Annotated in this window: 117 protein-coding genes and 1 riboswitch (2 of these 118 cut by a window edge); of the genes, 60 read left to right on the top strand and 57 right to left on the bottom strand. The window is 71.0% G+C overall.

The features are described 5' to 3' along the window. From HNR51_RS23145 to HNR51_RS23135, 3 genes are all read left to right on the top strand, one after another. Positions 1-1,373, top strand: partial view of a Tex family protein gene (locus tag HNR51_RS23145; protein ID WP_182556492.1) — the 3' portion only. Its footprint begins 949 nt before the window's first position; 1,373 of the gene's 2,322 nt are visible here — the last part of the coding sequence; the start codon falls outside the window, past its left edge; its stop codon occupies positions 1,371-1,373. A 217-nt stretch (positions 1,374-1,590) separates the two neighbouring features. Next, the gene (locus HNR51_RS23140) at positions 1,591-2,244 is read left to right on the top strand and encodes an ABC transporter ATP-binding protein (protein ID WP_041371040.1); all 654 of its coding nucleotides are present in this window, start codon (positions 1,591-1,593) and stop codon (positions 2,242-2,244) included. Positions 2,245-2,425: 181 nt separating this feature from the next. Beyond that, entirely contained in the window at positions 2,426-3,670 is a 1,245-nt protein-coding gene (locus HNR51_RS23135) for a KpsE/RkpR family capsule polysaccharide export protein (protein ID WP_012452671.1), read from the top strand. Positions 3,671-3,692: 22 nt separating this feature from the next. Here HNR51_RS23135 and HNR51_RS23130 read toward each other — a convergent pair whose 3' ends face one another. Together HNR51_RS23130 and HNR51_RS23125 are read right to left on the bottom strand one after the other, a co-directional pair. Beyond that, positions 3,693-4,415 carry a hypothetical protein gene (locus HNR51_RS23130; protein ID WP_012452672.1) on the bottom strand — a complete coding sequence of 241 codons (723 nt, stop codon included), beginning with the start codon at positions 4,413-4,415 and terminating at the stop codon, positions 3,693-3,695. A 57-nt stretch (positions 4,416-4,472) separates the two neighbouring features. Next, a complete protein-coding gene (locus HNR51_RS23125) occupies positions 4,473-4,778 on the bottom strand; it encodes a hypothetical protein (protein WP_182556491.1) in 306 nt (101 codons plus the stop codon). 199 nt (positions 4,779-4,977) lie between these two features. Here HNR51_RS23125 and flhA point away from each other — a divergent pair, with 199 nt between their 5' ends. After that, positions 4,978-7,122: a flagellar biosynthesis protein FlhA gene (gene flhA, locus HNR51_RS23120; RefSeq protein ID WP_182556490.1), complete on the top strand. Its 2,145-nt coding sequence runs from the start codon at positions 4,978-4,980 to the stop codon at positions 7,120-7,122. Positions 7,123-7,262: 140 nt separating this feature from the next. After that, positions 7,263-8,939 carry a methyl-accepting chemotaxis protein gene (locus HNR51_RS23115; protein WP_182556489.1) on the top strand — a complete coding sequence of 559 codons (1,677 nt, stop codon included), beginning with the start codon at positions 7,263-7,265 and terminating at the stop codon, positions 8,937-8,939. A 156-nt stretch (positions 8,940-9,095) separates the two neighbouring features. Here HNR51_RS23115 and HNR51_RS23110 read toward each other — a convergent pair whose 3' ends face one another. The 5 genes from HNR51_RS23110 to fliI all read right to left on the bottom strand — a co-directional run bounded on the left by HNR51_RS23110 (position 9,096) and on the right by fliI (position 13,301). After that, a complete protein-coding gene (locus HNR51_RS23110; RefSeq protein ID WP_165608583.1) occupies positions 9,096-9,236 on the bottom strand; it encodes a hypothetical protein in 141 nt (46 codons plus the stop codon). A 229-nt stretch (positions 9,237-9,465) separates the two neighbouring features. After that, positions 9,466-10,518, bottom strand: a complete 1,053-nt coding sequence (locus HNR51_RS23105) for a lysylphosphatidylglycerol synthase domain-containing protein (RefSeq protein ID WP_012452677.1) — start codon at positions 10,516-10,518, stop codon at positions 9,466-9,468. A 209-nt stretch (positions 10,519-10,727) separates the two neighbouring features. Next, positions 10,728-11,219: a hypothetical protein gene (locus HNR51_RS23100; protein ID WP_182556488.1), complete on the bottom strand. Its 492-nt coding sequence runs from the start codon at positions 11,217-11,219 to the stop codon at positions 10,728-10,730. A 226-nt stretch (positions 11,220-11,445) separates the two neighbouring features. Continuing rightward, positions 11,446-11,850 carry a flagellar export protein FliJ gene (gene fliJ / locus HNR51_RS23095; RefSeq protein ID WP_012452679.1) on the bottom strand — a complete coding sequence of 135 codons (405 nt, stop codon included), beginning with the start codon at positions 11,848-11,850 and terminating at the stop codon, positions 11,446-11,448. A gap of 92 nt (positions 11,851-11,942) precedes the next feature. Beyond that, entirely contained in the window at positions 11,943-13,301 is a 1,359-nt protein-coding gene (gene fliI, locus HNR51_RS23090) for a flagellar protein export ATPase FliI (protein WP_012452680.1), read from the bottom strand. 439 nt (positions 13,302-13,740) lie between these two features. Here fliI and ctrA point away from each other — a divergent pair, with 439 nt between their 5' ends. Beyond that, complete coding sequence (gene ctrA, locus HNR51_RS23085; protein ID WP_012452681.1) at positions 13,741-14,442, top strand: response regulator transcription factor CtrA; 702 nt, start codon at positions 13,741-13,743, stop codon at positions 14,440-14,442. 88 nt (positions 14,443-14,530) lie between these two features. Here the strand turns inward: ctrA and HNR51_RS23080 are convergent, their stop codons facing one another. Beyond that, positions 14,531-14,776: a DUF3297 family protein gene (locus tag HNR51_RS23080; RefSeq protein WP_012452682.1), complete on the bottom strand. Its 246-nt coding sequence runs from the start codon at positions 14,774-14,776 to the stop codon at positions 14,531-14,533. A 33-nt stretch (positions 14,777-14,809) separates the two neighbouring features. Then, positions 14,810-15,436, bottom strand: coding sequence for a CatB-related O-acetyltransferase (locus tag HNR51_RS23075; protein ID WP_182556487.1), 627 nt, complete (start codon positions 15,434-15,436; stop codon positions 14,810-14,812). 75 nt (positions 15,437-15,511) lie between these two features. On the opposite strand from HNR51_RS23075, the gene HNR51_RS23070 reads away from it, so the two are divergent. Together HNR51_RS23070 and HNR51_RS23065 are read left to right on the top strand one after the other, a co-directional pair. Further along, positions 15,512-17,842 (top strand): NADP-dependent malic enzyme, encoded by a 2,331-nt coding sequence (locus HNR51_RS23070; protein ID WP_012452684.1) that lies wholly within the window; start codon positions 15,512-15,514, stop codon positions 17,840-17,842. A gap of 103 nt (positions 17,843-17,945) precedes the next feature. Continuing rightward, positions 17,946-19,385: an acetamidase/formamidase family protein gene (locus HNR51_RS23065; protein ID WP_182556486.1), complete on the top strand. Its 1,440-nt coding sequence runs from the start codon at positions 17,946-17,948 to the stop codon at positions 19,383-19,385. Positions 19,386-19,557: 172 nt separating this feature from the next. On the opposite strand, the gene HNR51_RS23060 is transcribed toward HNR51_RS23065, so the two are convergent. The 6 genes from HNR51_RS23060 to HNR51_RS23035 form a co-directional block, all read right to left on the bottom strand. After that, positions 19,558-19,737, bottom strand: a complete 180-nt coding sequence (locus HNR51_RS23060) for a hypothetical protein (RefSeq protein WP_141950376.1) — start codon at positions 19,735-19,737, stop codon at positions 19,558-19,560. Positions 19,738-19,806: 69 nt separating this feature from the next. Further along, entirely contained in the window at positions 19,807-20,691 is an 885-nt protein-coding gene (locus HNR51_RS23055; RefSeq protein WP_182556485.1) for a hypothetical protein, read from the bottom strand. Further along, entirely contained in the window at positions 20,688-22,763 is a 2,076-nt protein-coding gene (locus HNR51_RS23050) for a glycosyltransferase (RefSeq protein WP_182556484.1), read from the bottom strand. Before HNR51_RS23050 ends, HNR51_RS23055 begins: the two co-directional genes overlap by 4 nt. Beyond that, positions 22,760-24,844 carry a glycosyltransferase gene (locus HNR51_RS23045; protein ID WP_182556483.1) on the bottom strand — a complete coding sequence of 695 codons (2,085 nt, stop codon included), beginning with the start codon at positions 24,842-24,844 and terminating at the stop codon, positions 22,760-22,762. The genes HNR51_RS23050 and HNR51_RS23045 overlap by 4 nt, the downstream gene beginning before the upstream one ends. Positions 24,845-24,855: 11 nt before the next feature. Further along, positions 24,856-25,518 (bottom strand): hypothetical protein, encoded by a 663-nt coding sequence (locus HNR51_RS23040; RefSeq protein ID WP_239681552.1) that lies wholly within the window; start codon positions 25,516-25,518, stop codon positions 24,856-24,858. Between the two features lie 178 nt (positions 25,519-25,696). Further along, positions 25,697-27,082, bottom strand: a complete 1,386-nt coding sequence (locus HNR51_RS23035) for a M20/M25/M40 family metallo-hydrolase (RefSeq protein WP_182556481.1) — start codon at positions 27,080-27,082, stop codon at positions 25,697-25,699. A gap of 290 nt (positions 27,083-27,372) precedes the next feature. On the opposite strand from HNR51_RS23035, the gene HNR51_RS23030 reads away from it, so the two are divergent. The 8 genes from HNR51_RS23030 to HNR51_RS22995 all read left to right on the top strand — a co-directional run bounded on the left by HNR51_RS23030 (position 27,373) and on the right by HNR51_RS22995 (position 33,590). Beyond that, positions 27,373-27,897 carry a (2Fe-2S)-binding protein gene (locus HNR51_RS23030; RefSeq protein WP_012452692.1) on the top strand — a complete coding sequence of 175 codons (525 nt, stop codon included), beginning with the start codon at positions 27,373-27,375 and terminating at the stop codon, positions 27,895-27,897. Further along, complete coding sequence (locus HNR51_RS23025) at positions 27,894-28,910, top strand: FAD binding domain-containing protein (RefSeq protein WP_182556480.1); 1,017 nt, start codon at positions 27,894-27,896, stop codon at positions 28,908-28,910. The genes HNR51_RS23030 and HNR51_RS23025 overlap by 4 nt, the downstream gene beginning before the upstream one ends. Positions 28,911-28,920: 10 nt before the next feature. Beyond that, the gene (locus tag HNR51_RS23020; protein WP_182556479.1) at positions 28,921-31,182 is read left to right on the top strand and encodes a xanthine dehydrogenase family protein molybdopterin-binding subunit; all 2,262 of its coding nucleotides are present in this window, start codon (positions 28,921-28,923) and stop codon (positions 31,180-31,182) included. A gap of 148 nt (positions 31,183-31,330) precedes the next feature. Further along, positions 31,331-31,699 carry a fluoride efflux transporter CrcB gene (crcB, locus tag HNR51_RS23015; RefSeq protein WP_182556478.1) on the top strand — a complete coding sequence of 123 codons (369 nt, stop codon included), beginning with the start codon at positions 31,331-31,333 and terminating at the stop codon, positions 31,697-31,699. Positions 31,700-31,710: 11 nt separating this feature from the next. Continuing rightward, the gene (locus HNR51_RS23010) at positions 31,711-32,148 is read left to right on the top strand and encodes an EamA family transporter (protein ID WP_182556477.1); all 438 of its coding nucleotides are present in this window, start codon (positions 31,711-31,713) and stop codon (positions 32,146-32,148) included. Then, positions 32,148-32,810: a M15 family metallopeptidase gene (locus HNR51_RS23005; protein WP_182556518.1), complete on the top strand. Its 663-nt coding sequence runs from the start codon at positions 32,148-32,150 to the stop codon at positions 32,808-32,810. The genes HNR51_RS23010 and HNR51_RS23005 overlap by 1 nt, the downstream gene beginning before the upstream one ends. Positions 32,811-32,979: 169 nt before the next feature. Next, on the top strand, positions 32,980-33,267 hold the full coding sequence (locus tag HNR51_RS23000; RefSeq protein WP_182556476.1) for a hypothetical protein: 288 nt from the start codon (positions 32,980-32,982) through the stop codon (positions 33,265-33,267). Then, positions 33,264-33,590 (top strand): hypothetical protein, encoded by a 327-nt coding sequence (locus tag HNR51_RS22995; protein ID WP_182556475.1) that lies wholly within the window; start codon positions 33,264-33,266, stop codon positions 33,588-33,590. The genes HNR51_RS23000 and HNR51_RS22995 overlap by 4 nt, the downstream gene beginning before the upstream one ends. A gap of 4 nt (positions 33,591-33,594) precedes the next feature. Here the strand turns inward: HNR51_RS22995 and HNR51_RS22990 are convergent, their stop codons facing one another. The 3 genes from HNR51_RS22990 to HNR51_RS22980 form a co-directional block, all read right to left on the bottom strand. Then, on the bottom strand, positions 33,595-33,930 hold the full coding sequence (locus HNR51_RS22990) for a helix-turn-helix domain-containing protein (protein ID WP_182556474.1): 336 nt from the start codon (positions 33,928-33,930) through the stop codon (positions 33,595-33,597). A gap of 4 nt (positions 33,931-33,934) precedes the next feature. Then, positions 33,935-34,339, bottom strand: coding sequence for a type II toxin-antitoxin system RelE/ParE family toxin (locus HNR51_RS22985; RefSeq protein WP_182556473.1), 405 nt, complete (start codon positions 34,337-34,339; stop codon positions 33,935-33,937). 92 nt (positions 34,340-34,431) lie between these two features. Then, a complete protein-coding gene (locus HNR51_RS22980) occupies positions 34,432-35,091 on the bottom strand; it encodes a MarR family winged helix-turn-helix transcriptional regulator (protein WP_012452702.1) in 660 nt (219 codons plus the stop codon). Between HNR51_RS22980 and HNR51_RS22975 the strand changes: the two genes are divergently transcribed. The 7 genes from HNR51_RS22975 to HNR51_RS22945 are packed head-to-tail and all read left to right on the top strand — an operon-like array spanning position 35,090 to position 42,150. Then, on the top strand, positions 35,090-35,302 hold the full coding sequence (locus tag HNR51_RS22975) for a hypothetical protein (protein ID WP_182556472.1): 213 nt from the start codon (positions 35,090-35,092) through the stop codon (positions 35,300-35,302). The two genes, HNR51_RS22980 and HNR51_RS22975, sit on opposite strands and share 2 nt — an antisense overlap. Positions 35,303-35,336: 34 nt before the next feature. After that, the gene (locus HNR51_RS22970) at positions 35,337-37,523 is read left to right on the top strand and encodes a glycosyltransferase family 2 protein (RefSeq protein ID WP_182556471.1); all 2,187 of its coding nucleotides are present in this window, start codon (positions 35,337-35,339) and stop codon (positions 37,521-37,523) included. A gap of 31 nt (positions 37,524-37,554) precedes the next feature. Continuing rightward, positions 37,555-38,322, top strand: a complete 768-nt coding sequence (gene rfbF / locus HNR51_RS22965) for a glucose-1-phosphate cytidylyltransferase (RefSeq protein WP_152275893.1) — start codon at positions 37,555-37,557, stop codon at positions 38,320-38,322. Next, entirely contained in the window at positions 38,322-39,440 is a 1,119-nt protein-coding gene (gene rfbG / locus HNR51_RS22960) for a CDP-glucose 4,6-dehydratase (RefSeq protein WP_182556470.1), read from the top strand. The genes rfbF and rfbG overlap by 1 nt, the downstream gene beginning before the upstream one ends. Continuing rightward, entirely contained in the window at positions 39,437-40,666 is a 1,230-nt protein-coding gene (locus HNR51_RS22955; protein WP_182556469.1) for a class I SAM-dependent methyltransferase, read from the top strand. Before rfbG ends, HNR51_RS22955 begins: the two co-directional genes overlap by 4 nt. Before the next feature lie 6 nt (positions 40,667-40,672). After that, on the top strand, positions 40,673-41,206 hold the full coding sequence (locus tag HNR51_RS22950; protein ID WP_182556468.1) for a dTDP-4-dehydrorhamnose 3,5-epimerase family protein: 534 nt from the start codon (positions 40,673-40,675) through the stop codon (positions 41,204-41,206). After that, positions 41,203-42,150, top strand: a complete 948-nt coding sequence (locus HNR51_RS22945; protein ID WP_182556467.1) for an NAD-dependent epimerase/dehydratase family protein — start codon at positions 41,203-41,205, stop codon at positions 42,148-42,150. Before HNR51_RS22950 ends, HNR51_RS22945 begins: the two co-directional genes overlap by 4 nt. Here the strand turns inward: HNR51_RS22945 and HNR51_RS22940 are convergent. The 6 genes from HNR51_RS22940 to HNR51_RS22915 form a co-directional block, all read right to left on the bottom strand. Beyond that, on the bottom strand, positions 42,125-42,523 hold the full coding sequence (locus HNR51_RS22940) for a response regulator (RefSeq protein ID WP_012452709.1): 399 nt from the start codon (positions 42,521-42,523) through the stop codon (positions 42,125-42,127). The two genes, HNR51_RS22945 and HNR51_RS22940, sit on opposite strands and share 26 nt — an antisense overlap. A gap of 158 nt (positions 42,524-42,681) precedes the next feature. Further along, positions 42,682-43,938: an adenosylmethionine--8-amino-7-oxononanoate transaminase gene (locus HNR51_RS22935; RefSeq protein WP_182556466.1), complete on the bottom strand. Its 1,257-nt coding sequence runs from the start codon at positions 43,936-43,938 to the stop codon at positions 42,682-42,684. 188 nt (positions 43,939-44,126) lie between these two features. Then, complete coding sequence (gene gcvP / locus HNR51_RS22930; protein ID WP_182556465.1) at positions 44,127-46,973, bottom strand: aminomethyl-transferring glycine dehydrogenase; 2,847 nt, start codon at positions 46,971-46,973, stop codon at positions 44,127-44,129. Between the two features lie 74 nt (positions 46,974-47,047). Continuing rightward, positions 47,048-47,410, bottom strand: a complete 363-nt coding sequence (gene gcvH, locus HNR51_RS22925) for a glycine cleavage system protein GcvH (protein WP_012452712.1) — start codon at positions 47,408-47,410, stop codon at positions 47,048-47,050. Between the two features lie 27 nt (positions 47,411-47,437). Next, positions 47,438-48,616, bottom strand: a complete 1,179-nt coding sequence (gcvT, locus tag HNR51_RS22920) for a glycine cleavage system aminomethyltransferase GcvT (protein ID WP_182556464.1) — start codon at positions 48,614-48,616, stop codon at positions 47,438-47,440. Positions 48,617-48,763: 147 nt separating this feature from the next. After that, positions 48,764-48,865, bottom strand: a riboswitch (glycine riboswitch). A gap of 59 nt (positions 48,866-48,924) precedes the next feature. Then, positions 48,925-49,155, bottom strand: a complete 231-nt coding sequence (locus HNR51_RS22915) for a hypothetical protein (RefSeq protein ID WP_182556463.1) — start codon at positions 49,153-49,155, stop codon at positions 48,925-48,927. A gap of 110 nt (positions 49,156-49,265) precedes the next feature. Between HNR51_RS22915 and HNR51_RS22910 the strand changes: the two genes are divergently transcribed. Then, positions 49,266-50,429: an aminotransferase class I/II-fold pyridoxal phosphate-dependent enzyme gene (locus HNR51_RS22910; RefSeq protein ID WP_182556462.1), complete on the top strand. Its 1,164-nt coding sequence runs from the start codon at positions 49,266-49,268 to the stop codon at positions 50,427-50,429. Positions 50,430-50,434: 5 nt separating this feature from the next. Here the strand turns inward: HNR51_RS22910 and HNR51_RS22905 are convergent, their stop codons facing one another. Next, on the bottom strand, positions 50,435-51,295 hold the full coding sequence (locus HNR51_RS22905; protein ID WP_182556461.1) for a C40 family peptidase: 861 nt from the start codon (positions 51,293-51,295) through the stop codon (positions 50,435-50,437). 310 nt (positions 51,296-51,605) lie between these two features. Between HNR51_RS22905 and HNR51_RS22900 the strand changes: the two genes are divergently transcribed. Continuing rightward, entirely contained in the window at positions 51,606-51,977 is a 372-nt protein-coding gene (locus HNR51_RS22900) for a hypothetical protein (protein ID WP_012452717.1), read from the top strand. Between the two features lie 4 nt (positions 51,978-51,981). Here HNR51_RS22900 and HNR51_RS22895 read toward each other — a convergent pair whose 3' ends face one another. From HNR51_RS22895 to HNR51_RS22880, 4 genes are all read right to left on the bottom strand, one after another. Beyond that, entirely contained in the window at positions 51,982-52,668 is a 687-nt protein-coding gene (locus tag HNR51_RS22895; protein WP_182556460.1) for an SDR family NAD(P)-dependent oxidoreductase, read from the bottom strand. Positions 52,669-52,744: 76 nt separating this feature from the next. Continuing rightward, positions 52,745-53,116 carry a type II toxin-antitoxin system PemK/MazF family toxin gene (locus HNR51_RS22890; RefSeq protein WP_182556459.1) on the bottom strand — a complete coding sequence of 124 codons (372 nt, stop codon included), beginning with the start codon at positions 53,114-53,116 and terminating at the stop codon, positions 52,745-52,747. Continuing rightward, positions 53,116-53,394: an AbrB/MazE/SpoVT family DNA-binding domain-containing protein gene (locus tag HNR51_RS22885; RefSeq protein WP_182556458.1), complete on the bottom strand. Its 279-nt coding sequence runs from the start codon at positions 53,392-53,394 to the stop codon at positions 53,116-53,118. Before HNR51_RS22885 ends, HNR51_RS22890 begins: the two co-directional genes overlap by 1 nt. 56 nt (positions 53,395-53,450) lie before the next feature. Next, positions 53,451-54,167 (bottom strand): MgtC/SapB family protein, encoded by a 717-nt coding sequence (locus HNR51_RS22880; RefSeq protein WP_041371865.1) that lies wholly within the window; start codon positions 54,165-54,167, stop codon positions 53,451-53,453. A gap of 323 nt (positions 54,168-54,490) precedes the next feature. Here HNR51_RS22880 and HNR51_RS22875 point away from each other — a divergent pair, with 323 nt between their 5' ends. The 9 genes from HNR51_RS22875 to HNR51_RS22835 all read left to right on the top strand — a co-directional run bounded on the left by HNR51_RS22875 (position 54,491) and on the right by HNR51_RS22835 (position 63,465). Beyond that, the gene (locus HNR51_RS22875) at positions 54,491-55,486 is read left to right on the top strand and encodes an AAA family ATPase (RefSeq protein WP_182556457.1); all 996 of its coding nucleotides are present in this window, start codon (positions 54,491-54,493) and stop codon (positions 55,484-55,486) included. 5 nt (positions 55,487-55,491) lie between these two features. Then, positions 55,492-56,424, top strand: a complete 933-nt coding sequence (locus tag HNR51_RS22870; protein WP_182556456.1) for a DUF58 domain-containing protein — start codon at positions 55,492-55,494, stop codon at positions 56,422-56,424. 135 nt (positions 56,425-56,559) lie between these two features. Further along, positions 56,560-57,015: a DUF4381 family protein gene (locus HNR51_RS22865; protein ID WP_152275908.1), complete on the top strand. Its 456-nt coding sequence runs from the start codon at positions 56,560-56,562 to the stop codon at positions 57,013-57,015. Between the two features lie 5 nt (positions 57,016-57,020). After that, positions 57,021-58,040 (top strand): VWA domain-containing protein, encoded by a 1,020-nt coding sequence (locus tag HNR51_RS22860; RefSeq protein ID WP_182556455.1) that lies wholly within the window; start codon positions 57,021-57,023, stop codon positions 58,038-58,040. Between the two features lie 13 nt (positions 58,041-58,053). Further along, positions 58,054-58,977 carry a VWA domain-containing protein gene (locus HNR51_RS22855; RefSeq protein WP_012452726.1) on the top strand — a complete coding sequence of 308 codons (924 nt, stop codon included), beginning with the start codon at positions 58,054-58,056 and terminating at the stop codon, positions 58,975-58,977. Next, a complete protein-coding gene (locus tag HNR51_RS22850) occupies positions 58,977-59,915 on the top strand; it encodes a tetratricopeptide repeat protein (RefSeq protein WP_182556454.1) in 939 nt (312 codons plus the stop codon). The genes HNR51_RS22855 and HNR51_RS22850 overlap by 1 nt, the downstream gene beginning before the upstream one ends. Further along, positions 59,909-61,189 carry a BatD family protein gene (locus tag HNR51_RS22845; protein ID WP_182556453.1) on the top strand — a complete coding sequence of 427 codons (1,281 nt, stop codon included), beginning with the start codon at positions 59,909-59,911 and terminating at the stop codon, positions 61,187-61,189. Before HNR51_RS22850 ends, HNR51_RS22845 begins: the two co-directional genes overlap by 7 nt. An 87-nt stretch (positions 61,190-61,276) precedes the next feature. After that, positions 61,277-62,371 (top strand): catalase family protein, encoded by a 1,095-nt coding sequence (locus tag HNR51_RS22840; RefSeq protein ID WP_182556452.1) that lies wholly within the window; start codon positions 61,277-61,279, stop codon positions 62,369-62,371. Between the two features lie 116 nt (positions 62,372-62,487). Then, the gene (locus tag HNR51_RS22835; protein WP_182556451.1) at positions 62,488-63,465 is read left to right on the top strand and encodes a DMT family transporter; all 978 of its coding nucleotides are present in this window, start codon (positions 62,488-62,490) and stop codon (positions 63,463-63,465) included. Here HNR51_RS22835 and HNR51_RS22830 read toward each other — a convergent pair. From HNR51_RS22830 to HNR51_RS22800, 7 genes are all read right to left on the bottom strand, one after another. Further along, positions 63,441-63,731 (bottom strand): hypothetical protein, encoded by a 291-nt coding sequence (locus tag HNR51_RS22830; protein ID WP_012452731.1) that lies wholly within the window; start codon positions 63,729-63,731, stop codon positions 63,441-63,443. The two genes, HNR51_RS22835 and HNR51_RS22830, sit on opposite strands and share 25 nt — an antisense overlap. A 272-nt stretch (positions 63,732-64,003) precedes the next feature. Beyond that, positions 64,004-65,101, bottom strand: coding sequence for a CYTH domain-containing protein (locus tag HNR51_RS22825; RefSeq protein ID WP_063987190.1), 1,098 nt, complete (start codon positions 65,099-65,101; stop codon positions 64,004-64,006). A 246-nt stretch (positions 65,102-65,347) separates the two neighbouring features. After that, a complete protein-coding gene (gene msrB, locus HNR51_RS22820) occupies positions 65,348-65,764 on the bottom strand; it encodes a peptide-methionine (R)-S-oxide reductase MsrB (RefSeq protein WP_152275914.1) in 417 nt (138 codons plus the stop codon). A gap of 105 nt (positions 65,765-65,869) precedes the next feature. Continuing rightward, entirely contained in the window at positions 65,870-67,030 is a 1,161-nt protein-coding gene (locus HNR51_RS22815; protein WP_012452734.1) for a YihY/virulence factor BrkB family protein, read from the bottom strand. A 148-nt stretch (positions 67,031-67,178) separates the two neighbouring features. After that, entirely contained in the window at positions 67,179-68,645 is a 1,467-nt protein-coding gene (locus HNR51_RS22810) for a PAS domain S-box protein (RefSeq protein WP_182556450.1), read from the bottom strand. Between the two features lie 243 nt (positions 68,646-68,888). Then, on the bottom strand, positions 68,889-70,421 hold the full coding sequence (locus HNR51_RS22805; RefSeq protein ID WP_182556449.1) for a malonate--CoA ligase: 1,533 nt from the start codon (positions 70,419-70,421) through the stop codon (positions 68,889-68,891). A gap of 162 nt (positions 70,422-70,583) precedes the next feature. Continuing rightward, positions 70,584-71,024, bottom strand: coding sequence for a hypothetical protein (locus tag HNR51_RS22800; RefSeq protein WP_182556448.1), 441 nt, complete (start codon positions 71,022-71,024; stop codon positions 70,584-70,586). Between the two features lie 335 nt (positions 71,025-71,359). Here HNR51_RS22800 and HNR51_RS22795 point away from each other — a divergent pair, with 335 nt between their 5' ends. Next, positions 71,360-72,226 carry a collagen-like protein gene (locus HNR51_RS22795; RefSeq protein ID WP_182556447.1) on the top strand — a complete coding sequence of 289 codons (867 nt, stop codon included), beginning with the start codon at positions 71,360-71,362 and terminating at the stop codon, positions 72,224-72,226. Between the two features lie 7 nt (positions 72,227-72,233). On the opposite strand, the gene HNR51_RS22790 is transcribed toward HNR51_RS22795, so the two are convergent. Continuing rightward, positions 72,234-73,478: a TIGR03862 family flavoprotein gene (locus tag HNR51_RS22790; protein WP_182556446.1), complete on the bottom strand. Its 1,245-nt coding sequence runs from the start codon at positions 73,476-73,478 to the stop codon at positions 72,234-72,236. Positions 73,479-73,792: 314 nt separating this feature from the next. Here HNR51_RS22790 and HNR51_RS22785 point away from each other — a divergent pair, with 314 nt between their 5' ends. Both HNR51_RS22785 and HNR51_RS22780 read left to right on the top strand, forming a co-directional pair. Beyond that, positions 73,793-74,818 (top strand): TerC family protein, encoded by a 1,026-nt coding sequence (locus HNR51_RS22785; protein WP_182556445.1) that lies wholly within the window; start codon positions 73,793-73,795, stop codon positions 74,816-74,818. Positions 74,819-74,955: 137 nt separating this feature from the next. After that, positions 74,956-75,255, top strand: coding sequence for a hypothetical protein (locus tag HNR51_RS22780; RefSeq protein WP_182556444.1), 300 nt, complete (start codon positions 74,956-74,958; stop codon positions 75,253-75,255). 95 nt (positions 75,256-75,350) lie between these two features. Here HNR51_RS22780 and HNR51_RS22775 read toward each other — a convergent pair whose 3' ends face one another. Beyond that, the gene (locus tag HNR51_RS22775) at positions 75,351-75,929 is read right to left on the bottom strand and encodes a type 1 glutamine amidotransferase domain-containing protein (protein WP_182556443.1); all 579 of its coding nucleotides are present in this window, start codon (positions 75,927-75,929) and stop codon (positions 75,351-75,353) included. A 173-nt stretch (positions 75,930-76,102) separates the two neighbouring features. Here HNR51_RS22775 and HNR51_RS22770 point away from each other — a divergent pair, with 173 nt between their 5' ends. Both HNR51_RS22770 and HNR51_RS22765 read left to right on the top strand, forming a co-directional pair. Beyond that, a complete protein-coding gene (locus tag HNR51_RS22770) occupies positions 76,103-76,324 on the top strand; it encodes a hypothetical protein (RefSeq protein ID WP_012452743.1) in 222 nt (73 codons plus the stop codon). Positions 76,325-76,500: 176 nt separating this feature from the next. Continuing rightward, entirely contained in the window at positions 76,501-76,935 is a 435-nt protein-coding gene (locus HNR51_RS22765; protein ID WP_182556442.1) for a translation initiation factor 2, read from the top strand. Between the two features lie 35 nt (positions 76,936-76,970). Here HNR51_RS22765 and HNR51_RS22760 read toward each other — a convergent pair whose 3' ends face one another. After that, positions 76,971-77,360, bottom strand: a complete 390-nt coding sequence (locus HNR51_RS22760; protein WP_012452745.1) for a hypothetical protein — start codon at positions 77,358-77,360, stop codon at positions 76,971-76,973. Between the two features lie 333 nt (positions 77,361-77,693). Between HNR51_RS22760 and HNR51_RS22755 the strand changes: the two genes are divergently transcribed. Beyond that, positions 77,694-77,903: a cold-shock protein gene (locus HNR51_RS22755; RefSeq protein ID WP_012452746.1), complete on the top strand. Its 210-nt coding sequence runs from the start codon at positions 77,694-77,696 to the stop codon at positions 77,901-77,903. 194 nt (positions 77,904-78,097) lie between these two features. After that, a complete protein-coding gene (locus HNR51_RS22750) occupies positions 78,098-78,325 on the top strand; it encodes a hypothetical protein (protein WP_012452747.1) in 228 nt (75 codons plus the stop codon). A gap of 66 nt (positions 78,326-78,391) precedes the next feature. On the opposite strand, the gene HNR51_RS22745 is transcribed toward HNR51_RS22750, so the two are convergent. Further along, complete coding sequence (locus HNR51_RS22745; RefSeq protein WP_182556441.1) at positions 78,392-78,832, bottom strand: DUF1489 family protein; 441 nt, start codon at positions 78,830-78,832, stop codon at positions 78,392-78,394. Positions 78,833-78,936: 104 nt separating this feature from the next. Further along, positions 78,937-80,256 (bottom strand): hypothetical protein, encoded by a 1,320-nt coding sequence (locus tag HNR51_RS22740; protein WP_182556440.1) that lies wholly within the window; start codon positions 80,254-80,256, stop codon positions 78,937-78,939. A 165-nt stretch (positions 80,257-80,421) separates the two neighbouring features. Between HNR51_RS22740 and HNR51_RS22735 the strand changes: the two genes are divergently transcribed. The 5 genes from HNR51_RS22735 (at position 80,422) to HNR51_RS22715 (ending at position 85,744) form a co-directional block, all read left to right on the top strand. After that, positions 80,422-81,627 carry an MFS transporter gene (locus tag HNR51_RS22735; RefSeq protein ID WP_182556439.1) on the top strand — a complete coding sequence of 402 codons (1,206 nt, stop codon included), beginning with the start codon at positions 80,422-80,424 and terminating at the stop codon, positions 81,625-81,627. A gap of 196 nt (positions 81,628-81,823) precedes the next feature. Continuing rightward, on the top strand, positions 81,824-82,972 hold the full coding sequence (locus HNR51_RS22730) for an ABC transporter permease (protein WP_182556438.1): 1,149 nt from the start codon (positions 81,824-81,826) through the stop codon (positions 82,970-82,972). 34 nt (positions 82,973-83,006) lie between these two features. Beyond that, complete coding sequence (locus HNR51_RS22725) at positions 83,007-83,843, top strand: ABC transporter ATP-binding protein (protein WP_012452752.1); 837 nt, start codon at positions 83,007-83,009, stop codon at positions 83,841-83,843. Positions 83,844-83,914: 71 nt separating this feature from the next. Beyond that, positions 83,915-84,997: an MlaD family protein gene (locus HNR51_RS22720; protein ID WP_012452753.1), complete on the top strand. Its 1,083-nt coding sequence runs from the start codon at positions 83,915-83,917 to the stop codon at positions 84,995-84,997. A gap of 120 nt (positions 84,998-85,117) precedes the next feature. Continuing rightward, entirely contained in the window at positions 85,118-85,744 is a 627-nt protein-coding gene (locus tag HNR51_RS22715) for an ABC-type transport auxiliary lipoprotein family protein (RefSeq protein ID WP_182556437.1), read from the top strand. A gap of 28 nt (positions 85,745-85,772) precedes the next feature. Here the strand turns inward: HNR51_RS22715 and HNR51_RS22710 are convergent, their stop codons facing one another. Continuing rightward, entirely contained in the window at positions 85,773-86,591 is an 819-nt protein-coding gene (locus HNR51_RS22710; RefSeq protein WP_141950432.1) for an inositol monophosphatase family protein, read from the bottom strand. 376 nt (positions 86,592-86,967) lie between these two features. Here HNR51_RS22710 and HNR51_RS22705 point away from each other — a divergent pair, with 376 nt between their 5' ends. After that, positions 86,968-87,471, top strand: coding sequence for a DUF6101 family protein (locus tag HNR51_RS22705; RefSeq protein ID WP_182556436.1), 504 nt, complete (start codon positions 86,968-86,970; stop codon positions 87,469-87,471). A 30-nt stretch (positions 87,472-87,501) separates the two neighbouring features. Here the strand turns inward: HNR51_RS22705 and HNR51_RS26845 are convergent, their stop codons facing one another. From HNR51_RS26845 to HNR51_RS22695, 3 genes are read right to left on the bottom strand one after another with little or no spacing between them, the layout of a single operon-like run. Beyond that, entirely contained in the window at positions 87,502-87,690 is a 189-nt protein-coding gene (locus HNR51_RS26845; RefSeq protein ID WP_012452757.1) for a ribosome modulation factor, read from the bottom strand. A 50-nt stretch (positions 87,691-87,740) separates the two neighbouring features. Beyond that, positions 87,741-88,691: a 4-hydroxybenzoate octaprenyltransferase gene (ubiA, locus tag HNR51_RS22700; protein WP_182556435.1), complete on the bottom strand. Its 951-nt coding sequence runs from the start codon at positions 88,689-88,691 to the stop codon at positions 87,741-87,743. A gap of 36 nt (positions 88,692-88,727) precedes the next feature. After that, the gene (locus HNR51_RS22695) at positions 88,728-89,333 is read right to left on the bottom strand and encodes a hypothetical protein (RefSeq protein ID WP_141950434.1); all 606 of its coding nucleotides are present in this window, start codon (positions 89,331-89,333) and stop codon (positions 88,728-88,730) included. A 303-nt stretch (positions 89,334-89,636) separates the two neighbouring features. On the opposite strand from HNR51_RS22695, the gene HNR51_RS22690 reads away from it, so the two are divergent. The 3 genes from HNR51_RS22690 to HNR51_RS22680 all read left to right on the top strand — a co-directional run bounded on the left by HNR51_RS22690 (position 89,637) and on the right by HNR51_RS22680 (position 92,961). Next, positions 89,637-90,389: a 16S rRNA (uracil(1498)-N(3))-methyltransferase gene (locus HNR51_RS22690; protein ID WP_141950435.1), complete on the top strand. Its 753-nt coding sequence runs from the start codon at positions 89,637-89,639 to the stop codon at positions 90,387-90,389. 29 nt (positions 90,390-90,418) lie between these two features. Then, positions 90,419-91,402 carry an asparaginase gene (locus HNR51_RS22685; protein ID WP_182556434.1) on the top strand — a complete coding sequence of 328 codons (984 nt, stop codon included), beginning with the start codon at positions 90,419-90,421 and terminating at the stop codon, positions 91,400-91,402. Positions 91,403-91,590: 188 nt separating this feature from the next. Beyond that, positions 91,591-92,961, top strand: coding sequence for a glutamate--cysteine ligase (locus HNR51_RS22680; protein ID WP_182556433.1), 1,371 nt, complete (start codon positions 91,591-91,593; stop codon positions 92,959-92,961). Between the two features lie 43 nt (positions 92,962-93,004). Here the strand turns inward: HNR51_RS22680 and HNR51_RS22675 are convergent, their stop codons facing one another. Next, the gene (locus tag HNR51_RS22675) at positions 93,005-94,504 is read right to left on the bottom strand and encodes a DUF8728 domain-containing protein (RefSeq protein ID WP_495525045.1); all 1,500 of its coding nucleotides are present in this window, start codon (positions 94,502-94,504) and stop codon (positions 93,005-93,007) included. A gap of 209 nt (positions 94,505-94,713) precedes the next feature. On the opposite strand from HNR51_RS22675, the gene HNR51_RS22670 reads away from it, so the two are divergent. The 5 genes from HNR51_RS22670 to HNR51_RS22655 all read left to right on the top strand — a co-directional run bounded on the left by HNR51_RS22670 (position 94,714) and on the right by HNR51_RS22655 (position 96,911). Beyond that, on the top strand, positions 94,714-95,139 hold the full coding sequence (locus HNR51_RS22670) for a hypothetical protein (protein ID WP_012452764.1): 426 nt from the start codon (positions 94,714-94,716) through the stop codon (positions 95,137-95,139). 79 nt (positions 95,140-95,218) lie between these two features. Beyond that, the gene (locus tag HNR51_RS22665) at positions 95,219-95,500 is read left to right on the top strand and encodes a sulfurtransferase TusA family protein (RefSeq protein WP_182556431.1); all 282 of its coding nucleotides are present in this window, start codon (positions 95,219-95,221) and stop codon (positions 95,498-95,500) included. 29 nt (positions 95,501-95,529) lie between these two features. Further along, the gene (locus HNR51_RS22660) at positions 95,530-96,096 is read left to right on the top strand and encodes an NUDIX domain-containing protein (protein WP_012452766.1); all 567 of its coding nucleotides are present in this window, start codon (positions 95,530-95,532) and stop codon (positions 96,094-96,096) included. A gap of 97 nt (positions 96,097-96,193) precedes the next feature. Then, positions 96,194-96,328, top strand: a complete 135-nt coding sequence (locus HNR51_RS26840; protein WP_012452767.1) for a hypothetical protein — start codon at positions 96,194-96,196, stop codon at positions 96,326-96,328. Positions 96,329-96,509: 181 nt separating this feature from the next. Next, the gene (locus HNR51_RS22655; RefSeq protein ID WP_141950441.1) at positions 96,510-96,911 is read left to right on the top strand and encodes a DUF3775 domain-containing protein; all 402 of its coding nucleotides are present in this window, start codon (positions 96,510-96,512) and stop codon (positions 96,909-96,911) included. Positions 96,912-97,016: 105 nt separating this feature from the next. Here HNR51_RS22655 and HNR51_RS22650 read toward each other — a convergent pair whose 3' ends face one another. From HNR51_RS22650 to HNR51_RS22635, 4 genes are all read right to left on the bottom strand, one after another. After that, a complete protein-coding gene (locus HNR51_RS22650; protein WP_012452769.1) occupies positions 97,017-97,457 on the bottom strand; it encodes a phospholipase A2 family protein in 441 nt (146 codons plus the stop codon). A gap of 148 nt (positions 97,458-97,605) precedes the next feature. Then, positions 97,606-98,358, bottom strand: a complete 753-nt coding sequence (locus HNR51_RS22645; protein ID WP_239681551.1) for an outer membrane protein — start codon at positions 98,356-98,358, stop codon at positions 97,606-97,608. Positions 98,359-98,402: 44 nt separating this feature from the next. Continuing rightward, complete coding sequence (locus tag HNR51_RS22640; protein ID WP_182556520.1) at positions 98,403-98,594, bottom strand: hypothetical protein; 192 nt, start codon at positions 98,592-98,594, stop codon at positions 98,403-98,405. Continuing rightward, positions 98,591-98,863, bottom strand: a complete 273-nt coding sequence (locus HNR51_RS22635) for a hypothetical protein (protein ID WP_182556430.1) — start codon at positions 98,861-98,863, stop codon at positions 98,591-98,593. Before HNR51_RS22635 ends, HNR51_RS22640 begins: the two co-directional genes overlap by 4 nt. Before the next feature lie 159 nt (positions 98,864-99,022). On the opposite strand from HNR51_RS22635, the gene HNR51_RS22630 reads away from it, so the two are divergent. Continuing rightward, positions 99,023-99,898 carry a DUF6502 family protein gene (locus tag HNR51_RS22630; protein WP_182556429.1) on the top strand — a complete coding sequence of 292 codons (876 nt, stop codon included), beginning with the start codon at positions 99,023-99,025 and terminating at the stop codon, positions 99,896-99,898. After that, positions 99,895-101,274, top strand: a complete 1,380-nt coding sequence (locus HNR51_RS22625; protein WP_182556428.1) for a DUF5666 domain-containing protein — start codon at positions 99,895-99,897, stop codon at positions 101,272-101,274. Before HNR51_RS22630 ends, HNR51_RS22625 begins: the two co-directional genes overlap by 4 nt. Before the next feature lie 6 nt (positions 101,275-101,280). Here HNR51_RS22625 and HNR51_RS22620 read toward each other — a convergent pair whose 3' ends face one another. The 6 genes from HNR51_RS22620 to cobS form a co-directional block, all read right to left on the bottom strand. Beyond that, complete coding sequence (locus tag HNR51_RS22620) at positions 101,281-101,973, bottom strand: retropepsin-like aspartic protease family protein (RefSeq protein WP_012452775.1); 693 nt, start codon at positions 101,971-101,973, stop codon at positions 101,281-101,283. Then, positions 101,970-102,182, bottom strand: a complete 213-nt coding sequence (locus HNR51_RS22615; protein ID WP_152275937.1) for a DUF1289 domain-containing protein — start codon at positions 102,180-102,182, stop codon at positions 101,970-101,972. The genes HNR51_RS22620 and HNR51_RS22615 overlap by 4 nt, the downstream gene beginning before the upstream one ends. 61 nt (positions 102,183-102,243) lie before the next feature. Continuing rightward, positions 102,244-102,915: a DUF6891 domain-containing protein gene (locus HNR51_RS22610; protein ID WP_182556427.1), complete on the bottom strand. Its 672-nt coding sequence runs from the start codon at positions 102,913-102,915 to the stop codon at positions 102,244-102,246. A gap of 7 nt (positions 102,916-102,922) precedes the next feature. Next, positions 102,923-103,411, bottom strand: coding sequence for a type II toxin-antitoxin system YhaV family toxin (locus tag HNR51_RS22605; RefSeq protein ID WP_182556426.1), 489 nt, complete (start codon positions 103,409-103,411; stop codon positions 102,923-102,925). Next, on the bottom strand, positions 103,408-103,767 hold the full coding sequence (locus tag HNR51_RS22600; RefSeq protein ID WP_012452779.1) for a type II toxin-antitoxin system PrlF family antitoxin: 360 nt from the start codon (positions 103,765-103,767) through the stop codon (positions 103,408-103,410). Before HNR51_RS22600 ends, HNR51_RS22605 begins: the two co-directional genes overlap by 4 nt. 80 nt (positions 103,768-103,847) lie before the next feature. Further along, positions 103,848-104,675, bottom strand: coding sequence for an adenosylcobinamide-GDP ribazoletransferase (gene cobS / locus HNR51_RS22595; RefSeq protein ID WP_012452780.1), 828 nt, complete (start codon positions 104,673-104,675; stop codon positions 103,848-103,850). 165 nt (positions 104,676-104,840) lie between these two features. Between cobS and cobT the strand changes: the two genes are divergently transcribed. Beyond that, on the top strand, positions 104,841-105,878 hold the full coding sequence (cobT, locus tag HNR51_RS22590; protein ID WP_182556425.1) for a nicotinate-nucleotide--dimethylbenzimidazole phosphoribosyltransferase: 1,038 nt from the start codon (positions 104,841-104,843) through the stop codon (positions 105,876-105,878). A 6-nt stretch (positions 105,879-105,884) separates the two neighbouring features. Here the strand turns inward: cobT and HNR51_RS22585 are convergent, their stop codons facing one another. Then, positions 105,885-107,426, bottom strand: coding sequence for a sensor histidine kinase (locus tag HNR51_RS22585; protein ID WP_182556424.1), 1,542 nt, complete (start codon positions 107,424-107,426; stop codon positions 105,885-105,887). Positions 107,427-107,757: 331 nt separating this feature from the next. Here HNR51_RS22585 and HNR51_RS22580 point away from each other — a divergent pair, with 331 nt between their 5' ends. Next, complete coding sequence (locus HNR51_RS22580) at positions 107,758-108,213, top strand: (2Fe-2S)-binding protein (RefSeq protein ID WP_012452783.1); 456 nt, start codon at positions 107,758-107,760, stop codon at positions 108,211-108,213. A gap of 35 nt (positions 108,214-108,248) precedes the next feature. Beyond that, positions 108,249-108,957: the start of a xanthine dehydrogenase family protein molybdopterin-binding subunit gene (locus tag HNR51_RS22575; RefSeq protein ID WP_182556423.1), read on the top strand. 1,487 nt of this gene lie beyond the right edge of the window; only the first 709 of its 2,196 coding nucleotides appear in the window; its start codon is at positions 108,249-108,251; its stop codon lies beyond the right edge, outside the window.

The following is a 108,957-nucleotide window of genomic DNA, read 5'->3' as shown; positions in this document are numbered from 1 at the left end:
TCCTCGCCGCCCCCGCGGGCGGTCGCGCGACCCTCGGGCTCGATCCCGGCTACCGCAACGGCGTGAAGGCGGCGGTGGTGGACCGCACCGGCAAGGTGGTGGCGGTCGAGACCACCTACCCGCACGAGCCGCAACGGCGCTGGAAGGAGGCGGTGGCCTCCCTGTCCCGGCTCTGCCGCCAGCACGGCGTCGAGCTGATCGCCGTCGGCAACGGCACCGCCTCGCGCGAGACCGACCGACTCGCCGCGGAGATCCTCGCCGCCAACCCGGATCTGAAGACGGCCAAGGTCATGGTGTCGGAGGCGGGTGCCTCGGTCTACTCGGCCTCGGCCATCGCCACCCGCGAGTTGCCGGACCTCGACGTGTCGCATCGCGGGGCCGTCTCCATCGCCCGGCGCCTACAGGACCCGCTGGCGGAACTCGTGAAGATCGACCCGAAATCCATCGGCGTCGGCCAATACCAGCACGACGTGACCGAGCAGAAGCTGTCGCGCTCCCTCGAAGCGGTGGTCGAGGACGCGGTGAACGCCGTGGGCGTCGACGTGAACACCGCCTCCGCTCCGCTGCTGGCGCAGGTCTCGGGCCTCGGCGCATCGGTGGCCGACAAGATCGTCGCCCACCGCGACGCCAACGGCCCGTTCCGCACCCGCGCCGGATTGAAGAAGGTGCCGGGCCTCGGGGCGAAGACCTTCGAGCTGGCGGCGGGCTTCCTGCGCATCCCCGACGGCGCGGACCCGCTCGACCGCTCCGGCGTCCATCCGGAGGCCTATCCGGTGGTGCGGCGCATCCTGGAGGCGACGAAGAGCGACATCCGCGTGCTGATCGGCAATACCGCGGCCCTGCGCTCGCTCTCGCCGGCCGCCTTCGCCGACGAGCGCTTCGGCGTGCCGACCGTGCGCGACATCATCGCCGAGCTGGAGAAGCCGGGCCGCGACCCGCGCCCGGCCTTCAAGACGGCGAGCTTCCAGGAGGGCGTCGAGACCCTCGGCGACCTCAAGCCCGGCATGCAGCTGGAGGGCGTCGTCACCAACGTCGCGGCCTTCGGCGCCTTCGTCGATATCGGCGTGCACCAGGACGGGCTCGTCCACATCTCGGCCATGGCCCGCAAGCGGATCGCCTCGCCCTCCGAGGTGGTGAAGACCGGCGACGTGGTGCGCGTGCTGGTGCTGGCCGTCGATGTGCCGAGAAAGCGCATCTCGCTCTCGATGCGGCTCGACGACCCGATCGATGGGACTCCGGCATCGGCGCCGCGCGGAGGTGGCGGCCGCTCCGAGATGCGGCTGCCGCGCCCCGCGCCCGCTCCCCCACCGCAGGACGGCGCCCTCGCCGACGCGCTCCGGCGTGCCGGCGTCGCTTCGCCCAAACGCTCCTGACCGGCAGGCGAAGTTCCCTTCGGCGAGCCGGAAACCCGGTTGTCGGCAGCGGCGTCGTCCCCAGATTCGCCGCTTTTTCCGGCTTTTTGCCCGGCGCAAGATGCCGGTGCTCCGGCTCGCCCCCGCGCCGGGTTCAACGGCGACGCGGCGGGTGTCGGGCAGAGTTCCGATGCCGCGGGGCCGGCCCGCACCGTTCGCCGACGGAGCCCATCGAACCGTGATCCGCTTCGAGAACGTCACCAAGGTCTATTCCACCTATGGGCGGCGGCGCACCATCCTCGACCGGGTGAACTTCACCCTGAAGCCCGGCATCAGCTACGGCATCATGGGGATCAACGGCGCCGGCAAATCGACCACGATGAAGCTCATCGCCGGGGTCGAGGAGCCGACCCGCGGCCGCATCTCCCGGGGCCTTCGGGTCTCCTGGCCCCTGGGCTTCGCCGGCGGCTTCAACGCGAAGATGACGGGCCGGGACAACGTCATCTTCGTCGCCCGGATCTACGGGGAGGATCCGCGGCGCGTGCTCGAATTCGTCGAGGATTTCTCCGAACTCGGCAGCTACCTGAACATGCCGGTCAACACCTATTCCTCGGGCATGGGCTCGCGGCTCGCCTTCGGGATGAGCATGGCCATTCCCTTCGACACCTACCTCATCGACGAGACGCTCTCGGTGGGCGATGCGCGCTTCCAGAAGCGATGCGCCGAGGTGTTCAACAGGCGGCGCGAGACCGCGGACGTGATCCTGATCTCCCACAGCATGGAACAGATCCGCGAGTATTGCAGCCAGGCGCTGATCCTGATCAACGGACAGGCGGTGGTCTACGACGACGTCGACGAGGCGATCACGGCCTACCGGCGCCTGAACAGCTGAGGGGCTGCGCCGCCCCGCCGCGCGGGTGTCGGCCGGCTTTGTCGAGGCTCGGACACGCTTTCGCCGCGAGGGCGGGCCAGAGACGCTGGCGTGCGGTCCGCCCTGGATTCGCCGTGGCCCCCGGGCCCCGGCCCCATGACGCGGCGCAGCGGACGGCCCGAGGCGTGCGAGCACGGAAACCATGAGCACCGAGATCAGCAGCCCGAGCGGCGCGCCGCTGAGCACCGCCGACCGCTCGACCGCCGTGGCGGAATCGCTCAAGCGCTTCGCCCGCATCGCGCGCCAGTCGGACCACAAGAAGGGCATCCGCGCCTACCAGACGCATATCCGGCGCGATCCCTGGATTCCCGTCCTCTTCCTGCTGCTGTTCCTCCTGCCGACCCTGGCGACCGCCGGCTATTTCTACCTGATCGCCTCGGACCGCTTCATCACCGAGGCGCGCTTCGCCCTGCGCCCGGCGCTCGGCAACGTCGACAAGGTGCAGAGCGAGGACACGGGCAACAACAGCTCCCTGGCCAAGCAGATGGTGGCCCAGGACACGCTGATCACGACGGGCTACATCGGCAGCCGCCAGATGATTGAGACCATGGAACGGCAGATGCCGCTCCGGGAGATGTTCTCGCGCGACAGCATCGATTTCTTCTCGCGCATGAGTGCCGACGAGCCGATCGAGCTGTTCATGCGCTACTGGCACAAGCGCGTGTCGACCACGGTCGATGCGAACGGCGGCATCGTCAGCCTCAAGGTCGCGGCCTTCGATCCGGAGGAATCCTACAGGCTCGCCCGCGCGCTCCTGGACGAGAGCGAGCGCATGGTCAACGAACTCAGCCTGAAGGCGCGCAACGCCGCCCTGGCCGAGAGCACCCGCGAGCTCAAGAACGCGGAGAAGCGCCTGGTCACGGTGCAGCATGCCATGCGCGACCTGCGCAACCGCTCCGGCGTGCTGGATGCGCAGATCACCAGCAAGAACAACCTCTCGGTCATCGCGGAATTGCGCAAGAAGCGCATCGACCTCTCGGTTCAGCTCAACCAGAGCCTGCGCGACCTCGCGCCCGAGCGGCGGCAGATCCAGGACCTGAAGGCGCAGATCCAGGATCTCGACGACAACATCGAGAAGATCGAACGGCAGATGACGAGCACCGATCCGGAGCAGCGGCGCCTGCTCTCGGAGGCGGTGACGGAGTTCGAGGGGCTGGAGAACGAGCGCAAGAACGCGCTGCTCTATTACAACAAGGTGCTGGCGGCGAACGAACAGGCGCGCATCGTCGCCAACCGTCAGATCGAGTTCTTCACGCCCGTGGTCGACCCGGTGGTGCCCGTCTCGGCGATCGAGCCGCGCCGCCACCTGATCACCAGCATCGTCGCGCTGGTGGCGATGGCGCTGTTCGGCTTCAGCGTCGTGATCCGGAAGTATCTCTACAGCTGACGCTCCCGGCAGGCGTCGGGGTTCAGGCGATCTCGCTGGGCGGGCGACGGGTCGGGTGCGGAGCGGTGGGATCGGCCGGCGTGCCCGGCGCCGGCGCGAGGGCGGGCTCCGGCTCCGGCGCGGGCGTCGCGGTGGCGGGCACCTCCCCCGTGGTCCCGCCGGTCCAGCCCTGCGCCCGCCAGCCTTCGGCGCGCTCGTCGAGATCGATCGCCCCGCCGCGCTGCATCAGCGCGATGACGCGGTCGGCGACATCCCCGTCCGCCCGCACGGTGACGAGGGTGCCGCCGCGCCGGATGCCCTCGGCATAGGTCTCGGCATCCGCCCCGCTCAGACCCGCACCGGTCAGGGCGCCGATCAGGCCGCCCGCGGCCGCGCCCACCCCGGCGCCGGACAGGGCGGCGACGAGCCAACCCGCGGCGATCACGGGGCCGGCACCGGGAATGGCGAGAAGGCCCAGGCTCGCCAGCAGGCCCGCACCGCCGCCGAGCAGGGTGCCGACCGTCGCGCCCGCGCCGGCCCCTTCGGCCGTCGAACTCTCGTGTGTCGGACTCGAGTGCGCCGGATTCTCCCGGCCGCCCGCCGCTCCGGCCGGCTCATCGATCGTCGGACCGGCGGAGCGCTCCGCGGCGTTCAGGGAGACGATGCCGATATCCGCGTGCGGCACACCCGCCGCCTCGATCCGGTCGATGACGCGGGCAGCGTCCTCCTGGCTGTCGAACAGGGCGGTGACGGCGCGTGCTGCCATGGTCGTTCCTCTCGTCTGTCTTCGTATCGGCCCGATCGATCCTCGCGCCGGCCCGCCTCACTCGGCGGCGACCTCGCCGCGGAAGTCCATGCCGACGGCCAGGGTGTGGCCCGCATGCCCCGCGCGCCCGCGCCAGATCCCCTGCCCGTCGAGATGCAGGTCGGCGATCTCGGAAAATCCCATCGCGGCGAGCCGGGCCCGCACCTGCGCCTCGGTGAAGCTGTTGGCGCCGGGCTGGAGCCGCGCGCCGACCGCCCCGTGCGCCCGCTCCGCCGGGGCAACGGCGGGCGCTGCGGGCTCCGGCGCGGCCCCGGCCGCCGTCGAGGCGAGCAGGGCGAGGAACAGAAGGGGAAGGGCGCGCATCATTCAGAACCCGGCGTGACACTCGTCTGCATCGGTCCCGGCCCGCGACCGGACCGAACGCCTGACCAAGCGCCGGCCATGGGACGAGGTTCCGCAACAGCCTCGGCGTTAACGCCTCGCTAACCCTGTACCCGGCAAATCCTGCCGGGTGCGGATGCGCGGGATGCCCCGTGCGATTCGTCTTCGGGGATTCGGCGCGATGAGCGAAGCGGCCAAGGCCGTTCCAGCGGGAGCAGGCGGGCTCGGCGGCCTGTCGTCCCTGCGCATGCCGGATCGATCGAGCCTCCAGGCGCTGTCGAAGCGCTCGGACCTGTTCTTCGCCACCGCGGTGATGGGCATCCTCGTGGTGCTGATCTTCCCGCTGCCGGCCTTCCTGCTCGACCTGCTGCTGGCCGTGTCGATCATCATGTCGGTCCTGATCATGATGACGGGGCTGTTCATCGACAACCCGCTTGAATTCACCGTCTTCCCGACGCTGCTTCTCATCGCGACCATGCTGCGGCTGGCGCTCAACCTCGCCTCGACCCGGCTGATCCTCGGCCACGGCCACGAGGGGACGGCGGCGGCCGGCCACGTCATCGAGGCCTTCGGGCACTTCGTGATGGGCGGCAACTTCGTGATCGGGATCATCGTCTTCGCGATCCTGATCATCGTGAACTTCGTCGTCATCACGAAGGGCTCGGGCCGCATCGCCGAGGTGGCGGCGCGCTTCACCCTCGATGCCATGCCCGGCAAGCAGATGGCGATCGATGCCGACCTCTCCGCCGGCCTGATCGACGAGAAGGCGGCCAAGGCCCGGCGCTCCGCGCTCGAGGAGGAATCCTCGTTCTTCGGCGCCATGGACGGTGCCTCGAAATTTGTGCGCGGCGACGCGGTGGCGGCGCTGCTCATCACCGGCATCAACGTGGTGGGCGGCATCATCATCGGCGTCGCCCAGCAGGGTCTGGGCTTCGCGGAAGCGGCCAAGACCTACACCCTGCTCACCATCGGCGACGGGCTGGCCTCACAGGTGCCGGCGCTGATCGTCTCGACGGCGGCCGGCATCCTCGTCTCGAAGGCCGGCGTGAAGGGCGCCGCCGACAAGGCGCTCGGCAAGCAGATGGCGAACTATCCCAAGGCCCTGGGCATGTCGGCGGGCGTCATGATCCTGATCGCGCTCCTGCCCGGCATGCCGATGCTGCCCTTCCTCGCGCTCGGCGGCGCCTCCGGCTACGCGGCGTGGCGCATCGCCAAGACCCAGCGCGAAAACCCGCCGGCGGCCGCCGAAGGCACGCCCGGCGCCGACGCCGCCCCCGGCGCGGCGCCGGGCGAGGAGACCGTCACCGATCTTCTCAAGCTCGACGACCTCAAGCTGGAGATGGGCTACGCGCTGCTGGCCCTCGTCAACGGCGAGGGCCAGGACCGGCTCACCGACCAGATCAAGGCCCTGCGCCGCCAGCTCGCCTCGGAACTCGGCATCGTGATGCCGTCGGTGCGCATCCTCGACAACGTCAATCTCGAGGCCAACACCTACGTCGTGCGGGTCAAGGAGATCGAGGCCGGCACCGGGCAGGTGTTTCCCGGCCAGTTCATGGCGATGGATCCGATGGGCGGGCAGGTGCAGCTCCCCGGCCAGCACCTCTTGGAGCCGACCTTCGGCCTCCCCGCGACCTGGGTCGATGCCGGCCTGCGGGATCAGGCCCAGCTCAAGGGCTACACCGTGGTCGATGCGGCCACCGTGATCTCGACGCACCTGACCGAGCTCATCAAGGCCCATGTCTCGGAGCTACTGAACCACGTCGAGGTGCAGAAGCTGCTGCGCGAGCTGCCCAAGGAGCACACCGAACTGCTCAAGGAGGTGGTGCCCTCGCAGATCGCCACCACCGGCATCCAGCGGGTGCTGCAATTGCTGCTCGCCGAGCGGGTCTCGGTGCGCGACCTCGGCTCCATCGTCGAGGGCATCGCCGAGGTCGCCGGCCACGTGAAGAACCCGCGCGACATCGTCGAGCATGTCCGCGCCCGCCTCGGCCGGCAGATCTGTGCGCAGTACCAGGGCCCGGACGGCACGCTGCCGATCATCACCCTGTCGCCCGCCTGGGAGCAGGCCTTCCTCGAATCGATCGTCGGAGAGCGTGAGGAACGCTACCTCGCGATGCAGCCCTCCCGGCTGACGGAGTTCGTCAACACGGTGCGCGACCGCTTCGAACAGGCGGCGCGGATGGGCGAGATGCCGGTGCTCGTCACCTCGGTCCAGGCCCGGCCGTTCGTGCGGTCGATCATCGAGCGCTTCCGCCGCGAAACCCCGGTGATGAGCCAGGCGGAGATCCATCCCCGCGCGCGCCTGCGAACGGTCGGATCGGTGTAAGGCTCTGACGTCGGGGCCGAAATCGTCCCGACGTCACGCTCGCCGGGACATCATCGCGAAGTTCATTAACAAAGGTAGGCTATCAACCCCACGTTGCCCGACGACAAGCACCCGTTTGCGAGGGCGTCACGGGGGTGGTCATGTTCCGCTTCGATATCCCGAGGAAGCTCTACGCTCTCGTGGCGCTGGCCGCTCTGAGCCTCGTGGCCATCTGCGCCGTCGCGCTGACCTACCAGTACGACGCGATGTATGCGCAGCGTCTGAACCGCCTGAGCTTGATGACGGAATCGGCGGTCAACCTGATCGATCATCACCGTCAGCGTGTCGAGAAGGGCGAGTTGACGGAGGCCGAGGGACGGAAGGCGGCCTATGCCGCCGTGGCGTCGATGCGGCACGGCAAAGACGGCTACCTCTTCGTCTACGACCGAAACATCATCGTGGTCGCCCATGTCACCCCGACCTTCATCGGCCAGAGCTTCGCCGACCTCAAGGACACGACCGGTTTCGCCTTCATCGCCGAGGTGCTGCCGCGTGCCATGCGCGACGGCGTCGCCTCGGTGGTCTACACGTGGAAGCGGACACCGGAGGCGGAGGCGACGGCCAAGCTCGGCTTGTTCCGATACTACGCGCCGTGGGGCCTCTACATCGGCACAGGCGTCCATATCGACGACCTGAAAGCGACGCTGTGGGAGCAGATCGAGCGCCTCGGCGCCATCGCCCTCGGCATCCTCATCGTTCTCGGCCTCACCTCCTGGGCGATCATCCGCTCGATCGTGCGCCCGATGAACGCCCTGAGGGCCACGATGGGCCGGCTGGCCGAGGGGCGTACCGACATCGCCCTGCCCGAGGCGAAGCGCAACGACGAGGTCGGCGCGATGGCCCGCGCCGTGGCGGTCTTCCGCGACAACGCCGTCGAGCGCGAACGGCTGCAGGGGGTGCAGGATGCCGACCAAGCGCTCAAGATGCAGCGGGCCGAGCGGCTCAACGATCTGATCCAGAACTTCGAAGGCACGATCACCGGCATCGTCACCACCATCGGCGGCGCCGCCTCGCAACTGCAATCGACGGCGCAGGGGCTCGCCGGGACCGCGAACCAGACCGCCAGCCAATCGACCGCCGTCGCCGCGGCGGCCGAGGAGGCGACCACGAACGTCAACACCGTGGCCGCCGCCGCCGAGGAGCTGGGCACGTCGGTCCAGGAGATCGGCCGGCAGGTGGATGGCTCGGCCGCCCTGTCGCGCAGCGCCGTCGCGGAGGCCGGCCAGACCGGACAACTCGTGCGGGACCTGAGTGAGGCCGCCGCCCGCATCGGCGACGTCGTGGCGATGATCTCGGACATCGCCGGCCAGACCAACCTGCTGGCGCTCAACGCCACGATCGAGGCGGCGCGGGCCGGCGAAGCCGGCCGCGGCTTCGCCGTGGTCGCGGCGGAGGTGAAGGAATTGGCGAGCCAGACGGCGCGGGCGACCACCGACATTTCGGACCAGATCGCCCGCATCCAGCGCTCGACCGGCACCGCGGTGGGCGCGATCGGCGACATCGCCGGGCGGATCGGCGAGATCAGCAGCGTCTCCGCCTCGATCGCGGCGGCGGTCGAGCAACAGAGCGCGGCGACCCAGGAGATCGTGCGCAACGTGGCCCAGGCCGCGACCGGCACCAGCGAGGTCACGCACAACATCGCCGGCGTCGCCCACGCCTCGGAAGAGACCGGAGCGGCCGCCGCTCAGGTGCTCGGCGCGGCCTCGGAGCTGTCCCAGCAATCCGATCACCTGCGCAGCGAGGTCCGCCGCTTCCTGGAGACGGTACGGGCCGCCTGAAGCGCCACCCGGGAGCCATCCTGGCGCCACGAAAAGAGCCGAGCCCGACCTCACGGAGAGGACGGGCTCGGCTCTGTTATTTCTGATCGCGGTCCATGCTCCCGGGGAACCGGCCTCGCCTGAAGGAGCGTGGGGCCGCCCGGGATCGTCAGCCGTTCAGGCGTGGCCCTCGATGGCGCGCAGGACGGCGACCAGCTGGTCGGCCTGTGAGCGCGTGAGCCCGCTGCTGATGATCGTGCCGTCCTTGCAGATCGAACAGGTGCCGTCCTCGGCGACCCGAATCTTGATCGAAGCCATGATATCCATCCGGGAGCCGGAGCGGCTCCCCATTTCGCCGAAGCTTAACCGTTCGTGAAGGGCCGGCAAACCCGCGCGTCCCGTTCATCCACCGAAGCGGCGTGACGTAAGGATTGCAGGGCCGGCCGTCACTGCGACGAAATGTGCCGGGAACCGATTGGAGGGGTCTTCAACGCAGACGGCGGCCGCTCCGGGGAGCGGCCGCCGCCAAGACTCAGACGAGGGCGGCTCAGACCGCCTTCTTCTCCAGACGCTTCTCGATCACGTGGTTGTCGAGGCCGGGCGCGACCAGAGGCGGCTCGGCCGCCGGCTTGGCGTCCTTGCCGAGGGCGTTGGAGAGGCGGGAGCGCTCGAACAGCAGCACCACGACGATGGCCACGGCGAAGGGGATGAGCAGGTAGAACAGGCGGAAGATCAGCACCGCGGCGAGAACCGGCGCCTTCTCGGCATCGGTCTGAAGCTGCATGGCGGTGAAGAACACGAGTTCGAACACCCCGAGCCCGCCCGGCGCGTGCGAGGCGAGCGCGACCGAGAACGAGGCGAGGAAGATGCCGAGCACCGCGATGAAGCCGGGATTCAGGGCATCCGGCAGGGCGAAGTATATGATGCCCGCCGCACCCAGCAGCTCCAGCGGCGCCGCGATGAGCTGGCGCACCATGATGCCGGGGCGCGGATACTCGATCTTGAAGTTGCGGATCGTCAGCGGGCGGAAGCGCAGCACCGAACCGATGACATAGAGCGCGACGAAGGCGAGCAGGCCGAAGCCGACGAGCCGCGAGGTCGCCGGGTTGGTCAGCGCCGCCGGCAGCAGGTTGTCGAGCCGCGCGAGCAGGACCGGATCATAGACCAGCACGAAGCCGCCGAGCAGGATCGTGCCGAGGCCGAAGGTGAAGGAGCACAGGGCCACCAGCACCGCGACCTGCGCCGCCGACAGCCCCTTCGAGGTGTAGGCCCGGTAGCGAACCAGCGCGCCGGAGAAGACCGAGGCGCCGATATTGTGCGAGAGCGCGTAGGTCGTGAACGAGCACAGGGACACGAACAGCCACGAGATGTGGCGCACGCCCAGATGCAGCAGCGCGATCCGATCGTACCAAGCGAGCGCGGCGTAGGCGACGAGGGTGGAGACGGCTGCGAGCAGGAAGTGGTGGAGCGGGATGGCGGCGAAGGCCGCCTCGATGCTCGCCCAGGAGAGGTTCTTCAACTCGCCCCAGAGCAGGTAGCAGGACACCGCCACCGCGGCGAGGCCGATCAGGCCCCAGACGATTTCACTGACTTTTTTCATGGATGCCGGCCGCCTCTCTCGGGAGCGGTCTCTCCTGCGCCACGACCGCGCGCACCGCAAGCGGAACCGAGGCGACCGTCTCCGATCCGCCCGGCTCTTGCCGACCGATCATGACGGTTTCATGCCGAAGACGGACGCCGCGACTGATTTGCGGCGCCCGGCCAAGATCCACGTTGCGAGGACGGGCTTTCAACGGGGCGAGCGAGGATCTAGCGCCGGGGAGTGACCTGCTCGATGTAGGCGCCGTCGGATCGTTTCAGATCCGTGGGATTGATCCGGTCCCGACCGCCACCCGACGGATCTCCTGCGGATCCCGGGATCGGGCCCGCCGCATCGATCAGCCGCTCGTCGGTGACGACGTTGGTGCGCGGCTCGCTGAGGCGGGGCCCCGGGGCCAAGCGCTGACCTTCGTAGAGGTTGATGCAGTCGCGCAAGGCGATCGGATCGCGGATGAAGGTGCAGTCGTTCACGTTCGGGACCGGGGCGGTTCCGTTCGGCGTCACGAGGGTCTGGGCCACCACGGCGCGCGACCCGGCGGCCGGCCCGAGGAGGATCACCTGATCGCCGACGCGGCCCGGCAGGAGCCCGCTTGCCGACGGCCCATCCCCGTTCAACGCGATGACGTTCTGCGCGAATGCTGCAGAGGGGATGAGCCCGAGCGCCAAAGCCGTAAGGACGATCGTAAATCCGCGTCGCGGCATGTCGCACCCATGAGCAAGCCGAGCGCGCAGCCACGCTCCCGCGCCGATCACATGGGTTAAAACACCGTTGCCCGTTCGCGGTTCCGCCCGGAAACCGGCGTGACCCCGCCCGAGCCCGCGGACCCAGCCGCACGATGGACCGGTCCACGGTCCCGTGACGGGCGAGGCTGGTGCATCGGAGCATGCCGGCGGCAAGGGCGCCGCCGGCTCGAAGGCCGCCCGCCCCTCAGGCCCGGGCGCGCAGCCCGATCGCGTCCATCTCGGCCTGCTCGCGAGCGGCCTCGGCGGCGCGCTCGGCGGAGCGCTCGCGATCCTCCAGGATCTCGACCTTCTTCAGCTCCTCGAACGCCTCGCCCAGCTCGGCCTTGGCCTCGGCGAGCTGGCCCTCCAGGGCGGCGGCCGACTGGCGCATGTTGTCCCGGCGGCCGGTCGCGGCGCGGGCATAGGTCGGATAGGCGAAATGGGCCGGGTCGGAGATTCCGGCGCGGGCCTCCTCCTGGGCAACCTCGCGGTCGAGCTCGGCCGCCATCCGGTTGAAGTCGGCCATCATCATCTCGATCTGGGCGACCCGGCGGCGCTTCTCGTCCACCTGGAACCGACGCAGCCGGATCAGCGTGTCACGCGATTTCATGTCGGGCCATCCACTCCACGCTACGCTGGAAAGCGGCCCGATCGGCGCGGCGATCCTCTCGGATCGTCACCCGACGCGCTTTCGAAGCCGCCTCACCCGCCGCCGACGATGGCGGCCAACCGGGCATAACCCTCGCCGATGGAGGTTGCTTCTTCCTTACCCTGCCCCAGAAAAGCCGTCAGATCGGGCATCAGGGCCACCGCCTCGTCCACCTCCGGCGACGAGCCGGCGCGGTAGGCGCCGAGCCGGATCAACTCCTCCATGTCGGCATAGGTCGCCAGCACCTTCCGCGCCCGGCGCACCGTCGGGAGGTGGGCCGGGTCGCAGGCCCGCGGCATGGTGCGCGAGACCGAGCGCAGCACGTTGATCGCCGGGTAGCGCCCCTGCTCGGCGATGCGCCGCTCCATCACGATGTGACCGTCGAGGATGCCGCGCACGGCGTCCGCCACCGGCTCGTTGTGGTCGTCACCCTCCACCAGCACCGTGAACAGGCCGGAGATCGCCCCCTCCCCCACCCCGGGCCCCGCCCGCTCGAGAAGACGCGGCAGTTCGGAGAAGACGGTGGGCGTGTAGCCCTTGGCGGTGGGCGGCTCGCCGCCGGCCAGGCCGATATCGCGCTGGGCCATGGCAAACCGCGTGATCGAGTCGATCATGCACAGCACCTGCGCGCCCTGATCGCGAAAATACTCGGCGATGGCGAGCGTGACGTAGGCAGCGTTGCGGCGCATCAGCACCGGCTCGTCGGAGGTCGCCACCACCACGACCGAGCGGGCGAGACCCGCCGCGCCGAGATCGTCCTGCAGGAATTCCTGCACCTCGCGCCCGCGCTCGCCCACCAGCCCGATCACCGCCACGTCGGCGGCGGTGTAGCGGGCGAGCATGGAGAGCAGCACCGATTTGCCGACGCCGGAGCCGGCGAAGATGCCCATGCGCTGCCCACGGCACATGGTGAGAAAGGTGTTGATGCAGCGAACCCCGAGATCGAGCGGGGGCCCGACGCGCCGGCGTCCATGCGCCGGGGGCGGATCGGCGCGCAGGGGATAGATCGCCGGCCCCTGCGGCAGCGGCCCCAGTCCGTCGATCGGCCGCCCCAGGGCATCGACGGTGCGCCCGAGCCATGCGGCGGAGGGGCGGATCGCGCCGGCCGCCTCGTCGCGCACCAGGGCCGGACAGCCCCGCCGCACGCCCTCCAGGGAGCCGAACGGCATGGCGAGCGCCCGGTCGCCGGCAAAGCCGATCACCTCGCACGGCACCGTCGCGGTCGCGGCGCCATGGCCGCCCTCGACCACCACGTCGATGCGGCCGCCGAGCCGCATGGCCGAGACCGGCCCGGCCACCTCGACCAGAAGGCCGCGGATCGCCGTGACCCGGCCGAAGGTCTCCAGGGTCTCGACGGTCGAGAGCGCGGCGAGTGCGGCCGCCAGCCCCCCGGAGCCGTGCTCCTGCGTCATTCGCCCTCGACCTCGTTAACCGCAGCCGCGCCACCGAACCGGCCGATGTCTTAACACCGTCGGGTCACGCGCCAAGGTTCTTCACCATCCCTCCGCGGCCGATGGAGGACGATCCCGGAATCGCGAAGGCGACGAATGGTCTCCGTCTCCTTTCGGCAACATGATCTGCAAGGCGAGCGATCAGAAGGGGTTAGCGGGCGAAGCTGCGTTTCCACCTCGGGAAAGCCGCCAGCGATGGAGAACAGATCGCCAACCCTGGGGAGAATCGCTGCCGGACTCGAAAGAGACAGCGCTTGCAAGCGGGATTCGGCTTTTGTTAACGGTTAAGGAATAGCGTTTCGAAAGTGGGAATGAGGGAGCGTCCGCCGAGGCCGTCGGCGGGCGACCGGCGGCGGCTTGTCTCAAGCGCCCCGAAACGGCCTGGCCGGTGGGGATCACGATGCGCGTACTTCTGATCGAGGACGACAGCGCCACGGCGCAGAGCATCGAGTTGATGCTCAAATCCGAGAACTTCAACACGTACACGACCGATCTCGGCGAAGAGGGCGTCGATCTCGGAAAGCTCTACGATTACGACATCATCCTTCTCGACCTGAACCTGCCCGACATGTCGGGCTACGAGGTGCTGCGCTCTCTTCGCGTGGCCAAGGTGAAGACGCCGATCCTGATCCTGTCGGGCATGGCCGGCATCGAGGACAAGGTGAAGGGCCTCGGCTTCGGCGCCGACGACTACCTCACCAAGCCGTTCCACAAGGACGAGCTGGTGGCGCGCATCCACGCCATCGTGCGCCGCTCGAAGGGACACGCCCAGTCGGTCATCACCACCGGCGACCTGATCGTGAACCTCGACCAGAAGACCGTCGAGGTCTCCGGCTCGCGGGTCCACCTCACCGGCAAGGAGTACCAGATGCTGGAACTCCTCTCGCTGCGGAAGGGCACGACCCTCACCAAGGAGATGTTCCTCAACCATCTCTACGGCGGCATGGACGAGCCGGAGCTGAAGATCATCGACGTGTTCATCTGCAAGCTGCGCAAGAAGCTCGCGAACGCGTCCGAGGGCAAGAACTACATCGAGACCGTGTGGGGCCGGGGCTACGTGCTGCGCGAGCCGGTCGAGGGCGAGGACCGCATGGCCGTCTGAGGCCACGCGTCCCCCGCCGATCCAAGAACCCCGCTCCGGCGGGGTTCTTTGTTTCTGGGCGAAGGCGTCCCGGCAGACGGCGCGGCGTTCAGCCCTCGGCCTCGCGGAAATACGGCTCGACGGGGCCCTTGAGCTTCACCGTGATCGGGTTGCCGGCGCGGTCGAGGGCCTTGCCGGCGGAGAGCCGCACCCAGCCCTCGCTGACGCAGTATTCCTCGACATTGGTCTTCTCGACCCCCTTGAAGCGGATGCCGACGCCGCGGGCGAGCACCGCCTCGTCGTAATAGGGGCTGTTCGGGTTCACCGAGAGGCGGTCGGGGAGCGTGTCGGACATGAGTCGTGACTTCCTGGCAATCGAGCGGGCCGGTTACGGCAATCGCGGCGGTCCCGCAACGGCACGCTCGGCGCGGACGACCGCGATCAATTCCGCGACCCGGCCGCTCTGCAAGAGCGGAATCCACCGCATCACCGTCGCGTGCGGAAAATCCCACCACGCCGTCTCGACGAGCGCGGCGGTCGTCGCCTCGTCGAAGCGGCGGCGCACGATCCGGGCCGGGTTGCCGGCCACCACGGCATAGGGCGGCACGTCGCGGGTGACGACGGCATGGGCCGCCACGACGGCGCCGTGGCCGACGGTGATCCCCGACAGGATCATGCAGCCCGAGCCGAGCCAGACATCGTGGCCGATGGTCACGTCGCCGCGCGAGGCGTGGTAATCCGCGGGTGCGTCCGCCCCCGGCCAGAGCCCGGTCATCGCGGCGAAGGGATAGGTCGAGACCCAGTCGAGACGGTGGTCGCCGCCGAGCAGGATCTCGACCCGGTCGGCGATGGAACAATACCGGCCGATCGTCAGCCGACGCCCGGATTCGGGGAAGCGCACCTTCGGCCGGCCGTAAGAATATGCGCCGATTGAGAAATTCCAGCGGCGCGCCAGCGTTTCCAGATGGACCCGGGTCTCGTTGTGCGGGTTGCGCCCCCGCTTCAGCCGTTGCAACAGATGCCTCAACGGCGCCCCCTGAGAAATGACGGTGCGGGCGCATAAAAGCGAGCGGAAGAGGACGGCATCGCCATGGCCGACAACATGTCCGAGGATCTGAAATCCGGGGCGCTCGTCTACCACCGACTGCCGAAACCCGGAAAGCTCGAGATCCAGGCGACGAAGCCTCTCGGCAATCAACGCGATCTGGCGCTGGCTTATTCCCCCGGCGTCGCCGCCGCCTGCATGGCGATCCACGACGACCCGCAGGAGGCCGCGACCCTCACCATCCGTCAGAACCTCGTCGCGGTGCTCTCGAACGGCACCGCGGTGCTGGGCCTCGGCGATATCGGCCCGCTGGCCTCGAAGCCGGTGATGGAGGGCAAGGCGGTCCTGTTCAAGAAGTTCGCCGGGATCGACGTGTTCGACATCGAGGTCGACCAGAAGGACGTCGACAAGCTGGTGGACGTGGTCTGCTCCCTGGAGCCGACCTTCGGCGGGATCAACCTTGAGGACATCAAGGCGCCGGAATGCTTCGAGGTCGAGGAGCGCTGCCGGGAGCGGATGAACATCCCGGTCTTCCACGACGACCAGCACGGAACGGCGATCATCGTCGCGGCGGCCGTCCTCAACGCGCTCGAGCTCGCGGGCAAGCAGCTCTCCGACGCCAAGATCGTCACCTCCGGCGCCGGCGCGGCGGCGCTCGCCTGCCTCAACCTCCTGGTTTCCCTCGGCGCGACCCGGGAGAACATCACCGTCACCGACATCAAGGGCGTGGTCTACAAGGGCCGGGCCGAGCTGATGGACCGCTGGAAGGACATCTACGCGCAGGAGACGGAGGCGCGGACGCTCGCCGACGTGATCCCCGGCGCCGACGTGTTCATCGGCCTCTCGGCGGGCGGCGTGCTCAAGCCCGAATATCTCGAGAAGATGGCCGAGAAGCCGCTCATCATGGCGCTCGCCAACCCCTATCCCGAGATCATGCCGGACGTCGCCGAGCAGGCACGGCCGGATGCGATGATCTGCACCGGGCGCTCGGATTTCCCCAATCAGGTCAACAACGTCCTCTGCTTCCCCTACATCTTCCGCGGCGCGCTCGATGTCGGCGCCCACAAGATCAACGAGGAGATGAAGAAGGCCGCGGTGAAGGCGATCGCGGCGCTCGCCCGCGAGACGCCCTCCGACGTGGTGGCCCGCGCCTATGGCGGCGAGGCCCGGCCGTTCGGGCCCCGCTCGCTGATCCCGAGCCCGTTCGATCCGCGCCTGATCCTGCGCATCGCGCCGGCCGTGGCCAAAGCGGCGATGGATTCGGGCGTTGCCGGGCGGCCGGTGGAGAACATCCAGGCCTACGCGGAATCGCTCGACCGCTTCGTGCACCGCTCCGGCTTCATCATGAAGCCGCTGTTCTCCAAGGCGAAGACGGATCCGAAGCGCGTCATCTACGCCGAGGGCGAGGACGAGCGGGTGCTGCGCGCCGCGCAGGCGGTCGTCGAGGACAAGGTCGCGCGGCCGATCCTGGTCGGACGTCCGCGGGTGATCGAGACCCGCATCAAGCGCTTCGGACTCGACCTGAAGCCCGGCGAGCATTTCGACCTGATCGATCCCGAGGACGATCCGCGCTACCGGGACTACGTCGCCACCTATCTCGAGGTCGCCGGGCGGCGCGGCATCACGCCGGATCTCGCCCGGACGCTGGTGCGCACCAACAGCACGGTGATCGCGGCGCTGGCTGTCCGCCGCGGCGAGGCGGATGCTCTGATCTGCGGCCTGGAAGGCCGGTTCGAGACGCGGCTGCGTGTCATCCGCGACATCATCGGGCTCTCGCCCGACTCGCTCGATTTCGCCGGCATGAGCCTGATCGTGACGAAGAAGGGCGCCTTCTTCCTCGCCGACACCCATGTCCGCCAGAACCCGAGCGCGGAGGAGATCGCCGACGTCGCCATCGCCTGCGCCAACCATGTCGGTCGCTTCGGTCTGACCCCGAAGATCGCGCTGCTGAGCCACTCCGATTTCGGGCAGTCGGACTCGGACTCGGCGAAGAAGATGCGCAAGGCCCTGGAGCTGATCCAGACCCGCGCACCGCAGCTTCAGGCCGACGGCGAGATGCAGGCGGATTCGGCGCTGTCCGAACTCGTGCGCGACCGGGTGCTGCCGGGCTCCAACTGGAAGGGCGCGGCCAACATCCTCGTCTTCCCGAACCTGGATGCGGCCAACATCGCCTTCCAGTTCGCCAAGGTGCTGGCCGATGCCCTGCCGGTCGGCCCGCTGCTGATCGGCCCGGCCAAGCCGGCGCACATCCTGACGCCCTCGGTCACGGCCCGCGGCATCGTCAACGTCACCGCCGCGGCGGTGGTGGAGGCACAGGCCGGGGAGCCGCAGGAAGCGGCGGAGGCCGAGCCGGGCGCCGGGCCGATCTCGGAGTAGCCCGTCCCCTCGAGCCCCGCGCGCTTCTGGTGAGCGCGCGGGGCTCGAGCTTGGCTGTTATTTTGCATTCAGCTCCGCGCGTTGAACGCCTGTGGAGTCTGCAATGTGTCTTGGTGACGATCCGACCTGCGCCGCTTTCGCCGAGCATCGGCTGCGCTACCGGCGCGACATGGAGCCGGAGCGGCGCGCCTTCCTGAAGAGCGGCTTCGTCGCCACCGGGGGCGCGGCGGCGCTGGCAGCGGGCGGGTTGTCGCTGGTGAGCCCGGCGCTGGCGCAGAACAGCGCGCGCCGGCTGAAGCAGACCGCCCACTACCATCTGCCGGCCAATGCCGAGACGATCCACTGGGGCTACTTCTCGAAGTCGCTCAAGCCTCAGGTCGAGATCGACTCGGGCGACTTCGTCACCATCGAGACGCTGACCCACCACGCCAACGACGATGCCGAGCGCATGGTGACGGGCGATCCCGGCGCCGAGAGCGTCTTCCTGTGGACCAAGGAGAAGAAGGGCGTCGCGCGCCGCGGTGCCGGGCCGGAGGATTCCAAGCTCGGCCCCGGCGGCGGGCTCGGCGTCCACATCTGCACCGGCCCGGTGGCGATCCGCGGGGCCGAGCCCGGCGACGTGCTGGAAGTGCGCATCCTCGACGTGGCGCCGCGCCCCTCCGCCAACCCGAAGTTCAAGGGCCTGACCTTCGGCAGCAACGCGGCGGCGTGGTGGGGCTACCACTACAACGACATGCTGGAGGGGCGTAAGCGCGAGGTGGTCACGATCTACGAGGTCGATGCCTCGGGCGACCGCGACTGGGCGAAGGCCGTCTACAGCTTCCCCTGGCCCGGCGTGACCGACCCGGACGGACGCGACCACCCGACCATCGACTATCCAGGCGTACCGGTCGATCACACCAAGACCAAACGCACCTACGACGTGCTGAAGGGCATCCGCGTGCCGATCCGCCCGCATTTCGGCACGATGGGCCTCGCGCCGGCGGAAGCCGACATGGTGAACTCGATCCCGCCGAGCTACACCGGCGGCAACATCGACAACTGGCGCATCGGCAAGGGTGCGACGATGTACTATCCCGTCGCCGTGCCGGGCGCGCTGTTCTCGGTGGGCGACCCCCACGCGAGCCAGGGCGACTCGGAGCTGTGCGGCACGGCGATCGAGTGCTCGCTCACCGGCACCTTCCAGTTCATCCTGCACAAGAAGGCGGATCTCGCCGGCACCTCGCTGGAGGCTCTCGACTTCCCGATGATCGAGACGAGCGAGGATTGGGTGCTCTCGGGCTTCAGCTACCCGAACTACCTCAAGGATCTCGGGCCGGACGCGCAGAACGCGATCTTCCAGAAATCCTCCATCGACCTCGCCATGCGCGACGCCTTCCGCAAGATGCGCCAGTTCCTGATGCACGCGAAGGGGCTGACCGAAGACGAGGCGATCTCGCTGATGTCGGTCGCGGTCGATTTCGGCATTACCCAGGTGGTCGATGGCAATTGGGGCGTCCACGCCATCGTCAAGAAGGCGATCTTTTCCGAGCGGACGGCCTAGGCGCGCCGAGCGAACGTTCCTCCCATCCGCCGTCCTCATCCTCAGGTCCCGCGCAAGCGGACTCGAAGGATCCTCCAGATCCCGCGCGGAGCCTGGAACATCCTTCGCGGCCGCTTTCGCGTCGCACCTCAGGATGAGGCGGTGGATGGGAAAGGCGTCGCGTGAGGCCGGATCACAGCGCCCGGATCTTCTCCTCGATCCGCCTCGCCTCGTCCTCATCCACCTGCACGGGCTGCCCGCTGTCGTCGGGGATGCCCTCGCCGGTCTGGCCGATGGTGGTGTCGCGGGGCCGGGCATTGGGTCCGGTCGAGTCGGGGCGCTCCTCGCGCGGCGCGCGGTCGTCGGTGCTCATGGCGGCGATCCTGCTCGTGTCCGTCCCCTGAGCAACCCGCCTCGTCGCCTCCGTTTCCCCGAACGCGCGTCAGCGATCGAGCCAACCCTCCCCTTTCGCCAGCCATCGCGCGGAAAAATGGCCGCCGGGGAACACGGCCGCGACGCCGGGGCGCTTGAGGCGCAGATCCCAGGCGCGCAGTTCGGCGTAGCGCAGGTGCAGTGCCCGGCCGTCATCCGAGCGCGAGACGAAGCAACGCTCGAAGGCGAGGAGTTGGGTCGGCATCGGCGGGTGCGGGCCTGCGCCGGTATCGATCTCCAGCGCCACGGCCTCCTGCGCCCCGGCCTCGAAGGCGCGCAACGCGTCGAGCAGGGCGTCGTACTCGACGCCGTCGACGCAGAGCTGAAGGCAGAAGCGCGGGGCGAATGCCGCCGCACGGTCGAGCGGGCTTTGCCGCAGCAGCGTCAGGGCGAAGCGCCCGCCCTCCGCCTCGGGCAGGGTGAGGAGATGCTCCTCCGCCACGCCGTCCAGCGCCCGCAGACGGTCGGGCTCGATCGGCGAGGGCGCCGCCTCGCGCCCTTCCGCCCGCCCGTCGGTGCGGAAGTGCAGGAGCGGGTTGATCCCGGCCGCGACGACGTCGGGGTAGCGGGCGAGATAGAGGCTGGTGCTGAAGGCGGGGCTCGGGTCGAGACCCTGCGCGGCGCCGACCTTCAGGTAGTGGCGGAGGGGATCGAGCCGGGTGCGGCCGCTCTGGCGGCGATAGAAGGCGGTGTCGAAATCCGCGCTCGGATTGCGGTCCCGGCGCGCGCCGAACCATGCGTAGTGCAGGAACGGGTCGAGGCCGCTGCGCGCCACGCCCGGATTGCGCTCGCGGTAATAGGCGGCATCGAACAGCTTCGGGACGCGACCGATGGCGGCGCGGCGCAGGAGACCGGTGGCGAGGCCGACGAGGCGGGCGACGGGGGAGGCGCTCATGCGACGACCTGCGCCTCGCACAAAGCCCGGATCGCCGCCGCGAAGGCATCGGCGTCGCAATCCTCGGAGATTTTTTCGATCCCCGCCTCTCGGACCGACCGCCACAGGCCGGCATCCTCATGGAGCACCGCCAGCGCATCGGCGAACGGCTTCGGATCGCGCCAGTCGCGCACGAGGATGCCGGTGCCGTCCGCCCAGCCGACCTGATCGGCGAGGATCGGAGTGACGACGCAGGGCAGCCCCCGCGCCACCGCCTCGTGAACCTTGTGCGGGATGCCGGCGGCGAAGCGCGTCGGCGCCAGAAACACCCGCGCGGCGTCGAGAAACGGCTCGGTCCGCGGCACCCGGCCGGTCACTCGCACACCCGGCTCACGGGCGTAGCGCTCGCGGATCTCCGGCGCGATCCCGCCGACGATCGTCAGCGCCGCCTCCGGCAGCCGCGCCCGCACGAGGGGCCAGACGTGCCCGAAAAACCAGTCGAGGGAATCGACGTTGGGCTGGCCCTCGCGGGCCAGCGCGCCGACGAAAACGAAGCCGGAGCGTGCGGCGAAATCCGGCGTCGGCGCCTCGGGCAGAGCCAGGGCGTGGCCGAGCACGGTGGCGTTGCAGGCGCTGTAGCGGGCGAGCACCCGCGCCTCGGCCGGCGAGACGCAGACCACTGCATCGGCAAGCCCGAACAGGCGCGTCTCGCGCTCGGCCTGCCACGCCAGATCGGCGGCGGTGGCGCTGCCGGAGGTCGCCGCCTCCGTCACGAAGTCGCGCAGCGCGAACAATGCCTCGGAATCGAAGATCACTTTCGAGCGCACGAAGCGGCGCGGATCGAGCCCGGCGGCATGGAGCGCCTGGGTCACGAACAGGATGTTGTGCGGCCGGCTGACCCAGAGCACGTCGTAATGGTCGCGCCGCTCTTGGATCAGGCGGGCGAAGCCGTCGTCGCCGCTGGCATAGGCGATCTCGATGCGCTCATCGAGGTCGCGGTAGCGCCGCGCTTCGTCCGCATCCGCCTCGTAGTTCGGGAAGAAGGTCACCGCGTAGCCGAGGCCCGCCATGGCATTGAGGATGGCGTTGGCCCGCGGCAGGCCGGCGCCGAGATCGAGATGCGGCACCCGGTCGTCGACGTAGAGCACGCGCAGGCGCCAGGGATCGTGATCGAGGAAGCCGCCGCCCCGCGGCTGCGGCCCCTGCTCGAACAGGCTCGCCCGATGCCGGTCGAGGAAGCGGGCGCGGTTGCGGTCGAGCAATGCCTCCACTTCCTCGCGGCGGGCGCTGGTGGCGTTCTCGTAGTGGATCGCCGTGGCCCGCGGCTGCACGATGACGCGACGCCCGGCCTGATGGCAGCGCAGGCACAGGTCGGTGTCCTCGAAATAGGCCGGGGCGAAGAGCGGATCGAAGCCGCCGAGACTCTCGAACAGGCTCCGCTCGATCATCAGCACGGCGCCCGAGACGTAGCCGACGTCGCGGGTCGCGGCGTGTTCGGGGGCGAAGGGGTCGGCGTTGCCGCGGCCGAACGGGTGAGTGAGTTGCGCGTCGTCGCGAAAGCCCGCGCCGGATTCTTGGAGCACGCCGCCGGGGAAGACGAGCCGGGCACCGACGATGCCGGCTCCCTCGTGATCGCGGAAGGTGGCGACCATCGCCGCCAGCGCGCCGGGCAGGAGATCGACATCGGGGTTGAGGAACAGGAGGAAGCGCCCCTGCGCCCGCGCCGCGCCGGCATTGCAGGCCGGGCCGAAGCCGGTGTTGGTGGCGTTCTCGATCAGCGTCACCCCGTCGAGCCGCTCGTAGAGGGCGCGGGTCTCCGGCCCGGAGGCGTTGTCGACCAGCACGACCTCGAAGCTCACCCCGGCGAGCGCCTGACTTGTGCAGAGCCGATAAAGGGTCAGCGCCAGGAGGTGGCGCGCGTCGCGGGCGACGATGACGACGGAGACGTCCGGCTCTGGCTGCAACGCGAAGGCGAGGCGCACGCCGTTGCGGAACAGCGCCTCCCAGAGCAGCGCAGCCTCGGCGAGCGCGGCGCGGCGGCCGGTACCGGCATCCACGGTGTCGAGCAGGGGGACGGCAGGCGTGTCGCTCATGGGGCGGACACTTCCGGCAGGGCGATGCGGCCGATGCCGTCATCGGTGAGGAACAGCAGGGCGCCACCGCTCGAGGGCACCGCCCCGCGCAGGGAGAGTGTCACCGGCAGCGGCGCGGGCAATCGCCCGGTCCGGTCGGTGTAGGCAAAGGCCCCGCGGCGATGGAGCGGCGTGACCCGTTCCAGGAGCAGTTCGCAGGCGCCCTCCCCCGCGATCAGGAAGGCGGCCGCCGGATGGGTGCCGTTGACGAGAACGCCCGGCAGCAGGGTCTCGATTTCGATGCGATCCTTCGCTTGGCCGACGATGCGGCCTTCCGTCTCCCAATCCACCTGCATCCGGGCGAAGGCGCGGGCGAGCGCGGCGCGGGTAGCGGACGGCAGCGTCCGGTCGCGCACCCATTCGGGCGCGAGGGTGACATCGAGGGCGCCGAGATCGGGCGGATTGCCGGCAGCGCTTGCCTCCGCGCGGGCGAACCAGCGCTGGCGCTGCGGCGCATAGACCTCCGCCATGCCGCGACCGGGGCGCCGCTCGGTGGCGATCAGCACGCCAAGATCCGGGTCGGCGGCGGGCAGGGAGCGGGTGGAGGTCTCGACGGTCAGGACGAGGCCGCCGCCTCGGAAGACTCTTGCTCCGTCCGCTTCAGGCTTTGCGCCCCCTCTCCCCGCACGCGGGGAGAGGGGGATGCCGACCTCGCCGTCGGCAGAGCGAGCCGGCAGGCGATGGTGAGGGGGCGTAGACGAAGGAGGCTCTCGCTGATCCGCCCCCTCACCTTCGCTCCCGCTCGTCGCGCCGACATCCCAAGTCGGGCTTGCCCGACTTGGGCAACTAAGATCAGAACTCGGGTAGACCCGAGTTCTGTGGTCGTCGCGACCCTCTCCCCGCATGCGGGGAGAGGGGGATGCGCGTCCCTGTTCGTGCGCTCTCAAGAGACCGATCAGTTCCGCTTCCGCGGCCAAGGCCGTCTCGGCATAGCGCGTGAACAGCGCCTCGCTCGCCCGCGTCAGCCGCGCCAGGGCGTCGGCATCCTGGGAGACCGCCAGCACCGCCGCCTTCACCGCCTCCGCATCGCGGCAGCGATGGGCCGCTTCCACCGGCTCGAAGCCCTCCAGGCCGATCTCGGTGCCGATCACCGGACGGCCGAAGGACAGGGCCTCGCCGACCTTCATCTTCAGCCCCGACCCCATCAGCATCGGCGCCACGACGACATCGGCCTGCGCATAGAAATCCTCGAGCCGGTCGAGATAGCCCAGGAGCTGCACGCCCGGCCCCTCGACGCCGGGCAGGCTGCGGCAGATCTCGCCGGCGATGACGAGTTCGGGCCGGTCCGCTGTCCAGCCCTCGCGCCAGGCCCGGATGAAGCGGCCGATGGAGAACAGATTGGGATCGTTGCCGTGGCCGAGGAAGCCGATGCGGGCGACCCGCTCCGGCACGGCGAACGGCTTCCGCGCCGGAAAATGCGGCGGCAGCAGCAGGACGCGGCTGTCGGTCAGGTCCGCGAAAGAGCCGGCCTCCGCCGCCTGGATCGCCAGCACGATGTCGGCCCGCGACAGCCCCGCCGCCTCCCCGGCCGCGTCGGTGTAGAAGAAGTTCGGCTCGGCGCGGAACGGCCGGTACTGGGTCTGGCGGCCGGCAAAGCGGTCGTGGGTGTCGATGAGCCGGAGCACGCCCGGCGGCACCCGCTCGAGGGCGCGCGAGAGGAAGACGTAGTTCACGAGAGCCGCGCCGGTCGCCGGATAGGCCGAGAAATACCACGCGACGAAGTCGCCGACCTCGTCGGGGCACCATTCGTCGATGCCGAAGGCGTTGGAGCGCGTCTTGAGCGGGATCACCGTCCGCGCCTCGATCAGGAAGACATTGCGGAACGTCCGCTCCATCGCCGCAAGATCGGTCGGCGGGTGCTGGCCGAAGCGGCGGTAGATCTGATCCTCGTGGGCGTAATAGGCGAGGTCGATGGCGAAGCCGCCGCGGGTCAGCGCCTCGCAGGTGGCAGCGAGCCGGCGCCGGTTGCCGGCGCTCACCGGCGCCGCCGGCATCGGCGCGAGGACGAGGATCGCCGGCTTTTGCGCGGGGTCGGACGCCATCGCGAGGCCCATCACGTCACGGGACCCGATGTCGTCAGCGCGGTAAAGCCGTGGGCTTGGAGCGCGAAGGCGCGCGCGGGCAGCCCCTCGGGCGCCGCCCCCCAAACGGGGTCCAGCGTGAGGTGCTGGCGCGGGTGCCCCGCGAAGCGCAGGGCCGCCCGCGTGACGCGGGCGCAGCCCCAGCCCGCGGGCCCCCGGAACAGCAGGCCGAGCGGGATCGCGGTGCCGCTGATCGACCAGCCGCCGGCCCCGTCGGCGAGGTCCGGCGCCTCGTCGGCGACCGGCAGCGCGGCGACCGCTGCTTCGACGAGGCCGAACAGCGCCCCGAGCGTTCCGAGGCCGGAGGTGCCGGCGGAGAGCAGCGCCCGCGCGAGCAGGTCCCGCTCGGCCGCGCTCAGGGCGCCGGCCGGGGCGGGTTCGAGCCGCAAGGCGAGGTCGCGAAAATGCGTGGCGACGCTCACGCCGTCGCGCAGGGCCGCTCCGTCCCCGTCGAGCGCCAGGAAGCAGACGGGTCCGTCCGATGCCGCCGCTTCGAGACCGGCGAACGCCCAGGTCACCAGCCCTACGCCTTCGGGCGACGCGATGTGGAGCGGGATCGGCAGCGAAGGCGGCAGGGGGAAGCGCAGCACGCAGGCACCCGGCGCGGCCTCGATGAGGTGGGCCGGGACGAGCATAGCCTCCTCCGTCGGCCGCAAGATCGCAGCGGCGCTCATGCCGTCACGCCGTCTGCCAGCGCGTTCCCCGAGCGTCCCACCCGCAGCCTCGTCCTGAGGCGCCCCGCAGCGACCTCGAAGGACACCCCAGGATAAGGGGAGAGGGTCGGAAGGCTCGATGTCATCGCCGCCGCGCCGCTTACGCCTTTGCCAGCGCCGACAGGATCCGCGCCCAGGAGCGCGTGCCCTTGTGGAAGCTCGTCAGCTCGTACTTCTCGTTGGGCGAGTGGATGCGGTCGTCGTCGAGGCCGAAGCCGATCAGAAGGGTGTCGAGGCCGAGGATGCGCTTGAAGTCGCCGACGATCGGGATCGAACCGCCGGCCCCCACCGCCACCGCCGCGCGGCCCCACTCGGCCGAGAGCGCCGCCTGCGCCGCCGCGAGCTGCGGCATGTCGTAGGGCAGAGCCACCGCCCGCGAGCCCTTGTAGCAGACCACGTCCACCGAGCAGTCGGCGGGCACGCGCTCCCGCACGAAGGCTTCGAAGGTCTTCGAGAGCTGCTCCGGATCCTGGTCGTCCACGAGGCGGAACGAGACTTTTGCCGACGCCTGCGACGCGATGACGGTCTTGGTCCCCTCCCCGGTATAGCCGCCGATGATGCCGTTCACGTCGCAGGCCGGGCGCGACTGGATCAGCTCGATCGGCAGGCGCCCGCGCTCGCCCGCCGGCTGCTTCAGGCCGATCGGCCCCAGGAACTTCTCGGGCGTCAGGCCGAGCCCGCGCCACTGCTCCAGCAGCTCGGGCGGCGGCTCGCGCACGCCGTCGTAGAAGCCCGGCAGGGTCACGCGGCCGTCCGCATCGTGCAGGTCGGCGATGATCCGCGACAGGACATGGATCGGGTTGGCTGCCGCGCCGCCGAAGAAGCCGGAATGCAGGTCGCGGTCGGCGCAGGTCACCTTCACCTCGTAATAGGCAAGGCCGCGCAGCGAGGTGGTGATCTGCGGCGTCTCGCGGTCCCACATCCCGGTGTCGCAGACGAGGACCACGTCCGCCCCCAGCCGGTCGCGGTTGGCCTCGACCCATTCGGGCAACCCCTGCGAGCCGTTCTCCTCGGCGCCCTCGATCAGGATGGTGACGCCGACCGGCAGGTCGCCGGACATGGCGAGATGCGCCCGGCAGGCCTCGACGAAGGTCATCACCTGACCCTTGTCGTCCGAGGCGCCGCGGGCGACGATCCGCTTCGTGCCGTCCGTCTCGTCGATGCGCGGCTCGAAGGGCGGCGTCTTCCAGAGGTTTTCCGGATCGACCGGCTGCACGTCGTAATGGCCGTAGAACAGCACGTGCGGCGCGCCCGGCTTCGGGCGATGCGCCAGCACCACGGGATGCAGCGAAGTCTCCTCGACGCTGGTCGCGAAGCCGAGCGCGGTGAGGTTTCCTTCGAGCCACTGCGCCGCCTCGCGGCAATGGCCGGCATAGGCCGAGTCGGTCGAGATCGAGGGGATGCGCAGCCACGCGAACAGCCGCTCCAGGCTGTTGTCCAGATCGCGGTCGATGTCGTTGAGGACGGGGTCGAGTGCGTCGGCCATGGCGGCTCCTCGAAGTCGGCGTGCGGGGCAAGCGTTAGCCGAGCTTCACGCCCCGCGTAACCCCGCCCGGACCGGAAGCCCCTCTCACGCCTCGCCGGTCCGTGAACGGGCTGCGGCGTCCCCTCCACAGGGCGAGCGGAACAGTGCCACCTTGGAATGGTTATCGAGACGACCCGGCGCGGACCCCTGAGCCCGCGCCCTTCCAAGACGCGCGCCCCACCCGGCCCCTCGCGACACCCAGGTGCCGCGGTTCGTCCGTACAGGGCCCGCGCCTCACCACGGATGTAACCATGCTCATCGACAGCGGTTCGCCCGGCGCCGTCGGGACAATCGGCATCACGCTCACCATCAACGGCGAGCGGCGCACGCTTCAGGTGGCCCCCTGGACCACCCTGCTCGACCTCCTGCGCGAGCGCCTCGACCTCACCGGCACGAAGAAGGGCTGCGACCACGGCCAGTGCGGCGCCTGTACCGTGCTGGTGAACGGCACCCGCATCAATTCCTGCCTCACGCTCGCCGTGATGAAGGACGGCGCCGAGATCACCACCGTCGAGGGTCTGGCCGGCTTGGCCCAGCGCGAAGGCAAGAACAGCCTTCACCCGATCCAGGAAGCCTTCGTCGAGCACGACGCCTTCCAGTGCGGCTACTGCACGCCGGGCCAGCTCTGCTCCTCGGTCGGCCTGATCAACGAGGGCCACGCCAAGACCCGCGACGAGATCCGCGAGGCGATGAGCGGCAACATCTGCCGCTGCGGCGCCTACACCAACATCGTCGATGCGATCGAAGAGGTGATGCAGCAGGGAGACGCCCGATGAACCGCTTCGATTACGTCCGCCCCAGCACGGTGGCGGAGGCGGTGCAGGCGCTCGGCAGCGACCCCGCGGCCCGCTTCATCGCGGGGGGCACCAACCTCATCGACCTGATGAAGTACGACGTCGAGCGGCCGGGCAAACTCATCGACATCACCCGTCTGCCGCTCGACAAGATCGAGGAGCGCGAGGGCGGCCTGCGCATCGGCGCGCTCGTGACCAACGCGACGCTGGCCTACGATGCCCGCATCCGCGAGCGCTACCCGTTGCTCGCCGACGCGATCCTGGCCGGGGCCTCGGCGCAGCTGCGCAACGCGGCCTCGACCGGCGGCAACCTGTTGCAGCGCACCCGCTGCTACTACTTCTACGACACGGCGACCCCCTGCAACAAGCGCGAGCCGGGCTCCGGCTGCTCGGCGATCGGCGGCGTCGACCGTATCCACGCGATCCTGGGCACCAGCGACAAGTGCATCGCCACCCACCCCTCCGACATGTGCGTGGCGCTCGCCGCGCTGGAGGCGGTCGTGCAGGTCAGCGGGCCGCAGGGCGACCGCTCGATCCCGTTCGCCGAGTTCCACCGGCTGCCGGGTGACGAGCCCTCCAAGGACACCAACCTCGCGCCCGGCGAGATCGTCCTCGCCATCGACCTGCCGGCCAAGGGCTTTGGCGGCACGCACCACACCTACCTGAAGCTGCGCGACCGGCTCTCCTACGCCTTCGCGCTGGTCTCGGTCGCCGCCGCGCTCGAACTCGACGGGCAGACCATCCGCACTGCGCGCCTCGCGCTCGGCGGCGTCGCCCACAAGCCCTGGCGCAACACCGACGCCGAGGCGCTGCTGCAGGGCAAGCCGGCCACCCGCGAGACCTTCAAGGCGGCCGCCGACCTGATCCTGCGCGAGGCCAAGCCGCAGGCGACCAACGGCTTCAAGATCGAACTGGCGCGCCGCGCCATCGTCCGCGGCCTGGAGCAGGCCGCCGCCGGCACGCCCCAGTCCCAGTCCGACAAGCGCATCCAGTAAGGAGCCGCCCATGACCGTCCAGTTCAGCCCGGCGGCCGGCCGCGACCGGTTCGTCGGCAGCGCCGTCAGTCGCGTCGACGGCCCGGCCAAGGTCACCGGCCTTGCCAAATATGCCGGCGAGTTCGCCGCCCCCGATCTCGCATACGGCGTGGTGGTGTCGAGCGCCATCGCCAAGGGCAGCATCCGGAGCATCGACGCCTCCGCCGCCGAGGCGGTGTCCGGCGTCATCAAGGTGATCACCCACGAGAACCGTCCGGCCACCTCCGACAACCCGGAGGATTATCAGGATGCGGTGGCGCCTCCCGGCGCGCCGTTCCAGGCGCTGGCGACGGACCGGATCGTGTTCTCCGGCCAGCCGGTGGCCCTCGTCGTCGCCGAGGATTTCGAGACGGCGCGCTACGCCGCCTCCCTGGTGCGGGTCGATTACGGGGTCGTGGCGCCCCGCACCGATCTCGCGGCGCAGGCGCCGGAATCCTACGATCCGCCGATGAAGCGCTCCGGCATCAAGCCGCCGCCGGAGCCGTGGGGCGATGCCGAGACAGCGTTCGATGCGGCCGAGATCCGCGTCAACGGCCAGTACCGGATGGCCGACGAGCACCACAACCCGATGGAGCCACACGCCTCCACCGTCGTCGTGGAGAAAGACGGCACCTACACGGTCTACGACAAGATCCAGGGCGTCTCGAACACCCACGACTACATCGCCAGCGCCTTCGGCCTGAAGCCGGAGCAGGTGCGGGTGCTCAACCCCTATCTCGGCGGCGGCTTCGGATCGGGGCTGCGCCCGCAATACCAGCTCTTCCTGGCGATGCTGGCGGCCAAAGACCTCGGCCGCTCGGTGCGCGTGACGCTCACCCGCGACCAGATGTGGTCGTTCACCTACCGCTCCGAGGCGCTGCAGACCGTCTCGCTCGGCGCCGACCGTTCGGGCAAGCTCACCGCGCTCAGGCACGACGCGGTGCAGGGCACCTCGTCTTACGAGGATTACCAGGAGGTCGTCGTCAACTGGTCGGGCGTGCTCTACGACTGCGACAACGTCAAGCTGACCTACAGCCTCGCCAAGCTCGACACCCCGACGCCGGGCGACATGCGCGCGCCCGGCGCCGTGACCGGCGTCTACGCCATCGAGACGGCGATGGACGAACTGGCCTACGCCACCGGCCAGGACCCGATTCAGCTTCGCCTGAAGAACTACACCGAGAGCGATCCGACCGAGGAGAAGCCGTTCGGCTCCAAGGCGCTGAAGGAATGCTTCCGCGAGGGCGCTGAGCGCTTCGGCTGGAGCCGGCGCAACCCGCAGCCCCGCTCCATGCGAGAGGGCCGCGAACTCGTCGGCTGGGGCATGGCCACCGGCATCTGGGAATCGATGATGATGCAGTCGAGCGCGCATGCCGTGCTCACCGCTGACGGACGGTTGGAGGTCGGCAACCAGACGGGCGACATCGGCACCGGCACCTACACGATCCTGACCCAGATCGCCGCCGACACTTTGGGGCTGCCGCTCGACCACGTCACGACCAAGCTCGGCGACACGCAGCTCGCCAAGGCCCCCGTGGCGGGCGGCTCGTGGACCGCGGCCTCCTCCGGCACCGCGGTGATGAAGGCCTGCCGATCAATCGCCGAGCAGGCGTTCAAGCTCGCGCGCGGCATGGACAACTCGCCGCTGGCCAATGCCGATTTCGAGCGCGTCGTCTTCTCGAACGGCCGCATCGAACTGGCGGGTGATCCGGCGAAAAGCGTGGCGCTCACCGATGTGCTGAAGGCGACGGGCACCGCGAAGCTGGAGGCGACCGGCGAGGCCGCCCCGGACAAGGATTTCGCGAAGGAATACGAGGCCTATACCCATTCGGCGATCTTCGTGGAGGTGAAGATCGACGAGGAACTGGGCCAAGTCCGCTGCACCCGCGTGGTTTCGGCCATCGCGGCCGGCAAGATCCTCAACCTGAAGACCGCCCGTAGCCAGATCCTCGGCGGCATCGTCATGGGCGTCGGCTCGGCGCTGCACGAGGAATCGATGCTCGACCACCGCATCGGCCGGTTCATGAACCACAATCTCGGCGAGTACCACGTGCCAGTGAATGCCGACATCCACGACATCGACGTGATCTTCGTCGATGAGGAGGACAAGGCGAACCCGCTCGGCGTGAAGGGTCTGGGCGAGATCGGCATCGTCGGCGTGGCCGCCGCGATCTCGAACGCGGTCTTCCACGCCACGGGCAAGCGCATCCGCCATCTGCCGATCACGCCGGACAAGATTCTGGCCGACGATTGAGTTTCACGCTCGCCGTGAAGTCGAACGAGCCCGCCGGCTGCACAGCCGGCGGGCTTCTTTTCGTGGCGCTCCCGCAGGCCGATGCACTAGACCTGCACGCGCCTTGCACGTCGGCACCGTGACTGCACTCCCGTTTCGAGCCAAGACCTTGAACACCCTTCTCGTCTTCCTCGGTGCCGGCCTCGGCGGCGTGCTGCGCCACGGGGTCAACCTCGCCGCGGTCCGGCTCGGATCGAGCTTCCCGTGGGGCACGGTCGGCATCAACATCCTCGGCTCGGTGCTGATGGGGGTCGTCACCGGCTGGATGGCGCTACGCGGCGGGCCGCCGCAGGCGCGGCTGTTCGTGGCCACCGGGATCCTGGGCGGCTTCACCACCTTCTCGACCTTTTCCCTCGAAGCCTTCACCCTGATGGAGCGCGGCGATTGGATGGCAGCGCTTGCCTACGTCCTCGTCTCGGTTCTGGCGGGAATCGGGGGGCTCGCTTTGGCGCTGATCGTGATGCGACACGCCCTGTAGGGAGGCATTCGGTGAGCGAATTGCTTCTGTCGTGGCGCTTCTGGGCCCTGCTCTCGGCCGGGTTCGCCGCCGTCACCGCGATCCTCGCCAAGGTCGGCATCGACGGCGTGGCGCCGGATGTCGCGACCTTCGTTCGAACCCTTGTCGTGGTGGCGTTCGCCGGCGCGATCCTCATCGCCGCGGGACAGACGCGGGAAATCGGCCACCTCTCGGGCCGAAACCTTGTCTTCCTGATCCTGTCGGGCCTCGCCACCGGCGCGTCCTGGCTCTGCTACTTCCGGGCACTCGCGCTCGGCGATGCCGGCCGTGTCGCGCCCCTCGACAAGCTGAGCGTCGTGCTGGTGGCCGTGTTCGGCGTCCTCTTCCTCGGCGAGCGTCTCGCGCTCCATCACTGGTTCGGCGTCGGACTGATCGCGGCCGGCGCAGGGTTGCTGGCATGGCGGGCCTGATGCGCGCCGCCCTGACCGGTCTTGCCCTCGCCGCGTCTCAGCCCGCTGCGGCGGAACCGGCCCCCTTCGTCGATGCCGGCCGGCTCGTGCCGGGCCTCGTCCTCGACATGCGCTATGCCGGTTCCGACAACTTCGTCGGCCGGCCCATCGCCGGCTACGAGGCGCCGCGCTGCCTGCTGACGCCGCAGGCCGCCCGCGCACTCGCCCGCGTGCAGGCGGCGCTGGCACCGGAAGGGCTCGGCCTCAAGGTGTTCGACTGCTACCGCCCGCGCCGGGCGGTGGCCGACTTCGCCGCCTGGGCGCGCGACGCGGCCGACACCCGCATGAAGGCCGCCTACTACCCGCGGACCGACAAGGCGGACCTGTTCCGCCTCGGCTACATCGCCGAGCGCTCGTCGCATTCCCGCGGCTCGACCGTGGATCTGACGCTGGTCCGCCACGCCGACGGGTCGGAATGCGATATGGGCACCCCGTTCGACCTGTTCGATCCGGCCTCGGCGACGGATTTTCCGGGCATCACCCCGGAACAGGCCCGCAACCGTCACCGCCTGCGCGATGCGATGATTCGCGGCGGGTTCGTGCCCTACCCGCAGGAATGGTGGCACTTCACCCTGAAGGCCGAGCCCTATCCCGACACCGCGTTCGACCACCCGATCCGATGACCGGCCGCGCCCGGCCGGGCCAAGCCGAGACGCGACCGCGCCTTTTTCCGACTCGCTTGAATTCTTCTAAATTGAAGTTGAAATCATTCAAAACAGTGGTCGATTGAAGTATTTCCAATGTTTTGAAGATTGCTTGCGAAATATCGGGCGATGGAGCCATGATGAAGACATGGCGCACATTCTCATCTCCCCGAACGTGTCTCACGGCAGCCCCTGGTCGGCACGGGCCGATACGCTGTCCCCGCCGCGCGACAGGAGGGGTGGCCTCGCCGCTTGGCTCGCGACCCTCGACGGGCTGCTCGCCTCCGTCCGTTCCGCGTGGTGGGACGGCTCCTCCCTCGCCCTGAGCCGGAGCGGGCTCGAAGCTCTGGTCGGGCTGGAGCCGGGCGACGCGACGCCGCCACGGCTGGCGCCGGTCGAGGCGCGCGTGCGGATGCGGGCGACGGTGCAGGCATGAGCGCCGGTCTCGTCACGGCCCCGCCCGACGCGGCGGAGCGGCACGCGCAAGGAACGCTGGAGCGGGCGCTCACGCTCGCCTTCTGGCAAGCGCTGCAGCGGGAACCGATGCACGTGATGGCGGCCCTGGAAGCCGCGGCGCGCACCGTCGGCGCGCTCTACCGGCAGGTCGCCGCCGCCCACGGACCCAATGGGCACTGCACCTGCGGCTGGGAGCCCGACCCGGAAACCGACCTCATCGTTCTGGAGGCGATGCTGGCCGCCGCCCTCTCCCATCCGGCCCGGCACGACCTCGCCGACATGGTGCCGGCGGGCCGGGCCTGACCCGTCAGGCGGGGACGGGCGTGACTGTGATGCGTCCGCCCTCGCCCGCCCGGGAATGCGGGCGCACCGTGATCTCCACATCCTGATCGAAAGCGGTCAGCATCCGCATCAGGCGCTCGACGGACGTGCCACGCAAGCCGCCGCGCAGCAGCTTCGACAAGTCGGCCTGCCCCATTCCGAGGATCTTCGCCGCCGCGGTCTGAGTCAGCTGACGGCCTTCGATCTGCCGCCGCAGCTCGATCACGAGGCTGGACTTGAGATGCAGTTCCTGGGCGTCCGCCAGTTCCACGTCCGCGAAGATGTTTCCGCTGCTCTGGTAAGCGTCTTCGGTGCCCTTCATCGGCTCAACGTCCTTCCTTGGTCCGGATCCGGTCCATCGCTTCTGCATCGCGCAATCGAGTTCGAATCAGCTCGATCTCGTGTTGCGGCGTGGCGATGCCCTTCTTCGACTTCTTCTGGAAGCAGTGAAGTACGTAGATCGCCTCGGCGAAGCGCACCGTATAAACAGCCCGAAAGGTATCACTATCGTGATTCTCGATGATCTCGAGAACGCCGCGACCACCGAAGCCCTTCAAAGCCTTGGCCGTATACGGCTCCAGGCCGCACTGAGCTTCGTGAAGCGCGTGACCGAACGCGCTTCTGACCTCATCTGGAAATGCCGCCAGATCGTTTCGGCTCGACCCGACGAACCAACATTCTTTCAAAGGTAGGAATGCCGACGACACAGCTGAATATGGGGATATACCCATAGCACCGTCAACGGGAAAGGCACCGGATCAGTGGCGGGCGAGGCGGCAGAGATGCGCTTCTGCGATGCGCAGCGAAGAGTGTCGGCCGTGTCTCAGGACGATTGCCCCACCGCGTCGGATGCGCCCGGTCCCAGCAGGGCCTCCTCCTCGTCGTCGGCCTCGCCGTCGATCTCGGAATCGGCTTCCTCGTGGCCGGACACGCCGGCGGCCTCCGCGAGGTTGCGGGCGACACGGCGCAGGAGCTTGCGCAGGCGGCGGCGTTCCTTGTTGTCGAAGTCTTCGAGCAGCTCGGCCTCGACCTCGTCCCAGATCCGCTCGATCGCGGCGGCCTTGGCGAGGCCGGTCTCGGTCAGGCGCACGCGCACGATGCGGCCGTCGCCGGCCTCGGCCCGGCGCTCGACGAAACCGAGGGCGGCGAGCCGCGAGATCGTCTTCGAGGCGGTCGGCGGACGCACCCGCAGGGTGGCGGCGAGATCGCCCATGGTCATGCTGCCGGCCGCCGCCAGCGCCTGCACCACCTGCTCCTGGCCCGCGAACAAGTCGAGCTCGGCGAGCCGGTCGCCGACCCGGGCGCGGTGCAGCCGGGCGGCCTGGACGAGCGCCCAGCCGACGCTCTTGGCCGCCGGGGCGCGCAGCCGCTTCACGGTCTTACCCGCCTTGTCCTTCTGGTCCTTCTGCGCGCTGCGGCCGCCCGGCTGACCGGTGGCCTCGCCGTGTGCCGCCACGGCGACCGCTTCGTTTGCCGCCGACATGATCCGGTTTCCCTTCGCGGACGCGCGGGCTCGGAGACGCAACCCGAACAGCGTGCGTCCGGGCAGCCCGCAAGGCAAGCATCTGCCGATGCGCGATGAAACTTCGATGACAGAAACCTTTCGCTTTGCCGTCGCAGTGTCGGCCATGCACGCCTTTCGCGAGAAACCGCTTCACGGAACGGCCGATTTCGTGGATTGCGGCGGCGCATGAACTCCCACCGGACCCGAGACGGCGAGCCGTTACGATGACGCGTCGCGAGGCGCTCGGCCTCTACCCCTTGCGTGATCTGCGCCGCGTCGCCGATGACGGCACCTGGAGCGCGACCGGCCCCGATCCGGTCTTCGCCCTCGGCCCCGCCGCGGCGGTGGCGGCCCTGTCGGGCACGCGCATCCGCCTCCGTTGCCGCCCGGAGGCGGTGCAGCCGGTGCTCGCGGTCGAGGCGGCGGGCGAGGCCGAACCGCGCCGCTACCGTCTGACACCGCGGGAGGACGGCACCGACGACCTGATCCGCCTGCCGCCGGGCACGCGCGCGCTTCGTCTGGAGGCGACGGAGACCGGCCCGCGCTTCCGCCTCGACGGGCTGCGGGTCGAGCCCGCCGGCCGGATGGCGGCGGCCGTCCTGTCGGCCCGCACCATCATCGAACGGCTGCCGCCGCAGGAGCGGCGACCGCTGCGGCTCCTGCGGCGCGCCTCGGGCCTGGTGCGGAGCGTACCGCCGCAGGAGATCTGGCGCCGCCTCACCCGCGCCGCGCAGACCCGCCGCCCGCCGGCCAGCTACGCCGCCTGGATCGAGGCGGTGGAGACGAAGGCCCTGCCCCCGGCGGAGACGCTTCGCGCGCAGGTCGCGGCTCTGCCGGAGCGTCCGCTGATCTCTCTCCTCATGGCGGCTGAGGGCGCCGAGCCGGCCCATCTGGCCGAGGCCGTGGCGAGCCTGACGGCGCAGATCTATCCGGATTGGGAGCTGTGCCTCGTGGCCGATCCCTCGGCCGCGCTGCAGGCGCTGCCGTCCGGGGACGGCCGCGTCCGCCTGCTGTCCCCGCCTGCGGGCGGCAACGCCCTCGACGCGGCGCTGGCCCAGGCGCGCGGGGCCTACCTCGCGACGATGGAGCCCGATGCGCGGCTCGCACCCCACGCGCTCCTCGCGCTCGTTCGCCGCCTGACGCGCGAACCCGGCCTCGACGGGCTTTATTCCGACGAGGATCGGATCGGCCCGGACGGCGGGCGCTGCGAGCCGTATTTCAAGCCCGACTGGTCGCCGGAAACGCTGGAAGGCAGCTTCTATCTCGGCGGCCTCGCGGTCTACCGCACCGCTCTGGTGCGGGCGGTCGGCGGCTTTTCCGCGGAGGGAGAGGACGGGCGCGCGCTCGACTACGACCTCGCGCTCCGGGTGACGGAGCGGAGCGACCGCATCGGGCACGTCGCGCAGGTGCTCTGCCATCGCCGCGGCAGGGATCCCGAGCCGGAGGCCGCCGCCCGCGCGCTGGCCGGACGCGCCCGGCGCACCGGCGGTCTCGACGTCGTCCGTGTGCTTGGCCCCGGGCATTTCGCCCTGCGGCGCCCGCTCGCGACCCGCCCGCTCGTCTCGATCGTGATCCCGACCGCCGGGCGCGACAGCATCATCGGCGGGCGCAGCGTCGATCTGCTCGCCGCCTGCCTCGGCAGCATCCGCGCGACCAGCCGCTACGAAGCCATCGAGATCGTGGCGGTCGACAATGGCGACCTGCGCCCGCAGACGCGGGAAGCGGTCGAGCGGTTCGGGGCTCGCACCATCACCTGGGACCGGCCGGTCTTCAACGTCGCCGCCAAGATGAACCTCGGCGCGCGCGCCGCCACCGGTGCGGTGCTGGTCTTCCTCAACGACGATATCAGCGTCATCACACCGGACTGGATCGAGGCGATGCTGGCGCAGCTCGCCATCCCCGGCGTCGGTGCGGTCGGTCCGAAACTCCTGTTCGAGGACGGCAGCCTGCAGCATGCCGGCGTGACCTTCGGCGAAGGCCTGCCGGACCATGTCCGCCGCGGCTTTCCGGGCGACGATGCCGGGTATCACGGCTCCAGCCTCGCCAACCGCAATTACCTCGCCGTGACCGGCGCCTGCGTGATGGTGCGGCGCGCCGACTTCGAGGCCGTCGAGGGCTTCGACGAGGGCTACGCCATCAATTACAACGACATCGACCTCTGCCTGCGGCTCGGCGAGCGCGGCTTGCGCACCGTCTACTGCGCGGAGGCATGCCTCCACCACTACGAGAGCCGCAACCGGGTGCCGACGGTCGATCCCGCCGAGCAGGCGCGCTTCCGCAGGCGCTGGGGCACGCGGCTCGCCCGCGACCCGTACTATCCCGATTCCTTCGGCATCCGCCCGCCCGCCTTCGCGCTCGATGCCGAGCGGTTTCCGCATGCCGCGCGGCGCATGATAGAGGCGTGGCGATGATGGCGACGACGCACAGACCCGGAGACCACCCGTGAAGGCCGTGATCCTTGCCGGCGGCCTCGGCACGCGGCTCTCGGAGGAGACCGTGGTGCGCCCCAAGCCGATGCTGGAGATCGGCGGACGGCCGATCCTGTGGCACATCATGCAGATCTTCGCCGCCCACGGCGTGACCGAGTTCGTGATCTGCCTCGGCTACAAGGGCTACGTCATCAAGGAGTTCTTTCTCAATTACCGGCTCCACCTGAGCGATGTGACGCTCGACCTCGGCCGGGGCGACGTGCAGTTCCACCGCTCGGCAGCCGAGGACTGGAAGGTCTCGCTGATCGAGACCGGCGATGCCACCATGACCGGCGGGCGGCTCAAGCGGGTGCGCGACTATCTCGGCGAGGACGACTTCTTCATGACTTACGGCGACGGCGTCGCCGATATCGACCTGACCGCCCTGGCCGCCTTCCACCGGGCGCACGGACGGCTGGCCACCCTGACGGCGGTGGTGCCGCCCGGCCGCTTCGGCGCGCTCGACCTCGCGGGCGACGCGGTCCGCAGTTTCCGCGAAAAGCCGGCGGGCGACGGGGCCACCATCAATGGCGGCTTCTTCGTGCTCTCGCCGCGTGTGCTCGACCGGATCGAAGGCGACGCCACCGTGTGGGAGAGCGAGCCCCTGGAGAGCCTCGCCCGCGACGGACAACTCCACGCCTACCATCACACCGGCTTCTGGCAGGCGATGGACACCCTGCGCGACAAGAAGCACCTCGAAGAGCTGTGGGCCAGGGGGCACGCGCCCTGGAAGGTGTGGTGATGGCTGCGCTCAACCCCGATCCCGCCTTCTGGGCGGGCCGGCGCGTGCTGCTGACCGGACATACCGGCTTCAAGGGGGCGTGGCTGAGCCTGTGGCTCGCCCGGCTCGGCGCCCGCGTCACCGGCTTCGCCCTGCCGCCGGAGACGCAGCCGAACCTGTTCAGCGCGATCGGCTTTCCGTCCGAGCGCTCGCGCATCGGCGACATCCGCGACCTCTCCGCGCTCACGGCGACCATGAGCGAGGCCGAGCCCGAGATCGTGATCCACATGGCCGCGCAAGCCCTGGTACGGCCCTCCTACGCCGACCCGGTCGGAACGTTCGCGGTCAACACCATGGGCACCGTCCACCTGCTCGAGGCGGTGCGGGCGGCGCCGGGGGTGCAAGCCGTCGTGGTGGTGACGAGCGACAAGGCCTACGAGAACCGCGAATGGCCCTACGCCTACCGCGAGACCGAGGCGATGGGCGGGCGCGACCCCTACAGCGCCTCGAAGGGCTGCGCCGAACTGGTCACGAGCGCCTACCGGGCCTCGTTCTTCGGCCCGGGCGGCCACCCGGCGCGGATCGCCAGCGCGCGGGCGGGCAACGTCATCGGCGGCGGCGACTGGTCCCTCGACCGGCTGATCCCCGACATCGTGCGGGCGTTCGGCACGGGCGCTTCGGTCGAAATCCGCGCGCCGCACGCGATCCGCCCCTGGCAGCACGTGCTGGAGCCGCTGGCCGGCTACCTCCGGCTCGCCGAATGCCTCGCGGGCGCGGACGGCGACGGCTTCGCGGAGGGCTGGAATTTCGGGCCGGCGGACGAGGATTGCCGGCCGGTCTCGAGTCTCGTCGAGCGGCTGGCCCGCGGCTGGGGCGACGGCGCCGGCTGGCACCTGTCGCAGCAGACCCATCCGCACGAGGCGACCTATCTCAAGGTCGATGCCTCGAAGGCCCGCGCCCGGCTCGGCTGGGACCGCCGGCTCACCCTCGACACGACCCTCGACTGGACCGCCGCGTGGTACCGCGCCGCCGCCGAAGGCGCCGACCCGCGCGCCCTGGCCGAGGCCGAGATCGCGCGCTACGAGGCGCTGGGCCAGCCTGGAGCGAGAGCCGGAGCCCGAACCGGAGTTCAAGCGTGACCGCCCCGACCTGCCGTGCCTGCGGCGCCGCCCTGACCCGGACCTTCTGCGATCTCGGCCTGTCGCCGCTGGCCAATTCCTACGTCACGCCGGAGCGGCGCCACCGGGGCGAGGTGTTCCATCCGCTCCACGCCTATGTCTGCGACGCCTGCTGGCTGGTGCAGCTCGAAGCCTTCGAGAGCCCCGAGGCGATCTTCTCCGATTACGCCTACTTCTCCGGCTTCTCCGCCGGCTGGCTGCGGCACGCCGAGCGCTACGTCGCGGCGATGATCGAGCGCTTCGGCCTCGGGCCGGAGAGCAAGGTCGTGGAGGTCGCGAGCAACGACGGCTACCTGCTGCAATACTTCGTCAGGCGCGGCGTGCCGGTGCTCGGAGTCGAGCCGGCGGCCAACGTCGCCCGCGTGGCGGTGGAGCGCGGCGTGCCGACCGAGGTCGCCTTCTTCGGCCGCGACACCGCCCGGCGGCTCGCCGCAGCGGGCCACAAGGCCGATCTCACGGCGGCCAACAACGTCCTCGCCCACGTGCCCGACATCCTCGACTTCACGGCGGGCTTCGCCGAGATCCTGAAGCCGGAGGGGGTGGCGACCTTCGAGTTCCCGCACCTTCTGCGGATGATCGAGAGCCGGCAGTTCGACACGATCTACCACGAGCACTTCTCCTACCTCTCGCTCGGCGTGGTGATCGGCATCCTGCGCCGCCAGGGCCTTCGGGTGTTCGATGTCGAGGAATGGCCGACCCATGGCGGCTCGCTACGCGTCTTCGCCTGCCACGACGGGGCCGCGCACCGGCCGACCCCGGCGCTGGAGCGCGTGGTGCTCAGTGAATGGGGCGCGAACCTGTTCGATCCCTCCGGCTACGACGGCTTCGGGCAGGCAGTGGCCGACATCAAATGCGCGGTCTTGCGCTTCCTGATCGAGGAGCGGGCGGCGGGCCGCACGGTCTGCGCCTACGGCGCGGCGGCCAAAGGCAACACCTTCCTCAACTATTGCGGCATCGGCCCGGAGTTGATCCGGGCGGTGGCCGACCGCTCGCCGCACAAGCAGGGCACGTGGCTGCCCGGCAGCCGCATCCCCGTGGTCTCGCCCGAAGACCTTCTCGCGATGCGGCCCGACACGGTGCTGATCCTGCCCTGGAACCTCAAGGACGAGATCGCCGGCGAGATGGCGGCGATCCGCGAATGGGGTGGGCGCTTCGCCGTGGCGATTCCCGAGCTGACGGTGTTCTGAGGCGCGATGATCTTCGAGGAACTCGCGCTGCCGGGCCTGTTCCGCGTCGCGCCCGAGCCCCACGCCGACGAACGCGGCTTCTTCGCCCGCACCCATTGCGCGGAGACGTTCACCGCGCGCGGGCTGGTCGGGCGCTTCGCGCAGTCGAGCGTGTCGTTCAACCATCGCCGCGGCACCGTGCGCGGGATGCATTTCTCGAGGGCGCCCCATGCCGAGACGAAGCTCGTGCGTTGCACCGCCGGGGCGATCCACGACGCGGTGATCGACCTGCGGCCCGACTCGCCGACCTATCGCCGCACCGCGGCCGTGACGCTCTCGGCCGCCAACCGCCATGCCCTCTACATCCCGGCAGGCCTCGCCCACGGCTTCCAGACGCTGAGCGACGACGCCGAGATCCTCTACATGATCGACCTTCCCTTCGTGGCCTCCGCCGCCGACGGCGTGCGCTGGGACGACCCCGCCTTCGCTCTCACTTGGCCCGAGCCGGTGAGCGTGATCTCGGACCGCGACCGCGCCTTTCCCGATTGGGCGGGACGGTGAAGCGGGTTCTCGTCACCGGCGGGGCCGGCTTCGTCGGCCGCCACGCGATCCCGGCGCTCGCCGCCCGCGGCTTCGAGATCCACGCCGCCGGCCGCACGGAGCCGGAGGGCGCCCACGCCTTCCACGCCGCCGACCTGCTCGATCCGGGCCAGCGCCGGGCCGCGGTGCAGCGGGCCGGCGCGAGCCACCTCCTCCATCTCGCCTGGGTCACCACGCCCGGCCGCTACTGGCAGGCGCCGGACAATCTCGACTGGACCGCGGCGAGCCTCGACCTCGTGCGGGCATTCCGCGAAGCGGGCGGCCGCCGTGCGGTCGTGGCGGGGACGTGCGCCGAGTACGACTGGACGACGATCGCCCGGCTCGGCGAGGCGACGGCGGCCGGCACGGGTCACCTGCCGGAATCGGCGCCCTGCGACCCCGCAACCCTCTACGGTGCCGCCAAGGACGGCTTGCACCGGATCCTCGCGCCCTACGCCGCCAGCGCCGGCCTGTCGCTGGCCTGGGGGCGGCTGTTCTATCTCTACGGCCCCGGCGAGACGCCGGGCCGGCTCGTCGGCGATGCGGCGCGGGCGTTGCTCGCGGGTCAGCGTCTCGCCACCAGCGAGGGCCGGCAGCGGCGCGACTTCCTGCACATCGCCGATGCAGGCGCGGCTTTTTCCGCCCTCCTCGACGCCCCCGTCGAAGGCGCCGTGAATATCGGCTCGGGCGCGGCGGTGTCGGTCCGAAGCATTCTCGAAGAGATCGGCGCGCGCACCGGCCGCCCGGACCTGATCGATTTCGGCGCCCGGCCGCTCGGTCCGGCGGAACCGGCCTGCATCGAGGCCGATATCCGCCGTCTGGCCGACGAGGTCGGTTTTTGTCCCCGCTACGACCTGAAACGCGGCTTGGCGGAGACGGTGGCGTCGTGGCGCGCCGCGCTCAGCAATGGGGCATCAGGCCCTTGAGCCGCGCCAGGATATCCTCGCCCGCGCAGGGCCGGGCGATGAACTGAGCGCCCTCCGGCATCCGCTCGGGATCCGGCGAGGCACGGCCGGACACGATCAGGATCGGCAGGTTCGGTCGCGCCTGCGCCACGGAACTCGCCAGCTCGAAGCCGTCGACGCGGCCGGAGAGCTGCACATCGGTCACGAGACCGCAGATGTCCGGCCGGGCCTGGAGGATCGAGAGCGCCCGCTCGGCGGAAGCGCATTGCAGGGTATCGTAGCCGCCTTCCTCCAGCACATCGCCGAGATCCATGATGGTCAAGGCCTCGTCCTCGACGAGGAGGATGACGGGACGGTCGGCTTCCGGGTTCGTCGTCTCGGTTTCACTCGCCACCTTTAGCTCTCCCCGATTGCCTCAAGCGACCCAAGTGTTTCGCAGCCAAGTGTTTCGCAGACTTGGCCGTTTCCCGTGCCGGGAAGCGCTGCGTTGCTGCGATGGTCCAACGAGAAACCCCGCTGCGGGTTGCAGGCTCCCTTGAGCCCTGCGCGGGGTCAATCCCTTGCCGTCTCGGTCACGACGGTCGTCACCGCCCGGATGAGGCGATCGAGGTCGCCGGTCTCGATGGGGAGGGCCGGGGTGAGGTAGACGATGTCGCCAAAGGGACGCACCCAGACACCGCGCTCGACGAAGCGGCGCTTGAGGTCGGCGAGATCGGGGGCGCCCGCGAACTGCACCGCGCCGATGGCGCCGAGCACGCGGACCGCCCGTACGCCGGGCAGCCGGTCGAGGGGCGCGAGGCCGTCGGCGAGGCGCGCGGCGATGGCGCGGGCCTGATCCAGGCGCGGCTCGGTCTCGAACAGGTCGAGGCCGGCATTGGCCGCCGCGCAGGCGAGCGGGTTCGCCATGAAGGTCGGGCCGTGCATCAGCGCCGCCGCGGAATCGTCGGACCAGAAGGCGGAAAAGATCTCCGTCGTCGCGACGGTGGCGGCGAGTGCCATCGTGCCGCCGGTCAGCGCCTTTGACAGGCAGAGGATGTCGGGCACGATGCCCGCCTGCTCGCAGGCGAACATCGTGCCCGTGCGGCCGAACCCGGTGAAGATCTCGTCGGCGATGAGCGGGAGGCCGTGGCGGCGGGCGAGGCGGGCGACCGTGGCGAGGACCTCCGGCGGATGGGTCAGCATCCCGCCCGCCCCCTGCACCAGCGGCTCGACGATCACCGCCGCGAGCTCGTGGCGGTGGCTTGCGAGCGCCGCGTCGAGCGCGGCTTCCGCCTCGGCCGTTCGCGGCAGGTCGCAGAACACCTGGCTCGGCAGGTAGGCGCCGAAGCGGCGGTGCATCCCCTCCTCGGGGTCGCAGGCCGACATCGCGCCCATCGTGTCGCCGTGATAGCCGCCGCGGAAGGCGAGCACCCGCGTGCGGCCGGTCTCGCCGCGGTTGAGCCAGAGCTGCACCGCCATCTTCAGGGCGACCTCGACGGCGACCGAGCCGGAATCGGTGAAGAAGACGTGGTTGAGATCGCCCGGCAGCAGCGCGGCGAGGCGTGCGCCCAGCCGCTCGGCCGGGGCATGGGTGAGCCCGCCGAACATGACATGCGGCATGCGCATCAGCTGGTCGGCCATGGTCGCCGCGATGTGCGGGTGATTGTAGCCGTGCACCGCCGTCCACCACGAGGCGATGCCGTCGATCAGCTCCCGCCCGCCCTTGAGCGTGATCCGCGTGCCCCGCGTGGCGATCGCCTCCAGCGGCGGCGCTGCGGTTTTCATCTGGGTGTATGGGCGCCAGAGTTTCTGGGATGTGAGCGCGGTCATGCGCGGGGGATGGGGGGTGGGCGCCAGCGAGTCAAACCGTCCTGCCCTCTCCCCTCCGCGGGAGCGGGTGGCCCCGAAGGGGTCGGGTGAGGGGCCGGCTCCGCACGATCCGGAACCGTCGCTCCCCTCTCCCGCCCGCTCCGCGGGCACCCTCCCCCGCAGAGGGGGGAGGGTGTTTCATACAGCCCCTACTCCGCCGCCTCGCCATAGGCTTCCGGCGGCGGGCAGGAGCAGACGAGATTGCGGTCGCCGTAGGCGTTGTCGACCCGGTTCACCGGCGGCCAGTACTTGTCCATGCGCAAGGAGCCCGACGGGAAGCAGGCCGCCTCCCGCGAATAGGGCCGCTCCCAGGTGCCGATCAGGTCCTGCACCGTGTGCGGCGCGTTCTTGAGCGGGTTGTTCGCCCGATCCATCCGCCCCTCCTCGATCGCCCGGATCTCTTCCCGGATCGCCAGCATGGCGTCGCAGAAGCGGTCGATCTCGGCCTTGGTCTCCGATTCCGTCGGCTCGATCATCAGCGTGCCCGCCACCGGCCAGCTCATGGTCGGCGGGTGGAAGCCGCAATCGATCAGGCGCTTGGCGATGTCCTCGACGGTGACGCCCGCGCTCTTCTGGAACGGGCGGACATCGACGATGCATTCGTGCGCGACGCGGCCCGCACGGCCGGCATAGAGGATCGGATAGGCGCCCGAGAGGCGTGCAGCGATGTAGTTGGCGTTGAGGATCGCCACCCGCGTCGCCTGGGTCAGGCCGCGCCCGCCCATCATCAGGCAGTAGCTCCACGAGATCGGCAGGATCGAGGCCGAGCCGAAGGCGGCGGCCGAGACCGCGCCGGCCTCGCCCGTCCGCGGATCGGAGGGCAGGAACGGGATCAGATGCGCCTTGACGCCGATCGGACCCATGCCCGGCCCGCCGCCGCCATGCGGGATGCAGAAGGTCTTGTGCAGGTTGAGGTGGCTGACATCGGCGCCGATGTCGCCGGGCCGCGCCAGCCCGACCAGGGCGTTGAGGTTCGCCCCGTCGAGATAGACCTGACCGCCATGCCGGTGGACGATGTCGCAGAGTTCGCGCACCCGCGCCTCGAACACACCGTGGGTCGAGGGATAGGTGATCATGCAGGCCGCGAGCTTGTCCGCGTGCTGCTCGGCCTTCTTCGAGAAATCCTCGACGTCGATGTTGCCGTGGGCGTCGGCCCCGACGACGACGACGCTCATGCCGCACATCTGCGCCGAGGCCGGATTGGTGCCGTGCGCCGAAGACGGGATCAGGCAGACCGTGCGGTGCCCCTCGCCCCGGGACAGGTGATAGCCGCGGATGGCGAGAAGCCCCGCATACTCGCCCTGCGCGCCGGAATTCGGCTGCATCGAGATCGCGTCGTAGCCGGTGATCGCGCAGAGTTTCTGCGAGAGGTCGTCGATGAGCTCCTTGTAACCGAGCGCCTGATCCACCGGCACGAAGGGATGCAATTCCGAAAATTCCGGCCAGGAGATCGGCAGCATCTCGGCGGTGGCGTTGAGCTTCATCGTGCAGGAGCCGAGGGGGATCATCGCCCGGTCGAGCGCCAGATCGCGGTCGCTGAGCCGGCGCATGTAGCGCGTCATCTCGCTCTCGGCCCGGTTCATGTGGAAGATCGGGTGGGTCAGGTACTCCGAGGTCCGCTCCAGCGCCTTCGGCAGGCGCGGCTCCGGGTAGGCCTCGTCGTAGGCCAGATCGGTGCCGCCGAAGGCGCGCCACACCGCCTGCACGATGTCGGGCCGGGTGCGCTGATCGACGGTGATGCCGATGCGGTCCGTGCCGATTTTGCGCAGGTTCACCCCGTTCTCGACGGCGCTCTTCAGGATCACGCCCTGGAAGGGGCCGACCCGCACGGTGATCGTGTCGAAGAAATGCGCGGGCTCGACCGTGAAGCCGAGCGTTTCCAGCCCCTCGGCGAGGCGGACGGCGTCGCGATGGACCCGCCGGGCGATCGCCTTGAGGCCGGCGGGTCCGTGATAGACTGCGAACATCGAGGCGATCACCGCGAGCAGCACCTGGCTGGTGCAGATGTTCGAGGTCGCCTTCTCGCGGCGGATATGCTGCTCGCGGGTCTGGAGCGCGAGGCGGTAGGAACGGTTGCCGCGGGCATCGACCGAGACGCCGACGATGCGGCCCGGCAGCGCCCGCTTGTGGGCGTCGCGGGTCGCCATGTAGGCGGCGTGCGGACCGCCATAGCCCATCGGCACGCCGTAGCGCTGCATCGAGCCCACCGCGATGTCGGCGCCCATCTCGCCCGGCGCCTTCAGCAGGATCAGGGCCAGCGGGTCGGCGGCGACGATGCCGAGCGCCCCGGCCGCGTGGAGCGCGGCGATCAGGTCGGAAAAGTCGTGAACCGCGCCGTTCACGCCCGGATACTGGAACAGGGCGCCGAACACGGTGGACGGGTCGAGATCCTGGAAGGGATCGCCGACGACGACCTCCCAGCCGAGCGGCGCGGCGCGGGTCTTCAGCACGGCGATGGTCTGGGGCAGGCAGTCGCGATCGACGAAGAAGGCGTTGCGATCCGACTTCGCCACGCGCTTGGCCATGCCCATCGCCTCCGCCGCGGCCGTCGCCTCGTCGAGGAGCGAGGCGTTGGCGACGTCGAGCGCGGTCAGATCGCAGACCAGGGTCTGGAAGTTGAGCAGCGCCTCCAGCCGGCCCTGGCTGATCTCCGGCTGGTAGGGCGAGTAGGCGGTGTACCAGGCCGGGTTCTCGAAGATGTTGCGCTGGATCGCCGGCGGCATCGTCGTGCCGTGGTAGCCCTGCCCGATCAGCGAGACGAGCAGCCGGTTCTTGTCGGCGGTGGCGCGCAGCTTCTCCAGCGAGCGGCGCTCGGTGAGCGAGACCCCGAAATCGATGTACTCGGCCTGCCGGATGTCGGGGGGCAAGGTCTCGTCGATCAGCGCGTGCAGCGACTTGGCGCCGACCGTCTCCAGCATCTGATCAATCTCGGAGAGTTTCGGCCCGATATGACGGCGGGCGGCGAAATCGAAGGGATCGTGGCGATCGTATTTCATGGGGTGCCTCTCGGGCGAAAGGATTGCCGCCGGGACGCCCTCTCCCGCCGAGGGAAGAGGGCTAACCACCTGCGTTACTTCGCGAAGTCCGCGTAGGCCGCCTCGTCCATGAGCGCGTCCATGGCGGAGACGTCGTCGAGCTTGAGCCGGTAGAGCCAGCCCGCCCCCTGCGGATCGGCGCCGACCGAGGCCGGATCGGACAAGGCCGCCTCGTTGACCTCGGTGACTTCGCCGGAGAGCGGCGCGTAGACGTCGGAGGCCGCCTTGACGGACTCGACGACCGCCGCCGCCTCGCCCTTGGTGAGCTTCACCCCGACCTTGGGAAGCTCGACGAAGACGAGATCGCCGAGCTGTTCGGCGGCATGCGCCGTGATGCCGACCGTGGCGACGTCGCCGTCCAGGCGCAGCCATTCGTGCTCGTCGGTGAAACGCAGCATGGTTCGAACTCCTGACACGAGGGGAAATCAGCCGCGCTTGAAGCCGGCCGGGACGAAGGGGAGCGGGGAAACGAGGAGCGGGAGACGCTGGCCGCGCACATCCGCGAAGACGCGGGTGCCGGGGGCCGCGAGCCCCGTCGGCAGGAGCCCCATGGCGACGGGGGCGCCGAGGCTCGGACCGAAGCCGCCGGAGGTGACACGGCCGACCGGCTCGCCCCCGGCCTCGGCGGCAAAGAGCGGGGCCTCCGCCCGCACCGGCGCCCGGCCCTCGGGCCGCAGGCCGACGCGGCGGCGGGCGGGACCGGCCTGCATCTCGGCCAGGATCCGTTCCGCACCGGGGAACCCGCCCGGACGGGCCCCGCCGCTGCGGCGCGCGGGCGAGATCGCCCAGGCGAGGCTGGCCTCGACCGGGCTCGTGCCGGGGTCGATATCGGCGCCGTGCAGCGGCAGCCCGGCTTCGAGGCGCAGGGAGTCGCGGGCGCCGAGGCCGATGGGCAGGACCTCGGGCGAGGCCAGCAGGGCCTCGGCCACCGCCTCGGCGGCCTCGGCCGGCACGGCGATCTCGAACCCGTCCTCGCCGGTATAGCCGGAACGGCTGACGAGGCAGGCCGTGCCGAGGATCGCCACCCTGCGCACATCCATGAAGCGCATCGCCGCGGTTTCGGGGGCGAGGCGCGCGAGCACCTCCGCGGCCTTCGGTCCCTGGAGCGCGATCAGCGCATCCGGCACGAGCGCCACGTCGATGCTCTCGGGGCAATGCGCCCGGATGCGCGCGAGATCGGCAGCCTTGTTGGCGGCGTTGACGACCACGTGGAACCGGTCGGGCAGGCGCGCCACCATCAGGTCGTCGAGGATGCCGCCGGCCTCGTCCGTGAGGAAGCCGTAGCGCTGGCGCCCGACGCCGAGGCCGCGAATGTCGATGGGGATCAGCGCCTCCAGCGCGCCGGCCGCCTCCGCCGCATCGCCGGAGCGGGGCGTCACCGCGATCTGGCCCATATGCGACACGTCGAAGAAGCCGGCGGCGGCCCGCGTGTGCCCGTGCTCCTTCAGGAGCCCGGCGGTGTACTGCAACGGCATCGCGTAGCCCGCGAACGGCACCATCCTGGCGCCGAGGCGCAGGTGGAGCGCGTGCAGCGGCGTCTGCGCGAGGGAATCGGCGGGAACGGGGGCGGCAGGGCTCACGGCCCCAGCGGCTTGCAGGCTCATCGGGCGCTCCACGACAGTCGGATCTTGCCCGCCGGCCGGCTGGCAAGTTGCCCCCATCTGTCGCGCTTACCTGAGAGCTTCCCTCACTCAGCGGCTGAGCAAGGTTTCTCCTTCGGTGGACGCCGGACGGCGCCTCTCTCCAGATTGTCCAACGATACGGTGATTGTGCCTGAGAGTTTCCGGGGGTGGTTGCTCCGTCGGCGCCATGACCGCCCTGCCGGGTGGTCTGGGCTCTCCCGTATCGTCTGTATCGGACGCCGGAAGGCTCGCACTTTGCCCGACGGCGCGCAAGCCGACCGCGGTGACGATCAGCGCATCATGTTGCGCTGCCGGCAATAGCCGCGGAAGCTCTCGAAGCCCGCCGGGCAGCGGCGGACACAGGCCCCGGCGGCGTATTTCAGCGGGGGGCGGCAGGCATTGCGAAAGCGCTGCTCGCCGAACAGGTAGGATTGCGCCGGGCCGGCGAACGCCGGTACCGGGCTTGCGAGCAGACCGAGACCGGCCAGCAGCAGGAGGGCGATCAGGAGGCGGCGCGGCATGTCAGAGTGTTCCAGCAAGCCTTGAGCAACGCGCCGCCACGCGCCGGGTTCGCCCCTCTCCTGCGGCCGCCGACTTGACATCCCCCTGAGGGCCGACGCCTTCAGGCTCCATGGCTCCGAACCTCTCGCCGAACCCCTCGAACAGCCTCGACGCCTTCGCTGCGGAAAAACTCGCCGGCCTGGAAGCCGCCGCCCTGCGCCGCCGGCTGGCGGTCACGGCCCGCGGCCCCGAGGCGGCGGCGGAGCGGGGCGGCCGCCGGCTCGTGTCGTTCTCCTGCAACGATTATCTCGGTCTCGCCCACGATCCGCGGGTGATCGCGGCAGCCTCGGACGCGCTCCGCCGCTACGGCGCGGGCGCGGGGGCCTCGCGGCTGGTCACCGGCAATTCGCCCCCGCTCGCGGCCCTTGAGGAGCGGCTCGCCCGGCACAAGGGCAAGGAGGCGGCCTTGGTCTTCGGCTCCGGCTACCTCGCCAATCTCGGAATCGCGCCGGCCCTGGTCGGCCAGGGCGACCTGATCCTGATCGACGATCTCGGTCATTCCTGCCTGTTCGCGGGGGCGAGGATGTCAGGCGCCCTGACGCTGCGCTTCGCCCACAACGACGTCGCGCAGCTGCGCGCCCTGCTCGCCGAACAGCGCGGCGCGGCGCGGCGGGCGCTGATCCTCACCGAGCGGGTGTTCAGCATGGACGGCGACCGGGCGCCGCTCCCCGAGATCCTGGCGCTGGCCGGCGCGTACGACGCCTGGACGCTGGTGGACGACGCCCACGGCCTCGGCGTGGTCGAGCCCGGCCAGCGGGCGCCGCTGGAAATGGGAACGCTGTCGAAGACGCTCGGCTCCTACGGCGGCTATCTCTGCGCCTCGCGGGCGGTGATCGATCTGCTCACCAGCCGGGCGCGCAGCCTCGTCTACACCACCGGCCTGCCGCCGGCCTCCGCCGCGGCGGCGCTCAAGGCGCTGGAGATCGTCGAGGCCGAGCCCGAACATGCCGCCCGGCCGCTGATGCTGGCCCGTCGCTTCACCGCGCGGCTCGGCCTGCCCGAGGCGACGAGCCCGATCGTACCGGTGCTCGTCGGCGAGGCGGAGTCCGCACTCGCCCTCTCGGCGGCGCTGGAGGCCCGCGGCTTCCTCGTCGTCGCGATCCGCCCTCCGACGGTGGCGCCGGGCACCGCCCGCCTGCGGGTCGCCTTCTCGGCCGCCCACGATGCGGCGCAGGTCGATGCCTTGGCCGAAGCGCTGGCCGAGTTGGCACCGGACAGCCTGCGCGCCGCCTGACCCCGTCAGGCGGACGGATCGAGCCGCCGGATCGAGGTGACGGCGCCGAAACTCTTGACGGCGATGCGCTCGACCGCCTCGCGCAGTGGCTCGACCGCCACCGCCATGTGGTGGCCGTTGGCGTGGATCAGCCGGTCGGCGTCGAGCATCAGCCCGACATGGCCCCTCCAGAACACGAGGTCGCCGCGCTGCAGGCCGTCGAGCCCCGGCGGGAGCGCGGTGCCCAGCGCCCGCTCCTGCTGGTCGGCGTCCCGCGGGCAGACGCGCCCCGCCATCTCCAGGCAGAGTTGGACGAGGCCCGAGCAGTCGAGGCCGAGGCTGGTGCGCCCCCCCCACAGATAGGGCGTGCCGACGAGGCGCTCGGCGGTCGCCGCGAAATCTGGCTCGGCCGTGCCGAGGGGTACGGCATGGCCGGCGTAGACGTAGCCGCCCCGTGCGAGGCGCCAGTACTCACCCTCGCGTGCCTCGGCGGCGAAGGCCGCGCCGAGGCTCAGATGGGCGAGGTGCGGCCGCTTCAGGTCGGGCGCCGGGTAGACGAAGGTGCGCAGGGCGGCGACGCGATGGGTCGGCGCCGGATCGACGCGCCCGAGCGCCCCTTCCGGCAGGTAGCCGACATAGCCGTCGCGGGCGATCTGCACCCAGGCGAAGCGATCGCGGCTCTCGAACACCGTCACCGCGTCGCCCATCACCGCCTCGGTGTCGAGGCCCGCCTCGGCACGGGGGGCGCGGCGCAGGGGGGTGGAGGGCACGACGACCCTGGCCGGCTCGCCCGCGACGTAGCGCTCCGCCGCGACGACGCCCTTCAGGCGGATGTCGGCGAGATCGGGCCGGGCCGGGGTGAGACGGGGATCGCTCGAATCGGGCATCGTGGCCTGCCTGCCGCAGGATCGGGGCGGGATTCGGGACGGTGACGCCGCCGCCCGCGCTTTTCGCAAGCCCTCGATCGGCCGTGGCGGCGCCCACGCCGTTTGCTGCGCCGCCGCGACACTTTGACCGTCGCGCGTCAGGTCCGCCGCCAAAGCCCCGTCAACGAATGTGCTGGCGGTGATCCGGATCGGCGCGCATCCTGCATGCTCGACGAGCGGGGCGTCCGCCCGGCAGCCATGCGGCCGGCGGTCCGTCACGTCCGATTTGTGTGCAATGCACAAAGCGGACGGGCCGTCCTATGATCGGTGCATGAAGACCGCGAGTCGTGCCGTGAAAAAGACCCCCAAGAGCTTCCAGGATCTGCCCCCGATCCGGGTGCGGCGCGAGCCGCCGACCGTGGCCGAGGCGGTCGCCGCCGCCCAGGATCTGGCCGACGACGTCGAGCAGCAGGTCGAGATCGCCTGCGGGCTGATCGGCCTGAGCGCGGACGAGGTGCGTCCCCACGTGGTCGCCGCCGCCAAGGCTGCGGCGGCGCGGCCCGCGCATCGCCCGCAGGAACAGCGCATCCTCGCGGCGACGAGCCCGAACCGCGCCCCGCCGCGGGCGGTGATCGTCGAGCGCCGCAGCCGCCCGACGGTGGTGATCGAGCGCCGCAGCCGGCCCCTCGACCCGCGCCGCTAAGATCTCACCAGGGCAGGGTCTCGCCCCGGTAATCGAGAAAGGCGAGGTCCGTCTGCCCGGCCCTCGCCTCAATCACAGCCGCCAGCCCGGCCGCGCTCGTCGCCACGTCGAGGTCGGCCCCCGCGCCGCCCATGTCGGTGGCGACCCAGCCCGGATGCAGCAGCAGAATGCCGAAGTCGCGGGCCGCATGGCGGGCGGCGAAGCTCCGGGCATTGGTGTTGAGCGCCGCCTTGCTCGCCCGGTAGTTCTCCCAGCCGCCCTCGGTGTTGAGGCCGACGCTGCCGAGCCCCGAGGACATGAAGGCGAGCGTGCCGCCGGGCGCCAGCCGGTCGGCGAAGGCGTCGGCGAACAGGATCGGGCTCACCGCATTGGTGAGGTAGACCTGCGCATGGACCGCCCGCGGCACGGCGGGGAGCGGCTTGTCCGATTCGATGAGCACCCCGGCCACGACGAAGACGAGATCGAATCGTTCGCGCGCCAACCGCTCCCGCAGGGCGGCAACGGATGCGTCGTCGTCGATGTCCACCGTCTCGACCCGCACGCCCTGGACCTCCAGCCGTTCGAGCCCGGGGGCGGCCCCCCGCCGCGTCGCCGTGACCTTCCAGCCACGCTCCAGGAAGGTTTCGACGAGGCCCAGACCGATGCCGCGGGAGGCGCCGACGATCAGGGCGTGTCTTTGCGGGTGGGTCATGGCGGCTCGTGCGTGCTTGAGCGATGTCCGAAGGACGGCAGCCTCACGTCTCTTTCAGGATGACGTATGTCCCGTTTCAAACCTCGGGCTGAGGATCCAACAGATCGGCGACGCGCGCGGCGACATCCTCGACCGTTTTGATGTCGGCCGTCCCCGCAAACGATGCGCTACCGTTGGCGATACGGGCACGCAGATCGAAGCTGCGCAATTGCGTGCAGATCGCCACCCCCGTCACACCCTCTGCGGAGATCGGAACCGCAAGCCCCGCCGCGCGGGCTCCCGCCGCAACAGTCGCGATCACCACGGTAATCGCAACGCCATGCACGTTGACGGCCTCCGGGCTCAGAACGAGCCAGTAATGCCGATCGCGCATTTCCCTGCCAGCGACGGGGTTCGGGTTGATCGAATAGATGTCCCCTCGCTTCGGAATACGGGGCCGCGGTCCCATCAGCCGATCTCGTTCCCGACCGGATCGCCATCGAGAGCGCCCTCGACACTACGGTAGAGATCCGGAAGGTGCTCCGCTCCGACGAGAAGCTCCGACAGCATGTAACGCCGCCGACGGGGAGCCGGAGCGTCAGCGACCGGCTTGGCGACGATCGCCCCGCCCTTGACGTCGAGAGCCAGAGACGTGCCGGCATCCGCCCCGATCCGCGCCAACAGCGCGGAAGGCAGAGTGACGATGCGCGCGCCGCCCTGGCGTCGCACTTTTACGATGGTGGCCATGGCCTCACCTGCCGAGTGCTACTCATGTAGCACATTTCGGCGGTGTGCGAGCCGCGTCAATCCCCCGTCTGCACCGACCATGTCGCGTGGCGCACCTCGGGCCGCTTCTCCAGATCGGCCACGACAGCGTCGAGATCCTTGGAATGGACCGTCGTCGCGGTGAGCGTGGCGATGACGTCCACGCTGGTCTCGCCGCGCTCCTCCACCTCCGTCGCGCCGACGGGATAGTCGGCTGCCTCCAGCCGCTCGACCAGCAGGTCGCGGGCGAGACCGGCCTTCTCGGCCGGCACGGTCACCTGCACCGCGTAGGTCGCCTCCGTGGCGCTTTCGTCGATCGGAATGCGGTCGATCAGGTTGACGAGCGGGCGCAGCAGCGTGTTGCCGGCAAGCACCGCGATGGTGACGAAACAGGCCTCCAGCGGCAGGTCCGCCCCGGAGAAGGCGCCGACGGCGGCCGAGCACCAGAGGGTCGCGGCGGTGTTGAGGCCGCGCACATTCATGCCCTCCTTCATGATCACGCCCGCGCCGAGGAAGCCGATGCCGGAGACGACGTAGGCGACGACGCGGGTCGCCCCCTCGCCGCCGGTCAGCCGCATGCCGAGATCGACGAAGGCGGCGGCGCCGATGGCCACCAGCACGGCGGTGCGCAGACCCGCGCTGCGCTGCCGGTACTGCCGCTCGACGCCGATCAGCGTGCCGAGAGCGAAGGCCACCGCGAGGCTGATCCCGGAATTGAGGGCTTCGGGCGTGGGAAAGGGAAAGGGGCCGGGCATCATAACCGTTTCGACAGCATCTCGGTCTCGCAGGCGTGCCGTTCGCTGTCGCACGAGCATGACGCTTGCGTGACGAAACTTCACTGATCCGGGCGCGCATCAGCCGAATGCGGTCAATTTGCCCAGGGCAAGCATCCCGGCGCGGGATTGACGCGGCGACCGGGCAGCGGGCAAACCGGCAGGATTGTGGGACCTATAAGAAGAACCCACGACGAGGAGACGCGCATGCGGCAGGATTTTTCTCCTGCGACGACGGCCGAGGCTCGACCGGCGCAGGCGGTGCCGGCAAGCGTGCTGGGACGCGTGCCGGTAGAGGCGCGGCGATGAGCGTCGAGGCCCTCGCCCGGCCCGCGGCGGAGACGACCCCCGTCCGCGACCGCATCCTTCAACTTCGCGACGGCCTCGCCCACGGGCTGATCGGCGCCGACAAGCTGGTCGAGCGCCTGCTGATCGGCCTCCTGACCGGCGGCCACCTGCTGATCGAGGGCGCGCCGGGCCTCGCCAAGACCCGCGCGGTCAAGCGCCTGTCGGACGGGCTCGACGGCTCCTTCGCCCGCGTTCAGTGCACGCCCGACCTGATGCCGGCCGACCTCACCGGCACCACCGTCTGGCGCCAGGATGCCGGCACCTTCGAGTTCCTGCCCGGCCCCCTGTTCCACTCGCTGATCCTCGTGGACGAGGTGAACCGCGCCCCCCCCAAGGTGCAGTCGGCGCTGCTCGAGGCGATGGCCGAGGGGCAGATCACCGTCTCCGGCCATACCCACCGTCTGCCCGATCCGTTCATGGTGGTGGCCACCCAGAACCCTATCGAGCATGCGGGCACCTTCCCGCTGCCGGAGGCGCAGCTCGACCGTTTCCTGCTCCACGTCGTCGTGGAGATGCCCGACGAGGCCTCCGAGCGCCGCATCCTCGATCTCGTCGAGGGCGAGTTGAACCACCACGCCGAGGCGATGCCGGTGAAGCTTTCGGTCGCCGAGGTGATCGCCGCCCGCGAGGCCGCACTCGCCACCTACGTCTCGCCCGCGCTCAAGGATTATCTGGTGCGGCTCGTGGCCGGCACCCGCGGCGACAGCGTGGCGCCGGAGCTGCGCGCGGCGATCGAGCACCCGGCCTCGCCCCGCGGCACGCTCGCCCTGATGGTCGCCGGCAAGGCGCGGGCCTACCTGCACGGCCGCGACCACGTCGTGCCCGAGGACATCGCGGAATTGGCCGCCGACGCTCTCTCCCACCGCATCGGCCTGACCTGGCGCGCGGCGGCGGAGGGGCGCACCACGCGGGGCATCATCGGTGGGCTGGTCGAGCGGACACGGGCGCTGTAGCCGCCATGACCGCCACCGCGGCGCCCGCGAGCGACCCGACCGACGCCCCCGGCATCCATCTCTCCGGTGCCGGGCTGATGAGCCTGCGCCATCTGGCGCGACGCGGCGTCTCGCCTGCAACGCGCACCATCGCCGGCCTGCCCGGCGGCATCGTCACGCGAAAGCGCGGGCGCGGCTCGGAGCCGGACGACGTGCGGCCCTGGTCCGAGGGCGACGACCGCCGCTTCATCGACCGCAACGCCACCGCCCGCACCGGCGAATTGCACGTGCGCACCCACCACGACGAGCGCGACCGCGCCGTGGTGCTGCTCGCCGACTTCCGGCCCTCGATGCTGTTCGGCACCCGCCGGGCGCTGCGCTCGGTCGCGGCGGCGGAGGCGCTGGCGCTGCTGGGCTGGCGCATCGTCGGCGATGGCGGGCGCATCGGCCTGATCGCCGCGGGCGCGGGCGAGCCCGCGGTGGTGCGCCCGGCCGGCGGCGAGCGGGCGATGACGGCGGTGACCGGCGCCCTCGCCCATGCCCATGCCGAGGCCCTCGCGCGCCAAAGCACGAGCGACCCGCCGCTTACCGACACCCTGTCGCTCGCCCGCTCTCTGCTGCCTTCCGGCGGCCATCTCGTCGTGGCGAGCGCACTCGATGCGCCGGGGCCGGATTTCGAAAGTCTGATCACCGCGCTCGCCGAGCGGCTCTCGATCCGCCTGCTGCTGGTCAGCGACGCCTTCGAGCGCACCCGCCCCGCCGGCCTCTACCCCTACGCCCTGCCGGACGGGCACCGCGGCACCGTCCAGGCCCGCCGCGGGGCGCCCCCCGCCGACGACACGGTCGATCCGCGCCTCGCCCGCCTCCACGCCTGCGGCATCGAGGGGCTGCGCATCGACGTCGAGGCCGGGCCGGAGAGTTACGCGCCCCTGATGGAGCGGCTCGATGCGGTGCTGTGAGGCACGCTCTCCCCTCCCCCCTGTGGGGAGGGTCCAGGGGTGGGGGTGGTGCAGACGGCACCGCTTCACCCCATCCTGCGCCCCCCTCACCTCCAACTCCTCCCCGCAAGGGGGAGGAGAGCGGGCGCGGCAGCCATGAACGCCCCCGATCTCTCCACCCTGCGCGGCCTGCACCTCCCGACCGGCGGCACCAGCGCGGTGCAGCCGGAAATGGTGGCGGCGTTGGCCCTCGGCTTCGGCCTCGCGCTGCTCGTCGGCCTGATCCGCCTCGTGCGGGCCCGCCGCGCCGTGTCGGTGCGGCGCGCCGCCCTGCGGGAGCTGGCACTCGCCGCCCGCCTGGAACCGGAAGCCCGCCGCGTCGCCCAGGCCCGTCTGCTGCGGCGGGTGGTGCGCACGCTGAAGGGCGAGGAGGCGGCGCGCAGCCGCGGACCCGCCTGGGCGGCGACCCTCGACGCCACCTTCGCCACCGACTTCTTCCGCTCCGGTCCCGGCCGCGCCTTCGCCGACGACCTCTACCGGCGGCCCGATTCCATCGATCCGGCCGCCATCGATACCGGCCTCGGCCGCCTGCTCTCACAGATCCGGGCCTGACCCCGATGCCCGCCTGGTTCACGGCCCTTCTCTCCGCCTTCGACTTCGCGACGCCGCTCGCGCTCCTGCTCCTGCCCCTGCCGCTCGCCGCCCGGCTGATCCCGCCGGAGCGCGAGGGCGGCAGCGGTGCGCTGCGCGTCCCGCCCTCCCTCGTCGGCGCGGCCGAGCGCGCCGACACCGTCGCCGCCCGCGGCCGGCGGCGCCTGTGGCTGATCGGGACGCTGTGGGTGGCGCTCGTCGTCGCGCTCGCCGGGCCCCGCCTCGTCCTGCCCGCCCTCGCGCTGCCGGCTTCGGCCCGCGAGATCGTGCTCGCCCTCGACCTTTCGGGCAGCATGGAGCGCAAGGACTTCTCGCTCGACGGCGAGACCGTCAGCCGGCTCGCGGCGGTCAAGCGCGTGGGCGCCGAGTTCATCCGCCGCCGGGCGGGCGACCGGATCGGCCTCGTCGAGTTCGCCGATCAGGCCTACGTCGCCGCCGCCCCCACCTTCGATACGGCGGCCGTGGCCCGCACCCTGGAGGAGGCGACCATCGGCCTCGTCGGGCGCTCCACCGGCATCGGCGACGGCCTCGGCCTCGCCCTGAAGCGGCTCGCGCCGGCCCAGATCGCGGATGCCGAGGGCGGCGGCCCGCCCCCCTCCCGCGACAAGGTCGTGGTGCTGCTCTCCGACGGCGCCAACAATGCCGGCCAGACCGCGCCCAAGGACGTCGCGGCCCTGGCCAAGGATCTCGGCGTGCGGGTCTACACCATCGCGCTCGGGCCGATCGACATGGCCGACAACCCCAACAACGAGCAGGACGTGGTCGATGTCGAGACCCTGCGCGCCATGGCCGACACCAGCGGCGGCCGAGCGTTCCGGGTGAAGACCACCGACGACCTCGAAAACGTCGCCGCCGCCATCGACGAATTGGAAGGCGGGCGCGCCAAGGCGCCGCCGCTGCCCCTGCGGCGCGACCTCTGGCCCTGGCCGGCGGCGCTCGCCTTCCTCTGCGCCTGCGGGCTCCTCGCGACGCGGCGCAGAACTTGAGCGGGACCATCGCATGATCGAGTCCCTCACCCTCCTGCGCCCGCTCTGGTTCCTGGCGATTCCCGTGGTGGCCCTGCTGGCGCTGCGCGCGGCGTGGCGCTCGGCGCCCCTCGGCGACTGGGGCAAGGCGGTCGATCCCCACCTGATGGCCCTGTTCGCCCGCCGCGGGGCGGTGCTCGGCGGCCGCCGGCAGGCCAACCTCGCCGCCGCGCTCGCCGCCGGCATCCTGGCGCTCGCGCTCACCGGCCCGGCGGTCGAGCGTCCGGAGGCCGCGACCTTCCGCAACCTCGATGCCACGGTGATCGTGCTCGACCTGTCGCGCTCAGTGACCGAGGGCGGGCGCTTCAAGGAGGCGCGGCAGGCGGCCCAGGCGGTGGCGGAGGCCGCGGGCACGCGCTCGCTGGCGCTGATCGTCTATGCGGGCGATGCCTACACCGCCCTCTCGCCGACCAACGACCGGGAGAGCCTCGCCACGACGTTGTTCGCACTGGACGCCGACACCGTGCCCGACCGGGGCAGCCACCCGGAGCGCGGGCTGGCGCTCGCCCGCCGCACGCTCGCCGAGGCCAACGTCGTCGCCGCCGACGTGGTGCTGATCTCGGACGGCGACGGGATCGGGCAGGCCGCCGAGCGCGAGGCCGCGGCGATCCGCGAGAAGGGCTGGCAGCTCCACGCCCTGTTCGTGCCCGCCGCCAAGGCGCTGCCGCCCGGCGCGCCGCGCCCCGACCGGGCCGGCCTCGACCGGCTTGCCGGTACCGGCGGGGGAAGGGCCGCCGACATCGACGGCGCGCAGGCGGTGCTCGACCGGGTCGGCGCCTCGACCGCCCAGCACCTCGCCGCGGGCGGCTACGGCGTGCTCGCCTTCGCCGATTTCGGCCGCTGGCTGCTGCTGCTGGCGCTCCTGCCGGCCCTCCTCCTGTTCCGCCGGAGCGCGTGATGACGGCGCCCTTCCCCCCGCGCGCCTTCCTGCGCTCGACGCCGCTGCGGCGGACCCTGCCCGTCGCCTTTCCCCGGCATTGGCGCAGGCTCGCGCGCCTCGCCGGGCTCGCGCTGGCGGGCATCGGCATCGTCGGCCTGCTCCTGATCGCGGACCCGCGCACCAGCCTCGGCCGCCTCCTGATGGCGACCGGCTTTCCCGGCGCCGCCGTGAACGTATTCGAGGCTCCCGCCTGGCGCGCCGCCGCCCTCTACGAGGCCGGACGCTACGACGAGGCGATCCCGCTGTTCCGGGCTCAGGGGAAGCGCGGCGCCTACAATCTCGGCAACGCGCTCGCGCGCTCCGGCGACCTCAAGGGCGCGCTCGACGCCTACGACGAGGCGCTGACCTACAACCCGCGCGACGCCGACGCGCAGGCCAACCGCTCGCTGATCGCCAAGGCACTGGAAGAGGAGATCGACCGCGGCAAGGGCGGCGGCATCGCCAACGCCTCGGCCCAGTACGGCGCCCGCTACAACAACACCGCCAACCAGGACCAGAACGACGACATCCGCTCGACCTCCAGCGGCGAGGGTCTGGCCGGCAACAAGGAGGCGAGTTCCTCCGCCTCCCTGCCCGGCACCAGCCCGGTGGCACGGCGCGGCAAGGCGGAGCAGCAGGCGATCGATTCCGGCAAGGGGCAGGCCCGCGGCTCGGCGAGCGACGCCGCCGGCCGCGGGCGCCAGGGCGCCGGTTCGGCCATGGTCGCCGCCGCGCCCGAGCGCGAGGCGCGGCGGGTGACCAAGAGCTTCGAGGCGCACGAGATCCATCCCGACCGGCTCTGGCTCCAGACCCTGCCGGACGAGCCCGGCCGTTACCTGAAGCTGCGCCTCAAGGCCGAGCAGGCCCGGCGCATCGAGGCCGGCACCGCCATCCCGGGAGGGAGCAACCCGTGGTAACCGCTCGCACGATCCTCAGCACGCTCCTGATCCTGCTGGCCTTCGCCGTCCCGGCCCGCGCCGTCGAGCCCGGCGACCTCACCCTCACGGTGACGCCCGATCTCCCCAACGGGACGCAGCCCTATGCCCGCGAGATGGTGCTGCTGCGCCTGCGCGGGGTCTACCGCACGCAGGTCCTCCTGGAGGAGGTGCGCCAGCCCGCGCTCGTCAACTTCTCCTGGACGCAGCTCGGCCGCGACCATTGGGGTCGCACCCGGATGCCGGACGGGCAGATGGCACTGGAATTCGAGCGCACCATCGCGGTGTTCCCCCAGCATACGGGGACCTTCACCATCGACCCGTTCATCCACCGCCTCACCATCAACGACAACGGCGAGCGCAAGCAGATCGACGTGCGCTCGGAGCCGATTCCGTTCCCCGTGGCGGCCTGGACCGGGCCGAGCGGCGGCCCCGATGCGGCGGAGCCGTGGTGGCTGCCGGCGCGGGACGTGGCGATCACCGATTCCTGGGATCCCGATCCCGAGACGCTGAACCTGGGCGACACCGCCCGCCGGATCGTGACCCTCGAAGCGCAGGGCATGCTCGCCGAGGGCCTGCCGCCGCGCCCCGTCATGCGCACCCGCGGCATCATCACCTTCGCCGGCCCGGTGAAGCGCGAGACCATCATCACGCCCTCCGGCCCGGTAGCGCGGGCGACCTACCAGTGGGACATCAAGAAGGGCGTGCCCGAGGTGATCCCGCTCGACGCGATCAAGATCCCCTGGTTCGACACGCTGACCCGCACCCTGCGCGAGGCCGAAATCCCCGCCCGCCAGATCGGCGGCGGCCTCGCCGACCGGGAGGAGGATCTCAAGGCGACGGGCCCCGCCTCCTGGCCCGCGCTGGCCGCGGCAACGCTCGCCGCCTTCGGCCTCGGCCTCGCGCTGATCGGCTTCCGTACCGGTCCCGGCCGCCTGCGGCTCGACCGCGGACAGGCCCGTCGCCTGCGCCTCGCCGCAGCCTCGGGCGACGCGGCGGCCGTCCGCGCGATCCTTGCCCGCGCCGCGCAGGCGCAACCCGAGCTGACCGCCCTCTGGCAGGCGGAGCCGGATCTGGCGCGCGACCTCGCCGCTCTCGACCGGCGGGTTTTCGGCCCCTCCGCGACGGCGGAACGGCAGCTCGATCTGCCGGACCTCGCCCGCCGGCTCAGCCGGCCCCGGAGACCGGGCCCCACGGCGGCCCTCGCCCCCGAACCCCGCCTCGCGCCGCTCGACGGACCGGTCGCGCAAGCGTGACCGGGCACCGCTGAACGGCTTCGACCGGACCCGGTTTGGTGTGAGACCGGCTCCGTCCGAGCCGGCGGACCCACCGCGAGGCCGGACGTGAGCGCAGCGACCCCGATCCCCTACCACCCCTCCGTCGAGCAGCCGCGCACGGACGAGGCCGCAATCCACGCGCAGATGCTGGCGACCTTCGCGAAGATCCAGGAGACCACGCTCGGCGATTACGGCCGGGCGGTGCGGGGCGTCCATGCCAAGGCGCACGGCCTCCTGACCGGACGGCTCGACGTGCTCGACGGGCTGCCGCCCGAACTGGCGCAGGGCTTGTTCGAGCGGCCCGGCTCCTACGAGGCGTTGCTTCGCTTCTCCACCAATCCCGGCGACATCCTCGATGACAGCGTCTCGACCCCGCGCGGCCTCGCGCTGAAGATCGTCGGCGTCGAGGGCGAGCGGCTGGATGGCAGCGAGGGGACGACGCAGGATTTCGTGATGGCCAACGCCCCAGCCTTCACGGCTGCGGACGACGCGGCCTTCCTCAAGAGCCTGAAGCTGCTGGCGGCCACCACCGACACGCCGCAGGTGTTCAAGAAGGCGTTCTCCGCCGTGCTGCGCGGAGTCGAATCGGCGCTCGAAAGCATCGGCACGAAGAGCCCCACCCTGATCTCGCTGGGCGGCCACCCCGAGACGCATCTTCTCGGCGAGACCTTCTACAGCCAAGTGCCGCTGCGCTGGGGCGCCTACGTCGCCAAGGTCGCGGTGGCGCCGGTCTCGCCCGAACTGACCGCGCTGACGGGGGCGAGCCTCAACGTCAATGGACGGCCCGACGGCCTGCGCGAGGCGGTCACCGCCTTTTTCGCCGAGCACGAGGCCGTGTGGGAGCTGCGGGCGCAACTGCGCACGGACGAGGAGACGATGCCGGTCGAGGATGCCTCGAAGCCCTGGCCGGAGGACGAGAGCCCCTATGTCGCCGTGGCCCGGCTCAGGGTGCCGCGGCAGGCGGCGTGGAGCGAGGACGCGGTGCGGGCGATCGACGAGGGCTTGGCCTTCAATCCCTGGCACGCGCTTGCCGCGCACCGGCCGCTCGGCGCGATCATGCGGGCGCGCCGGGCCGCCTATCCCGCTTCCGCCCGCTTTCGCGCGGAGCGTAACGGCTGCCCGATCCACGAGCCCGGCGGACGCGGCCCCTCGGGCGCGTAGCCGGCCGAAGCCCGCTGTCCGCCTCCCCCGCGGGGAGGAGACCCGCGCCGATCCGGGATGCGCGCGCCGCCGGGTTGGTCTACGGCCTCGGTCCGGACGGCAACCGGGAGAGAGACGTGTCCGCCAAACAGGCCGGCGAGGCGGGGCGAGCGACCGCCCGCAATCCGCGGCGACTTGCCGGCATTGCCCTGATGTGCGTGGCACCGGTCTTCTTCGCGAGCCTCGACGCCACGGGCAAGGTGCTGGCGGGGACGGGCGTCGATCCGCTGCTCACCACCTTCATGCGCTATGCGGTCAACGTCGCGCTGGTGAGCGCCTTCCTCAACCCGGTGACGCGGCCGGGCGTCGCCCGCTCCCGGCGCCTACCGCTGCAGATCCTGCGCTCGCTTCTGCTGTTCGGCTCCACCGCCTGCAACTTCCTGGCGCTTCGCTCGCTCCAACTGGCAGAGACGATCTCGATCCAGTTCGCCGCGCCGCTCACCGTGGCGCTGCTGGCCGGGCCGCTGCTCGGCGAGTGGTCGTCGCGGATGCGGCTCGCGGCGGTGGCGGCGGGCTTCGTCGGCGTCCTCGTCATCGTGCGGCCGGACGCGCTGATGGCCAAGCCCGCGATCCTGTTCAGCCTCGGCGCGATGCTCTGTTACGCCGTCTACGTGATCGTCACGCGCAAGCTCGCGGCCTACGATTCGACCGCCACGACGGTGTTCTATACCGGCCTCGGCGGGCTCGCGGTGATGAGCCCGCTCCTGCCCTGGATCTGGACGGCGCCGGCCTCGGGGACGGTCTGGGCGCTGCTGATCGCGGTGGGGCTGTTCGGCACCATCGGGCACTGGCTGCTGGTGCTGGCCCATGCGCGGGCGCCGGCGAGCCTGCTCGCGCCCTTCATCTACACGCAGATCCTGTGGTCGGTGCTGCTGGGCTACCTGCTGTTCGGCGACGTGCCGAGCGCCTGGACGATGCTCGGCGCCGGCATCATCGTCGCCTCGGGCCTCGCGCTGCTGGCCGAGGATGCCCTGATGCGCCGGCCTCCGCGGCGGAACGAGGTATCCCCGCCGCGGACGGCCGCGCCGGCTCAGCGGTGGCGATGGCGGCGCTGATGGTGGGAGCGGTGGTGGTAATGGCGGTTCGAGCGCATCCGGGTGCGGTAGGCGCGCCGGCCGGGATCGATGCCGAGGGCGCCGTTGACGCCGCCCACCGCGCCGCCGACGGCACCACCCACGATCCCGCCGATCGGACCGGCGACGCGATCGCCCTCGGCCGCACCGCGGCGCATGCCGCCGGGAATGCCTTGAGCCTGAGCCTCACCGGCGATGGGCAGGAGGCAGAGCATCAGCCCTGCAGCGGCGATGGCAAGACGTCTCATGGCGGCATTTCCTCATTGGCGATGAAGACTTGACCGGTGCGTCCGAGGCGGACCGCCACCGATGGCCAGCCAACGAAGCTTTGCCCTTTCCGGTTCCGGCGCGCCGGCCGGCGATCCACAACCTGCGAGCGAAGCGCCGCCGGGCTCCCCGTCGCGACGGGACAGCCTTGTTCCCTCGAAATCGGCCGCCGCGGCGCTGACGCGCAAGGAAAACGCCGGCCCCTCGCGGGAGCCGGCGTCGTTGCGTACCGTCGGTCCCTCGTCGCCGAGGGTCAGGTCTGCTGCGTGCGGCGGGGGCGGACCTGCCAGCGCTCGAACGCTTCGGTCACCTCCTCGTCGCGACCCGTCTCCTGCGGGTTGCGGATCGCGGCGCCGAGCGCCTTCGAGAGGCTCTCGATCACGTCGTCGATGCGCGCGTCCGGCGGCAGCCGCTCACCGGACTCGCCATCGGCCTTCGGCGCCTCGGCGGTCTCGGCAGCCTGAGCCTCCTCCGGCTTGGCGGCTTCCACGGGCTGGGGCTGCTCCTCCGGTGCCGACGCCTCGGCCGGGGCGGCGGGTTCGGGCGGCGCAGCCTCGACCGGTTCCTCCGTCCGTGGCTCCTCGGGCTGCGGCGCCTCGGCGGCCGGCTCTTCCGCTGCGGCCGCAGCCGGGAGAGGCTCTTCGGCGGCCTGAGGCTGCTCCTCCGGCTTGGACTCCGGCGGCGTCGACGGCTCCGCCACGGCGGCGGCCAGGAGCGCCTCGGGAACCGGGGCGGGCTTGGGCGCCTCGAACGGACGCGACGACGGGGACGAGTCCCGCTGCGGTGTCGTCGGCTTCGACGGCATGAAGGGCGGGCGATTGGAGCCGAAGCGCGGCTCGATCAGGTCGAGCACCGCGTCGAGGGCGGCGTTGCTCAGCGGGATCTCGCCGGGGCTCGGAATGCCGGTGAGCGCGATCGCCTGGCCGTCATAGGCCTTGTCGGCGGTCACCTCGGCGCCGAACCAGACCGGCGGCGTGAAGCTCTGGGCAGCACCGGCATCGGGGAAGACGAGGCTGACGATGTCGAGGCCCGACGGGCGCACGTAGCGGTCGACGAGGGCCTCGACCGAGCCGCCGATCGAGACCGTCGTGCGCTCGTAGACCGCACGGCCGGCGCAGACGTCGAGCAGCGCGTCGCCGTGGGCGCGCGGCACCTCGGTGCGCTCCTCGGCCATCGCGCCCTCGACGCCGGTCATCAGCACGAGGAAGCAGTTGGTGCCCTGCAGGCGCACGAACGAGGTCCGCCCGGCCTGCGGCGCGAAGTAGCCCTCGGTGACGCGGGATCCGCCCCGCTCCTTCCGCAGCAGGCGGACCAGAGAGGGCGCCACGAGAAACCGGCGAACGACACTCATACACTTCCCTCCGCGGGTCGGGATGCCCCGTTCCGGGAGTTCGCCCCCGGACGCTCGGCCTTCGGACGCGAGGCCGGTCCCGCAGGAGACCGGCGACACCCCGCCTCGAGGACGGGCGGGTCACGAAGACCGGGGCGTTAACCTGTTCTTCACTCGGACCTTCATGACGAAGTGTTGAGCCCGAAACAACCACGCCGCAACCCTGGAGGCCGAAAAGGCGTGGAATTGTCGGGCTCGCAGCGTGATTCAGGTCGCGGGTTCGAAGTCGAGGGCGACGCCGTTCATGCAGTAGCGCAGGCCCGTCGGGGCCGGCCCGTCCTCGAAGACGTGGCCGAGATGCCCCTTGCAGCGGGCGCAATGCACCTCGGTGCGGGTCATCCAGTGGCTGCGGTCCACCTGCGTCTCCACCGCGCCTTCCAGCGGCGCGAAGAAGCTCGGCCAGCCGCTGCCGGACTCATACTTGGTGCCGCTCTCGAAGAGCGGGGCGCCGCAGCCGGCGCAGAAGAAGGTGCCGGCGCGCTTCTCGGCGTTGAGGCAGCTCGTGCCGGCCCGCTCGGTGCCGTGCTCGCGCAGCACGCGGTACTGCTCCGGCGTCAGTGCCCTGCGCCACTCGTCGTCCGTGCGGGTCTCGGTGTCCCCGCCGATGACGTCGGATCCGGCCATGTCGCGTTCCTCCGGTGCTCTTCTCGTTCGGCAAGATGGTGCCGGGCCCCGCTTGTCACGAGTGCGACGTGGCCGCGCAAGAACTGATGATAGGTTGCGGGTGCCTCAGGCCGCCGCGCCCACCGTGTCGGCCATGCGCGCGCCGCGCTGGCCCAGGGGCTTGCGCGGGCTCGTGGTCGAATCGCGGGCGGTCTGGTGCTCGATCTCGGCGTTGATCTCGCCGCCGAGCAGCACGATCGTGGCCGAGATCCAGATCCAGGTCATGAAGCCGATCACGGCGCCGAGCGAGCCGTAGGTCTCGTTGTAATTGCCGAAATTGGCGACGTACCAGGAGAACAGGATCGAGGCGGCGAGCCAGAGCAGGCCCGCCACGACGCTGCCGGCGCCGACCCAGCGCCAGCGCGCCCGCTCCCGGCTGGGGCCGTAGCGGTAGAGCACGGCGAGCCCCCCGAGCAGGACGAGGAGCAGCACCGGCCAGCGGGCCATGGCGATGAGGCGAGCGCCGTCGCCCAGGCCGAGGAAGTTGAACACCACCGGCAGCACGACGATCGACATCAGCGCCAGGATGATGAACAGCAGCGCCCCCCCGGTGAAGGTCAGCGAGCGGACGTTGAGCCAGAAGAAATTGCGCTTCTCCTCCTCCTCGTAGACGACGTTGAGGGCATCGAACATCGCCTTCATGGCGGCGTTGGCGCTCCACAGCGAGAGCGTCAGGCTGGTGAAGAAGGTGACACCCAGGGTGCCGCTGCCCTTGGCGGAAATGCGCTTTACCTGCTCGCCGATGATGTCGATGGCGCTCTCCGGCAGCACCCCGTGCAGCGTCGACAGATGGACGTTGATCGTGTTCACATCGGCCACCAGCCCATAGCAGGTGACGAGGGCGGCGATCGCCGGGAACAGCGAGAGCAGGGTGTAGAAGGTCACGCCCGCCGCCACCGAGAGCACCCGGTCCTTGTTGAATTCGAGGTAGACGCGGGTGGCGATGTCCCACCAGCCGGGGGACGGGATCTCGCCGGGGTGATCCGCGGCGCGCCCGCGGTCGCCCTGCGTCGCCGCCACCCAGCGGGCGGAGCGGCCCTCATGGGAATGGGCGCCGCCGTTGCGCGCCTTCGCGTCGGGCGGCTCGGACGGGTCCGGCTCGTCCTCGGGGCGGCGGCGGGGCGCGGCGGCGAGTGCGATCACCGCCGCTCCCATCATCAGGGTCCAGAGCACGGAGGCCGTGCCCTCCGCGGGAAGGCGGGGCGGGGTCTGGGGGGAGGACGGCATGATCCGGGCGGGGTCGCGCGCACGCGCCTTGTGTGAGACGCGGTTCAACCCCGGATCAGGCTTGGCCGTTCCCTCGAACCCGACGCATCCCCAGGAAAAGTCGAGAGGAAAAGCCGAGACCGGAGAAGGCCCTGGCGACCGTTGCGCCTCAGCCGACCTCGCGCTCCGGCAGCGGCGCCTCGACGGTCAGGACGAGGCCGCGGGGGCGGTAGTCGATCTTGGCCTCGCCGCCGAACTCGGCGGCCAGAACCCGCTCGATCATGCGGGTGCCGAAGCCGACCCGCGACGGCTTCTCGACCGGGGGACCGTCCAGCTCCTCCCAGCGCATGGTCAGGCGCCTGGGCGCTCCGCCCTCGACCTCCCAGTTGAGGATCACCCGGCCGGTCTCGTTCGAGAGGCCGCCATACTTCACCGCGTTGGTGGCGAGTTCGTGTAGCGCCATCACCACGGCGAGCGTCAGGCGGGGCGTCAGGCGCACCTCCGGCCCGCCGACCCGGATGCGGTTGCGTGGGCTGACGCGGAACGGCTGCAGGGCGCTCTCCACTGCCTCGGCGAGCGTGGCGCCCGTGGTCGCCTCCGAGGTGAGGATGTCGTGGGCGGTGGCAAGCGAGTTGAGGCGGGCGTCGAGCGTCCGGCGCGCATCGTCCAGGGAGGCGGCGTTGCGCAGGGTCTGGTGGGCGATGGACTGGACCGTCGCGATCGAGTTCTTCACCCGGTGCTTCATCTCGGCGGCGAGCAGGGCGCGCTGCTCGTCGGCCCGCTTGCGGTCGGTCACGTCGAGCGAGATGCCGGCCATGGAGAGCGGCGCGCCGTCCGCCCGGTAATAGGCCCGGCCGCGCAGCTGCACCCAGCGCACCTCGCCGCAGGGCGCCGAGACGCGGTGCTCGACGTCGTAATCGCTCCGGCGGTCGATCGCAGCCTGCATCGCCGCCTGCATCCGCTCGCGATCCTCCGGCACCACCGCCTCGACGAGGTCGTCATAGGTGAAGGGCTCACCGAGCGGGCGCCCGAAATTCTGCTTGCACAGGTCGGATGCCACGAGCCGGCGTTCGGCGAGGTCGAGGGTCCAGGCGCCGAGCCGGCCGGCGGCGAGCATGAATTCGAGGCGGTGCTCGCTGCGGGTGAGGTCGTCGTTGCGGCGCTCGACCTCCTGCTCCAGGGCGTCACGGTCGCGCTGCAGCCGGACCATCCGGTCGCGCTCCAGCGTCACGTCGAACTGCGAGGCGAAGAAGTAGGTGAGCCGCCCCTCGTCGTCGAAGACCGGCGAGATCAGCAGGCGATTCCAGAACACCTCGCCGTTCTTCTTGTGGTTGAGCAGCTCGATCTCGATCGGCACCCGCCGCTCGATCGCGTCGCGGATCCGGCTCACGTCGCGCGGGTCGGTCTCCGGCCCCTGGAGGAAGCGGCAGTTCCGCCCGAGGATCTCCTCACGGCTGTAGCCGGTGAGCTTGGTGAAGGCGTGGTTGACGAAGATGATCGGGTTGTCGGGACCGTACGGGTCGGTGATGAGCATCGGCATCCGCGTCGCCTTGACGGCGGCGGCGAACGGGTCGGAGCTGTCGGAGACGCGGACCAGCTCGGCATCGATCCGGTCCTGCTCGGTACTGCTGGTCACGTTCGAACGACACTCCGCGGTTTGACTCGAGACACACACCGCAGGCTTGCGGCGGCGCGCGCCGCCGGGACGGTCCACCCCCGGAATCAAAGCCCGCTCTTAGCACCCGTATCGCGAAGCATCGCATCACAGGCTTGAGAGCACCAGGGCGGGGTGGCGCCGCCGCACCGGTTCACGCAGGCTCCGGGGGCGGCGTTTCCGGCCGCTTCCGGCCGTACCTCGCGGATCCCCCCGGCGGCGGGCTCAACTCCGGTAGAGATCGGAATGGGCCTCGCGCAAAAGATTCTTCTGGACCTTGCCCATGGCGTTGCGCGGCAATTCGTTCGCGAACAGCACGCGCTTGGGGCACTTGTACTTGGCGAGCCGCCCTTCGAGCGCGGCGAGGACCGCCGCCTCGTCGGGCGCCCCCTCGCCCGGTACCACCACCGCCGTGACGCCCTCGCCGAAATCGGGATGGGCGAGACCGATCACCGCGGATTCGACGACGCCGGGCAGCGCGTCGATCTCCGACTCGATCTCCTTCGGGTAGACGTTGTAGCCGCCGGTGATGATGAGGTCCTTGCCGCGTCCGACGATGTGGACGTAGCCGTCGCGGTCGATCTTGCCGAGATCGCCGGTGATGAAGAACCCGTCCACCTTCAGCTCGGCGGCCGTTTTTTCGGGCATGCGCCAGTAGCCCTGGAACACGTTGGGACCCTTCACCTCGATCATCCCGACCTCCTCGGGACCGAGCGGCGCTCCGGTCTCGGGCTCGACCACACGCAAGCTCACCCCCGGCAGCGGAAAGCCGACCGTGCCGGCCCGCCGCGCGCCCTCGTAGGGGTTCGAGGTGTTCATGTTGGTCTCGGTCATGCCGTAGCGCTCGAGGATGGCGTGGCCGGTGCGCTGCGACCATTCCCGGTGGGTCTCGGCGAGCAGCGGCGCCGAGCCCGAGACGAACAGGCGCATATGCGCCGTCACCTCGCGGGTGAGGCCCGGCTCCTTGAGCAGCCGCGTGTAGAAGGTCGGCACCCCCATCATCGCCGTCGCCCGCGGCATCAGCTCCAGGATCTTCTTCGCGTCGAGCCGCGGCAGGAACAGCATCGTGCCGCCGGTGGCCAGAACGATGTTGGTGGCCACGAACAGGCCGTGGGTGTGGAACACCGGCAGGGCGTGGATCAGCACGTCGTCGGCCGTGAAGTGCCAGTACTGGGCCAGCGTCAGCGCGTTCGAGGCGAGGTTGTCGTGACTCAGCATGGCGCCCTTGGAGCGCCCGGTCGTGCCCGAGGTGTAGAGGATCGCCGCGAGGTCGTCGGGTCCGCGGGGCACGTCGGTAAAGTCCGCGCTCGCCGCGTCGGCGGCTTCGGCCATGCTGCCGCGCCCCGATGCGTCGAGGGTGCGCACCTGCTTCACTCCGGCCTCCCCGGCGACCGCCGACAGGTCGGCCTCGCGGGCCGGATCGCAGACGAACAGGGCCGGCTCGGCATCGCCGAGGAAGTAGGCGATCTCCGGCCCGGTATAGGCGGTGTTGAGCGGCAGGAAGACCGCGCCCGCCCGCACCGCACCGAGATAGAGGAAGATCACCTCGGCGCTCTTCTCGACCTGCACCGCGACCCGGTCACCGGGCTTCACCCCGAGCGCGACCAGCGCGTTCGCGTAGGCGCCCGAGCGGGCGAGCAGGTCGGCGTAGCTGTAGCGAGCGCCCTCGATCGTCTCGATGAAGACCTTGGCATCCGGCTCGGCCGGAAGATGGGTGCGGACGAGGCCGAACAGGTGGTTGACGGTCGCTTCGGCCATCGCGCGTTTCCTCAGCAAGTGTCCTCGGATCCTTGCAGCGGATCCTTTCCCTCCGCATTGGCGCGGGCGCGCGCTTCGTTCAAGCGGGAAGGATCGGCGAAGGCCCTCAGGACGATCCGGAAGACGGGCCGAGCGATCGCCGGACCGCGCCCGCCGTCGGTCCTATTCCGTGGGGATGCGCCCGACCGAGCAGAGGGTGCGCAACGCCCCCGCGCTGTCGGTGTAGCAGCTCGCCGACCAGCCGTTCTGCTGGATGAAGGACTTGCGGCCCTCGCGGAGCGCGGTCTGGTAGGCCCGCGCCAGGATCGGCTGCACGACTGCGGCCGGTTCGCCGACCACGAGCTCCGAGGCGATCGTCAGCTCGCGGAAGAACTCGGCGGAGGGCGAGGGATCGCCCGAGGAGGCCTGGACGATGGGCTGGGCGCGGCAGGTGAGATCGAGCTTGACCCCGCTCGCCGCCCGGACGTCGATGCTCGGGCCGACCCGGCGGCCGACCTTCTTCGCTCCCGTGGCCTGGGCGATGCGGGCGGCGAGCGCGTCGCACTCGTCGGCCTGGGCGGCGGTGGATAGGAGGAACAGGGCGGCGAGGAGCGGGCGAAGCATGGCAGGGAGCCGGTCTGGAGGGGCGCACCTCCCGACCGCGCCCCTGCGGGCCGGCGCGGGATCAAGCGCTGTGCCGGCCTTCTTAAGGTAACGGCCCGCCGCTGGCTTCCACTTTTCGAGAGGCCGCCCCCACACGAGGCCGACAGACCTCGCGCCGGGCCGACGACGGCTGTGGACGACGTCGCGATCGGGCTTTCGCACCCGTGTCTTGGCCTGTGGACAGCCGCTGTGGACGGATGGGGATGAAAAGGCGGGGTTGACCCTGGCTGAGCGGCAACCGAAACCTTGCCGCCGCCGCGCCGGCAGATGCGCGGGACACGATCGGAGGAGCGCGAATGCCGACGACGCAGAGCCTGGGAGGACGCAAGCCGATCGGATCGGCGCTCCTGTTCGCGCTGAGCCTCGCCCTTGCCGGACCGGCTGCGGCGCAGGACCAGGGCACGGCCCAGGGCACGACCGCCGCGCCGCAGGGTCAGGCCCGCGCCCGGACGAAGGCGGGCCCGTCGGTCCAGCCGATCCAGGTCTGGGACGCGCGCATCGAGGGCGGCGACCTGCGCATCAGCGGCAGCGTGCGCAAGAGCGGGGTCACGGTGATCCTCGACGACGACATCTCGGTCCTGTCCGACCGGCGCGGGCGCTTCGAGTTCCGGCTGCCCTACCGGCCCGCGACCTGCGTCGCGATGATCAAGGCCGGCGAGGATGAGCGTGAGGCGGTGGTCGCCAATTGCGCGCCGGAGGGCCCGGCCGGCAAGGCGGGCGAGACCGGCCCCGCCGGACCGCAGGGCACGGCCGGCCTTCAGGGACCGCCCGGTCCTAAAGGCGATGCGGGGCCCAAGGGCGAGCAGGGACCGAAGGGAGAGGCCGGCACGGCCGGACTCCCCGGAGCCAAGGGCGATCAAGGCCCCAAAGGCGAACCGGGCGCGAGAGGCGAGCGGGGTGCCAAGGGGGATCCCGGTCCCAAGGGGGATCCGGGCGCGAAGGGGGATCCGGGCGCGAAGGGCGAGGCGGCCGGGACGGTCGCGGCCCCGTTCCGGGTGGTGCGGGCCCGCTCCTGTCCGGAGACGGGCTGCACCCTGAGCTGCGATGCGGGCGAAGTACTGGCCTCGGCCACCTGTCAGACGGGCGCTGCGGCGATGCTCGACGGGGAGGCCAAGGCCTCCTGCCCCTCCGGCGGCATGGTGGGCATCTGCGCCCGGCCCTGAGCGGGCCTCACCCGGCCTCGGCGGCTTCGAGCCAGGCGAGCATCCCCTTCGCCGCGGCCCGGCCGCTGGCGAAGGCGGCCTGGAGCAGGTAGCCGCCGGTGGGCGCTTCCCAGTCGAGCATCTCGCCGGCGGCGAAGGTGCCGGGCCGCGCCCGCAGCATGAAGCGCGCGTCGACTTCGCTGAAGGCGACGCCGCCCGCGGTCGAGATCGCGCGCTCGATCGACGTCGGCGCCAGGAGCCGCAGCGGCGCGCCCTTGATCGCGGCCGCCAGCGCCGTCGCCTCGGTCGGCAGGGCGTTGGCGTGCGCCTCGCGCAACAGGCCGATGGCGGCGGGGCTCAAGGCAGCAGCCTTGCGCAGGCGCGTCGACAGGCTCTCTCCGGGCCGGCTCCGGGTCAGCCGCGCGGCGAGCGCAGCCGCATCGAGATCCGGGCGCAGGTCGAGGATGAGTTCGGCGAAGCCGTGGCGCTCCACCGCCTCGCGGATCGGCCGCGACAGCGCGTAGATCACGCCGCCCTCGATCCCGTCCCTCGTCGCGACGGCCTCGCCGCGGGCGCTCGCTCCGCCGATCCGCGCGGCGAGGCGCTTGAGCGGCTCGCCCGCGAAGCGCTGCGCGAAATGCGCCGACCACGCGACATGGAAACCGACATTGGCCGGTTTGAGGGGCGCCACCGCGACCCCTCGCTCGGCCAGCAGCGGCACCCAGGCTCCGTCCGAGCCGAGCCGCGGCCAGCTCGCACCTCCCAGGGCGAGCAGGGTCGCCCGCGGCCGGACGATGTGCGGGCCCTCCGGTGTCTCGAAGGTCAAGGCTCCCTCGGCCCCCGCCCCGAGCGCGGCGAGCCGGTGCCGGGTGCGGATCGCGACGCCCGCTGCGTCGAGGCGGGCGAGCCACGCGCGCAGCAGGGGGGACGCCTTGAAGCTCTCGGGAAAGACGCGGCCGCTCGAGCCGACGAAGGTCGTCTGACCCAGTCCCTCGCACCACGCCCGCAACGCCTCCGGCGGATAGGCCTCGACGGCCGCCGGCAGGCGCGGATCGACCGGCGCGTAGCGCGCCAGGAAATCCGGCAGCGGCTCGGAATGGGTGAGGTTCAGCCCGCCGCGGCCGGCGATGAGCAGCTTGCGGCCGACGGACGGCATGCGCTCGTAGACCGTGACGGCACGGCCCGCCCCGGTCAGCACCTCCGCCGCTGCGAGCCCCGCCGGCCCGCCGCCGACGATGGCGATGTCGATCACGCTGTCCCGATCCGCATCCATGGCCTGCGGCAGGGCCCAGAGAGGCCATCGCTGTCAAGCGGAGCCGGCGGGGAAAAGCGGCGTTCGCTTTCTGGGTGATCATCCGGGATGAAAATCGCCCTGCCCTTGATTCGACGCGATCTCCTCTCTAACTGCGCGGCATCGGCTGCGGGCCCCTCTGGCGGAACGTGCACCGTGCTCCTCGCGACGCCCCCGGTTTTCCGGTGAGGCCCATCGTCCGCCGGCTCGGCGGCCCGTTCGGGAGGGATGCGGCAGACACCTCCGCGATGTCGGAGCCGATGCTCTCCCAAAAGCGAAGCATCCGGTCCCGCGCGATGATGATGGATTTTCTCACCCACGAGTGGCTCGGCAAGCCCGTCTGGATGTGGCTCGGCTTCCACGCCCTCGTGGCCGCCCTGCTCGCCTTCGATCTCGGCCTGCTCCACCGCGACAAGAACCACGAGATCGGCGTGAAGGAGAGCCTGCTCCTCACCGCCTTCTACTTCACCCTCGGCCTCGCCTTCGGCGGCTGGATCTGGTGGATGCTCGGGTTCGACCCGGCCCAGGAATACGTGACCGGCCTCGTGATCGAGAAGTCGCTGTCGATGGACAACGTCTTCGTGATCGCGGTGATCCTCACCTCGCTCGGCGTGCCGCGGGCGGCCCAGCACCGGGTTCTGGTCTGGGGCATCCTCGCCGCGGTGCTGCTGCGCGGCCTGATGATCGGGCTCGGCTCGGCCCTGGTGCAGCAGGCGCACTGGGTTCTCTCGGTCTTCGCCGCCTTCCTGATCTATGTCGGCATCAAGATGCTCGTCTCGAAGGAGGAGGACGAGCAGGATGTGAAGAACAGCGCCTCCATGCGCCTGCTCAAGAAGTGGGTCCGCATCACCGAGAAACCGGAAGGGCAGCACTTCATCGTGCGCAAGCCCGACCCGAAGACGGGCAAGCCCGTGCGCTGGCTGACGCCGCTCGCCGTGGCGCTGGTGCTCGTCAACATCGCGGACGTGATCTTCGCCGTCGACAGCGTGCCGGCGATCTTCGCCATCACCACCGACCCGTTCATCGTCTACACGTCGAACATCTTCGCGATCCTCGGGCTTCGCGCGCTCTACTTCGCCCTCGCGGCGATGGTGGACCGCTTCGCCTACCTGAAGACGGCGCTGGCCCTCATCCTGCTGTTCATCGGAACGAAGATCGTCGTCGCCGACACGCTCGAACTCGTCCACCTGCCGCCGTGGGTGTCGCTCGTCGTCACCCTGGTCCTGCTCACCCTCGGCGTCGTCTACAGCCTGTGGCGCACCCGCAAGGCGGCGGAGCCGGAGCACCAGAAGGCGAGCGGGGAAGTCGCCCACCGCATCTGAGGCGGGCCCCGCGCAGCGCGCTTTCCCGATCCGGCACGGCGCGCCCACGGGGGGCCGGAGGGTTCGTTCACGATCTTGCGCGATGCTGGGGACAGGCCGGGGAACCGGCTGCGTTCCCAGCGTATTCGGGCCCGACCATGCGGCGTTTCCTGACCGGCGGCATCAAGGCGATCCTGGCCATCGCCGCCCTTTCCACCGCCGCCCATTGGGCGATGCGGGTCCAGCGGGAGCCCTCGGCTCCGGCCCTGCCCGTGGCGGCACTCGCCGACCCCGTCACCACCGGCTCCATCACCGCCCGCAAGCCGGACCGTGCAGCGGAAGCGGCGATCATGCCGGCGAGCCTCGGCGGCGGCCTCGACCAGGATCATCTCGCCAAGCTGATGGCCGGCGCCGCCTCGGACCGGCCGAAGCTGCAGAAGGCGGTTGCCAAGCGTTGAGGACGCGCTGAGCGCCCTCCATCCCCGTCATCGCATGGAAAAAGCCGCCGGCCCTGGGGACCGGCGGCTTTGCCGTGCGGGTGCGCCCAGTCGGATCAGGCGGCGAGCTGGCGCGGCTCGTGACGGCCTTCCTTCACCTCCTCGACGATCTTGGCGCAGAAGGCGTCGAGGTCGCCGGGATTGCGGCTGGTGACGATGCCGCCATCGGTGACGACCTCCTTGTCCTGCCAGTTGCCGCCGGCATTGATGACGTCGGTCTTGATCGAGGCGAACGAGGTCAGGGTGCGGCCCTTGGCGGCGCCGGCCTCGATCAGGAGCCAGGGCCCGTGGCAGATCGCGGCCACGACCTTGCCGGAGGTGACGAAGCTGCGCACCACGTCGAGCGCCTTCGGCTCGAGCCGCAGCTTGTCCGGGTTGATCTGCCCGCCGGGCAGGACCAGCGCGTCGTAATCGGCGGGATTCACGCTCTCGAGATCGAGATCGACCGGGACGTCCTTGCCCCAGTCGGTCTTGTCCCAGCCGCGAATCGTGCCCTTGGACTGGCGCGATTGCGGGCTGGCGACGCTCACCTGGGCGCCGGCCTCCTTCAGCTTGGCCTGCGGCACCGTCAGTTCGCTCTCCTCGAACCCGTCGGTGGCGACGATGAGGATCTTGGCCTCGCGGATATCGGGCATGCGTCTGCTCCGTTGCGATGGGGATTTCCCCGGCCAACGGGTCGCGGTGGATCCAGTTCCGGACGCCGTCACAGCGCCGCACCAGGACGACCGGCGAGACGAACGAAGAACGGAACCGGACGATAGGGGATGTGTTGGACCGCCATTCCCCGCAACAGAACTGGAGGCGGCCCATGGCCAATCCCGGCATCCCGACCCCCGAGCCCATCCCCGGCGGACAGATCCCCGGCGACCTTCCCCCGCCGCCGCAGCCCGACGATCAGCCCGATATCGGGCCGACCGGTCCGCGCACGCCCTATCCGGTGGACGACCCGGGCGTCGACGAACCGCGCGGCCCCGGCTCCGAGCCGGACTATCTCCCCGGCGGGCCGACCGATCCGGGCATCCGGCTCTGATCCGAAGCGGCGCCCCGCCTCAGCGGGGCGCCGTCATCCTATGTTACTTTTACGCCACGAGTCCCCGACAGTTCAGGCGTCTAGCGACTTTCGAAACTCCGCACGCTTGCGTTGAGACGAAGCCAGCTGAACAACCAGTTCTGCCGCCCGGAGAGGCGGCTGGGGGACATCACACCATGGTCAAGCAGGGTCTGGCCGCCGCGCTCGTCGCGGTGAGCGTCGCCGCATGCGGAAGCGTCACGCGCGGCACGAGCGAGTTGATCGCCTTCACCTCCGAACCGCCCGGGGCGGCGGTCGCCACCACCACGAACCGGTTCTGCCCGGCCACGCCCTGCTCGCTCGACGTGCCCCGCTCGGAGGAATTCGACGCGACCTTCACCAAGCCGGGCTTCCGGCCGGAGACGGTCCCGGTGCGGACCAAGGTGGTCGGCACCGGCGCCGCGGGGTTTGCCGGCAATGTCCTGGCGGGCGGCGTCATCGGCATGGGCGTCGATGCCTATACCGGTGCGGCCATGGACCACACGCCCAATCCCGTCGCCGTCACTCTGGTGCCGGATGCCCTGCCGCGCGCGGAACGCACGCGCCGCCGCCGCGGCAAGCCCGAGGTCTGATCGAGCAAAGACGATCAAGGATCGTCACGCCGCCCTCAATGGCCGCCGTGGGAGGTGCGCACGTCCCGCGGCGCCGCCAGGATCTCGCTGAGGCTGGTGGCCACGTGGCGGGCCTCCTCGTCTGTCAGGCGGAGCTGGAACGGCGGGAGGGCGCCAGCCTGGAGCGCCACCACGGCCTGCCCCTGCTCGTCGGTGCCGACCTCGATCGCCGAGGACGTCACGTCGAGCATGGCGACTTCCTCGTCGCCGTTCTCGTCGGGCAGATCGACCTCGCCGTCGTCGTCGATGGCGGTGAGAAGCTGCCCCACGGCCCGCACGAGGGCGCGGGCGGCGCGGGCATCCATCACCACCGCCGTCGACTGGTCGTCCTTCTGGAACGAAAGCTGGATGTTCGCGCCTTCGAGGGAAACCGAGATACCCGCCATGTACCGCCTGACTGCACTGCCTGAGGCGGTCGCGTAACCGCCTGGATTGACGACCATATATGCACCGGCCCCGGGCTTTGTCACAGGGTGGCGGAGGCAGTACTCCGACGCTCGCGCCGAGCCCACCGGGCAGAGCCACGCGGCCGCAGCCTTCCGTTCTGCCTTGTTAAGGCCGCATCGGCGGCCTACATGTAGTCGTGACGGGCGCGGCGAAGCGAATGGCTTCGATCATCCGCAGATCCGCCCGTCATCCCGCAAAATCGGCGGACGCTACCACGTGCTCGCTTCGAGCAGATGCTCGTGCTTGCTGTGTGAAGAACGAAGGAACTATTCGTGGATACTGGGACTGTTAAGTGGTTCAACGAGACCAAGGGCTACGGCTTCATCCAGCCGGATAACGGCGGCAAGGACGTGTTCGTCCACATCTCCGCCGTCGAGCGGGCCGGTCTGCGCAATCTCGTCGAGGGCCAGAAGATTTCCTACGAGGTTCTGACCGACAAGCGCAGCGGCAAGGACGCGGCCGGCAACCTGCAGGCCGTCTGAGCTGCCCCGGGACCGGCCTCGCGCCGGTCCGACGACGCCATCTGACAACGAAGCGGCACCCACCGACCACGGGCTCCCGGAACGCGTTTCCGGGGAGGCCTCCCGGCGGGCGCCGCCGAGACCAAAACAACCAGAAACGACGCCGGCCACGCCGACAAGGTGGCGCGGGATCCGGCGAGAAAGCAAAAACGACAATGATGTTCGAGTTCCGGCGCCACGTGGGCGCCATATCGCCGGTGACCAACGCGGCGACCTTCCGGGTGGACAGCGTGGTCGACACGCAGGCGCGCAACGCGCAGGCCGACCTCAGCCACCTCATCGACCCTTCCTACGAGTACCATTCGCCGCGCGAGCTGCGCTGGCACCTCGCCGACCGCCTGGGGATCACCCCGGCCGCCGTGCGGCTGAAGGAAGCGGCCTGACCGAACGGCCCCGCCCCTCCGGAGCGGGGCTCCCCCGGCCGCCGTCCCGAGACGGATGTGCGGCCCTCAGATCAATCCCAGCGCCACCAGTTCCCGCCGCAGGCTCTCCGGCATCTCGGCGACCTCGCCGGCACTGGCCCGGTCGAGATCGACCGGCGCGTCGCGGGCCTCCAGATAGCGCCAGCCCTGGAACGGGCGGCAGGGACGGGGCGCCACAGGCGTCACCGCCGGATCGAGCACGAGGCGGCAGCGATCGATGCCGTCGCTCCCCGTGACCGGCTCGATGGCGCGTATCGGCTGACGGCAGGTCAGCGCCCCCTTCATCACCCAATAGATCGAGCCCTGGCCGGCGATGGCCGCGGCGCGCTTGGGGAACATGCGGGTGACGTGGGCCGTCACCGGCGCCTGACCGAGGCGCGAAGCCTCGGCACGGTGATGGGCGATCCGCGCCTCCAACTCCTCGATCGAGGAGGGGCCGACGCATAGCTTCAGAAGATGCAGGGCCATGACGCGGGCCCGTATACGGCATCGGCCGCAAAAAGGGGCCGTCGGTTTTCACGGCCGCCGATGCGGCACGAGGAACCGCCCCGCTCCCGCGGTGCGGGGCCCGGTCACGCGAAGAGCGCGATCTTCTCCTCGATGCTCAGGGTGTCGAGATCGGGGAAGGCCAGGGCGAGATCATCCTCGTCGATCAGCGCGACCGGCGCCACGACCAGGGGCTCGGCCACCGGCATGGTCGCTTCGGGCTCCGCCAGGAGGGTGACGTCGGCGGCGGCGTCGGACGGCTCATCCTGCGCCGGTTCTTCGCGCCCGGCGCCGTCTTCGATCTCTTCAGCCCCGTCGATTTCCGGGGCCGTTTCCAGAGCCTCTTCGACCGGGATCTCTTCGACCGGGACCTCTTCGACCTGGGCCTCTTCCCAAGCCTGTTCCAAAGCCTCTTCGGCCTCGGCGGTCACTTCGCCGCCGGAGGCGGCTTCGAACACGGTCCCGGCCTCCTCCGATCCCATCGCCTCGATCGGTTCGGCCACGGCCTCGACCGCGTCCGATCCCGACACCTGCGACGCCCTCTCCAGGGCCGCGAGATCCGCCGCGATCGCCGCGGCGAGGAGCATGGCGGGCGAGGACACCGCGACCGCCTCCTCGGCGCGGACCGGCTCGTCCCGCTCGGGGGCGTCCGGCAGGAAGGCGAGGTCGTCGTCCAGCGTCACGGACGGCAGCGGCGGCAGGGGGGGCCTGGCCGGCGCCGGGACCGGACCTTCCATGTCGAGGAAGCGATCGACGTCGCTCTGGTCGAGGGCGGCGGCGGCCTCCGCGCGGGCGCTTTCGTCGAGCGAGGGCACCGCGTCGTCGGGATTGCCCCAGATGCCGATCATCGAGGCGATGCGGTTCTCGAGGTAGCGCAGGGTGTGCACGACGCGGCTGGTGCGCTGCGCCGTGAGATCCTGGAACGAGCAGGCGGTGTAGATCTGCGTGGCGTGCCGGTCGAGGGCATCGCACATCTCGGAATCGGCGCCGGTCTCGCGCAGGGTCCAGGCGGCCTCCTGCACCTCTTCCGCCGCACTCAGAATGTCGGAGGTCGCCCGCTCGGTGGCGCGCACGATGGCGTCGAGGGCCTCGGAGGCGACGGTGAGCCGGCTTTCGCCCTGATCCGGCGCGGAGAGGGCAGCCACCTCGGCGCGGGTGCGGGCGATGGCGTCGGCCATTTCCATCAGGTCGCCGCGGAAGCGCCCGACATCGTCCGGCCGGTCCGTCGTGCTGACGACGTTCTCGATGCGCCGGATCGCGTCCAGCAGCACCTCCGTGTCGGCGTTGCGGTTGCGCCGGGCGTATTCCGCCAGGAACCACCGGCCCCGCTCGGTCTCGCGGACGGCGTCCTCGATGGCATCGTATTGCGACGCGTCCAGAGGCGTCAGGGAACGGGAACTCGACATCACACCCCGCACAGACTCGGCCCCACCGCGAGGCGTGCCGCGACCCTTGACGGTCAGGACAAGATTGACAGGCGCGCTTTAACGTCGGCTTACGCTTCCTCGCGCTTCGCCCCGCCGCGCGAAGTTTTCTGCCGATCAATGGGCGGCCCGCCGCGCCGCGATCCCGTGACAGCCACTCCCCCGACCGGCGAGCCCGATCCGATCCGGCTCGGCCTCCTCTACGCCGTGGTCTTCGTCGAGATCGGCATCGCCATGCCGTTCATGCCCGTCTGGCTCGGCGCGCTCGGGCTCGATGCCGGGCTGATCGGCCTGCTGCTGGCCCTGCCGATCGCCACCAAGGTCGTCGCGACCCGGCCGCTGATGGGGCTGATCGACCGCGGTGTGCGCCCGCGCACCCTGCTCGTCGTCGGCAGCCTCACCCTCGCGGTGAGCTACGCCCTGATGCCGGCGGCGGCCGCGCTCGCAGCGGTGCTGCTCGCCCTGTTGATCGTCGTCAATGCCGTGGCCCAAGCCCCGCTGGTGCCGAGCATCGACTACCTGACGCTCGCCGCCGCCCGCCGCTCGAAGCGGATCGACTATGCCCGGATCCGGCTGTGCGGCTCGGTCGCCTTCCTCGCCGCCAACCTCGCGGGTGGGGCGCTCCTCGGGGTGCTGGGCAACCAAGTGGCCGTGCCGCTGCTGCTCACCGGGCTCGCGCTCGCGGCGACCCTCGTCGCCGCCACGGGCCGGGAGATCGCCCCGACCGCCGCACCGCCCGCGCAGGCGGGCACCGCCCCGCCCCTGCCCCGGGTGTTGTGGCTCTCCATCGCCGCGGCGGCGCTGATCCAGGCAAGCCATGCGGCGATCTACGCCTTCGGCAGCCTCGACTGGGCCCGGCACGGCGTCTCGCCCCCCTGGATCGGCACGCTGTGGGCCGTCGGCGTCGCGGCGGAGATCGCCCTGTTCGCCCTGGTCGGCCGCTGGCCCGCGCGCTGGCGCAGCCCGTTCCGCCTGCTCGGCCTCGGCGCGGGCGCGGCCCTTCTGCGCGCCCTCGGCCTGAGCTTCGCGGACGGCGATCTCGCCGTGCTGCTGCCGTTGCAGATGCTGCACGGGCTCACCTTCGGCGCGACCCATCTCGGCGTGATGGCGGCGGTGTCCGGCTTCGCGCCGGAGGGCGCCCGCGGCCGGGCGCAGGGCACCGTCGGCGCCTCGACCGCCCTGGTCTCGGCCCTGGCGACATTGGCCTGCGGCGTGGTCTATCGCTCGCTCGGTGGCCCCGCGACCTTCCTGATGATGGCGCCGCTGGCGCTCGCCGGCCTCGGCCTCGTCGCGCTGGCGCAACGCATCCATGATCCCGGCCGATTTGGCAGCAGCTCGACCCATAAGGTATAGGCGACGCTTCCCACGCGACCCCGGGACGGAATCCCAAAGGGATCGTCCCTTTGGCGGGGCGCAAAGTGGGACAGCCGGGCAGCGCCCCGAAAGGCGGCCTATCGCCGGCCGCGACGTCGAACCCGATAGGTCGGATTCGACGCATCTTGGTAAGAATTTCGTTTCAAGATTTTCGGAGCGGAAGCGGGAGCGGCGCGTGCGGATCGCAGACGGCTCAAGCACCTTGGAGACCGCGGGCGCCGACCTCGATGCAGGCGACGGCCGCGTGATCCTGCACGGCCGCTGGACCGCGGATCAGGGCCCGGCGGTCGAGAGCGCCTCGGCGCGCATCGCCGCGCAGGGCCGGCGCCAGCCCGTGCTGGTCGACCTCAGCGGACTGGCGCGCCTCGACACCCTCGGCGCCTGGGTGCTGGAACGGACCCGCGCCGAGATCGAGGCGGGGGGCGGGCGGCTCGCCTATGCAGGGGCCCGGCCCGAGCACCGCATCCTTCTCGGCGAGATGGGCCTGCGCGAGCCCGAACCCGCCCCGCGGGACGGCCGCAACCCCGTGGTGCGCCTCCTCGACGGCACCGGACGGCGCGTCGCGCGCGGCGGCAACGAGATCCTCTCCGGCATCGCCTTCCTCGGCGAGGTGGTCGCCGCCGGCGGCCGGGTCGCGCGCCGGCCGCAGACCTTCCGCATGGCGGCGCTGGTCAACCAGCTCGAACAGGTGGCGCTGCGCGGCGTGCCGATCATCGTGCTGATCTCGTTCCTCGTCGGCGGCATCGTCGCGCAGCAGGGCATCTTCCAGCTCCAGCGCTTCGGCGCGCAGAGCTTCGTCGTGAACCTGATCGGCCTGCTGATCCTGCGCGAACTCGGCGTCCTGCTCACCTCGATCATGGTGGCGGGCCGCTCCGGCTCGGCCTTCACCGCCGAGATCGGCTCGATGCGGATGCGCGAGGAGGTCGATGCCCTGCGCGTCATGGGCCTCGACCCGATCGAGATCCTGATCCTGCCGCGCATCCTCGCCCTCGTGATCGGCCTGCCGATCCTGGCCTTCCTCGGCTCGCTGGCGGCGCTCGCGGGCGGCGGTCTCACAGCGGCGATCTACGGCGGCATGACCGTCGATGCCTTCCTGGCGCGGCTCCAGGCGGCGGTGTCGTTCCACCATTTCGCGGTCGGGCTGATCAAGGCGCCGTTCATGGCGCTGACCATCGGCATCATCGCGACGATCGAGGGGTTCGCGGTGGAGGGATCGGCCGAGTCGCTCGGTCGCCACGTCACCGCCTCAGTCGTCAAGTCAATCTTTATGGTGATCGTGCTCGATGGCCTGTTCGCGGTCTTCTTCGCCGCGATCGATTTCTAGCCTCATACGGACAAACGACGGTCGGACAGCCCCCTTGGCCACCCCTCACCTTTCCTCGAACGGGCAGGACCCCGGCGCAAGCGACGCGATTATTCGCGTGCGCGACCTCGTGGTCGGCTTCGGCCACCGCACGGTGATGAAGGGGCTCGACCTCGACATCCGCCGCGGCGAGATCCTGGGATTCGTCGGCCCGTCCGGACAGGGCAAGTCGGTGCTGACCCGCACGATCCTCGGGCTGGTGCCCAAGCGCTCCGGCACCATCGAGATCTTCGGCGAGGACGTGGACGGGTTGACGGTCGCCCGGCGGCGCCAGCTCGAGCAGCGCTGGGGCGTGCTGTTCCAGCAGGGTGCGCTGTTCTCGGGCCTCACCGTCAAGCAGAACATCCAGATGCCGATGCGCGAGCATCTCAAGCTCTCCGAGCGCCTGCTCGACGAGTTCGCCCGCCTCAAGATCGAGATGGTCGGCCTCAAGCCGGATGCGGCCGACAAGTACCCCTCGGAGCTCTCGGGCGGCATGATCAAGCGCGCGGCCCTGGCCCGCTCGCTGGCGCTCGACCCCGAGATCCTGTTCCTCGACGAGCCGACCTCGGGCCTCGACCCGATCGGCGCGGGCGAGTTCGACGACCTCGTCTCGACCCTGAAGCGGACGCTCGGACTCACCGTCTTCATGGTGACGCACGATCTCGACAGCCTCTACACCGCCTGCGACCGGATCGCGGCGCTCGGCGACGGCCGGATCATCGCGGAAGGCACCATCGAAGAGATGCTGGCGAGCGACCATCCCTGGCTGCGCTCGTACTTCCACGGCAAGCGCGCCCGTGCGCTGTCCAAGCCGTCCCAGGCCGCGCAGCCGGACTTCGCGCATGCGTGAGACGTCGATGATCGCCCCCGGTGCGGTTGCGCACCGCTTCACCCCCTCGGATCGGGATTAGAGCTGAGCCGATGGAGACTCGCGCAAACTACGTGCTGATCGGCGCCTTCACCATCGGCGTCGTCCTGGCGGCCTTCGGCTTCGTGTTCTGGCTCCAGGGCGGCTCCCGCGGTCAGGCGACCCAGGCGCTCCGCATCGTGTTCTCCGGCTCGGTCGGCGGCCTCGCCAAGGGCTCGACCGTGTCGTTCAACGGCATCAAGGTCGGCGAGGCCCTCGACGTGCGCCTGCTGCCGCAGGATCCCCGCCGCGTCGTCGCGGTGGTGCAGGTCGATCCCTCGACCCCCTTGCGCGCCGACACCCGGGCGCGGCTCGATTCCGCGATGCTGACCGGCGTGTCGCAGATCGCGCTCTCCGGCGGCAGCGCCGACGCGCCGGCCCTCACGCCGGGCTCGGGCGACAAGATGCCGACGATCTTCGCCGATTCGAGCGACATCCAGGACATGATGGCCGCCGCCAAGCAGATCGCGCAGCGGGCCGACGACGTGCTTCAGCGCCTCGACAAGGTGGTGGCCGGCAACGAGGGCGCGATCAACCGCACGCTCGCCAATGTCGAGGCCTTCTCGAAGACCCTGGCCGAGGCCGGCCCCTCGATCGCCGGGCTCGTCAAGTCGGTCGACGGCCAGCGCCTCAACCGGGTGATCGAGAACGCCGACACCTTCTCCACCGCGCTGGCCAATTCGAGCCCCGACATCGAGGCCGGGCTCCACGATGCCCGCGAACTCGCGGCCAAGCTCAGCGCCTCCGCCGACCGGATCGACGGCGTGCTGAAGGGCGCCGAGGGCTTCCTCGGCTCGGCCTCGGGCCAGCAGGGCGCGGGCACCTTCGCCGAGATCCGCGAGGCGGCGATTTCCGTGCGCGACGCCGGCAAGGCGTTCCGCACCCTCTCGGAGAACCTCGACAAGCGCACCGCCAACATCTCGACGAGCTTCAACCGGCTGTCGGGCACGAGCCGCCGCGAGGTCGAGGCCCTGTCGAGCGACGGCCAGCGGACCCTGAATACGCTCAGCCGGGCCGCCCGCAGCCTGGAACGCGACCCGTCGCAGGTGATCTTCGGCGGCAAGCCGTCGTTGCCGGAATACAACGGTGGCCGCTGAGCCGCCCTGTTTCAGGACGATGTGTCGGCACGCACGGCACAGCTTGGGCGTTGGCGTATGCTCCCGCATGCTAGAGGGGATGCCTGTCTCCCCGATAGCGAATGGACGGTGCCCGAGCGTATGATGCGTCTTCCTCTCTCGCCTGCCCTTGCCGGCCGTCTCCTGCCCGGCCGCTTCCTGCGGGCGGGCGCCCTGCTCGCGCCGCTCGCGTTCCTCGGCGGCTGCGGCGGCGGCGCCACGCCGCTGACCTTCGACCTCGCCGCCCTGCCGGGGCAGGCCCGGGCCGGCGGCGCGGCGCGCTCGATCGTCGTGTCCGAGCCCGTCGGCCTGCAGCCGATGGAGGCCGACCGCATCATCGTGCGCGAGCCCGGCGGCTCCCTGTCGTTCCTCGGCGGCGGCCAGTGGGCCGACCGTCTGCCACGCCTGATCCAGACGCGGGTGATCCAGAGCCTGGAGAATACCGGCCGCCTGCGCTCGGTTTCGCGGCCGACCGACAAGGTTCCCTCGGACTACCAGCTCGTCAGCGAGATCCGTGAGTTCGACATCAATTCCGGCACCGGTGAAGCGGTGGTGGATCTCTCGGCCAAGCTCATCGCCGAGGGCAGCGGCCGGGTCGTCAACGCCCGCGTCTTCACCGCCCGCGTGCCCGTGCAGAAGGTCGATCCGCAGAGTGCCGCCGCCGGCCTCGACGCGGCGCTCGGCCAAGTGCTCGCCGACCTCGTGCGCTGGGTGAATGCGGCGCGGTAGAGCCCGCGCCGCGCATCCGGCGTCGCGATCACGCGTCCAAGGCCGCAAGCGCCGGCCCGCGCAGCGAGAGCGGCACGGCGATCAACTCGCCGTGGCGCGGTTCCGGACGGTTGTAGACCGCCGGCCGGCCCTGCAGGTCGCAGACGGCGCCGCCCGCCTCGCGGACGATCAGATCCGCGCCGGCGAGGTCCCAATCCCGCGCATCCCGCGAGACGAGGCCGAGGTCGATCCGGCCCTCGGCCACCCGCGCGAGCCGCAGGGCCAGCGAGGGCACCCGCTCGATCACCGTGACCGCCGGCCGTGTCCCGAGCCGGGCCGCACCGTCGAGCAGGCGGTCCTGCATCGGCTTCGGGCCGGTGATGCGCGCGCCCTCCAGCGCGGCCTGCGGCGCGACGCGGATCGGCACTCCGTTGAGGGTCGCACCCTCGCCCGCGACGGCCTCGTAGAACTGATCCGTCGCGGGAGCGAAGACGCCGCCGATCACCGGCTCGCCCCGCGACAGCAGCGCCACCGCGATCGACCAGTCCGGATGCCCGGACAGGAAGGCGCGGGTGCCGTCGATCGGATCGACGATCCAGACGAGGTCGTGGCCGAGCCGGACCGGATCGTCGCTGGTCTCCTCCGAGAGCCAGGCGGCCCGCGGTTCGATCTGCGACAGGCGCACCTTGAGGAAGGCGTCCACGGCGACGTCCGCCTCGGTCACCGGCGAGCCGCCGGCTTTCGACCAGACCCGCGCACTCGTGTGCGCGCCCGTCCGGAAGGAGGGCAGCGCCAACGCGGCGGCCTCCCGCATCGCGTCGTGCAGCACGGGCCGCAGCGCCGCGAAAGAGGATGTCGTCTGGGTCATGGATGGGTCATCGATCCGGTCGAAGCCGCTCGTGCGAGGCCGGCCTCATGTCGTTTGACATGTCGTTTGAACGGCGCCGACGCCCCTTCGTTCTAGGGCATCAACCGGAAAAGTGGCCATCGGTTTTCGCAAAACGCAGCCATGCGCCGCGGGCGGCGAGCCCGGGGACAGGCTCCAGCGCTGCGTCCATGCGCGAACGGTTACCGACATTTGCACCAATCCCGGCAAGGGTCCGTTGAGCATTCGGCAGAGTTCGGCTCGATCCACGAACGCTTAACGCTCACTCTTAAGGCGCCTTGGGGGAGACGACCGGCACTGTGCTTGTCAGATCAGCGCGTCCGACAGAGACCGCGACACGGGATAGGGCGTCGAACCGATGATGACTTTCGAGATCACGAATCAGAACTGTCGGCCCGGCAGCAACGACGCGGCGCGTGCGACCCGCCTCACGTATGCGGCCACCCCGCTGCCGGCCTTCGGTGCGCGCCTCGGCGGTGGCGCGGCCGTCGGCGTGGCCTTGTCCTTCGCCGACGATGCGGCCGATGCCTGCGGCGAGGACCGTTTCTCCCTGCTCCTCGTCGACGGCGAGGGCGAGGTGACGATGCAGCTCGGGCCGTTCCCCGAGGAGGAGGTCGTGGCGCTGTGGCGCGACATCGCGACCACCGGCGGTCTCGCCCGCATGCTGCTGCGCGAGGACGGCGCCATCGTTCCGGTCTCGCAGCAGCTCGGCCCGGTCGTGCTCGGCAAGGGCCGGCAGCGCCGCCGCCACGCCGCGCTCAGCGGACGCCGCCCGCGCTTCCTCGTGCGGCGCAAGACCGCCCGCCTCCCGGCCCGGCCCTGCATCCACCGGGGCGAGAGCGAGATCATTTCGCGGAACTGAGAGGATGGACCGACCTCTCAGCCCTCGGTCTCACCCCTTGTCCAGCGGCCCATCCGGCGCGCGGTCGGCCGGTATGCCGTCATAGCCCTCGAGCCATTCGGTGCGCTCGGGCGAATTCAGCGGATAGGGGCAGGCGTCCCGGGGACGTCCCTGGTTCCGGGCGCGGGCGCCTTCCGCGATGGGGTCGGCGGGGGGTCGGTGGGGATCCGTCTCACGCATGCACCGGACATGGCGCGGGGATCGACCCGCGCCATCGGAGGGCTCGCCGATCAGTGCAGCCCCTGCCACAGCGCGTCGGCGGCGAGACCCGCGAACAGGACGAGACCCGCATTGCGGTTCGAGCGGAACAGGGCGAGCGCGCGCGCGCCGTCGCGCTCGGAGAGCCGCATCACTTGGCCGGCGAGGTGGCCGGCGAACAGCGCGAGCCCGAGCCAGCCGAGGGGGCCGGCCCCGGCGCCGAGCAGCGCCGGCACGAACAGGGCGGCGGTGCCCGCATAGCACAGCCCCACCGCGAGGCGCAGCCGCGCCCCGAACAGCCGGGCCGAGGAATGGATGCCGACGATCTCGTCGTCCTCGATGTCCTGTACCGCGTAGATCGTGTCGTAGCCGACGACCCAGCAGATCGTGCCCGCGTAGAGCCACAGGGCCGGCGGATCGAGGCGGCCGAACACGGCGACCCAGCCCATCAGCGCGCCCCAGGAGAAGGCGAGGCCGAGCACCGCCTGCGGCATCGGCATCACCCGCTTCATGAACGGGTAGATCGCCACCGGCGCCAGCGAGAGCATACCGACGAGAATCGCGGCCGCGTTGAACTGCAGCAGCACGGCGAGCCCGACCAGCGCCTGCGCCACGAGGAAGGCGGCGGCCTGTTTCGTCGTCACCTGCCCGGAGGGCAGCGGGCGCGAGCGGGTGCGCTCGACCTGCGCGTCGAGCCGGCGGTCGGCGATGTCGTTGTAGGTCGAGCCGGCCCCCCGCATCGCCACCGCGCCGATCAGGAACAGCACGAGATGGCCGGGATGGGGACCGGGAGTCCCGGCGGCGACGGCGGCGAGCGCCGCCGACCACCAGCAGGGCAGAAGCAGCAGCCACCAGCCGATCGGCCGCTCGATCCGGGCGAGCCGGAGATAGGGCCGCGCGGCGGCCGGCGCGAGCCGGTCGGCCCAATGGCCGGCGACCGCGTCGGCGACGCGGCCGGAGCCGGGCTCGGACGGAGAGGGCAACGCTGACGCGGCGGCGATCGGTTCGAGGCGCGGTCTCTAGAGCGCGCCCTGCGGCATGCGGAAGGCGCCCGACAGGCCGGGGCCGCCGAGCAGGCCGCCACCGCCACCGCCGTTCTGCGCCTGGGCCTTGGCCTGGGCCTCCATCTTCGAGGCCTGGGCGGCGATGCCGCAGACCTTGGTGCGGATCGCCGCGACCTTGTTGTGGTCGGCCTTGAAGCCTTCCGAGAACGAATCGGGGATCGAGCACCACTCCTTGTTGGCGGTGATCCACTTGATGCCGGTGGCGCCGTTGGCCTGAAGCTGGCCGAACAGCGAGCACGCCTCCTGCGGCGTCATCTTCTTCTTGGAGTTCGAGGCCGAGTTGGCCTTGGCCACGAGGTTCTTGCGCTCGATCAGCGTCTTCTGGATCGAGCTGCAATCGGTGCCGGCCTGCTGCGGCACGGACTGGGCGGGCGCGGCCGGCGCCATGGGCGGGGGCACGGTCATCGGCGCGGCGGCCGAGGGAGCGGGCTCCGCCGTCGCATCCATCGAGGGCAGCGGCGCGCCGCTGAGGCCCTGGGCCAGCGCCGGCCCGGACAGCAGGGCGAGGCCGACCAGAGCGGCGGCGGCGGTCTTCGTCGGTGCAGTCATCCTGGCAGACATTCGGCCCGGTCCTTCTCCCCGCATGCCGCGACGGGTGTGCCCCCGATCCCGCAGCGCCCGCCCGGCGCGAGACCCCGGCACTGGCGCGGCGGTTTCGGCTGGGAGGCTTGAACATGTTTCGATGCGGCACTCTTCTGCGCACGGGAATGTGGCGCCAATGGTGCGTTCCGCCGCCCTGAAGCCGCGGAGGTGGGAAACGTTTCGAAACCGGCGGCGCGTTGCATTTCCGCACCAGTCGGGACGGGCGCCGGATTGACAGGCCGGGACGGCCACGCGACGAGACCGGCTTCACTGCGAGAGATCATGGCCGCTTACGACTTCACCGCCCCGCGCCTCTTCGTCGAAGCGGATCTGGCGGAGGGGCGCGTCCTGCCGCTGGAGCGGGCGCAGGCGAACTACCTGCTCACCGTCCTGCGCCGCGCCGAGGGCGAGCCGGTGCTGCTGTTCAACGGGCGCGACGGCGAGTGGCGTGCCGAGATCGTGCCGCAGGGCCGCAAGAGCGCGGATCTGCGGGTCGTGGCGCAGACCCGGCCGCAGCCGGCGCCGTCCGACCTGCACTACCTGTTCGCGCCCCTGAAGACCGGCCGGCTGGATTACATGGCGCAGAAGGCGGTGGAGATGGGCGCCGGGCGCCTTCAGCCGGTCTTCACCCGCTTCACGCAGGGCGAGCGGATCAAGCTCGACCGGCTCCAGGCCAACGCGATCGAGGCGGCCGAGCAATGCGGCATCCTCGCCGTGCCCGAGATCGGCGAGCCGGACCGGCTGCCCGCCTGCCTCGCCGCGCTGGACCCCGGGCGGCTGCTGGTGTTCTGCGACGAGGACGCCCCCGTCACCGATCCGGTCGCGGCCCTGCGCGGCGCGGCCGATCCGGCCGACCCGCCGCCGCTCGCGGTGCTGGTCGGCCCCGAGGGCGGATTCCACCCGGAGGAGCGCGCCCTGATCGCCGCCCGCCCCAACACGGTGGCCCTGTCGCTCGGCCCCCGCATCCTGCGGGCAGACACGGCGGCGGTGGCGGTGCTGGCCCTGGTGCAGGCCGTGCTCGGCGACGCGCGGTGAGTCGGACCGATTCGAGAAGGTCTCAAAGAATGACGTTGCCCCGCATCCTCCTCCTGTCGCTGGGCGGCACGATCACCATGACCCGCTCCAGCGAGGGCGGGATCGTGCCGACGCTGACGGCCGCCGACCTCGCGGCCTCGGTGCCGGGGCTCGACACGGTGGCGGCGATCGAGACGCTCTCGCCCCTGCGCCGCCCGAGCGCCGGGCTGACCCTCGACGACCTGATCGGGGTGGCGCGCACCCTCAACGAACGTCTCGCCGGCGATCTCGACGGGGCGGTGGTGATCCAGGGCACCGACACGATCGAGGAGACGGCCTTCGTCCTCGACTGCCTCGTGGCCGGCGACAAGCCCGTGATCGTCACCGGGGCGATGCGCGGGCCGGAAAGCGCCGGCGCGGACGGGCCGGCCAACCTGCTCGCCGCCACGATCGTCGCGGGCAGCCCGGCGGCGCGGGGCCTCGGCGTGCTCGCCGTCCTCAACGACGAGATCCACGCCGCGCGCCTCGTGCAGAAGGCCCACACCGCCCTCCCCTCGGCCTTCCGCTCCCCGCTCGCCGGCCCGGTCGGCCTCGTGATCGAGGGCGAGGCCCGGATCTTTCTGCGATCCCGCCGCTCGCCGGCCCTGACCGGCCCATTGGCCGACGAATCGGCACCGGTGGCGCTCCTCAAGATGGGAATCGGCGATGACGGGCGGCTGCTGGCCGCCCTGCCGGATCTCGGCTTCCGCGGCGTCGTGATCGAGGGGATGGGCGCCGGTCACGTCCCGGAAACGCTCGCCGCGATCGTTTCCGGGCTGGTGGAGCGCGTTCCGGTGCTGCTCGCCTCCCGCACGGTGACGGGTCCTGTGTTCTGCCGCACATACGGGTATCCCGGCGGCGAGATCGATCTGCTGGCCCGCGGCGCGCTCTCGGCCGGTGCCCTCTCGGGCCTGAAGGCGCGGCTGCTGCTTCAGCTTCTCCTTCGCGCAGGCATCGAGCGGGCGGCTTATGCCTCCTACTTCGCGGATCCGTGATCGCGGAACCGGACGGCGTAAACAGAAGCTTGAGGCATGTCTGCCATGCGGTCGGCGGGCGCGTTGTTCAGTCTTGCGGCGTCCTCTAAGGACACGACATCCGGTGAGGCCGCCGCCGGCCCCGTCCGGTGGCGGACCTTCGGCGCGCCGCTGATCCCCTTCGACTGACGTTACCTTCGAGGCAGCGCATGGCGCGCGACACGTCCGACACGACTCCGCTCACGACGCGGGACGAACTGATCGCGTGGTTTTCCGCGGGTGAGAAGCCGCGCGAGCGCTTCGCCATCGGCACCGAGCACGAGAAGATCCCGTTCTACACCGCCGACCGCACCCCCGTGCCCTATGAGGGCGAGCGCGGCATCCGGGCGCTCCTGGAAAACCTCGGCCGCGAGACCGGCTGGGAGCCGATCCTGGACGGCGGCAACATCATCGGGCTGGCCGGCCACGAGGGCGGCGGCGCGATCTCGATCGAGCCGGGCGGACAGTTCGAACTGTCCGGGGCGCCGCTCGCCGACATCCACGCGACCGCGGCCGAACTCGACGAGCACCTCGCGGCGACCAAACGCGCGGCGGATCCGCTGGGCATCGGCTTCCTCGACCTCGGCATGAGTCCGAAATGGACCCGCGAGGCGACGCCGCAGATGCCCAAGAGCCGCTACCGCATCATGCGCAACTACATGCCGAAGGTGGGCAAGCTCGGCCTCGACATGATGCTGCGCACCGCCACCGTGCAGGTGAACGTCGATTTCGCCTCCGAGGCCGACATGGTGCGCAAGATGCGCGTCAGCCTCGCGCTCCAGCCCGTCGCCACGGCTCTGTTCGCCAATTCCCCCTTCACCGACGGGCGCCCCAACGGCTTCCTGTCGCGCCGCTCCGAGATCTGGCGCGACACCGACGCCGACCGCACCGGCATGCTCCCCTTCGCCTTCGAGGACGGCTTCGGCTACGAGGCCTATGTCGATTGGCTGCTCGACGTGCCGATGTATTTCGTCAAGCGCGGCGAGACCTATCACGACGTCGCCGGCGCCTCGTTCCGCGATCTGATGGCGGGGCGCCTCGCGCAGCTGCCGGGCGAGCGGGCCACCGTCTCGGACTGGGCCAACCACGCCTCCACGGTCTTTCCGGAAGTGCGGCTCAAGCGCTTCCTCGAAATGCGCGGCGCCGATGTCGGCGGGCCGGCGATGATCGCCGCGCAATCGGCCTTCTGGGTCGGGCTGCTCTACGACGAGACCGCCCTCTCCGCCGCCTGGGATCTCGTGCGCGGCTGGTCCGCCGGCGAGCGGGAGGCGATCCGCGCGGCCGTGCCCCGGCTCGGGCTCCATACCAGCATCGGCGGGCGCTGCCTCGGCGCGGTCGCGGCGGAAGCCCTCGCCATCGCCCGCACCGGACTCCAGGCGCGGGCGCGCCGCGACGGAAGCGGGCGCGACGAGGCGGTCTACCTCCAGCCGCTGGAGGCAATCGTCGCCGCCGGCCGCAGCCACGCCGAGGAGCGGCTGGCCGACTACGAGGGTGCCTGGGAGAAGTCGGTCGATCCGGCCTTCACCGCCTGCACGTTCTGAGACGACCGCCTCTGGACGACGTCCCGCGCGGACGGAGGCCGCCTCATGGAGCCGGCGCAGCACCCGGTGAGGGCGGCGTCAGCCGATAGAGGATGTAGGGGCCGCGCGCGCTCCCGGTCTCGAGCGGATCGGCACGCCAGCCGGCGCGGCGCAGATCGTCGACGAGGAGCCCCCAGAACCGGTCCGGCGCGTCGTCGAGGATGATGGCATGGGTCGCCCCGCTGCGCCGGGCGATCGCATCGACGGCGCGGAACCGTTCGGCACCGCCGCTCGGCGCCGTCCAGCGGCGGTGGTCGGCGATGCTGTCGGGGGATTTGAGCCCGACGAGGTCGGTGAGCGGCAGATCGCTCGCGGTGGCGATGACACCCGCATCGTGAATCAGCAGGCGCGCCTGCGGCAGGTTGGCCTGCGCCCAGCGGGCGACGGTGGCGTATTGTGCCACACGCTCCTGTCCGGCGGTGATCTGGAGCAGGGCCGAGAGGGCAAAAGCCGCCTGCGCGAGGATGACGAGGCGCACGGGACGCAGGCCGTGGACGGCGCCGAGCCGCATCACGGCGAACAGGGCGATCGGCAGCAGCGCCAGGGTGTAGCGGTGCCCGTTATGGCCGAGCACCTCCCAATTGGTCATCGCGAAGCCGAGGGTGAACAGGGCCACGAACCCTCCGAGCGCCCATGCCGGGCCGGCGCGGCCGAGGAAGGGAAGCGCCGCCGCCACGGGCCCGAGACCGGCTGCGACCATCATGGCGGCGTAGACGACGCTCTCGGCCAAGCTGGCAGACGGCACTCCGAAGAAGGCCTGCTTGGCGGCGATCGTCCGCGGCAAGAGGGTGCCGGTCTCGGCGAAGCTCCAGGCGAGCCAGGGGGCGGCGGCGAACAGCACGCACGCCGCATCCGTCGCGAGAGCGCGCAGGGCCGCCGCCCGGTCCGGCCCGGCGGCGAGCCGCAGCCGAGCCTGCCGCGTCATCAGCACCAGCGAGAGCAGGCCGAGTTCGGGCCGCAGGAACGGCAGGAGACCGCAGGCCAGGGCGAGCCGCCGCGACGGGGCCTCGAGGGCCAGCACCAGCGTCCACGTCACTGCGGCCATGACGAGGCCGGTCTCGAGACCATTGAGGAACTGGGCGGCTCCGAAGGCCAGCCCCACGAGGGCAAGGGCCGTCCCCTCCGGCCAGGGCAGGCCGAGCCGGCGCCCCAGCGTCAGCAGCCCGGCAAGGAACAGCACCGGCCCGGTTCCGGCGACGAGATAGGAGGCGGCCTCGCCCGGCAGCACGAGACTGACGGCTGTGACGAGCGCGAGATGGATCAGGCTGCTCGCGCCGACGAGGGCCGGGACACCGTAGTTGCGGTCCTGCCCCTCGATCAGGACGCGGGCGTTGTGGATCGTGATGTAGGCGTCATCCAGGGGGAAGACCCAGCCGCCGCGGCCCCACCAGAGCAGGACCAGCCCGAGGATCAGGACGGCGCAGAGCCCGGCACCGAGCCCGGCGCGCCGATCGACGGTCCGTCGTGCGGACGGCACGGCCGCGGTTGCGGAGAGGGCAGGCATCGGGGTCACGGTGCGATCAGACCATAGCGGCCTTACCCGCCGGTGAAGGGCCGCGGCCGATCCGCCGCCGCGACGCAGGGGCTGACGGGCCGAGCCGGCAGCGGGCCGGGCGCGCGGAATTTCACGAGCCGGGATGCAGGGTCGCGGGAACGGGAATTGCGCGAAATTGTTCCTGTGCGTGTTCCTTAACGCCTAAGGAGTCCGCATCCATGTCCCGTATCGCGAACCTGACGCTCGCCGGCCTTACTGCGGCGAGCCTGACCGTGACGGCCGTTCCGACCGCACAGGCCGCGCCGCTGCCGGCGATGAGCGCCGCGCAGGTCGGCGGCACCACCACCACCGTGGACACCGTCGGCTGGCGCCGCGGCTATTACGGCGGGCATTACGGCCCGCGTTACGGCTACGGCTACGGGTATCGCCGCCGCAACATCGGCGGGGCCCTCGCCGCCGGCGCGGCGCTCGGCCTGATCGGCGGCGCCATCGCCGCCAGCACGGCCCCGCGCTACTACGGCTACGGCTACGGGTACCCGGCCTACGGTGGCTATTACGGCTACGGTCGCCCCGTCGGCTATTACGGCGGCTACGGCTACCCGGCCTATGGCGGCTATTACGGCTACGGCCCCTACGGCTGGTAGCCGCGTCCGCACTCGGTGAAACACATCGCCCTGCCGGCTGATCTCAGCCGGCGGGGCTTTTTCATGCTAAGCCGCGGCCATGTCCGAGACTCTGCAGGCCGGGATGTCGCAGGATGGCGCGGTCGAACTCGACCTCAGCGGCCTCAAATGCCCCCTCCCCGCCCTGCGCACGCGCAAGGCCCTGCGGGCCCTTCCGCCCGGCGCGCGGCTGGCCGTGACCGCGACCGATCCGCTGGCGGGGATCGACATTCCCAACGTCGTCCGCGAGGAAGGGGCCACGCTGGAGGCGCTGGAGCGCCGCGGTTCGGCCGCGCGATTCCTGATCCGCCGCGGCGCCGGCCGGCCGGCCGAGCAAGCCTGATCCCGAACAAGCCCTCCTCAGGAGACGCCATGCCCCCCGAGATCCGCGGCACCCGCACCGTTCACGACGGCTGGGCGAGCTTCGTCGTTGCCGAGGTGACGACGCCCGAAGGCGCCGCGGTGACCCGCGAGATCGAGGATCATGGCGAGGCGGTCTGCGTCCTGCCCTACGACCCGGAGCGCAAGGTCGCCCTGCTGATCCGCCAGTTCCGCGCCCCGCCCTTCTTCACGGCGGGCGTGACCGACCTGCTCGAAGTGCCCGCGGGGCTGCTCGACGAGGCCGATCCGGAGGCCGGAGTGCGCCGCGAGGCCTTCGAGGAGACCGGGCTGCGGCTGTCGCGCCTGGAGCCCGTCTCCACCGTGTGGAGCCTGCCGGGCATCTCGACCGAGCGGATGCACCTTTTCCTTGCTCCCTACGCCGAGGCCGACCGGGAGGGACCGGGCGGCGGCCTGGCGGAGGAGCACGAGGCGATCACCGTGGTCGAGATGCCGCTCGCCACCCTGGCGGCCATGAGCGAGGCCGGGGAGATCGTCGATATGAAGACGCTGGTGCTCCTGCTGTCCTTACGCCTGCGCCACCCCGACCTCTTCGCCTGAGGCGCCGCTTGCCGGCCCGGCGGGAGCGCCTATCATCCCCAGTCACGCGGAGCGGTTTTCTTCGGGAACCGGGAACCGCCGTGCGGGAGATGCGCCCATGTCGTTCTTCATCGGGATCGCCGGTCCCTGGCTCGTGGTCTCCGCCCTGCTCCTGATGTGGCATCGGCGGGAACAGGAGCGCCCCGAGCGGCCCGTGAGCGCCGAGCCGGGCGGATACCCGCCGCGGGCGTAAGGCCCGCATGACACCCCAGCCGCACCGAACCAACGGCTACGCCACGGGTTGACGAGGCTCTGCGCCTCCGTCGCGGCCCGATGCCACCGGCTTGTCCGGACGACCGCGGCGGCACCCCGCGCGTTCCGTTCGACCCCGGCGCGCCGCCTCCCCCGGTGGCCCGCCGAAGCTGGAGTGAAGTATGGACATCGCCCTCGACAAGGTCACCGAGATCATCCTGCGCCTGCGGGCGGTCGAGGTGAAGGAAGGCGCGACCGATCCGGATTCGGGCTCCAACCCGACCGATGACGGCTCGATCGACATCCTGGTCGGCGGCACCGACGATGCCACCGAGCAGGAGATCCGCAGCATGGTCGCCGGGCTCAACGAGGACGAGCGCGCCGATCTCGGGGCGCTCCTCTATATCGGCCGCGGCGATTACGAGGCGGCGGAATGGCGCACGGCGGTCGACTTCGCCAAGGAGCGCGAGGCGGCGGGCGACACGGTGATGCGCGAGCTGCTCGGAACGCCGGACGGCGCCTCGCTCCTCGAGGAAGGCCTCGACGCCCTCGGCATCCCCATGGATACACCCGAGGCGCCCTGATCGGTCGGCCGCCGGCCTCGCCGAGACGACATCGGCCCGGAGGCATACTCCGGGCCGGGATCGATCGTCATGTAGCAAGAGGCTTTGAATCACCTCAGGCGATGCTCAGGGCTGACAGGCCAATGCCTTCGCGCCCATGGCGACGAACTCCGCCGCACTTCGCTGCTCGTCGCTGATCCGCGGCGAGCGGGCCACCAGGCCGGCCTCGCGCGCCAGCCGGTCGTTGCAGGCGCAGGTGGGCAGCCCCTGCCCCACCGGCGGCGAGCAGGCGTCGTGATGCATGCAGGCCCGGTCGAGGGCATCGACCGGGGGAAGGCCCGCGCCGCGGCTGCCGGGGCCGCAATAGTTGCCGTGGAAGACCAGCGCGCCCTGGGGCAATCCGTTGCCGAGATCGGGCGCGGCGGGTGCTTCGATGGCGGGTGCTTCGATGGACGGTGCCACGACGGACTGAGCCGAGGCGGCGAGCGGTGCGAGGCCGAGTAGGACGGCCGTGAGGCCGGCGGCCAGGGGAAGGCGCCGGGCGGCGCGGTGGGCAAGAGTGGCCACGGTTGGAAGTCTCCGTTCGAAACGCTCCCCTCACAGCGCTCCACCCGACGGAATCACGATCCGCGTCGGCGAGGCTGAGCCGTTCCAACCGTCTTCCCGCAGCCGCGGTTCATTGTTTCACGCAAGAAACAAGCCATCGGATGCCGCTTCAGAACCGATAATTCAGGCCACCGCGCACGACACCAAACCCGGATTCCGACCGGCCGGTGCCGTAATAGGCGGGAACGGTCGCGTCGTAGACGGTCGTTCCCGTGCCCTGCTTGCCGAGGTCGACGTAGAGGCCCTCGACCTTGACCGAGACATGGTCGGTCAGCGCGTACTCGATGCCGGCGCCGGCGGCGTAGCCGAGCCGTGTCGTGTCCGGCAGGGTGTAGGGATAGGCCGAGGCGTAGGGCGAGCGGCTGCCGCCGCCATAGGCGAAGCCGCCGGTGCCGTAGACCAGCCAGCGGTCGAAGGCGTAGCCGACCCGGCCGCGCAGGGTGCCGTACCAGTCGAGGCTCGGGGCGACGCCGTAATAGGGCGTCGCCCCGACGGTGCCGTCGCCGCGGCGGCCGAAGCCGGTGGCCTGAAGATCCGCCTCCGCACCGAGCACCCAGCCGGATCCCGGCGTGATCTGATAATTGTAGCCGATCTGGCCGCCGCCGACGAAGCCCCCCTTGCCGCCGCTCTCCGTCACGGTGCCGTAGGTGGCGTCCGAGTAGCGCGAGGACCCGCCGCGGAAGCCGTAGCCAGCATTGGCACCGACATAGAAGCCGGTCCAGGTGAAGGCCGGCGGGAGCGGCGGCGGCGGGGGTGCGGCGCGCCGCGGCAGGTCGGCGGCGCAGGCGCTGCCGGCGAGCAGGCAACCGAGAAAGCCGGAAAACAGTCCGGACTTAGCCGGCGGCATCGGGCGTCGGGTCATGTCGTCTCTCGTATCAGACTTGTTTCGGATCTCTGCGGAGGAGGTCAGAGCGCGAGCATCAGCAGGCCGACCACCGCGACGGACAGGATCAGGCAGAGTGCGAAGTCGATGATGGTCTCGCCGCCGCAGGGTTCGGGCGCAGGCTCGGAACGGCGGGCCCGGCGCGGGGGAGGCGGCCGGATCCGGCTCGTGACGAGCCCCGCCATCGGAAAGGCGGTGGGTGTGGCGGCCCTCATCGGGAGGCCTCCCGGACCAGCGCGACCCACGTCCCACTCGTGTGCGGCGCGGCGCGGCCGGCCGCCTGCAGCGGCGCGGGGCCGAGCCCGTGCGACGGGTCGATGGCGGGTCCGCGCAGGACGGGTGAGCCGACGGCGGCGGCCAGGATCGCTGCCAGGACCGCGCTCCGGAGCAGCGGTGCGACCGGCTTGTCGCGCCGCGTGCGCTTCCGGACGCCGAGCCGGAGCGGCGCTTCGCCGGGCACGAGGGCAGGTCTCAGTTCGATCATGGCGTCACCTCACCGGGGGGTTGCAGCATTTCGTGGGAATAATGACCACAAAAACTTACGTGTGCAAGATTCCCACGTCAAACGGAAAGCGGTGTGCGAGGGTGCCGGACCGCACATCGTGGGATTGTCTCCCACGCCATGACCCTTAAAGGTCGAGTCATGTCTCAGCCGACCGAACCCGCTCCGTCTCCGGACGGCGCCGCCTTGCACGGGCCCGTCGCGCGCCTGCTGCGACCGCTCGTGCGCCTGCTGGTGCAGCGGGGCATCACCTTCCCGGCCCTGACCAACCTGCTGCGCGAACTCTACGTGAACGTCGCCGAGTACGACTTCGCGCTTCCCGGCAAGGAGCAGACCGACAGCCGGGTCAGCCTGCTGACGGGCATCCACCGCAAGGAGGTGCGCCGCCTGCGCGGGGCGGGCGCGCCGGTGAGCCAAGTGCCGGCGACGGTCTCGCGCACCAGCCGGATCATCGCCCGCTGGGTCGCCGCCCCCGAATTCACCGACGGCCAGGGCCGGCCGCTGCCGCTGCCGCGCTCCGCCGATGACGCGGCCCCCTCCTTCGAAAGCCTCGTGGCGGGCGTGACCAAAGACGTGCGCCCCCGCGCCGTGCTCGACGAGTGGCTCGACCGGGGCCTCGTGGTGCTCGACCCGGAGGGCCGGGTGCGGCTGCTGGAGGCGGCCTACCTGCCCAAGGGCGGGGCCGAGCCGCAGCTCTACTATTTCGGGCGCAACCTGCACGACCATATCGCCGCGGCGGCGGAGAACGTGACGGCCCCTTCCCCCCGCTTCTTCGAGCGCGCCGTGCATTACGACGGACTCTCGGATGGGCTGGCCAGGCGGCTGGAGGCGCGCGCCCGTGAGATCGCCATGGGGGCTCTGAAGGAGGCCAATGCCGAGGCGCACGCCGCCTGCGCGGAGGATGCCGGCGGGCGCCACCGCTGGAACTTCGGCATCTACATCTACCGGGAGGAGGTGTCCGCCCGCGATTCCGGTGCCGGCCCGGAATCGGATGCGGCGGAGGGCTCCGCGCCTTGAGCCGCCTTGTCCCGACCCGCCGCGGCCTGCTGGCGCTGCTCGCCGGAACCGCCCTGTGGCGGCCGCGCCCCGCCTGGCCGCAGACGCCGGGCGATCCCGTTCAAGACCCCGCGCAGGATCGGGGCATCGGCGGCACCGGCGTGCGCCCCTCGGAGGAGGAGACGCCGGGCGGCGACCGCGGCATCGGCGGAACGGGGGTGATCGGCACGATCCGCCGGTTCGGCTCGATCGTCGTCAACGATCTGCGCATCGCCTATCCGCCGGACGTGAGGGTAAGCATCGATGGCGCGCCCGCGCGCACCGCCGACCTCAAGGTCGGGCAGGTCGTGCGCGTGGTGGCGCGGGGCTCGGACGGCGCTCTCTCGACCCGCGCCATCGCGGTGACGAGCGAGGTGGTCGGCCCCGTCGAGGCGGTGACCCGCACTCGCCTCACCGTGCTCGGCCAGAGCGTGTCCACGGCGGGCCTGAAAGGCGCGAAGACCTTCGCGGTGGGTGAGCGCGTCGCGGTGAGCGGCCTGCGCCGGGGCGACGGCACCATCGTCGCCAGCCTGATCGAGCCGCGCGCGCAGGGGCGCGACCGCGTCGCCGGGCCGGTGCGGCGCGGCCCGGACGGCAGCCCGCGCATCGGCGGCCTGCGCCTTGCGGGGCTAGAGCCTCGGCTCGTCGGGCGACGCGTCCTGGCGGAAGGCGAAGCCGGACCAGGGGGGCTGACGGTGACGTCCGCCCGCGATGTCAGCCGGCCCTTTCCGGCGGGGCTCACCCGTGCCTCGATCGAGGCCTACGTCGTGCAGGCTGGCGGGGGCCTGAGGCTGGGGTCGGGCCTCTCCGTCTCGGGCCGGGTCGAGCCCTCGGCGCTGCCCGGATCGGGGCGCCCCGCCGTGATCGAGGCCGACCTTGGCCGCGACGGGCGGATGCGGGTGGAGGCGGTCCGCAGCGACGCACCGGGACAGGGCGGCCGGCATCTCGGAGAGCAAGGTCCGCGGGGGCAGGGTCCGGGGGTACAGGATCCGAAGGGACAGGGTTCAGGAGGACGGGGACGCGGCGGCGATCCCGGCGGCCGAGGGCCCGGCGCGCCCGGCCGGTCGGGACCGGGCGGCGAGGCACCGTTCAGCCGTCCCGGCAGCGGCGCCCCCGGCGGCTTCGATCCCGGCCGCGGCGGCGGGCCGGGCGAGCGCCCCATGCCCGGCGGTTATCCGATCGACACCCGTCCGGGACCGGGTTCCGGGGGCGGTTTCGACGGTCCCGGCGGTGGGTTCGGCGGTCCCTCGGGCGGATTCGGCCGGCCCGGCGGCGGTCTCGGCGGATTCGGCGGCGGCGGTGGGCCCGGCGGGTTCGGTGGCGGTCCCGGCGGATTCGGCGGTGGCGGGCGCCGCTGAGGGCCGTCAGCGGCTGCGCAGGATCAGCCGATCGCCGCGCACCTCATAGGAGGGCAGCCGGTCGAGGAAGCTCTGGCCGAGCAGGTTGGTGGTCAGCACGCCGGGCCGGCTCACCATGGCGTTGACATGGCGCTCGGTGATCGGCCCGACCGTGATCGAGTCGAGCCGGATTGGCGCGGTCAGCGCCGTGCCGTTGGCGGTGGAGACGCGTTGCGTGAAGGCGCTCTCCGGCGGGCGGATGCCGAGACGCTCGGCGGTCCCGGCGGTGAGCACGACGCTGCTCGCCCCCGTATCGAAGACGAAGCGCTCCTCGGCCCGGCCATTCACTTCCGCCAGCACGGCGAAGTCGCCGTCCGAGCGCCGGGTGATCGTCACCTCGCCGCCGGGGCCGACCACGGCGGTGCCGGGGCGCAGCGCCCCGACGACGTTGGCCCCGATCCGCTGCGCATCGTCGCGATAGGTGTAGCCGATCACGATCACCACGCCGATGGCGAGCCAGATCAGGATCGCGCCCACGGTCTTGCCCGGCATGGCGAGCGCCTGCCGCCAGCGGCCGGCGGTGAGCAGGATCAGCAGCGCGGTCATCGAGACGAGCCCGGCGACTTGATCCGAATCGAGCCCCATCACCGGGCCGCCGTCGTGGTTGGCGACCAGCACGACGAGGCCGATCCCGAGGATGGCGAGGCCGAGCCACATCATCGCGCGGCCTCCTCCCGCGCGGGATAGGCCCGGCGCAGCCGCTCGGGCAGCACCGCCATGAGCGCCAGACGCTGCGGCTCGGAGAGCGAGCCCCACAGGCCGATCTCCTCGCGCGTGCGCCCGCAGCCCTCGCACAGGCCCGTCGCGGCATCGAGCACGCAGACCTTGGTGCAGGGTGAGGAGGGTTTTGTCGGGGGAATGGCCGTCATCGCCCGTGCAGATGGGACGGAGCGGGGCCGTGAATCAAGGGCTTTTCCGGACGCCGCGCCGTCACCAGGGGTCGTCGGACGGGCTTCGTTTCAACCACACGATCGGGTGGACGAGGATGCGCTTGCCCACATCGCCCTCCCACTGCGTGCGCAATCCCTGTGCCTCGACCGCCGCCACGATCTCGGCGGTGATGGCGGCCAGGGTCGCGTCGCGGTCGTCGAACGCGCCGAAGGCGAGGTAGAGCCCACGGTCGGCAACCACCGCCTCGACATCCTGCCCATGGTAGAACACGAACCCGCGCGAGGAGCGTCCGCGCTCCCTGCGCTGGTGGCAGACCTCCGCCGCATCCGAGATACCGTCCGAGCGGGTGTAGCCGGCGCGGTGCAGCGCGATGATCCCGCCGGCATCGAGCGCGTCGAAGGCGACGGCGAGGCGGTCGAAATCCGTCTCCAGCGGCCACGTCGCCTCGTCGGCCCGCTTGCGCGCGTAGGCTCGGGCGACCTCCGCCTCGATCCAGCGGCGATCGTCGGCATCGACCTCGTCCGGGTTAAGGTACTCGTCCAGGATCGTCTCGAGCGTCGAGGCCTCCGTCTCGAAGCCGCCCCGCGCCAGGATCTCGATCCGCTCGGCGGTGTCGGCACGGTCGATCTTTTCCGGCTGCCTTTCGGGCGCCGCTTCGCCGGCGGTCCGTGCCGGCCGCTTGGTGAGAAGGCGGCGAAGGAGCCTCAGCATGGGGGTCTCACCGATCCGAAAGCCCGCGCGCCTCGGTTGACCGGGCATCGGTCAGAAGCTCATCCCAGTCATCGGGGGGATCGCCGTCGTCGAGCCTCCGCACGAACACCGCGTAGGGATCGCTGCGGGCGCCGGCCTTGCGCAACGTGGTCTCGTCGTTGACCCAGGCATAGACGATGATGCGGCTCGCGCTGTCGAAGCGGAAGAACAGGCGGAAGCGCTGGAGGAACTTGGCACGCCGCCAGTGCCGATGGGTCGGCCCGAGCGTGTTGCCCAGGGCATAGACCGGGGCATTCGGATCGCGCGGGATCTCCTCGACGATGAGGCTGCGGATGCGCGCGAGGAGCTTCGTCTTCGGATGGGCGCGGTAGCCGTCAGGGTCGGCGGCAGCCAGCCGCGCGACGTCTTCTGTCAGGGGATCGACACTCTGCCGGAAGGCGCGGGCGCGATAGAGCTTCCAGCCGTTGCGCTCCGCGAAGGGCGAGGCATCCGTCACAGGGTGACGTCGTCCGGGATGACCTCGTCGTCGGAGACAGGCACGCCTTCGGTCAATGATGCGAGCCGCGCGAGGTCGATCTCGGTGAACGGGTGCAGCCGTTCGGGGTGAGCGGCCATGTCCCGCTCGAGGAAGGCGAGATAGGCGGCGACCACGGGATCGCTCTCGGAAGCCTCCTGGGATGCGGCCTCGTCGGGGTCGAGCGTGACGAGCATCGTTCCCGGCCCGAGGATGTGGGCGCGGATCTTCGCCTTCTGCCGGAACTCCGGATGGGCCTTGAACAGGGCCTTGTCGAGCCGGAGCGCCTCGGACCGCCCCGTCGTCGTGATCGACCCCTTGAAGCCGGGCTGGGACATGATCTGATTCTCGCGAGCGATACGTATCAAGATACGTATCATGCCTCGCAAGGCAAGGTGTCCATCGATCCCGCGAGGGGCTAAGCCGTCGCCGCTACCAGCGCCAGCAACACCGCGATCTCGCCGACCTGCTGGCAGGCGCCGACCACGTCGCCGGTCTGGCCGCCGATCTTGCGCTCGGCGAGCGCGCTCAGGCCGAAGGCGGCCAGGGGTGCGAGGATCAGCGCGAGGACGAGACCGAGCGGCGGCAGGCCGAGGGCGGCGGCGAGGCCTGCGAGGATCAGGCAGATCAGCCCGGCGATCCCGAGCGTCGCGCGGCTCGGCCGGCCGACGGCGGCGCCCGCGCCGCCGGGGCGGGCGGGCGCGAGGATCGCGAGCGGGATCAGCGCCGCGCTCCGCGACAGGGCGGCGGCGAAGAGGAGCGAGACGGCGGCGAGCGAACCGGAGCGGTCGAGCAGGGTCGCCAGCATCGCCGCCCGCAGCGCCAGACCGAGGAACAGCGCGGTGCCGCCATAGGCGCCGATGCGGCTGTCGCGCATGATCTCCAGGCTGCGCTCGCGGCTCTGCCCGCCGCCGAACCCGTCGGCGACGTCGGCCAAGCCGTCCTCGTGCATGGCGCCGGTGATGAGCGCCAGCGCGACGAGGGCGAGCGCGGCGGCCACGAACGGCCCGAGCCGGATCTCCCAGGCCAGCACCAGTACGAGGGCGGCGGGCAGCGCGATCAGCAACCCCGCCACCGGCAGCATCCGCGGCACGGTGCGGAAGTCCGGCGCGCCGTAGGGTGCCGGCTCGTCGGGCAGCGGCGGGATCGGCAGGCGGGTGAAGAAGCGGAGGCAGGCGGCGAGGTCGTAGACCCATTCCGCTCCGGGAAAGGGCGGTCCGAGATCGCGGCCGCTGCGCTCGCTCATTCCGCCTCTCCCGTCCGGCCGCCTGTACCGCGGGCCCGTCCGCTTCTATAGCGCCGGGAGCCTCCTGCCCGCTACGCGGCGCCGCCGGCTATCCGGTGGCAATCCCCGCGCCGATTGGGCGACCTCCTTTCGCGTTCCCGCACCCGCCGCGCACGAGCCCCTCCCATGACCGCCAGCCCGACCGCCGACGCCTCCCCCTTCGCCGACATCCGCCGGCTCCTCACCGAGATGCCGGGCCCCGACGGGGACGCCCTCGCCGCGATCCGGGCGCGGGACGCGCAGCTCACCAAGCCGCCGGGATCGCTCGGGCGGCTCGAAGGGCTCGTGGAATGGCTCGGCGCGTGGCAGGGCAAGGCCAAGCCGACCCTCGACCGGCCGATGGTCTGCGTCTTCGCCGGCAGCCACGGCGTGGTGGAGCGCGGCGTCTCGGCCTTCCCGGCGGCGGTGAACCGGCAGATGCTGGACAACTTCGCCGCCGGGGGCGCGGCGATCAACCAGCTCTGCGCCGCCTACGGCCTCGGCTTCCGGGTGTTCGACCTCGCCGTCGACCTGCCGACCGGCGACATCTGCTCCGGCCCGGCGCTGGACGAGAAGGGGTGCGTGGCCACCATGGCCTTTGGCATGGAGGCGGTGGCCGCCGGCACCGATTGCCTCGCGGTCGGCGAGATGGGCATCGGCAACACCACGATCGCGGCGGCGATCTACGCCGCACTCTACGGCGGCGAGGCCGAGCACTGGGTCGGGCGCGGCACCGGGCTCGACGCGGCCGGGCTCGCCCGCAAGGCCGAGGCCGTGCGCCTGGCGCTCCAGACCCACAAGGATCATCTGGGCGACCCGCTGGCGGTGCTCGCCCGCCTCGGCGGCCGGGAGATCGCGGCGATGGCCGGCGCCATCCTCGCCGCGCGGCTCCAGCGGGTGCCGGTGGTGCTCGACGGCTACGTGGCGACTGCGGCGGCGGCGGTGCTGCACGCCGCCGATCCGCACGCCCTCGACCACTGCATCGCCGGCCATCGCTCGGCGGAGGGCGCGCATGGCGAGGTGCTGGAGCGGCTCGGCCTCAGGCCGGTCCTGTCGCTCGACATGCGGCTCGGCGAAGCCTCCGGTGCGGCGCTGGCGCTGGGCCTCCTGAAAGGCGCACTCGCCTGCCACCGCGACATGGCGACGTTCGAGCAGGCGGGGGTTTCGGGCAAGAGCGCGGATTGAGGCCCCTCAGGCCGCCCGTGCGCGCCGGGCGGGGGCCGTCTCCGCCGGGGCCTTCTCGGCGCCGAGATTCATCGCGGGCAGGGTGTCCATGCCGCGGCTCGCGGGGAAGGTGACGATCACCTCGGTGCCCTCGCGGGGCTTCGACTTGAGCTGGAAGCCGCCGCCATGGAGGTCGATCAGACCCTTCACGATCGGCAGGCCGAGGCCGGAGCCCTGTTCGGCGGTCTTGATCGCCAGCGAGCCGCGCCCGAACGACGACATCACCGTGCCGAGTTCGTCCTCGGGGATGCCGGGGCCGGAATCCTTCACGCTGACATATTGCCCGCCCGACGAGGTCCAGCCGACCTTGATCGTGATCTCGCCGCCCGGCGGCGTGAACTTCACCGCGTTCGACAGGAGGTTGAGCACGATCTGGCGCAGTGCCCGCTCGTCCGCCCACAGGCGCGGCAGGGAATCGTCGATCAGGCTCGCGAAGGTCTGACCCTTGCTGCGGGCACGCAGGGTCATCATGTGGCGGCATTCCTCGACCGTGTGGGCGAGCTGCACCGCCTCCTCGCTCAGGTCGTAGCGGCCGGCCTCGATGCGCGAGAGGTCGAGGATCTCGTTGATGAGATTGAGCAGGTGCATCCCGCTGTCGTGGATGTCGGTGGCGTATTCCCGGTAGGCCGGGGCGGCGTGGGCGCCGAACACCTCGTTCTTCATCACCTCCGAGAAGCCGAGGATGGCGTTGAGCGGCGTGCGCAGCTCGTGGCTCATGGTGGCGAGGAAGCGGGATTTGGCGAGGTTCGCCTCCTCCGCCCGACGCCGGGCCTCGTCGGAATTGGCCTTGGCCTGTTCGAGTTCGGCGAAGATGGCGTCCTTCTCCGCCCGCGACTGGAGCGTGCCGACAGCGGAGGCGTAGAGGCGCCGCGCCAGCCCCGCGAAGAAGAGCTGGCTCGCCACCGTCATCGCGACGAGGAGCATCGTGTCCATGTCGCGGGAGAAGACCAGCAGCGAGAGTGCCGCCAGCGTCAGCGGGGCGAGGCCGGACAGGGCGGCGACCGGCACGGTCGCGGCGAGCATCGTCGTCACCGCCGCGACGATGACGAGACCGAACAGGGCGAAGGTCTGCGCCTCGGGCACGCCCACAAGCAGCAGCATCGCCCAGGCGAGGCTCTGGCCGAACTCGGCGGCGACGAACAGGCGCCCCCACCGCTTCAGGGGCAGGCTCTCGGGCGCCTGCCGCAGGAAGCGGCGGCTCAGCACCAGCATCAGCGCCGTGGCGAGGAGCGCCCCGGCCGCCCAGACCGCCACGGTCACGGGCGCGACCCAGATCGAGGAGGCGCCCGCCACCCCGAGCGCCAGCAGCAGAAGCGGGATGCCCGCCCCGACCCGGTACTGGGCGTAGAGGCGCAGCAATTCGTAGTCGAAGGCCCGCTCCAGGCCGCTGGTCGAGGTCAGCCGCTCCCGCGCCGAGCGCATCTCGCGTGCAATGCCGCGACGCTTCGCCACCTCCTGCGAGGAGGGCCCGCGCCCGCGTTGAACCATCTCCGCTGTAAGGTCGGCCATAACAGTCGAGATCGCCAATCGGGATCGGAACGCGGGGGCCCGCGTGGTCTTGCGGCGCGCGGGGTGAAGTGGAGAGCCCGCAAGGTGCCGCGCGAACCGTTAAGAAGCGGCTTCGCGGTTCCGGCGAATTGCCTCGATCCGGGCAAGGAAAGGCCGGTTTTGTATTCAGGTGCGCTGCCGCACATCAGGGACGGGCGTCCCGGATCAGAATCGGAACGATTCCAAGTGACGTTCCCGAAACGCGGCCCGCGCCATTCCGGCCGGTCTCGAGGCCCCCGAGCCCCGGCGTTTCGCGCGGCACCTTCCCTCGGTTTCCTCTCGGAGTGCGCCGATGCTGACCCTCAACCTGAACGGCGTGGCCCGGGAGGTCGATGCCGACCCCGACATGCCCCTGCTCTGGGTGATCCGTGACCGGCTCGACATGACCGGCACCAAGTATGGCTGCGGCATCGCCCAGTGCGGCGCCTGCACCGTGCACATGGACGGCCAGCCGGTGCGCTCCTGTCAGACCCGCATCGGCGATGTGGGAGAGGCCAAGATCACGACGATCGAGGGCGTCGAAGGCAAGGTGGCCGATGCGGTCAAGGCGGCCTGGCGCGGCCTTGATGTGGTCCAGTGCGGCTACTGCCAGTCCGGCCAGATCATGTCGGCCATCGGCCTGCTCACCGAGAACCCGAAGCCCAGCGACGCGGATATCGACGGCGCCATGGACGGCAATGTCTGCCGCTGCGGGACCTACCAGCGCATCCGCGCCGCCATTCACGAAGCCGCCCGCTCGCTCGCCTGAGCCGCCTCGCAGCCTACCGCCACAAGGAGCCCGGCATGCTCAAGCTCGATCTCACCCATGCGCCCGTCCCGTCCCGGCGCGCGTTCCTCACCGGCGCCGCGGCGGGCGCCGTGCTGCTCGCCTTCCGCCTCGACCTGAAGGGCGCCCGCGCGGCGGAGGCCTCCGACGCGCTGTCCAAGGGTCCGGCCCAGCCCAACGCCTTCGTGCGCATCGCCGCCGACGACACCGTCACGGTGATGATCAAGCACCTCGACATGGGCCAGGGCAACACGACCGGACTGACCACCATCCTCGCCGACGAGCTCGACGCGGACTGGTCGCAGATGCGCGTCGCCTTCGCGCCCGCCGACGCCAAGCTCTATGCCAACCTGCTGATGGGCCCGGTCCAGGGCACCGGCGGCTCGACGGCGATCGCCAATTCCTGGTTCCAGCTCCGCAAGGCGGGTGCGGCCGCCCGCGCCATGCTGGTCGTCGCCGCCGCCGAGACGTGGGGCGTGCCGGCGGGCGAGATCACCGTCGCCAAGGGCGTCATCAGCCACAAATCCGGCAAGCAGGCCCGCTTCGGTGAGTTCGCGGAAGCCGCCGCCGCCAAGCCGGTGCCGCAGGAGCCGCGCCTCAAGACTCCGGCCGAATGGACGCTGATCGGCGGGCGCGTGCCGCGGATCGACTCGGTGGCGAAGACCGACGGCACCGCGATCTACTCCCTCGACATCCGCCGCCCCGGCCAAGTGACGGCTCTCGTCG

Source organism: Methylorubrum thiocyanatum (assembly GCA_014138645.1).
Classification (GTDB): Bacteria; Pseudomonadota; Alphaproteobacteria; order Rhizobiales; family Beijerinckiaceae; genus Methylobacterium; species Methylobacterium thiocyanatum.
The sequence above is the reverse complement of the archived record's forward strand: the minus strand, read 5'-3'. Positions and strand labels throughout refer to the sequence as shown.

What these genes read in the sequence shown, in the direction of transcription:
- HNR51_RS23135 (WP_012452671.1), top strand. Translation starts at nt 2,426, where the DNA reads ATGAGCACCGAGATCAGCAGCCCGAGCGGCGCGCCGCTGAGCACCGCC.
- HNR51_RS23130 (WP_012452672.1), bottom strand. Translation starts at nt 4,415, where the DNA reads ATGGCAGCACGCGCCGTCACCGCCCTGTTCGACAGCCAGGAGGACGCT.
- HNR51_RS23125 (WP_182556491.1), bottom strand. Translation starts at nt 4,778, where the DNA reads ATGCGCGCCCTTCCCCTTCTGTTCCTCGCCCTGCTCGCCTCGACGGCG.
- flhA (WP_182556490.1), top strand. Translation starts at nt 4,978, where the DNA reads ATGAGCGAAGCGGCCAAGGCCGTTCCAGCGGGAGCAGGCGGGCTCGGC.
- HNR51_RS23115 (WP_182556489.1), top strand. Translation starts at nt 7,263, where the DNA reads ATGTTCCGCTTCGATATCCCGAGGAAGCTCTACGCTCTCGTGGCGCTG.
- HNR51_RS23110 (WP_165608583.1), bottom strand. Translation starts at nt 9,236, where the DNA reads ATGGCTTCGATCAAGATTCGGGTCGCCGAGGACGGCACCTGTTCGATC.
- HNR51_RS23105 (WP_012452677.1), bottom strand. Translation starts at nt 10,518, where the DNA reads ATGAAAAAAGTCAGTGAAATCGTCTGGGGCCTGATCGGCCTCGCCGCG.
- HNR51_RS23100 (WP_182556488.1), bottom strand. Translation starts at nt 11,219, where the DNA reads ATGCCGCGACGCGGATTTACGATCGTCCTTACGGCTTTGGCGCTCGGG.
- fliJ (WP_012452679.1), bottom strand. Translation starts at nt 11,850, where the DNA reads ATGAAATCGCGTGACACGCTGATCCGGCTGCGTCGGTTCCAGGTGGAC.
- fliI (WP_012452680.1), bottom strand. Translation starts at nt 13,301, where the DNA reads ATGACGCAGGAGCACGGCTCCGGGGGGCTGGCGGCCGCACTCGCCGCG.
- ctrA (WP_012452681.1), top strand. Translation starts at nt 13,741, where the DNA reads ATGCGCGTACTTCTGATCGAGGACGACAGCGCCACGGCGCAGAGCATC.
- HNR51_RS23080 (WP_012452682.1), bottom strand. Translation starts at nt 14,776, where the DNA reads ATGTCCGACACGCTCCCCGACCGCCTCTCGGTGAACCCGAACAGCCCC.
- HNR51_RS23070 (WP_012452684.1), top strand. Translation starts at nt 15,512, where the DNA reads ATGGCCGACAACATGTCCGAGGATCTGAAATCCGGGGCGCTCGTCTAC.
- HNR51_RS23065 (WP_182556486.1), top strand. Translation starts at nt 17,946, where the DNA reads ATGTGTCTTGGTGACGATCCGACCTGCGCCGCTTTCGCCGAGCATCGG.
- HNR51_RS23060 (WP_141950376.1), bottom strand. Translation starts at nt 19,737, where the DNA reads ATGAGCACCGACGACCGCGCGCCGCGCGAGGAGCGCCCCGACTCGACC.
- HNR51_RS23055 (WP_182556485.1), bottom strand. Translation starts at nt 20,691, where the DNA reads ATGAGCGCCTCCCCCGTCGCCCGCCTCGTCGGCCTCGCCACCGGTCTC.
- HNR51_RS23050 (WP_182556484.1), bottom strand. Translation starts at nt 22,763, where the DNA reads ATGAGCGACACGCCTGCCGTCCCCCTGCTCGACACCGTGGATGCCGGT.
- HNR51_RS23045 (WP_182556483.1), bottom strand. Translation starts at nt 24,844, where the DNA reads ATGGCGTCCGACCCCGCGCAAAAGCCGGCGATCCTCGTCCTCGCGCCG.
- HNR51_RS23040 (WP_239681552.1), bottom strand. Translation starts at nt 25,518, where the DNA reads ATGCTCGTCCCGGCCCACCTCATCGAGGCCGCGCCGGGTGCCTGCGTG.
- HNR51_RS23035 (WP_182556481.1), bottom strand. Translation starts at nt 27,082, where the DNA reads ATGGCCGACGCACTCGACCCCGTCCTCAACGACATCGACCGCGATCTG.
- HNR51_RS23030 (WP_012452692.1), top strand. Translation starts at nt 27,373, where the DNA reads ATGCTCATCGACAGCGGTTCGCCCGGCGCCGTCGGGACAATCGGCATC.
- HNR51_RS23025 (WP_182556480.1), top strand. Translation starts at nt 27,894, where the DNA reads ATGAACCGCTTCGATTACGTCCGCCCCAGCACGGTGGCGGAGGCGGTG.
- HNR51_RS23020 (WP_182556479.1), top strand. Translation starts at nt 28,921, where the DNA reads ATGACCGTCCAGTTCAGCCCGGCGGCCGGCCGCGACCGGTTCGTCGGC.
- HNR51_RS23005 (WP_182556518.1), top strand. Translation starts at nt 32,148, where the DNA reads ATGCGCGCCGCCCTGACCGGTCTTGCCCTCGCCGCGTCTCAGCCCGCT.
- HNR51_RS23000 (WP_182556476.1), top strand. Translation starts at nt 32,980, where the DNA reads ATGGCGCACATTCTCATCTCCCCGAACGTGTCTCACGGCAGCCCCTGG.
- HNR51_RS22995 (WP_182556475.1), top strand. Translation starts at nt 33,264, where the DNA reads ATGAGCGCCGGTCTCGTCACGGCCCCGCCCGACGCGGCGGAGCGGCAC.
- HNR51_RS22990 (WP_182556474.1), bottom strand. Translation starts at nt 33,930, where the DNA reads ATGAAGGGCACCGAAGACGCTTACCAGAGCAGCGGAAACATCTTCGCG.
- HNR51_RS22985 (WP_182556473.1), bottom strand. Translation starts at nt 34,339, where the DNA reads ATGGGTATATCCCCATATTCAGCTGTGTCGTCGGCATTCCTACCTTTG.
- HNR51_RS22975 (WP_182556472.1), top strand. Translation starts at nt 35,090, where the DNA reads ATGATCCGGTTTCCCTTCGCGGACGCGCGGGCTCGGAGACGCAACCCG.
- HNR51_RS22980 (WP_012452702.1), bottom strand. Translation starts at nt 35,091, where the DNA reads ATGTCGGCGGCAAACGAAGCGGTCGCCGTGGCGGCACACGGCGAGGCC.
- HNR51_RS22970 (WP_182556471.1), top strand. Translation starts at nt 35,337, where the DNA reads ATGACGCGTCGCGAGGCGCTCGGCCTCTACCCCTTGCGTGATCTGCGC.
- rfbG (WP_182556470.1), top strand. Translation starts at nt 38,322, where the DNA reads ATGGCTGCGCTCAACCCCGATCCCGCCTTCTGGGCGGGCCGGCGCGTG.
- HNR51_RS22950 (WP_182556468.1), top strand. Translation starts at nt 40,673, where the DNA reads ATGATCTTCGAGGAACTCGCGCTGCCGGGCCTGTTCCGCGTCGCGCCC.
- HNR51_RS22935 (WP_182556466.1), bottom strand. Translation starts at nt 43,938, where the DNA reads ATGACCGCGCTCACATCCCAGAAACTCTGGCGCCCATACACCCAGATG.
- gcvP (WP_182556465.1), bottom strand. Translation starts at nt 46,973, where the DNA reads ATGAAATACGATCGCCACGATCCCTTCGATTTCGCCGCCCGCCGTCAT.
- gcvH (WP_012452712.1), bottom strand. Translation starts at nt 47,410, where the DNA reads ATGCTGCGTTTCACCGACGAGCACGAATGGCTGCGCCTGGACGGCGAC.
- gcvT (WP_182556464.1), bottom strand. Translation starts at nt 48,616, where the DNA reads ATGAGCCTGCAAGCCGCTGGGGCCGTGAGCCCTGCCGCCCCCGTTCCC.
- HNR51_RS22915 (WP_182556463.1), bottom strand. Translation starts at nt 49,155, where the DNA reads ATGCCGCGCCGCCTCCTGATCGCCCTCCTGCTGCTGGCCGGTCTCGGT.
- HNR51_RS22910 (WP_182556462.1), top strand. Translation starts at nt 49,266, where the DNA reads ATGGCTCCGAACCTCTCGCCGAACCCCTCGAACAGCCTCGACGCCTTC.
- HNR51_RS22905 (WP_182556461.1), bottom strand. Translation starts at nt 51,295, where the DNA reads ATGCCCGATTCGAGCGATCCCCGTCTCACCCCGGCCCGGCCCGATCTC.
- HNR51_RS22900 (WP_012452717.1), top strand. Translation starts at nt 51,606, where the DNA reads ATGAAGACCGCGAGTCGTGCCGTGAAAAAGACCCCCAAGAGCTTCCAG.
- HNR51_RS22895 (WP_182556460.1), bottom strand. Translation starts at nt 52,668, where the DNA reads ATGACCCACCCGCAAAGACACGCCCTGATCGTCGGCGCCTCCCGCGGC.
- HNR51_RS22890 (WP_182556459.1), bottom strand. Translation starts at nt 53,116, where the DNA reads ATGGGACCGCGGCCCCGTATTCCGAAGCGAGGGGACATCTATTCGATC.
- HNR51_RS22885 (WP_182556458.1), bottom strand. Translation starts at nt 53,394, where the DNA reads ATGGCCACCATCGTAAAAGTGCGACGCCAGGGCGGCGCGCGCATCGTC.
- HNR51_RS22880 (WP_041371865.1), bottom strand. Translation starts at nt 54,167, where the DNA reads ATGCCCGGCCCCTTTCCCTTTCCCACGCCCGAAGCCCTCAATTCCGGG.
- HNR51_RS22875 (WP_182556457.1), top strand. Translation starts at nt 54,491, where the DNA reads ATGAGCGTCGAGGCCCTCGCCCGGCCCGCGGCGGAGACGACCCCCGTC.
- HNR51_RS22870 (WP_182556456.1), top strand. Translation starts at nt 55,492, where the DNA reads ATGACCGCCACCGCGGCGCCCGCGAGCGACCCGACCGACGCCCCCGGC.
- HNR51_RS22865 (WP_152275908.1), top strand. Translation starts at nt 56,560, where the DNA reads ATGAACGCCCCCGATCTCTCCACCCTGCGCGGCCTGCACCTCCCGACC.
- HNR51_RS22860 (WP_182556455.1), top strand. Translation starts at nt 57,021, where the DNA reads ATGCCCGCCTGGTTCACGGCCCTTCTCTCCGCCTTCGACTTCGCGACG.
- HNR51_RS22855 (WP_012452726.1), top strand. Translation starts at nt 58,054, where the DNA reads ATGATCGAGTCCCTCACCCTCCTGCGCCCGCTCTGGTTCCTGGCGATT.
- HNR51_RS22850 (WP_182556454.1), top strand. Translation starts at nt 58,977, where the DNA reads ATGACGGCGCCCTTCCCCCCGCGCGCCTTCCTGCGCTCGACGCCGCTG.
- HNR51_RS22830 (WP_012452731.1), bottom strand. Translation starts at nt 63,731, where the DNA reads ATGAGACGTCTTGCCATCGCCGCTGCAGGGCTGATGCTCTGCCTCCTG.
- HNR51_RS22825 (WP_063987190.1), bottom strand. Translation starts at nt 65,101, where the DNA reads ATGAGTGTCGTTCGCCGGTTTCTCGTGGCGCCCTCTCTGGTCCGCCTG.
- msrB (WP_152275914.1), bottom strand. Translation starts at nt 65,764, where the DNA reads ATGGCCGGATCCGACGTCATCGGCGGGGACACCGAGACCCGCACGGAC.
- HNR51_RS22815 (WP_012452734.1), bottom strand. Translation starts at nt 67,030, where the DNA reads ATGCCGTCCTCCCCCCAGACCCCGCCCCGCCTTCCCGCGGAGGGCACG.
- HNR51_RS22805 (WP_182556449.1), bottom strand. Translation starts at nt 70,421, where the DNA reads ATGGCCGAAGCGACCGTCAACCACCTGTTCGGCCTCGTCCGCACCCAT.
- HNR51_RS22800 (WP_182556448.1), bottom strand. Translation starts at nt 71,024, where the DNA reads ATGCTTCGCCCGCTCCTCGCCGCCCTGTTCCTCCTATCCACCGCCGCC.
- HNR51_RS22795 (WP_182556447.1), top strand. Translation starts at nt 71,360, where the DNA reads ATGCCGACGACGCAGAGCCTGGGAGGACGCAAGCCGATCGGATCGGCG.
- HNR51_RS22790 (WP_182556446.1), bottom strand. Translation starts at nt 73,478, where the DNA reads ATGGATGCGGATCGGGACAGCGTGATCGACATCGCCATCGTCGGCGGC.
- HNR51_RS22785 (WP_182556445.1), top strand. Translation starts at nt 73,793, where the DNA reads ATGATGATGGATTTTCTCACCCACGAGTGGCTCGGCAAGCCCGTCTGG.
- HNR51_RS22780 (WP_182556444.1), top strand. Translation starts at nt 74,956, where the DNA reads ATGCGGCGTTTCCTGACCGGCGGCATCAAGGCGATCCTGGCCATCGCC.
- HNR51_RS22775 (WP_182556443.1), bottom strand. Translation starts at nt 75,929, where the DNA reads ATGCCCGATATCCGCGAGGCCAAGATCCTCATCGTCGCCACCGACGGG.
- HNR51_RS22770 (WP_012452743.1), top strand. Translation starts at nt 76,103, where the DNA reads ATGGCCAATCCCGGCATCCCGACCCCCGAGCCCATCCCCGGCGGACAG.
- HNR51_RS22765 (WP_182556442.1), top strand. Translation starts at nt 76,501, where the DNA reads ATGGTCAAGCAGGGTCTGGCCGCCGCGCTCGTCGCGGTGAGCGTCGCC.
- HNR51_RS22760 (WP_012452745.1), bottom strand. Translation starts at nt 77,360, where the DNA reads ATGGCGGGTATCTCGGTTTCCCTCGAAGGCGCGAACATCCAGCTTTCG.
- HNR51_RS22750 (WP_012452747.1), top strand. Translation starts at nt 78,098, where the DNA reads ATGATGTTCGAGTTCCGGCGCCACGTGGGCGCCATATCGCCGGTGACC.
- HNR51_RS22745 (WP_182556441.1), bottom strand. Translation starts at nt 78,832, where the DNA reads ATGGCCCTGCATCTTCTGAAGCTATGCGTCGGCCCCTCCTCGATCGAG.
- HNR51_RS22740 (WP_182556440.1), bottom strand. Translation starts at nt 80,256, where the DNA reads ATGTCGAGTTCCCGTTCCCTGACGCCTCTGGACGCGTCGCAATACGAT.
- HNR51_RS22720 (WP_012452753.1), top strand. Translation starts at nt 83,915, where the DNA reads ATGGAGACTCGCGCAAACTACGTGCTGATCGGCGCCTTCACCATCGGC.
- HNR51_RS22715 (WP_182556437.1), top strand. Translation starts at nt 85,118, where the DNA reads ATGATGCGTCTTCCTCTCTCGCCTGCCCTTGCCGGCCGTCTCCTGCCC.
- HNR51_RS22710 (WP_141950432.1), bottom strand. Translation starts at nt 86,591, where the DNA reads ATGACCCAGACGACATCCTCTTTCGCGGCGCTGCGGCCCGTGCTGCAC.
- HNR51_RS22705 (WP_182556436.1), top strand. Translation starts at nt 86,968, where the DNA reads ATGATGACTTTCGAGATCACGAATCAGAACTGTCGGCCCGGCAGCAAC.
- HNR51_RS26845 (WP_012452757.1), bottom strand. Translation starts at nt 87,690, where the DNA reads ATGCGTGAGACGGATCCCCACCGACCCCCCGCCGACCCCATCGCGGAA.
- HNR51_RS22695 (WP_141950434.1), bottom strand. Translation starts at nt 89,333, where the DNA reads ATGTCTGCCAGGATGACTGCACCGACGAAGACCGCCGCCGCCGCTCTG.
- HNR51_RS22690 (WP_141950435.1), top strand. Translation starts at nt 89,637, where the DNA reads ATGGCCGCTTACGACTTCACCGCCCCGCGCCTCTTCGTCGAAGCGGAT.
- HNR51_RS22685 (WP_182556434.1), top strand. Translation starts at nt 90,419, where the DNA reads ATGACGTTGCCCCGCATCCTCCTCCTGTCGCTGGGCGGCACGATCACC.
- HNR51_RS22680 (WP_182556433.1), top strand. Translation starts at nt 91,591, where the DNA reads ATGGCGCGCGACACGTCCGACACGACTCCGCTCACGACGCGGGACGAA.
- HNR51_RS22675 (WP_495525045.1), bottom strand. Translation starts at nt 94,504, where the DNA reads ATGCCTGCCCTCTCCGCAACCGCGGCCGTGCCGTCCGCACGACGGACC.
- HNR51_RS22670 (WP_012452764.1), top strand. Translation starts at nt 94,714, where the DNA reads ATGTCCCGTATCGCGAACCTGACGCTCGCCGGCCTTACTGCGGCGAGC.
- HNR51_RS22665 (WP_182556431.1), top strand. Translation starts at nt 95,219, where the DNA reads ATGTCCGAGACTCTGCAGGCCGGGATGTCGCAGGATGGCGCGGTCGAA.
- HNR51_RS22660 (WP_012452766.1), top strand. Translation starts at nt 95,530, where the DNA reads ATGCCCCCCGAGATCCGCGGCACCCGCACCGTTCACGACGGCTGGGCG.
- HNR51_RS26840 (WP_012452767.1), top strand. Translation starts at nt 96,194, where the DNA reads ATGTCGTTCTTCATCGGGATCGCCGGTCCCTGGCTCGTGGTCTCCGCC.
- HNR51_RS22655 (WP_141950441.1), top strand. Translation starts at nt 96,510, where the DNA reads ATGGACATCGCCCTCGACAAGGTCACCGAGATCATCCTGCGCCTGCGG.
- HNR51_RS22645 (WP_239681551.1), bottom strand. Translation starts at nt 98,358, where the DNA reads ATGACCCGACGCCCGATGCCGCCGGCTAAGTCCGGACTGTTTTCCGGC.
- HNR51_RS22640 (WP_182556520.1), bottom strand. Translation starts at nt 98,594, where the DNA reads ATGAGGGCCGCCACACCCACCGCCTTTCCGATGGCGGGGCTCGTCACG.
- HNR51_RS22635 (WP_182556430.1), bottom strand. Translation starts at nt 98,863, where the DNA reads ATGATCGAACTGAGACCTGCCCTCGTGCCCGGCGAAGCGCCGCTCCGG.
- HNR51_RS22630 (WP_182556429.1), top strand. Translation starts at nt 99,023, where the DNA reads ATGTCTCAGCCGACCGAACCCGCTCCGTCTCCGGACGGCGCCGCCTTG.
- HNR51_RS22620 (WP_012452775.1), bottom strand. Translation starts at nt 101,973, where the DNA reads ATGATGTGGCTCGGCCTCGCCATCCTCGGGATCGGCCTCGTCGTGCTG.
- HNR51_RS22615 (WP_152275937.1), bottom strand. Translation starts at nt 102,182, where the DNA reads ATGACGGCCATTCCCCCGACAAAACCCTCCTCACCCTGCACCAAGGTC.
- HNR51_RS22610 (WP_182556427.1), bottom strand. Translation starts at nt 102,915, where the DNA reads ATGCTGAGGCTCCTTCGCCGCCTTCTCACCAAGCGGCCGGCACGGACC.
- HNR51_RS22600 (WP_012452779.1), bottom strand. Translation starts at nt 103,767, where the DNA reads ATGTCCCAGCCCGGCTTCAAGGGGTCGATCACGACGACGGGGCGGTCC.
- cobS (WP_012452780.1), bottom strand. Translation starts at nt 104,675, where the DNA reads ATGAGCGAGCGCAGCGGCCGCGATCTCGGACCGCCCTTTCCCGGAGCG.
- cobT (WP_182556425.1), top strand. Translation starts at nt 104,841, where the DNA reads ATGACCGCCAGCCCGACCGCCGACGCCTCCCCCTTCGCCGACATCCGC.
- HNR51_RS22585 (WP_182556424.1), bottom strand. Translation starts at nt 107,426, where the DNA reads ATGGCCGACCTTACAGCGGAGATGGTTCAACGCGGGCGCGGGCCCTCC.
- HNR51_RS22580 (WP_012452783.1), top strand. Translation starts at nt 107,758, where the DNA reads ATGCTGACCCTCAACCTGAACGGCGTGGCCCGGGAGGTCGATGCCGAC.